Raw genomic sequence first — 115343 nt, 5'->3', positions numbered from 1 at the left:
CGAAGGTGATCCGTCCGAATGGCCGTCTGACGACGGCAGCTCTACAGACGGCGAGTGCAAACGGTCTCGCGGATACGCTGGGTATTCAGCAGGTTCTGGCTGGTGTTGCGACGCTTCGCCGTAACAACGTTCCTATGATCAATGGGGCATATCATTGTTATCTGGATGATATTCAGCTTCTATCGCTGTTCCGTGACGATGACTTCAAGCATCTTTATCGGGGAGCATATGGTTCGGAAGAGTATCGTTCCGGGCAGGTGATTGAACTTCTGGGTGTTCGATTTATTCCGACAACAGAGGCCCCTCAGCAGCTTTCTCTTGGTGCCGGTCCTATTCATCGTGCTCTGCTGTTGGGTCAGGGGGCTCTGATCGAGGGTGACTGTGCGCTGACCGGCCATTCGGACATCCCAGACGCTGATCGCGCACTGATTGAGATGGTGGATGGGGTTGCAATGGTGACGCGTGAGCCACTGGATCGACTGCGCCAGATTATCGCTCAGTCCTGGTACTGGATTGGGGGTTTCGCGCTACCGACGGATGTGACGGCAGATACAAACGTTATTCCCACGGCGACGAACAGCTATCTCAAGCGTGGCGTTATCATTGAGAGCCTGGGCACGGATGCACTTGGCATGACCTTCTAAGCTGACTTCGAACCCCCATGATTCCATGGGGGTTCTTCTGGTGGAGGAGGATTATATGTCTGGGACTGCAAGCCTGTCCTCGGGTCCATTGACGGACGGCGAAAAGGTCGATGTTCGGCGATTTTGCGGGTATCCGGCAATTGGATCGCGGGAGACAGGGCAGGAATCCTGGCGCTTCTTTCAGGTTGAGGGAGCGTTGGAATGGCGGATTAACAGCTTATCTGGCGCAGAACTGCAGCAGGTGCGTTTGTACCTTTCACAGCTTTACCCGTTGGAAACGGCTCTTTTGGGGGCATCTGAAAATCTGGATACGGCACAGGCTGCGAGTTGGTATCACAACGGTCATGAAGTGCGTGATCGCGTGATGCTTCTGACGTTATGGCGTCGGCGTTTATGCGCGTTTCTCGGGGTGACAGGCGGTTTGGAATTGCAGGATGGCCGATTGGTCATCATCTGAAGGGGGCATGATGCGGGCGGAACAGATCGCGTCCAGACTTTGTCGAGGGTATGCAAAAGCGGCAGGGATTTTAGGTCACTCCGGAGAGCAATACCGGCCGGATAATCCCTTGTCTCCCATGCAAAATATTTATGCACACCCGATGCTCGCTTTTGATTCGAGTGCTGACTTTACATTCTCCCGATCCCCCAATTGGGGTGGGGTTATGGAATATGTGCTTACGGATTGCCGTGAAGATACTGTGGTCGGAGATATTCTGACTTGCGGGGGAAATACGTTTTTTGTTGCGGCAGTGGATGACCTTCGACCTCCGCTGTGTGTGGCATGTAATCGGACTGTGGAGATCAGTGGCGTTTCTGGGACGCAAGGGAACATCGTTGAGGAATGTCCTGCTGCGATTGTTTTGCGGTCTAAAGGAGAGGGGTCTGGGAGTGGCATTCCGGGCTCAGCCAAGCCTGGGCAGTTTGTCATGTATTTACCGCGGCTGCCGGGCATCGTGTTGCAACCCTATATGACGGTCACGACGGACCTGGATACGACGTACACGATTAATGCTGCCGAGATGTCGGACTGGGGTTTGCGTTGCACCATGTCTCTGCAACAGGTCTGAGGAGAGAAAAATGGCGGATGCTTCTCAGGTCGGATTGGCTCTGGCTTATGTGTGTGCGGGAATTTTATATCCAGAAGGCCTCGAAAAGCCGTCTGTAACGGGACGGCAGACGATCGTTCGTCGCGGGTGGCTTTTACCGAGTGATATATTTGCAGCTCAAAATATTCGGAACAATACGGATTTCCTGACGGTCACACTGGCACCTCAGAAAGGTGTTGTTGTGCCAGAGCCTTTGGGGCGCCCCTGGCAGGTTCAGGCGCGTGTTCTGCCCACGGTGTCAGTGAAGCAGAGTGCGCAAGCTGTTTGCATTGCTTTTCCTTCTGATGGGGTGCCTTCAGGTGTTGTCGGTGTTTGGTACGAGGCTGGGAAAACTCAGATTTCTGCCGCCTATGCCGTGACTGAGCAGGACACTCCTGAAACTGTAGCTTTGGCTTTGGCCGGGCAACTCCCAAAAGGTCTTGCAGACGAAAATTCTGTGCAGGTTCCGGGGTATAACTTAGCCGGAAACGTTGTTGGCTATGGCCAGTCCGTAAGGGTGAACCGCCGACAGAATCAGCGGTATAGGGTTTCGCTCTGGACGGCTGATTCTGGTGTTCGGGATACGCTTGGACAGTTTCTGGATACTGAGCTGGCTGAGAAGAGCTGGATTTCTACGTTGGATGGCCGGCAGGCACAGCTTAGGTTCGTGAGTGTTGAGGACATCGATACGATGCAAAATCAAGCATTGTATCGACGGGATTATTTGTACGAGCTGGTTTTTGACACCCTGCAGGTTCAGTGGTCGTCTGACATGATGTTTGGGGCCGGGACTGTTTCTGCTGGTGATCAGGTTAGCAGTTTCGGCGCAATCGAGCCTGCTTTTGATAATAGTGTGGTTCTGCATGCTCTTGAGGCAATGCAGGCTGCACAAACTTCTCAGGCAGCTCAGAATTCATATCCGGGAATGATGGTCAATCAGTTTGGGACTGTCGTCTGTCAAAGCCATTAAAAAATAGAATCAATATAATAAAGAAGAATTAATTGTTCAATTATCGGAACAATATATTGTATTTCTTGGAGGAAATATCGGCGGATGTCTCTGGTTTATCAGGCGGGTACGCTGAATACGACTGCGCTTACGGTTCCTAACCTTTATGTACAGATTGCGCAGCCACAACCGCTGGGACTGACGGGTGCCTCTTCATCGAAGCTGGGTATCGTTGGAACGGCAGGCTGGGGCCCGGTAGGGCTTCCAGTGCCTGTGGGTGGCATGAGTGATTATCTCTCTGCTTTTGGGAGTAAGCAGAACAAAACGACGGATGCAGGGCTGGCTGTAAATATTGCGGCTCTGCAAGGGGCGTCATCGTTCGTTGTCGTGCGTGTAACAGATGGAACGGATGCAAACGCAACGGCCTCTTTGGGAGGCGTTACACTTAGTGCTGTTCATACCGGCGCTGCTGGTAATTCTATCGTTGTGACCCTGACCGCAACGGGGGCGGGTTATGGGCTGGCAGTTTCGCATCCGGTTCTTGGAGCAGCATCTTATTCAGGTGCGACATGGAACATCCTGGAAGCCGCTGTCGCGCAGGATCTGTCAGCTCTGGTGACGATCCATTTGCCGGATGCAGTTCCTGATCCTGTTCCCGGAAGCGTGACGCTGTCTGGAGGACTAGATGGTGGGACGCCTGATACGTCGGCTTTTCTAGGAAAAGACGATATCATTCGGACGGGTATGTATGCTCTGAGGGGGCAGGGATGTGCCGTTGCCACCCTTCATGGCGTGACAGATAGCGCGTGCTATTCGTCGCAGGCGGCATTTGGCCTCGGTGAAGGGGTCTATATGGTGACGGCAAGCCCTGCATATGACAGTGTAAGCAATGCAGTGTCCGTCAAAGCCGCCAGCGGTCTGGATTCTTCAGCCGTAAAGTTGATGTTCGGTGACTGGATCTGGTGGAACGATGACGTTAATGGCATGATGCTTGTCAGCCCTCAGGCATTTGCTGCAGGCATTCTTTCTGCACTTTCACCTGAACAGTCGAGCCTGAATAAAGCACTTTCGGGTATTGTTGGAAGCCAAAAGGCAGGCTTAGGGGGCAGCAGCGCAACCTATTCCACGGCCGAGCTATCTACACTGTTTACGGCTGGGATCGATGTTATCTGCAATCCTGCGCCGGGCGGGACTTACTGGGCAGTACGGTGTGGGCACAATACGTCAAGTAAAGCGACGGTAAATGGAGATAATTATACCCGTCTGACCAATTATATTGCGTCATCCCTTGCTGGTGGCATGGGAGCGTATGTCGGACAGGTCGTGAATGACACGCTCTTTTCCGACATTCGATCGACCCTGCTGGGTTTCCTGTCGTCCTTGTTGTCTCAAGGTATTTTGGGTGTTCAGAATTCTGAACTGCCTTACCGTGTTGTTTGCGATAGTTCGAATAATCCCCAGTCGCGGACTGCGTTGGGATATGTGCAGGCTGACGTGGCTGTGCGGTACCAAGGCATCAATGAAAAATTTGTGGTGAATTTGCAGGGCGGCACCTCCGTGACGGTGACGACTGCGGGCGGGAGCGTCTGAGCATGGCAAATCCTTATAGTATTGGTCGCGACTGCCGGATTACAGTTCTCTGGAACGGCCAGCGGGTTGATTTGCGTGATGTCACGTCTTTCGGGGCATCACAGGAGACGCATGCTCTGCGAGCAAGTCCGCTTAATGGCATGCCAGTCGAGTTCAATGTCCCGAATGGCTGGCGTGGTTCGTTTCAGATCGCACGTGCTAGTGCGGCGCTGGACAATCTGGTTGCTGCTATTGAAGCTGCTTACTGGAATGCTGGAACGGTTGGGAGCGGTACAATTTACCAGTATGTGACAGAGCCTGATGGCACGACAAGTACGTGGGAGTACACGAACGTGTCTATCAAGTTGAAAAATGATGCCTGGCAGTCGGATCAGATGGTTCATCAAACGGTGCAGTTCTTTGCATCAACGAGGGCAAAGATTTCATGAGTATGCTTCCGAAAGAAGTTCGTCTTGCTGATGGACGATGTCTTTCTCTGAAAGAGATCGATCCTGCGGATATGCTGGATCTGATTGAGGCGGCAGGCTCTGCTGTGACTGGTGCTTCGGCTGCTGCATGGTTGGGCTATGCGGAAATGATCTGTTCAGTTACGGCTATCGACGGTGTTCCAGTGCAGATGCCGGGTACGAAAGAAGAAATTCGTGATCTGGCGCGCCGTATCGGCAAAGGTGGAATTGCAGTGCTTTATCCATGTTTTCATCAGGATACTGATGAAGAGATGGTGGTCGCTACAGCAAAAAACTGAGTAGGCACTCTGCGTTTCAGGAGATGCTTTACCTTCTGGATCATGGGGTGCCATGGAATTTGTTGAAGTCGTGGTCTCGCGCAAGGCGGATGGCTGCGTGTGTTGTGACGGCAGAGCGTGCAGGTCATGTCTTTGACTGGGACCAAAGACAGTACCGAGAATAGGCATGCATACGGATAAATTGTGGAAAGGCGTTCTTTCGTCAGGAATGTTGTTTTCCCTGAACGTGTTGCGACGATCTTTGCTAGAGGGAAGGACGGCTGTCATTCCCACAGTGAGTTTTGTTAAGAGCCGCGAAAAAGGAAATTTGGATTTCCCGAAATTATCGATGGCTTCTTTAATGTCTCGCGCGACGTCAGTTGGGCGCTTTTACTTCTCGGAAGGTGTGCCTGAGACACATGTCGAAGGCATATTAGAAAACGCTCCAGAGCTTGTAAGAAATAAAAGCAGCATTTTTAAAATCGGGCCTAAGCAAGAAAGTATCGTGCATATTTTGCAAACTAAATTGGAGAAATCTGGCCAAGCTGTATCGCAAAAAATTCGCGATGATATGCAGTTGGGCGGCACGGAAAATTTTTTTATCAAGCCGGGAAGATTAAGCGCGGCCTCACCGGCGAAGAATTTTTTTTCTGCAAGAAGCCCGGGGCAGCACTGCCGCGTGGCACCTCATGTTTTTTCCCGTAATACGCCAGATTTAGCGGGTTCTCGCCCTGATATTTGGAAGTCAGCAATCAATACCCGGTCTGTCCCTGTTCTAAAATCTGGTGTGCGAGACCCGGAAGGTTGTTCAGAAATTTCATCACAGTTCCTTCCAATATCGTTGGGAAAATTGGGGCGGATACGGCAGCTTGAATTTGAAGAAAATACCTTACCCCACACATTTCACTCCTCCCGATCAGGAATGCCCCCTTTGGGTGAAGAGCAGCGCAAAGACATAAGCGGTTTTGGAAAAATGAGCCGTCTTTCTGCGCGACGTGCAACGGGAGGCGTCGATGAAATTCAATTTCCCCAATATCCAGGTTGTAGCATTGGAATTGGATGAGGTTAGAGGAGAGCTGCAATGAGTGTAACGCTCTCTGCCATTGAAAACGTTATCGGTTCCATCGGCCGTTTAGGGACGTCTGCACCGGTTACCCTTGGCTCACTTGTACTGAGCGGTATTGAAGTTCCTGACCGACTTGAGGTTGGTGGCCATCAAATGATGGTCGTGCATAGGCTTCCCGGAGGCGAGCGTGTTGTTGATACGCTTGGAAACGATCCTGGCCGACTGGAATTGCGAGGACGTTTTTTAGGGCCGAACGCACAGGTCCGAGCGCAAGCCGTGGAGCGGATGCGGATTTCGGGCCAGCCTGTCGCTTTTTCTGCGGCAGGTATGGCAAGTGATGTTTGGATTGCTCGCTTTGTTTATTCATATGAAGCGAAGGGGGCTGTCTGCTCCTATGAACTGACGTTGGAACGGCCAGCGGAAGCCACTGATTTTGGGACAGACCAAAGTTCACTCACAGGCATTCTAGGAAATGATACTGAGAGTGGGCTCAAGACTGTTTCAGATATGGTAGCGCGTATTTCGGAAGGCGTTTTTACAGGCACTGGGCAAGTTAATTCCATCGTAGGCCAGCTTATGCCATTGGCCACTTTAGTAGGGGCGGGGGGAGCTGCGGCCAAGGTTGTTGATGCTCTGGGTATGGCAAATACCTTGAGTCAGAGTGGTTCTAATCTTGCGGCTACTCCGTCCGGTATGGCAGCGATATCCCATCAGCTTACGACCGCGGGGAGTGGGTTGATGTCCATCATGGAGAGCACAGGAAGCAATCTGGAAAGTGTCGCGATTGCGGATACATCGTCTCTGGGTGCAGTTGCCGGGAGTGCCGGTTTGCTTAGTGCAGCATCAGATACTGGCGGTCTGGTTAATCATTCTCTGGCGTATGTCCGTGGTTCTCAAGGTGCTTCCGGGCAATTGCCGATAGTGCACGCGTGAGGAATTATGAAAAGTATTGTTGTAACGGCAGCTGATATTTCGCTGTTTCATGTTGCCGCGCGTGAACTGGGAGATGCTTGCCAGTGGTGGAGAATTGCTCAGACCAATGGGCTATCAGATCCAGATTTAAGCAAAGTTGAAACAGTCCAACCCCTGAAAATTCCGATGAAAGGCCTTACGTTCTCATCAGGGCTTCCCAATGAGGAGGGAGGATGACCACACGCCAGATCGAAGTTCGAATTTTATGGGATGGAATAGAAAATCCGGATCTTGCGCTTAAAAGTTTCGAACTGGATTCTAATAGATATGAGTCTTGCGATACGGCAGTTTTGACGTTCGCAATAAAGAGGCAGAGGGTCAGAGAGGCACCGTTCTGGTTTGAACAAGATACAGCTTCAAGCCCGTGGATTTCTGTTGAAATCAAGGACACTAAAATTTCTTCAGGATGGACTATTCTATTTCAAGGGCGTGCAGATCACGTCCGGAATGTGGACGAGCATTCTCTTGTCGAAATGGAGTGTCGGGATGCTCTTGCGGCACTTATAGACCTTCGCGTGCAGAATTCCTGGCTTAACCATACGGGATCTGATCTGCTGCAGGATATTGCCAGAAGCGCAGCACTTGCGGCCCGGATTTCGCTTCCTGACGATGGCTCTGACCATATGATGGGTCAGTTTTGGCAAGTAGAGCATAAGAGGGGGGCCCTTCTGTCACAGCATCGCTTTCAGACGGCGGCAGATCTGGCCTTTGCCGTTGCGAGGGATGCGTTGTGTGATCTTTATGCGGATGGGAAAACGCTTGTCTGTCAGCCGTCTTACGTAAATGACGACACCGCTGAAATTATTGATGTTCGAAATGCCGTATTCGAGACAGATGTTTCTCGAGATCTTCAATTGCTTACGGGTATTGTGGTGCATATGGCATCTTGGGATTCTCGACAGAGAAGCAGTACGCATATTTATTATGATGGCAAAACATTTTCCCAGGATGCACCATCAGGTGTGACTGTACTCCACAGCTTTCGTGTGCCGGGCCGTCGTTTGGAAGATCTGCGTCGGCTGGCTCGTGGTAAGTATGAGCGTATTTCTGCACATGCAATGTCAGTCCGTATTTCAATGCCTGGTATTATAAGGCTGCGCCCGCGGCAATTTATAAAGATTTCACTGGGGACAACGGAGCAGACGCTGGGTGTGGATCAGGTTGTTTCCCGATTTTCTGTGAATGATGGATTTATTCAGCATGTGGTTTTGCGTAGCCGGAGAAGTGGGGCATGAGTGATACGCGAATGCTAGCTGCCGCCCTTGCGAACCGAAGCGCACACGCTGTCCTTGGAATTGTGTCCGCAGTTGATCCTTCGAACCATGCCATCAAGGTTCGTATCCAGCCTGACAATGTGGAAACTGGTTGGATACCTGATGTGGGGGGCGTACAGGCCGGAAATCTGCGTGTTTCTTGTCCATCTGAACCAGGGACCCACGTTGCCTTGTTACCCCTTGAAGGGGATGGTGAGCATCTGATTGCTATTGGGGCTGTTTTTGACACGGTTGTGACTGCGCCCGTCTCTCCCTCTGATGGGCAGGCTATTCAGCCAGGGACCATGCTGATCAGGGCAGGGTGCGGTGCACCTCCAACAGATACAAACGGCAAGGTTGGTGATGTAAATCCTCAGGCTGGTTGGTGTCAGATTGGCTCTGACGGGGTTATCCTAGGGGCAGGCAATGCGCGCTTACATATTGCAGAGAGTGGTATTTCACTGACGATAGGCGACGTAACGGCTGCGTTTTCTGCAAATGGTCTGAAGGTTTCTGGTGGCGATATTCAAACAGATCAGCACTCGTTGACGCAGCACGTACATCTGATGGGTAGCCAGACGACAGGGGGACCTGTTGGATGAGTGCCATCAGTCATTTGTGTGGCGGTGATCTGCTGCTGGAGAACGGTGGCTTACAGGTTATTTCCGGGGCTGACGAAACACGCCAGAGGCTTTTAAGGCGCTTGTTAACCAATCCTGGTGATTACATCTGGCAGCCGGAATACGGGGTGGGTCTGCAAAGCATGGTTGGGGAAGTCGTTGTTCCGGCCGTCATGCAAGCTGCTATTCGGGTGCAGGTTATCAAGGACCCTGGAGTTGATTCCGGTCATTCTGTTGATGTGACTGTGAGTGCTGCCGATAACGGGCTTTGCCTTTGCCATATCTCCTATGTCGATGCTGACACGGGGCAGCAGCAAACAGTGGATTTTTCCGCCTAAACAAGAAGCGCAGAGCTATGTTCTGCGCTTCCGGAGGACGTAATGTCTCTTTCTCTTCGCTCGTTTGCTACGACGGTTTCCACCGCCGTGGCGACGGCGCAGTCTTCCTGTGCGCAGCTTTTGGATGGCTCTGTTGGATCGCCCGTGCGGGCACTGATGGAAGGTGTCGGTGGCATAGGATTATGGCTGCAATATCTTATTTTACAAACCTTGCTCCGCACACGTCTGGCAACATCCTCTGCTGAGGATTGCGACAGTTTTGTAGAAGATTTCGGGATGATGCGTTTACCTGGAACGGCATCGACCGGGATGGTGACGATGATGTCATTTTCGCCATCCCAGCAATCGGCAGTGATTGTGCCAGGAGCCATTGTCCGCACTGTTTCCGGCCTGTCATTCGCAGTGATCAAAGATAGCAATCTGCCTGTCTGGTCCGACGTTGCAGGCGGGTATGTTCGGCAGACGGACATGCAGAGCATATCGGTTCCAGTTCAATGTCAGGTTGCAGGATCAAATGGTAACGTGTCTGTCGGTGCGCTCTGTCTGATGGGCACAGCTATCTCAGGCATTGATACTGTTACAAATCCAGCGGCTTTTCTTAACGGTGCAGATCAGGAAACGGATGCACAGCTCCGTGCGCGTTTTCCTCTGTGGCTTGCTGCAAAAGCATCTGGGTGCAGAGCAGCCGTCGGGAATGCTGTTGCGGGTGTTCAGACAGGATTATCGAGTTCGCTTCGAGATGGCGTTGCGGCTGATGGAACTGTGCAGACCGGGTATTTTACGGTCGTCGTGAATGATGGAAGTGGCTCGCCATCGGACGCGCTCCTGACACAGGTTTATGAGGCTGTTGACGTTGTTCGGGCCTTGGGAGTCGGCTTTGCCGTCAGACCTCCCCAGACGCTCGCGGTTAATGTGTCCATGACAGTCGTCGTGCCAATGTCGGTTGTGGTTCAGCAGGCTGCAACAGCGATTGAGAATGCCCTTAGCTTGGACATTGCAGGCGCAGTAGTTGGTGCAGGTTATGCCTATAGCCGTCTGTCATATCTAGCGTATGTCGGGGCCGGTGTGACGGTTACCTCCGTTCTGGATGTCCGCCTGAATGGCGGGCAAGCCGATATTGCTGCGAATGGCGAGCAGGCACTGACAGTCGGCACAATTCAGATCAACGTTCTTCAGAACTGACCAAACAGGCCCCCTGCTAACTGTATCGGGGCAGAAGGAAGGCTATGCCTGTTTTCAATACATACCCGCGGCTTGATACGTTGACGGGCGATGAAGTTCTGGTGCTGGCAGATTCCAGCGGTCATCAAACCGTTACTGCAACGGCTTCCCAGATTGCAGGTGCTCCAGCAGTTTCCCAGCCGAGTGGGGCATTCTATCAGGATAAAGGAGCAAAAATCAGCCGTTTTGCTGATCGTGTTCTGATCGGGGATGCTGCCGCTAATCCGGGACTGAGCGATCGGGATGCAGCATCTAAAAACGATTGGCTGTCCCAGACAATGGGAGCCACCTCGATTGGGCCCTGGGCCTTGCAGGACGCGCAATGTGCCTCGGTAGCCCAGTTTGGTAATAGTGCTTTTGTAGCAGCGTCCCGGACATCTGATGCAAAAACGGCACCAGATACTTTGGGGTTTCAACCAAGTACGATCGGCATTGCGTCATGGGGTGTCGCTGATGACATTTCTGCACCTACGACCACGACAGCCTACGCTTATTATGGAGAAGCGTGGCGCCTGGCTGGTGTGAATTATCAACCGACTTTCGTCATGGAACTTGAAGCGGTCAATTTTGGTGGCTTGGCGATTGGTCAGTCTACGCCTTATGCCCCCAATGTCGGCGGTGGTGTTTATGGCATTCAGCTCGGTGCGGGTGGTGGTCAGACTTCGGGTACTTCCGATGCTGCTGCGGGGGTCGTTTTTGTTTCAAACCCTGACGCCTGGCAGGTCGGTATTGTTTTCGGCGCGACGGCTTTAAGCGGCACAAACGGGACAGATAATGGATATGCCTCTGCCCTGTCTCTTGCGCGTAATCATGCTCTGGAGTGGCATACGCCGGAAGTTGTTAGTGGGGTCTCTGGTGGTAATGTTGGAGCATTTGTCCGTTCTACCGTGACAGAGCGCTCCAAGGGCGTACGACAGGATTTTGTCGATAATGGAATTCTGTTCAGCAATATCGAAGGACAGACACTGTTTTCAGTCGCAAGTGCTGTGGCACCCAACAACACGTTGCAGGTCCAACCTGGGGCAGGCACTCAGGCGGCTGGTCTGTATGTGCAAAGTGGCGAAAACGGATCGTCAAACCTTGGTTTGTTTCCGGAAGAGGGAGGGCAGTTGCAAATCTCTTCCCCGGTAACGAATGCGGCAGGCACACTTCCCGCCACAGTGGGGGGAGGCTTTTTGCATATCAGCGTCAATGGAACGGATTATCGTATCCCGCTGATGACTCCAGAGCAGGCTGGAGGTTGAAGCATGGCCAGATTGTACGACCGTCAGAAATTGGTCTTTCAGGCGACTGATGGGAAAATTCTTTTGGATACGGGGGTGGTTCCTGGATCAGTCGATGATTTTGCGTCGAGGTTGAGAAGCCTTCTGCCTGTCGGCTGGTTCCCAGCAGCGCCTCAAGATCTGGAAGAGGAAACTGCACCAGTTCTTGTCGCTGTTCTGAGGGGATTTTCAGCCGTTCTGGCTGGAATATGGACATTACTTGATGAATGTCAGAAGCAGACACGCCTCATAACGATGAGTGGCCCATTTCTGGATATGTTGGCGGCTGATTATTTTGGACCGGCTGGTTTAACGCGTCGCACTTCGGAGCTGGACAGGGACTATCGCACCCGTATCGTGTCCTCTCTGGTGGCGCAAAAGAATACGCGTGAGTCTGTTTTCAACGCGCTGCTGTCAGTCACGGGTGTCGCGCCCACTATTCTCGAACCTCTGAATGCAGCGGATTGCCATGCATTGGCATCACTTGCCGCTCCTGCCGGTGGTGGAGGTTATGGATATGGTAGCGCAGGGTTGCGATACGGCAGCCGGCACGGTGGACAGTTCTTCGTGGAGACAGCGCTGGGGCACGCCGCTGATGCCCACGTAATTTACCAAACAATTGAAAAAACGGCAGCCAGCGGCATAACCGGCTGGGCCAAGGTGAGCAAATAATGGATCGGGCAATTGTATACGCAGGATCAATTCCAATGGATACGGATCTGCTGCGAATAGGGCGATATGGCAAGGCGGCGCTCGGTCATCTGTCTGATATGCTTTATGGCCGGGATGTGACAGCTGCTTCGGGTCTGATTTGTATGCCTTCTACCTCCGGTCTGTCTGTTACAATCGGGGCAGGGTCCATTACGGCACCAGGGACTATGGATGCCGCATTTCTCGGGGGCGCCGGTGGGGGATATGGCGCGGACGCAACCCCTACAACTTGCCAGTATTCAAGTGATCAGGATGTAACGGTTTCTGTTCCAGGAACTGGCGCGACATATACGGTTTTCGCTCTTTGTACCGAACAGGATGTCGATCAGACTGTCCTCCCGTTTTTCAATGCCTCAAACCCCTCCCAGACGCAGGCGGGCATGAATAACGACGGAAATGCCTTGCCAACGCGGAGACAGGCAGGTCTTTCTTTTGTTGTTTCGACAGATACACCAGCTGTGCCGCCCGGCAGCGCAATTGTTGGGCTATATACTCTGAATGTGCCTCAGGGAGCCACGTCTCTTTCTGGCGTACAGCCGCAGGCAGGGAAGGTTTTTTGGCCAACAATTCCTGAATTGGCGACGCAGACTTTGCTGCGTGCCGCTATGCAGCCTCTACAGCTTGTCACAGCCAATGCATCAGTTTCCATTCCAGTTTGGGCGTCCCGTGTGGAGTTGCGTGTTGTGGGCGGCGGCGGCGGGGGCGCATCGTCTAATTCCATGACACTGAATGGATCATTTTCAGGTGGCGGCGGTGGCAGTGGGGGAGATGCCTCAGGGATTTATGACGTCAGCCTCGCGACTGGTAGCGCACTGAATGTGACAGTTGGCGCAGGTGGCGGATCGGAGCAGACGGGCGGCACCTCCCTTGTCAGTTACAATGGGCAAACATTGCTACAGGCTGGTGGAGGGCAGGGTGGCTATTTTTATAGCGCCATGGGCTCTGCAGGTGGTGAAGGTGGCGTAGCGTCAGGCGGCACTGTCTGGAATCAGACTGGGACTTCGGGAGGAGATGGCCAAACGAATTCCAGTACCTTTGCAGGTTACGGCGGTAGCGGCCCATGGGGCGGCGGCGGCCGGTGCGGAAACGAAGGAGGGCGCAATGGCACCCATTTTGGTGCCGGCGGCGGGGGCTCTTATTCTACACCTGCAGATGGAACGCATTCGCCGGGCGGCGCTGGTTATTCCGGGTGTGTTATGTATCGTTTTCTGCCGTAAGGCAGGCGAGGGGACCTCAAATGGGTGTTCCCCTCGTTACGTAGAATCAGTTCAATGAAATTTCGCCGTCCACCATATTGCGCGGCGGCATGTCTTTTTTCAGATTTACAACGTCCTCTCGGCTGACAGCAGGTGCGTTGTTTCCCCATGCATGACGGATAAACGTTGTGACATCTGCGATCTGCTGATCGCTGAGGCGATGCATGAAATCCGGCATCGTAAAGGCAGAAGGGGCTGTCTTGGTCTTCGGTAATGTTGCTCCACTCTGAATGATGTGAACGAGCGATGCCGGATTTTCTCCCATGACAACAGGGTTACCCGCAAGCGGCGGAAAGACGGCAGGATATCCCTTGCCGTCTGTTCTGTGGCAGGCTGCACAATTATCGATATAGACTTTTGCCCCTCGCGCGGAAACGTCTGCTCTACGCAGAGTATTGGTGGACGCCGGGTCATAGACCCAGTTTTTCTGCGTTTTGTCGTAAGGCTGGAGAGTGCGCAGATATTTGGCCATCGCAAGAAGATCTGCGGCAGAAAGATGCTGCGTGCCATGAACAATGGCAGACGTCATGGCACCAAAACTCTCTCCCTGCATATTTCGTCCGGTTTTAAGAAACGCGACGATGTCCTCTTCGCTCCATCGACCTAAGCCAGTTCGGTTTTCCTGACGAAGCGAGGTTGGGACCCATCCATCGACAGCTACTCCACCTGACAGAAAGGCCTCGCTATCGGCTGCTGTAAGAGCTTTTTCCTGCATTGCAAGGCCACGTGGCGAGTGACAGGCTCCACAATGTGCTGGACCTTCCACCAGATAAGCTCCGCGGGCTATCTGTGGATCTCTAAATGTCTGAAGCGTCTTGGCTTGAGCCTTGACTGGGGCAGGAGAGAACATCCAGCGCCAGAATGTCAGCGGCCAACGCATGGAAAGCGGCCAGCGAATACCATTGTCCGGTGTTGCGACGGATGATGCCTCAACACCGTCGTGGAAATAAGCGTAGAGCGCGTGGACGTCATGATCTGTCAGGCGGGCATAGGATGGATAGGGCATTGCGGGATAAAGTGTTGCACCATCTCGGCGGATGCCTTCTCGCAAGGCTTTTCCAAACTCGGCCTCTGAATATTTTCCGATCCCATGCTCCATATCGGGGGTAATGTTCGTGGAATGAACTGTACCGATCGGAAGAGAAAACGATACTCCTCCAGAATATTCCGGTTTCCCATGAATTGAATGGCAGGCTGCGCAATCAGAAGCGGCGGCAAGATAGCGGCCCTCTTCGATCAGGGCAGATTTCTCATCATTGGCTGAGGCATCGTAACTGAAGAACAGGACGCTGCTGGTGAAGGCCAGAAAAGGAAAAAATTTCATGCCTTCACCAATGGACCAGGAGATTTCAGATAGGTTGTACGGATGTGGTAGGCCGCCCAATAGGCCAGGGCCGCGACTGTGCCTGTGGGGTTATATCCCATCCCTTGCGGAAAAGCATTGGAGCCGATGACAAACACGTTCGAAACATCCCAGCTTTGAAGGTAACGGTTGAGCGCGCTTGTCTTGGGATCTGTGCCCATAACTGCGCCGCCGCCGAGATGAGTGGTTTGATAGTGACGCGTGTCAAAAGGTTGGCCAGCATTGAGATGAACGAGATTGGTCTTCGTGGCGCCCATGGCTTTTGCCAGTGGTTCGATCTTGCTGACAACGTACTGGTTCATGCGGATATCGTTATCTTTCCACGTGAAAGTCATGCGAAGCAAGGGCAGGCCGTAGGCGTCTTTCCATGTCGGGTCCAAGTCTAGATAAACATCTCGATAGGCCATGTTGCTGCCATGGGCATCCACCCCGATAGAGTGCTTATAACTGTCGATGAGAGCGCCTTTATACGCTGAGCCCCATCGTGGGGTGCCCCCGCCGCCCGTCCCGATGGCTGCGGCAATCGGCTTCGTTCCGGCCTGATTGACCCACACCGGAGACCCTCCGATGAAGCCAAGCGGGCCATGATCAAAATTCATGCTGTTGAAGTCATCAAATGCGACACCAACGCCACCTGCACCAATGAACTGGTTGGTATATTTGGACGGTGGAAGCCAGATGCGCGACGACGTAATGGTTTGGTAAACGAAGTTCCGCCCAACTGTGCCTGTGTTCTGAACAGGATCATACGGCTTTCCGATGCCCGAGAGGAGCATCAGATGGACGTTATGAAACTGAAACGCACTCAGAATGACGAGATCAGCGGAGAGGGAAACTTCTTTCTGCGTTTTGGTCTCCAGATACGTGACACCGGTTGCCTTGCTCTTGGTGCTGTCCAAGTCGACACGAAGAACGTGCGCATCGGAAATAAGAGTGAACCGAGGATCCTGCCGGAGAGCAGGCAGAACATTCACGTTCGGAGACGCTTTTGAGTAGAGGTAGCAGTCATATCCGCTGCAATACCCGCAAAAATTGCAGGGCCCCATCTGGCAGCCATACGGGTTCGTATACTGGCGGGATGCATTGGCTGCGGGCAGAGAATAGGGATGATAGCCTACCTGGGAAGCCGCGTCCCGAAAGGTAGAGGCTGTGAAGGTGTCTTTCATGGCCGGGAGCGGGAAATTATCCGACCGGTCTCCATCAAAGATATTACCGTTTCCGACAATTTTGCCGTTGACCCGATAGGCTTCGCCAGATGTCCCGAAAACCTTTTCGGCCTTGTCGAAAAAAGGTTCCAGCTCTGCGTAGGTCACGCCGTAATCTTGAAGGTTCATGTCCTCAGGAATGAACTTCTCGCCGTAACGCTCCACTACTGAACTACGAAGCCTGAGATCTTCTGGCGAAGCGCGAAAATGGACGCCTGACCAGTGTAGCCCTGCCCCCCCAACGCCTTCGCCTGGTAGGAATGCTGCTAACTGACGATAGGGCAGTGCAGTTTGGTCAATGGTATTGCGGACTGTGACTGTCGTCTGGGAAAGATTCTGGAAGAGGCGTTTGCGAATTGCCCCCCGCAGTTCATCGATGGATTCCGGGTAAGCGCCTTCTACCGGCGTCGTACGCTCGGAGCCGCGTTCCAGCATGATGACCGACAGTCCGGCTTCGGTCAGTTCTTTCGCCATGATCGCACCAGCCCATCCAGCTCCGACCACGATGGCATCTACGTGTTTTTTTGTCATGATTTAAGCCCCTCAGGCCGTTTCACCTGAGATCGAAACCGGACCAAATGGATAGGCTGCGCCGTCCTGATTGAACCAGTCCATGAAATCGGCCCGAGCACCCGGGAAGCCCAGCATCAGCCACCCGCCCAATCCTCTGTTGCCCCCATAAAGAGGATCAGAAAATACACCCTCAAGGGTGTTGGTTCGGAGTTGCTCGAAGAAAACGCGGCCAGGAATATCTCCCAACGAGACAGAGCCGCCTTCCAGTGCCGTCAGAATAGCGTCCTGCTCCGCCACAGGAAGATCCGGAAAGGATTTTCCATGTTGCTGGCGGGTATAGGCGTCCAGTCCCTGAAGGCCTTTACGATACAAATCGCGCGGCACAAACGGCAGCTGATAACCGAGATTAGCCGGGCCCTGTACGAAAGGGGCTGACATGTACCAGTTGTCTCCCTGTGCGTAGGGCGTCTCCATCTGACGATCTATGAATTCTGCAACACCCAAGGCACGCGCACCTGGTCCATGCTGATCCTGTGGAAAAAGCCGTTCCGTAGCGGATTCCAGAAGGCGGTACTCGTCAGGTGTGAAGAAGGAAGGGTGGTATGGCTGTTGGGATTCTTCAGCCAGGGCTTCAGCCCAGTGGGCATGGCCCCCAACCATCCAGAAGGATGTGGACCCAAGCAGGCCTTTGACAAAACTGCGGCGAAGAGGGCGGGTCACGGTCGGTTCCGTCGAAGGCACACTGTTCTCCAGCATAAGGGTAGGGTCATATTCGGAAAACAAACATATCCGGAATAAAAGATATCAGACCCCCATAGGACGGGTAGAGGTCGCAATGCCAGAGAACTTTCGATCATCATTTAGCGATGAGCGCTATTTACCCTGCTGAATCGCTGGCTTTCCCATTAGATGGAAGTTGCAGAACACCTGCAGGAGGAGATTTCTGCTTCGGTGCTGCTGTTACAGGGGCTGTGCTGTCATCCCCTGCGCCCGTCGGGAAAATTGCATCTGGAATGCTGGACTGAACGGGGGCAGCAACGCTTGGCGTATTTGTGACTGCGGCTGGAACATCCTGTGTGACAGGCTTGGCGGGAGCAGCTGATGCGGTACTGCCTGGTCCATCAAGAGCCTGTTGCTTCACGCCGCCATCAACCAGAGGGTTTCCTACCGCATCTGTCATCCAGCTCATGAGTTTTTTACGGACCTGAAACTCAAGCTCAACATTCATGTCCTGCATCATCTGATTGGTCAGGGCATACAGAGAGGCGCGGGATGTAGCGCTTTTGGTGCCGGTGTCGAGCTTTCGGCTGATCCGTGCATGGATATATCCCGTATGCAGATTTCCCGCATCGGCAATATTCAGCTGCACATCCAGGGCGCCTGAGATCGCATTCTCGCCCTCTGAAGAAATGTAAGCCTGTTTAATGATGAATGTTGCCTGACCCTGCTGTCCACTGGCAACCAGTCGTTGGTTAGCCATTTGTTTTAGGGCCTGATCGGGGGGCGTAGGGGCTTTCGAACTCAGGGAACCTGGGGATGGAACAGCTTCATCCTGAATGTTGATTGTCGCCACATTCAGGTGCAATTGCGACAAATAGCTGTAGTCTGCGGGAGGGAATGTCTGCGCTGGCTCATCATCTGCACAACCCGCAAGACCGAGTGATAATCCCAGAGCGACTGCTCCGAACCAGTACCGTACACCCATCACGCTATTCCCCATGATCTTATTGGTCGTCGCGGCCCAATAGGCTCTTGAAACGCCCGAACAGCCCCTTCTTGTGCGGTGACTGTAATACCGGAGGCGGCTCTAACGGAAGCTCCGGCAAAAAAGACCGACGTTGAACAGGCTCTGCTTCTCGAATTTCCGTCACTTCCGGACTGTTATCAGAAGGCTTTTCTGGCTCAGGATCAGTCGGTTTCACAACCGACGCAGCCGGAGCCGCCTGAGGAACGCGGGGCGTCCGTAGCGAAGACGCCTGACCGACACCAAAATCTTCCGGAAGGAAAGGACGTGCAGCTCTGATGACATCGGCATGTCCGGAATGTCGTGCAAACCATTCTAAAATCCAGCCAGGAATCAACGGTCCTGACGGGTCGTCACTAATCAGGAGTGGGCCTCCTGGATAGTAAAATGATGGACGGTTTCCCGGTGTTGCTTCGTTCCACACAAGGTAGAAAACTGAATTTTCCAGTGCATCGTGGAAGCGATAAGCAGTTGCTGTGCCCAGCTTCATTTCAATCTGCGCCCGTACAGGCATTGCAGAAAAAGGAGAGGACACGACCAGAACGTCCGTTCCTCTGCGAGCTGAAAGAAGTGCTTTCATCCGCCCTTCAGCCACGGGCTTCCCATCAGGGCAGGTCAGGGCTTCGCCGCTGTCCGCATGTCCGGCAGCAATGAAAATTGCATGGGGCGCATGTCGTCCCAACCAGAGGCCCGACAGCTCCCGAAAAGCTGTTGAAGGCAGGTCAGTTCTGAAAGAGGTGGCATCGTCCCGGATGTCACCACCGAGAACACCTTCTGCCAATGGCCAGAATACCGGGTCCATGCCCGTCAGAAGGCGATTTTGCACATCCGGGCGAAGCGCCATGACATGGCTGCCCTTGTAGGCTCCCTCCTCAATCCACCAGCAGGCTTGTCGCCCGCTGTCCTCATCCTGGAAGAGAATAACTTCGAACTGGCCAACAACCGGGTGGCGCTCCAAAGCTATCCAACCTGGATAAAGCTGTTCGACGGGAAGGCCGTCGATCCTGATTCCGTCGAGCAGTGGAAGCGTCATGCAGGTTTTTCTCCAAGCTCATCACGGGTGAAACGGAAGCCGACGTTGCAGAACTCACAGTTCATCGTGATGGCGCCGTTTTCCACCATGTGATCCAGATCGTCTTCGCCAAAGCGCTCCAGAACTGAGGCAAGTCGTGCCCGGGAGCAACGGCAGCCGTAAGCCAGAGCGCGTGGTGTAGCAATCTGAACGTCTAACGTCCCGAACAGACGATAGATCAGATCACCACTTTCGAGCGTTTCGTCAAAAATTTCCTGGTCCCGCAATGTTTCGGCAAACGTGCAGGCCGTTTCCCAGGCATCCTCAGCCTGAGCAGCATTCTCGATGCCGCCTTCATCTGCGATCCGTTCCAGCACCAGAGCACTGGCACTCCAGCCGTCAACCGTCTTGAGGCAGAACAGCCGGATCCAGCAGTCATGCTGCTCGCTGGTCTGAAAATAGTGGACGGCCATCTCAGAAAGGGTTTCACCCGTCAGCTCCACGATACCCTGATGGCGGTCCATATCCGCCCCCTGGTCGATCGTGAAGGCGAGGTAGCCGTTACCAAGCAACTCTTTGGGGGATGTCGGTAGCGCTGCAGGGTCAGCATCTTCCGCAAGTCGGGCCGTAAAACGCAGATCGCCTGTGTCTGTGGCATCAGCTAGCAGCATGGAGACTGGGCCGTCTCCCTTGATCTGAAGGGAGAAAGATCCCTTGAATTTCAAGGCAGACGCCATGCCCGCAACCAATGCAAGAGCCTGCCCACCCATGGTCAAAACAGCATCCGGGAGATCATGCCGTGACAGGATGGCGTCTGCCAGTGCTCCCAGTCGAATCAGGCGTCCGCGGACGGGAGACTGTGCCAGATGAAATGGCACAATCCCCCCTGAAACGACCATGTTCGGGACGTTGGGGCGTCCCCTGTCAAGGAATGGCGGTGTATCGATCACCCGTTCTCTCTTCCAAGAGCCCAGAGAAGCAGGCCCTTTTGCGTATGAAGGCGGTTTTCCGCCTCGTCAAAAACAACAGACGCCGGGCTTTCGAACACCTCGGCAGTCACTTCTTCCCCGATATGGGCAGGCAGGCAGTGAAGGAACAGGGCATCGGGTGCAGCTTTTGCCATAAGGGCTGCATCCACCTGGTAAGGACGGAAAGCAGAAAGACGCTGATCGCGATCCTTGTCCCCCATGCTGACCCAAGTGTCTGTCAGCACAGCATCTGCGCCTACGACAGCCTCGGCAGGGTTCTGGAAGACCTCGATGGAGGCACCGTTCTGGCGTGCCCAGGCAACAGCACGCTCACTGGGCGCGAAACCCTCTGGCGTTGCCAGACGAACATTGAATTTGAGCAGAGCTGCCGCTTCCATCAGGGAAGTGGCTACGTTGTTGCCGTCCCCAATCCACGCAAGCGTCTTTCCCGCAATCGGGCCACGATGCTCTTCAAATGTCAGTACGTCTGCCAGGATCTGGATAGGATGCGAGACCGGCGTCAGACCGTTAATGACCGGAACCGTGCTCCACTTTGCCAACTCGCGCAGGTTCTCGTCCGTGCCCGTTCGCAGAACAATTACGTCCAGAAAGCGCGACAGAACGCGCGCCGTGTCTGCAATGGTTTCCCCGCGGCCAAGCTGCATATCGCCCGGCGACAGGACAGACACCTGGCCACCCAACTGCCCCATACCCACTTCGAATGAAACACGTGTACGGGTGGAAGGCTGTGCCAGCATCAGTCCGAGCGTACGCCCTTCAAGAGGACGGTCCGGATGTAGCGGATTTTTACGATTATTCTGGAGTGCCTTGATGCGGGCCGACAGATCAATGATCTGTCGGATTACGTCGCCGCTGAAATCACGAATATCAAGAAAATGCCGTGGCATCTGCTGGTCCGTTCCTGCTGTCCGGGGGGCAATTGCCAGACTCACGACACGTTCTCCTGTTCTTTCTTATGGGCTGCTACATATGCTTCGGCAGCTTCGATCAATTTCTTGCAGGCTTCCTGGCAGTCTTCTTCCGTCACGATCAACGGAGGCACCAGACGCAGCACATTATCGCCCGCACCGACGGTCAGAAGCCCGGCGGCTGTTACGAGCGGCATCACCTCTCCAACAGGCGGAACGCAGTGCAGACCACGCATCAGACCCATGCCGCGGACATCGTCAAAAACGCCCGGTGAACGCTTCACGACATCCCGCAGCATGCCGTCGAAGGCCTCTCCAACCGCGCAGACATGCTCCAGAAAGCCGGGTCTGAGAACTTCTTCCAGAACTGTCGTTCCTGCCGCACAAGCCAAGGGATTGCCGCCAAACGTCGTTCCGTGAGAACCGGGTGTCAGATGTTTGGCCAGCTCTTCCGTTGCGAGAACAGCCCCGAGCGGGAAGCCGCCACCAATGCCTTTGGCAATGGAAATGACGTCCGGCTTGATGCCATACCATTCATGCGCAAACAGCTTTCCTGTCCGACCAACACCGGTCTGGACTTCGTCGAAGCCAAGATAGATGCCGTGCTCGTCACAGACTGCGCGCAAGGCCTTCATGAAGACTTCAGACGCGGGCTTGATGCCGCTTTCACCCTGGATGGGCTCCACGATAATGCCGGCAGTTTCCGGCGTAATAGCTGCGCGCAGCGTGTTGGTATTGTTGAACGGCGCATGGTCGAACCCTTCAACAACAGGCCCAAACCCCTTTTGGTAGGCAGGATTTCCGGTCGCAGAAATCATGGCCAGTGTCCGACCGTGAAACGCGCCGTCAAAGCAAAGAATGCGCGTGCGCTCGGGATGGCCGTTCTCGAACTGCGCCCGACGGATCATCTTCACCATGCCCTCGTTCGCTTCAGCGCCCGAGTTGCAGAACAGCACAGAGTCCGCGAATGAGTTCTTCACCAGAAGATCCGCCAGCTTTTCAGCCTGCGGAATACGGTAGAGGTTCGAGACGTGCATGACCTTCGCGGCCTGATCCGCAATGGTCTTCACCAGCTTCGGGTGGCCGTGGCCCAGCGAAGAGACGGCAATACCAGCCCCGAAATCCAGATATCGTCGCCCGTCCGATGCCGTCAGCCAGACGCCTTCGCCCTGCTCGAAAGCAAGGTCGGCACGTTTGTAATTGGGCATGAGGGAGGAGATCATGATGATCGTCGATCCTGGATCAGGGTGAATGAAAGCTGCAGAATCGGAAAACCCTGCCCCGGTCGCCCGGGGCAGGGCCAAAGATTCCGCAGACACATACTGTGCGGCAGAAATACGATCCGTCAAACCCCTTGCGGGGAAAGAACGGTTGTCAGGCGCGCCTGTAAATCAGATCCCGCGCTAGCCAGCACCCGACCTTCACCGTGTTGACGCCTGAAGAATCCCGCTCGAACAGCAGCGTCCAGTCGCCCGGTGCCGTATGATCGAGCGCCCGAGGGCACGGCAAAACCCAGACGTCCCGTGCCAGCCTTTGGAGCGGTTCCATCCGGCCATTGCCCAGAAAGCCTGAGAAACCGCCATAGACCACGCCACCTGCCAGTTCGATGGTGACTTCCGCTTCATCCAGCTCCTCACAGCGATAAACGCCTTCAAGTGCTTCGATGTCTTCACCGGCAGTTTCGTCACAGGCGGTGAGAATGCCTACGCGGTTTTCACCCGGCCGCTCCATCCGGATTTCGTCTCCCTGACGAACAATCTGGACGCCCGGTGTTTCAGCCCGCGAGGCGGAAACACCTTCCAGCATTTCCGGTACCATCAGATATCGAAGCTTGGCTCCGCCGGGAGCGGGATCGATTCGCGCGGATAGCCCGGTCTCTCGCTCAATGAACGTGCCGTACAATTCATGAGGCGGCTGTGTTGTCCGATCCGGCTCATAGGGAACACCCAGTGCTGCTGCCAGGATCTGTCCCGCTGCAACCTGTGCAGGCGACATATGATTGAACATCACAACAACAGACAGACGCTCAGACGCGACGTGCAGTCTGTGGGACCGCCAGCCCCTAAGCGCGCCACCATGCATCGTCACATCACGTCCGAAAAGTGATGTCCGTTGCAGCCCAAATCCGTAAGGTGCTGCTTCACCATCACGGAAGGTCACCGGCGTTGTCAGACGGTTGTAAAGCCCGTCAGGATCATCGCGCGTCGCATCAATGAAACGCTCCCAGGCAATCATGTCATCCAGCGATGCGCCCAGACCTGCATCCCCGGTCCACCAGATGTTATTGACAGCCGGGCGGAAGCCGCTCTCCACGGTTCCTTCATATCCAACAGTCCCGTCCGGCATGGCGCGTGTTTCGGCAGCCAGAATAGCCCGTTCCATGCCCACGGGATTAAAAATGGACGTCTGAAGCAGTTCAGCGAAATTCCGCCCTGTTCTGTCTTCCAGAATGTCAGACAGCAGGCGGAAGTTCTGGTTCACATAGGAGTAAGACGTACCGGGCTGGAACTGGAGCGTACGCGTGCCATCAATAACGCGACGTCCTTCCCGATCCCCGAAAAATCCTTCGACTGGTGCGCCATGCAACATCGCCACAGCCCAGTAGTCACGCAGGCCTGACTGGTTGTGTGCAAGATGAAGCGCGCCTGGCGCGGGCTCATCCAGTTGCGGCAACCGGTCGTCCACATCTCCATCCAGTTCCGCCGGGTCCTGGAAAAGATCCAGCAATACGCCGCAGGTGAACTGCTTCGTGATGGAGCACATGCGGAATAGGGAAGACGGGGTGAACGGCAGGCGCCGCTCTGCATTGGCGTAGCCCCATGTGTGACGGACAAGAACCTCGCCATCTTTCACGACAGCCACAGCCCCACCGGGGCCAGGAAAACGGACAGGAAGGGCGGAGACAGCCGCCTCGAGGCGGGCTGAAAGAGAGTCGCTCATGGCTCGAATGATGACCCTATCCGATCTTGCCGTAAATGCCCTCTTCGCAGCATACTCCTCCACTATGGAGGACATACCAACAGCACCTGATTTCAAGGCACTGCGCGAAATGGCCCTGGCCCACGTGGCTCGCTTTGCCACAACCGAGCATAGTCTGCGCCAGACGCTGGAACGTCGTCTTCGGCGCTGGGGCACGCGAGCCGTGCATGCCGGGCTGCCTGAAGAAGATGCCGAAGCCACAATCAGAACTCTTCGGCCAGCCGTGGAAGACGTCATTGTCGCCATGACAGAACTCGGAGCCGTCAATGATGCCGGATTCGCCCGTTCCCGCGCTCTGAACCTGACCCGGACCGGACGATCTCGCCGAGCTGTCGCCGCACATCTGGCCACGAAGGGCGTTGATCAGACAACCACACAGGAAGCGCTCAACGAATCGCTGGGTGAAAGATCAGACGAAACGGCGCGGGAGGCGGAACTGGCGGCGGCGCTCGTCCTGGCGCGCAAACGTCGCGTCGGTCCTTTCTGCCGCCCGGACCGTCCGCAAGAGGATCCGGTTCGCGTTATGGGAATCTTTGCGCGCAATGGTTTTTCCAGGGATGTCGTGCAGACAGCTTTGGAAATGGACACTGAAGAAGCAGAAGACCGCATCATTGCCTTCCGGAGCCGCCCATGAAAAAACTGGCACTCTGCCTGCTGCTGTCACTCACAGCCTGTGGTGGTAGCCGCGAATACAGTCGTGCCAGTTTCAATGGGCCACTCCAGTGCGCGCCTTATGCCCGCTCCCGAACAGGTCTTCAGTTGCGGGGAGATGCTGCCTCATGGTGGCGCCAGTCCGCGGGTCATTATGCCAGAAGCCATGCCCCCATTGCGGGCTCTGTTCTGGTCTTCCGGGCGACGTCACGCGTACCGAGCGGACACGTTTCCATCGTGCGCAGACAGATTTCTTCAAACACGATCCTCGTAGATCATGCTAACTGGGAACCGGGACGCATTGATCGCAATGTTCCCATCACGGATGTTTCACCCCGTCATGACTGGACACTCGTCCGGGTCTGGTGGGCACCCATTCACGGCCTGGGGCGCCGAGCCTATCCAACCTATGGCTTCGTTTCGGCCTCCGGTCCGGATGATGCGTCCTGAGCGAACGCTTGCACAAACGCCCAAGCCTTGCCACATGAAGGTGTAGCCTTGGCTTTTCGGAGTAATACATTATGGGCAGCATGAGCCCCGTTCACTGGCTGATCCTGGCGGTCGTCCTGCTCGTCGTGTTTGGCGGCGGTGGAAAGATCAGCGGCCTGATGGGAGACTTCGCGAAGGGCATCAAGTCCTTCAAGAAGAACATGGGCGAAGACGAGAACATGACGCCGCCTGAAGCCAATCAGGCGCCGGGTCATATCTCGGCCCCCAATCAGTCGCCCGGCTACAGCCAGACGACCACCAACAGCGACACGCACCGCACGCAGGTCTGATGTTGAATACGACGTCTGATACGGCATGGACCGAGGCCGCCGGGCAAATCGTCCGGGCAGGCCAGCGGATGGATCAGCGCGGCTGGGTTCCAGCGACAGCTGGCAACCTGTCCGTACGTCTGGCAGATGGCCGCATCGCCATCACGCGCTCTGGAGGCCACAAAGGCTTCCTGACAGAGCAGGACGTGATCCAGATCACCCCTGAAGGCGTACCGCTGGACCCGACGAAGCGTGCCAGTGCAGAAACCCTGTTGCATACCCAGCTCTATGCGCATGATCCGTCGATCGGTGCTGTACTGCACGGTCACTCTGTTGCGGCCACCATCCTGTCCATGGATGAACCAACAGACGCGATCACGCTCGCAGGCTATGAAGTGCTGAAGGTTTTCGAAGGCCAGCCAACGCACGACACCAGTCTGGACTTGCCACTGTTTCACAACGATCAGGATATCGCCCGTCTCTCGACAGTTGTCGCTCCGAAACTGTCGGACATGCGTCTGGGTTACCTGATCCGCGGTCATGGCGTTTATGTCTGGGGTAAAGACATGTTCACAGCATTGGCGCGGCTTGAAGGGCTTGAATTTCTGCTCGCCTGCCATCTCGCCCGTCTCCAGAAGGCACGCTGAACCATGAGCAGACTGACTGTTTATCGGGACGATAGCCCCGAAACGATCCTTCTCGACGTCACCACCCCCGGGGAAATCGCCGAGACCCTGCGCCCGCACAACATCCGTTTTGAACGCTGGACGCCGCCTGTCACGCCTGCAAAAGACGCGACGACGGACGAAATTCTGGACGCGTATCGCCCCTATCTCGACACCCTTATGGGTGAAACGGGCGCGGGAAGTGCAGACGTGGTGCGCATCAATGCGTCCACGCCCAATCTGCCGGAGTTGCGCAAAAAGTTCCTCTCGGAGCACACGCACAGCGAAGATGAAGTCCGGTTCTTCGTGCATGGTCAGGGCGCTTTCGTCCTGCACATTCACGGCCGGATCTATTCGGTTCTTTGCACGGCCGGAGACTTGATTTCTGTGCCAGAAGGCATTCCGCACTGGTTTGATGCGGGCCCATCCCCGGATGTGGTCGCTCTGCGCGTCTTTACCGACACAACCGGGTGGATCGCGCAATATACAGGCGATGACATCGCCGAGCGTTTCCCTGCAGACGTCTCCATTTCCTCCTGAAAGTCCGACATGATCCGTCTCGTCCTGCTTGATATCGAAGGCACGACCCTGCCGATCTCTTTCGTTCGGGACGTCATGTTCCCTTATGCGGCCAAGGCCCTTCCGGCTTTGATCGAAGACCACACAAATCCGCAGGTTGTGGCCGCACGAGCAGATATTGCCATCTCCCATCCTGGAGAAGATCCGTTGAAGGTCTGTCAGGACTGGATGGCCAAGGACGAGAAAGCGGCTCCCCTCAAAACACTTCAGGGCATCACCTGGCGGCAGGGTTTTGAAGATGGCACGCTCCGGGCAGATCTTTACAAGGATGTTCCACCAGCCCTGAAGGCTTGGTCTGAGGGCGGCTTGCGTCTCGCGGTGTACTCCTCCGGCTCCATTCCATCCCAGAAGCTTCTGTATGGCTACACGGAGCAGGGTGACCTGACGTCCCTGTTCGACGGCTTTTTCGACCTTTCCACAGGTGGGAAGAAAGACGCAGCGTCATACACAAAAATTGCGGCAGCCTGCGGCCTGAAGCCGGAAGATATTCTCTTCCTTTCTGATATCGGAGCAGAACTGGATGCTGCGTTGGAAGCTGGCCTTAAGGTCTGTCAGCTCGTGCGGCCACAGGATCAGACAGTGCCGCATGAAGGCGTACCACACGCGACAGATCTGAATGAAGTTACTCAGAAGTTCAGTCTCCCCGCATGACCCTGCACACTGATTGGCGGGATATCCCGAAGGACGCCCTTGGTACAGTTGCCGCTCTAGGGAATTTTGACGGCGTTCATCGCGGGCATGTGCACCTTCTGAATAGCCTCCGTGCCGCACGTCCAGACCATCCCCTGTCCGTCGTGACGTTCGATCCGCATCCCAGAGAGCTGTTTCGCCCTCAGGACCCGCCGTGTCGGCTCATGCTCCCGGACGTTCGCGCCAAAGCTCTGGAAGAGCAGGGGGTGTCGCACGTTTTCCAGATTCCGTTTGACGAAGAGTTTTCACGGTTAAGCGCTGAATCCTTCGTTCAGGATGTTCTTCTGCAGTCTCTGGGTGTTCGTCACGTCGCCTGTGGTGCAGATTTTGCCTTCGGTCACCGCAGAACCGGCAATACTGACGATCTGGAAGCGCTTCTGGCGCCAAAGGGTATCGGGCTGACGATCGTGCCGCAGTTAGTGGATGAGGGCGGCCCTATCTCATCCAGCCGCATTCGCCGTCTCCTTCAGGAAGGATATCCTGAACGGGCAGCCCTGGAACTGGGCCGACCATGGTCGATCGTCGGGCCGGTTATCCACGGAGATCAGCGGGGGCGGCTTCTGGGCTTTCCCACAGCGAACATTCCCCTCCGTCAGCATCTCGAACCCGCACGCGGAGTTTATGCCGTTCAGGTGACGCTACCAGATGGGCGTGTCATCCCCGGAGTGGCAAATATTGGCCGACGCCCGACGATCAACGACGGGCAGGAAAGCCGTCTTGAGGTCCATCTCTTTGATTTTTCGGAAGACCTTTACGGCAAGACCCTGAGTGTCGCTCTGATTGCTCTGCTGCGAGATGAAAAGCGCTTCTCGGGGCTCGAGGAGCTCAAGGCCCAGATTGCTCAGGATGCCGAACAGGCGCGCGGTCTTCTAGAGATTTAAAACCCGCATCATTTTTGATGAGCCTTCCAGCAGGCTGTTCCGTGAGGAACAGCCTGTTTTTTTATGCCCACATCCGCAGAGCGGTCTCTGTGTTAATTATATCACTGAATGTCTAATTTATGACGAAAGATGTAAAATTCGCACTTTCCTATATTGAGAATCATTCTCATTGTCGCTTTAAGGGCAATCGCTTTTATCCTTTTGCAGGATCGTGATGCGATGCACCCGAAACATTCCATCCGGCCCCTTGGGCCACTTTCTCTTGCCGCTGGTCTGACATTGGTGGGCACGGCCGCCCATGCTCAGTCCACCTCGCACCATCACAAAACGCGCCATTCACAAGGGCGGCGCAATGCAGCAGCTCTTCCCAAGGAAACACCGAAAACTACGGCTCCAACGCCTCATTCTGATGTTCAGCAGGCCAGTAGTGTGGAGGCCAGCGCCGCAGAGGCCGAGCATCTGCATGTCGTCGGTTCGCCGATGAACATTCTGCAGACGCCTATGGGAATCAGCCGCCTCCCGGATGATGTTCTGCACACGCCGCAGACCATCAACGTTGTGCCGAAAGTCCTGATGGAGCAGCAGAACGTCAAATCCCTTGATGAGGCTTTGCGCAATGTTCCGGGTGTCACCGCGTCTGTCGGAGAGGGCGAGGGGGGAATGGCGGGAGATCAGTTTCTGATCCGCGGCTTCTCGGCCAGTAACGACATTTACGAGAATGGCCTGCGTGACTTCGGCGTCTATACCCGAGACAGCTTTGATTACGACCATATCACGGTCATCAAAGGACCCTCGTCGGAAGTCTTCGGGAACGGGACGACGGGCGGAGCGATCAACATTACCACGAAGGTTGCCCACCTCGGGGACAGCTATAGCGGCAGTTTCTCAGGCGGCTCTGCTGACTACTATCGCGGTACTCTCGATTTCAACAAGCAGATCGGTGAATCAACGGCCATCCGCATCACGGGTATGGGGAACGAGAACAACACGGTTGGCCGGAATGACGTCTATTCGCACCGCTGGGGTATCGCGCCATCCATCGCCTTTGGCCTGGGCAAGCGTACAACGCTCACCCTCGAATACCTGCATCAGACCAGCAACAACGTTCCGGATTATGGTGTGCCTGTCATTACCAAGCCGGGAACAAAGGTTGCTGTCCCCATCACGGAATACGGGCTCAACCGCAACAACTGGTATGGCACGACCTATGACCAGGACGCCTCCAGTGTGGATATGCTGACGGCCCGACTGAAGTTCGACCTGAACAAGAACATCACGTTCTATAACGACCTTCGCGGCGGCAAATACAGCCGTTATTTCTCAGCCTCCCAGCCCGGCTGTGACACAACCTGCGCGACGGATTTCTTCACCAATCCGTCTGCCGCGGTTGTTGACAGACGTGGCCATCTTGGCGGTCCAGAGCCCTACCAGCAGAATGACTGGTCGGTGCAGGACGTGTTCTCCGGCGTTGCGAAATTTTCGACCGGCAGCATCCGTCACCAGATTATTGCAGGTGTGGATATCGAACACGTTTATGACCGCCGCACAAACTACGCGTACAACTTCAACGGCCAGAATGGCACAAAGGCCGATACCACAAGCCTTCTCAACCCTTCTGCCACGCAGCCGGGCCTATTGTTGGGGTCTGCCAGTCAGTACAGCTACGATCTGGTCAATGTGTCCGGGGTCGGCCAGCCGCGTTACAAGACAGGCGATGCGACTGATGTTGGCGCGTTCTTCTCCGAACAGTTCTGGCTGACGTCATGGTTCTCGGTCCGCGGTGGCTTTCGCTGGGATCACTGGGACAGTCACTACGCAGCGAACGGTGGGGAGGCCGGGGCAGGCGTCTCTTATGGACAGACACAGGATACGTTCAATCCCAGTGTCAGCCTCATGTACACGCCAAACAGCAATCTGATGGTCTATTTCAACTGGGCCCAGTCCACGACACCACTTGGCCTGTATGTGACCAGTGGAACCGAGCCTCTGAAATCCTCAACGGAAGGATTCAGCCCGGAACGCAGCAGCCTGTACGAGCTCGGCGCCAAATATAACGCCTTCCACGGTCGTATGGGCTTCACGGCGTCTGTTTTCAGACTGGAGAAGGGCAACGCCATGCAGACCGATGCGTCTACCGGTGATGTCACGTCATCCAGCGACAGGCAGCGCAATCAGGGCGTCGAACTCAGTGTGTCCGGTGAGATCCTGAAGAACTGGACCATGATCGGCACCTACGCGTACTACGACGCGACCACAGTTAGCTCCCTCACGGCGGCGGATGTTGGCAAGCGTATTCAGTATGCGCCGAAAAATTCGGCAACCATCTGGTCCACCTACACCATCGCTCCCAATCGTCCCTGGAACCTGACGTTTGGTGGCGGACTGACATGGCGCGACGGGGTTTGGCTCAATGCCGCCAATACGGCGCGTGTTCCTGCCACCATGGAGTGGGATGCCGTGATTTCCCATAATTTCGGCAAGCACTGGCGGATCGCCATGAATGGCTACAACCTCGATAACCGCCTGAACTACAGCAATCTGTTCTCTGACCGCGCAACACCTGCGGTTGGTCGCTCGTTCCTGGCCAACATTTCGGCCAATTATTGAGCCTTATCTTATGTCAGGCCGGATTATTCCGGCCTGACTTTTGCGTCCTCGGTGGAGGGCGGTACGCCCATTTCTTTCAGACGGTCCTGAACCCGTGTTTCCAGAGCTGGGTCTCTTTTGTTTCCCAGAAGAGCCAGCTTCTTGTTCATCGCCAGAAGAATGTCAGACGTGGCATCCACAACAGCCTTGCGCCACCAGCCCAGCGCTTCGTCAACCTGGCCAGCATCCACCAGCGCCGTCGCATAGTTGTGCTGCCCCCGGTAATCTCCACCTTCTGCTGACTTCCGATACCAGTCCAAGGCTGCCGCGCGGTCTTGGGGCACAACCCAGCCTTCCTCCAGAAAGCGCGCATACAGGTTCATGGATTTGGCATGGCCGTTGTGTGCCGCTGTTCGAAACAGATTGAGCGCCTTTGGCAGATCCTGGGGGTGCCCGATGCCCCGCATGGTCAGAATGCCCAGATTATAGCGGCCCCATTCGTCTCCTGCGTCAGCTGCTGCTGCATAACACCGGGCGGCTTCCTGAAGGTCTTGTTCGCATCCCCAGCCGAATTGAAAGCACCGGCCCCGCATATTGTGCCCCGGCCCGAACCCAGCCTTTGCTGCAATGGTAAACCATTCCAATGCCCCGACAGGGTCTTTGGGAACATAAATGCTCTCCAGCAAGATCTGCCCCCACTGGACGATTTCCAGATGGTGCCCTTTCAGGGCTTTCTCACGGATGATCTCGATATGAGACGGCAGCGGGGGGGCTGCCTCACGTTCGGGTGGGCGGGAAAAGATTTTCCTGAAAACGCGCTTCATGCCGGGGTCACCATCCGCCCTGTCCGAATGCAGAAAATACTGCTGCCAGACTGTACCGCCCCAGGTCGTTCAGGCAAAGCGCCGGCTGTTTATAGCGACGTTTTTGCCGAAGGCGCAGGTACGATCTGCTGAACGTCGAAACCGTCCTTTTTCAGGAGCGCAGGAAGTCCTTCTGGGCCCGCCATGTGTAAAGACCCAACCGCCACGAACAGGGACTTTCCAGAATCATGGAGGGTCAGAATTTTCTGGGCCATCGCTGCATTTCGCTCATCAACCATGCGGAGCGTCTGGCGTTTCTCCTCTGGTGTCCGCTCGCATTTGCACCACTGTTTGTACTGGTTCAGTCGCGTCAGATCGCTGCGCCCCCACATCGCAATCAACTGATCTTCATCCTTCCGCGCTTCCCCCGAGGAAATCTGCTTGATGGTTTCATCAATGAAGGCGTTTTCTTCGGACAGTCTCGGGGAGATCAGGAGGTTACGCTGTGTCTGAACATCTTCGAGAGCGATAACTTCTTTTTTCAGGCTGCCAGCCATTCCTTGAAGGACAAAGTCGACGGCATAATCGGGATAATATCCATCTGCACGCGCAGCTGACGCGCTAAGCCCGGCCGCTTCAAGGCCGATTGCCGTAGTGGCAAAGCCTGCCGTGGGAATACAGAGTTCATCTGCCAGGGCATCGAGTTTTTTCTTCCGCCCTGAAGCAATCAGCTTTTCACGGTTAGCTGGTTCTTCGGGTTTGCGAAGGGCTGCCAGTGTCTGGGGATCCTGCAGATTCAGTTCAAGCGCAACAGCCTGGCTTTGCAGGATGGCGGACCGTATGAGCGGCCCAGGCATCAACCATTCTTCGCGAGAGGCATGAACAGTGCCGTACAGCCAAGACGTATGACCATCTTTCGTGGCTTTCCACAGAAAACCGCGGTCCTGGGATGTCATCAGAAGATGAGGCAGATCAGATTTGGACGGAACAGTTGCCGACGCCGGACAACGAGGGGCCTGTGCTACCGCGAGAGAAGGAGCAATCGCCAGGATCGCAGCCAGCCAGAATGTCTTCATGAAAATGCCCCCGTACAGATCTTCTGCCAAAACAGATCATGCTTCTGCCCCTGAAACAATCCATGACCAGACCTGTCATTCAATTGTCTTGAAGGCCTGAATAACAGCGTTTTTGGCAGAACATGACGCGGTTTACCCTCAGAAGACTTGACCACATCCCCGCCCAATCTCCATATGGTCCCCCTTATTTTGTGTGAATGACCAAAGTTGGCCCGTCCCATGTCCGACAAGTCCGATACGACCTTCAAAGAACAGCAGGACCGCTACCGCGATACTGTGTTCCTGCCGCGCACCGGCTTCCCCATGCGGGGTGGCCTGCCGAAGCGTGAGCCCGAGACGCTTGCCCGCTGGGCGGCCATGGATCTGGATGGGAAAATTCGTGAGGAAGGGAAGGGACGCCCGGTCTTCACGCTGCACGACGGCCCTCCGTATGCCAACGGGCACATTCACATTGGTCATGCGCTAAACAAGGTGATGAAAGACGTCATCAACCGTGCGCATCGCATGTCCGGTTTCGAAGTCCGCTATCAGCCGGGCTGGGACTGTCATGGTCTGCCGATCGAATGGCGGATCGAGGAACAGTATCGCAAGGCTGGCAAGGACAAGGATCAGGTTCCCCTGCTCCAGTTCCGTGCAGAGTGTCGCCAGTATGCCGCCGAGTGGGTGAGCAAGCAGGCAGAAGACTTCAAACGCATTGGTGTTCAGGCCGAGTGGGCCAATCGTTACGTCACGATGGACTACAGCTCTGAAGCCAAAATCGTTGGAGAAATCGGCAAGTTCCTGCTGAATGGCGGTCTGTATCGGGGCCTCCGCCCTGTTATGTGGAGCCCCGTCGAGAAGACCGCGCTGGCCGAAGCCGAGATCGAATACCACGACGTTGATTCCACCACGATCTTTGTCGCCTTCCCGATCATCAAGGACCCGACGCCGGGAGACGCCCTCGATGGCGTCTCAGCCGTTATCTGGACCACCACGCCCTGGACCATTCCAGCCAACCGCGCGCTCGCTTATGGTCCGGACATCACCTACGTGGTTCTGCGTGCTGATGAGATCACGGAAGCCAGCGTTGTCCCGCAGGGCGCGCGCCTGCTGATCGCGGAAGACCGTGTTGAGGCCTTCTGCGCTGAAACCGGTATCAGTGCGCATCACATTCTTTACACGCTGCCCGGCAGCGCGCTGGACGGTGCTATTGCCGCTCATCCGCTACGTGGTCGTGGTTACGAATATGACGTGCCGATGCTTCCGGGCGATTTCGTCACGACAGATGCTGGTACGGGCCTTGTTCACATGGCGCCGTCTCATGGTCAGGATGACTTTATCGTCTGCCGCCAGTTCGGCATTGAAGTGCCGGAACTGGTGCAGGATGACGGTCGCTACGCGTCATGGGTTCCGCATCTTGAAGGCATCCATGTTTTCAAAGCGGCTGACCCGGTCTGCGATCTGCTGACGGAAGCCCGCCAGGCTGGTGAACATGATGACGCACCTGCGACCGGCCTTATGGCCCGCAGCAAGATCCGTCATTCGTATCCGCATTCCTGGCGTTCCAAAGCCCCGATCATCTTCCGCGCCACACCTCAATGGTTCATCGCGATGGATGGGGAAACGAAGCTGCGTGAGAAGGCTCTCAAGGCGCTTGATCCTGTCACCTTCGTGCCTGAGGCTGCCCGTCGCCGCCTGACATCCATGGTCGAGCAGCGTCCGGACTGGTGCATCTCCCGTCAGCGCGCCTGGGGCGTGCCGATTGCCGTCTTCGTTGAGAAGCGGAGCGGTGAAGTTCTGCGTGATGCAGACGTCATGGACCGGATCGTCAAGGCTTTCCACGAAAAGGGTGCGGACGTCTGGTACGACACAGACCCGGCTGTTTTCCTTGGTCCAAACCGTGACCCGGCAGACTACGAACAGGTCTTCGATATTGTGGACGTGTGGTTTGAATCCGGCTCCACGCATCAGTTCGTTCTGGGGCAGGAAGGCCTGAATTTCCCGGCAGACGTTTATCTGGAAGGCTCTGATCAGCATCGCGGGTGGTTCCAGTCGTCCCTGCTGGAAAGCGTCGGCACACGTGGCGTTGCCCCCTACAAAGCCCTTGTGACGAACGGCTTCGTGCTGGACGAGCAGGGCCGCAAGATGTCCAAGTCGCTCGGCAACGTCATTGCCCCGGCAGACGTCACGGACTCACTGGGTGCCGATATTCTGCGTCTGTGGGTGCTGAACTCCGACACGAATGAAGATCTGCGCATCGGCAACGAGATCCTGAAGCAGCAGGGCGAACTCTACCGTCGCCTGCGCAACACTCTGCGCTGGCTGCTGGGAGCGCTGGATGGCTTCACGGAAGAAGAGGCTGTCCCCTACGCTGAAATGCCTCCGCTGGAGCAGTATATCCTGCACCGCCTCTCGGAACTGCGCGGCCTGATCAGCACGGCCGTCGAGACGCACCAGTGGGTGGGTGTCTATCCGGCCCTGCATGGTTTCTGCACGACGGATCTGTCCGCCTTCTATTTCGATATCCGTAAGGACGCTATCTACTGCGACGCTCCTTCTGATCTGACGCGCCGCGCCTCCCGCACGGTTCTGGATGCACTGCACCGTGCGCTCTGCACCTGGCTGGCACCCGTTCTGGTCTTCACCGCAGAAGAAGCCTGGAGCGCCCGTTTCGGTGAAGAGAGCAGCATCCATCTGGAGCAGTTCTTTGAGCCTGAGGCCGAGTGGAACAACCCGGAACTGGGCGCCAACTGGGACGAGATCCGCGCTTACCGCCGCCTTGTCACGACCGAGCTGGAAACAGCCCGCCGTGATGGCGTCATCGGCGCTTCTCTGGAAGCCAGTGTGACGCTTCCGATCTCACAGGAAGAGGCAGCGTCTCTTACCGGAATTGACTGGGCAGAGCTGCTCATCACGTCCCACGCGGAGATCGAGCTTCTTCCGGGCGAAACAGTTCACGGTGGCCCAGAAGTCGAGCGTGCGCCGGGTCATAAATGTGCCCGTTGCTGGAAGGTGCTTCCGGATGTGGGTGAAAATGCCGAGCATCCGGCTCTGTGCCGTCGCTGCGTCAGTGTGGTGAGTGCCTGATGTCCCTCTGGCAGGAAGGTATGAGCCGTATGGGGCGGCTGGTTCTCGGGCTCGCCCTGCTGGTTCTGGTCCTCGTTCTGGATCAGGCCAGCAAGGACTGGATTCTCTACGGTTATAATCTGCCGGAGAAAGGGTCCGTCCAGATCCTCCCATTCCTGAACTTCACCATGGTCTGGAACCATGCCGTGACGTTTGGAATGTTTGGTGGCCTAGGCAGCAAAGGGCCTCTGGTCTTCTGCACGGTCTCGCTGCTGGCTGTCTGCCTGCTGGTCTGGACCATGACAAAGACGCGCCGAACCCTGGTTGCCGGCGCCTGCGGGGCCATCGCAGGCGGAGCCATCGGTAACGTCATTGACCGCCTGCGGTACGGCGCTGTTGTAGATTTTCTTCATGCTCATGCCTTCGGCTGGTCATGGTATGTCTTCAACATTGCCGATGCCGGTATTGTGTGCGGAGTGGCCGTCTGGCTGATCGACTCTCTTCTTGCTGAACGTAACAGCCAGCCGCAGTGAACAAGGGGAGCTTGCCCCCACGCTGCGTGGACTGTAGGACTATCCCATCATGATCGCGTCCCAGGGTCCCTCAATGCGCCGTAACCGTCTTCCAGTTGCCCGTCTCAGCGTACAGATGGGTGCAATTGCTTCATTCGGCCTGATGCTGTCTGGTTGCTCAGGCAGCGATCTGGAGCGGGCCTTCGGCATGGAACGCTACATGCCAGACGAATACACCGTCACGACGCGTGCTCCGCTGTCCATGCCGCCTACAGAGAAGATGCAGCTTCCTGGTGCTGCCGATGCGCACCGTCCGGACGAGAGCCCGCGGATGCAGGCTCTTGAAACGCTGTCTCCGGATGCAGCCCTTCACCCGTTCAACGGTGAAAACAGCAGCGGCCAGTCCGCGCTGGTTGGTCAGGTGGACAAGGCTTCGGGTGCTCCCAACAATGCCGAACTCGGTGCTGCCGATGCTGGCTTCGTTGATAACTTAATGTTCTGGAAGGGCGGCCAGGCTGGCTCCGTAGTCGACGGGGACGCTGAAAACCGCCGTATTCGTGAGAACTCGGCTCTGGGGCGTAACCCTGCAACAGGCGCGACCCCGACCGTCAAGAAAAAGAGCGGTCACTTTCTGGGCGTGCTGTAAACAGCACTCTCCCTGCCTTCAGGATTGTGAGCCACCATCCTGTCTGAGAAAACTTCCCTTGTACGCCCGGTCATCCGTCGGCTTTCAGGTCATGTTGTTGATCTGATTGCGGCGGGTGAAGTGATTGAACGCCCGGCTGCGGCTCTGAAAGAGCTTGTCGAGAACGCGATTGATGCTGGCGCCACACGTCTTGTGGTCGCCCTTCGCGCTGGCGGCACAGATCGTATTGATGTCACGGACAATGGTTGCGGCATGACGCCGGAAGAGCTGGACATGGCTGTCCAGCGCCATTGCACATCCAAATTGCAGGACGAACGTCTCGTTCAGATCCGCACGCTTGGTTTCCGTGGGGAAGCCTTGCCATCCATTGGGGCAAGCGCACGCCTTTCCATTACATCCCGAACAGCCGAATCTGACACGGCCTGGTGCATTCGTGTCGACGGAGGCGTCATCACGCCGCCACACCCATCGTCCGGTCCGGTGGGCACGCGGATTGTGGTTACGGATCTCTTCTTCGCTACCCCTGCGCGACGCAAGTTTCTTAAAAGCCCGCGTGTTGAAAACAGTCATGCCGAATCGGTCATGCGGCGGCTGGCTCTGAGCGCGCCGCATTGCGCCATGCGCGTCACACTGGACGACAAGGTCCTGTTTGACCTGCCCGAACAGAGCCCCATCGCCCGGACGGCAACGGTTCTGGAGACAACACCCGACACGCTGATCCCGCTTGATGAACAGCGCGGCCATATACGCCTGTCCGGCTTTGCATGTGGCCCTGCCAAAACAAAGGCTACCGGTTCTGGCCAGTTCATCATGGTCAATCACCGCCCGGTTACAGATCCCATGCTGCGGACAGCCATTCGTGTGGCGTATCGTCCCGTCATTGAACGTGGACGTTTTCCGGTGATGGCTCTTCATCTCAAGGTGCCTCTGGAGCGACTGGATGTGAACGTACATCCTGCCAAGACGGAACTGCGCTTTGCCGATGAAGCTGAAGTCCGGGCACTCGTCATTGGCGGTTTGGGTCGGGCCCTCGGTCATGGGTCCAGTGGCGGAGGCGGAATCCACGCCAGCTTTGGGTCACGTCCATCGCGTCCCTCAATTTCCTATCCGTCGCGGCCAGACGTTCCTGTTGAACTGCCCTCTTTCAATGAGTTCCGGGCAGAGCCAGCAGCATCGTTGCCCTTAAGTGTGCCAAAGGCAGCGCCATTCGCTCCCGATCGATCGGGCTTTGCTGAGCAGGAGGCCGGTTTTGCGCCGGCTGCGCGTGCGCCCCAACCTGTCCCAGAGCATCTTGACGCCTCTTTTCCGCTCGGCGCTTCGGTGGCTCAGGTCTTTGACACATACATTATTGCCGTTGCCCCTGATGGGGATCTGGTTCTCGTGGATCAGCATGCGGCTCATGAGCGTCTGACCCATGAGCGCTTGCGAGAGCAATATGCCAGCGGGACTCTACGGTCTCAGGCGCTCCTACTGCCTGAAGTCGTTGATCTTTCCCGGCGGGATGCTGAGGCTCTCCTGGCACGGTCTGAAGATCTGTCCAGATTGGGGATAGACCTCGAATCCTTTGGTGCAGGGAGCGTGCTGCTCCGATCAGTCCCCGCCCTTCTCGGCACAAAGGACGTTCAGGGCCTTCTGCGGGATGTGGCGGATGAACTCGCCAATGATCCGGATCTTGATGCTGGCAATACGGATAGTTTTTCCAATCGTCTGGATGCCATTCTGGCCCGGATGGCCTGTCATGGAAGCATTCGCGCGGGCCGACGCCTGAAACCGGAAGAAATGGATGCTCTTTTGCGGGAAATGGAGCGTACTCCGCGCGCCAATACCTGTTCGCACGGCCGTCCAACCTGGTTAAAACTGACGCGTAGCGAGATCGAGCGTCTTTTCGGGCGTATTAAATAGTCGCCCGATTGTGATCCCATTGCTTGATCTGAGGCATGGACGGCGCGCTCTTGCGGGTGTGTCTGTAAGCCTGTCGCTGAACAGGCGTAAATTTTGGAACCATGGAGTCCGCTGGCTGCGCTTTGACGGTAGCAACGCCAGAAACGTTGAAGGAAGAATACAGACATGCCGGCCAGCTCCAGCGGGAACACGGTTTTCCTTGATGCCCTTCGTTCGGTCGTTGGCCGTCGTCATGTTCTGACCAAGCCCAACGCGACTTATCGCTTCCGTAAAGGATACCGGTTTGGGCTCGGCGATGTGCTGGCCGTTCTACAGCCAGGAAACCTTGTTGAACTGTGGAAAGCTGCCAAGCTCTGTGCTGAAAGCGGCAAGATCATCATCATGCAGGCCGCCAATACCGGCCTGACCGGTGGCTCTACACCAGACGGCAATGACTACGACCGCGAGATCGTCATCATCAGCACGAACCGGTTGGATGGCATCCACCTGATCGGTGAGGGGCGGCAGGTTGTTTGTCTTCCTGGCTCGACCCTGCATGATCTGGAAGAAAAGCTCGCCAAGATTGGCCGCGAGCCCCACTCGGTTATTGGCTCATCCTGTATCGGTGCCTCTGTTCTCGGGGGTGTGAGTAACAATTCCGGCGGCGCTCTGGTCCAGCGCGGGCCTGCTTTCACGGAAATGGCCCTGTTCGGTCAGATGGGGGCAGATGGGAAACTGCATCTCGTCAATCATCTCGGAATCCGCCTCGCGGGTGATCCGGAGCAGATTCTTTCTGCCGTCCAGGCTGGGCAACTTCCGGATAGCGCTATCGACTGGAACGCAGGCCGCGGCCATGACGCTGGTTACGCCCAGCATGTGCGGGACGTGGATGCTGAAACGCCTGCACGCTTTAATGCGGACCCCAACCGCTGGCACGAAGCCGCGGGATGCGCGGGAAAGCTGGTTGTGTTTGCCGTTCGCCTCGACACCTTCAAGGCCAATAAAAATCCAGCGGTGTTCTACATCGGGACCAACAGCACGCAGGATCTGGAAGATCTGCGTCGTCATATCCTGACAAGCTTCGATGAGTTGCCAATCGCCGGAGAATATATCCACCGCGACGCGTTCAATATTGCCGAGGTGTATGGCAAGGACACGACAGCCATCATTCGCTACATGGGCACACGGTTCCTGCCCACGTTCTTCGGTCTGAAATCCCGGTTCGATATTGCCGTACAGCGCATCCCCGGCATTTCAGGCCACCTGAGTGACCTGTTGCTTCAGGCGTTCAGCAAGATTATTCCCAAGCAGCTCCCGGCACGCATGTGTGATTTCCGGGATCGTTTCGAGCATCATCTCATGCTCAAGGTATCGGCGGAGCTTGCAGCGCCCGTCAAAGCGTATCTTGAAGACTGGCACTCAAAAACGTCTGGCGATTTCTTTGCCTGCACCCCGGAAGAAGGCAAGCTGGCGTTCCTTCATCGCTTTGCAGCAGCCGGAGCAGCCATCCGTTATCGTGCCGTTCATTCAAAGACGGCAGAAGACATTGTTGCTCTCGATGTGGCGCTGCGCCGCAATGACCGGGAATGGTTTGAAACCCTGCCGAAAGAGATTGAAGACAAGCTTATCGTCAAACTCTACTACGGCCACTTCTTCTGCCACGTGATGCATCAGGATTACGTGGTGAAAAAGGGCTACAACGCTATGGCCGTGGAGCACTCCATGCTGCCAGGTTTGGAAGCCCGGGGCGCCCGTTATCCTGCCGAGCATAACGTCGGTCATCTTTATGATGCGCCGGAAGAGATGATCGAACACTATCGCAGTCTGGACCCATGCAACTGCTTTAACCCGGGTATTGGCAAAGCCACCAAACGCCGGAACTGGGTTGCTGAAAGCGTCTGATTATCCTTTGCCCGGATGGTTAGTGCAGAGTGGCTTTCCGGGCTGTGAGAACGTTGCCGAGAGACGCAACAACGATGCACAGAACGCCTGCCCATCGCGTGATCGACAGCGCTTCGCCCAGAAAGATCCATCCTGAAACGGCGCCGAGCATGGGCTCCATGCTCAGCAGAATTCCAAGGTCTTTCGGCCGAAGTCGACGCATGGCCATCATGTCGAGGATATAAGGCACGGCCGAGGAAAGAACGGCCACGCTGAGGGCCGCTCCTCCCTGCCACGGATGTGTGATGACGGTGGGAATTGTGGGGATCAGGCAGGGGAGAAGAAAAATCCCCGCCGTCGCCATACCCAGTGTCGTTGCTTGCCCCGCATCCAGTATCTTCCCCATGCGGGTGCCTGTGAGAATGTACACGATCCACCCGCAGCCACTCAGGAGTGCTGCACAGACTCCGAATATATCCAGAGCATGGGCAGATCCGGCCACAGCTGCTGTCTCGGGACGCAGCAGCAGATACAGCCCGGAAATCACAAAGAGGACCCAGCACAGGTCTAGCCAGCGACGTGATCCAGCAAGTGCAAGCGTCAGCGGGCCCGTGAATTCAAGTGCAACCACGATTCCCAGTGGCAGGCGAACCAGCGCCACATAAAAGCAGAAGTTCATGACCGCGACAGACGCGCCATAAGGCAGCAGCAGCTTCAGGGCTGCTGGTGTCAGGGTCATGCGAGTCGGGCGCCAGATGGCCAGCAGAATGAGTGCGGCCATGCAGACACGCAGGCCCACCATTCCGGTTGGACCAAAGAGCGGGAAAAGCCCCTTCGCCAGCGTGGCGCCGATCTGGAAGGAGGATATCCCCCCGATCAGTAGCCCTACCGCCTTAAGTTGTCCGTATTTTTCAACAGGCTGCACACCAGTGGTCACGTTCAGACGTCAAGATCTTCGACGGAACGAGCATGCTCCTGGATGAAGCGGAATCGGAGTTCCGGCTTGCGCCCCATGAGGCTTTCCACGCGCTCGCTTGTCAGCGCGCGATCTTCAGGAAGAGCGACCACTCGCAGAAGCGTCCGGCGTGCAGGGTCCATCGTCGTCTGCTTGAGGTCCTTCACAGGCATCTCGCCCAGACCCTTGAATCGGGACACCTCGACCTTCGCATTGGACTTGAAGTCCGCCTTGATGCGCTTGTCACGATCCTGATCGTTCATCGCATAGACCGTCTTTGCCCCATGCGTCAGGCGATACAGCGGCGGCTGAGCCAGATGCAGATGACCATGACGGATCAGTTCCGGCATTTCGCGATAGAAAAACGTCATCAGAAGGGAGGCGATATGCGCACCGTCGACGTCAGCGTCTGTCATGATGATGACGCGGCCGTAGCGAAGTCGGCTGATGTCGAAAGACGACCCCAGACCGCAGCCAAGAGCTTCCGTCAGGTCACGGAGTTCCTGATTTCCGCGGAGCTTGTCGGCGGTGGCGGAGGCGACGTTCAGAATCTTGCCACGCAGTGGCAGAACCGCCTGCGTTTCCCGGTCACGTGCCTGGCGCGCAGAGCCACCGGCCGATTCGCCCTCGACCAGAAACAGTTCGGTCTCGGAGGCGTTCTCGCGGGTGCAGTCTGTCAGCTTGCCGGGAAGGCGCAGTTTGCGGGTCGCGCTTTTTCGCGCCGTTTCCTTGACTTCACGACGGCGCAAACGTTCTTCAGCGCGCTCCACCATGAACGCCAGAAGATTATCGGCCTGCTGCGGGTTCCCGCCGAGCCAATGATCGATTCGGTCACGCAGGGCGCCTTCTACAAGACGCGAGGCTTCCTGATTGGTCAGCTTGTCCTTGGTCTGGCCCTGAAACTGCGGGTCACGAATAAAAACAGAAAGCTTGGCGGCAACGGCGCCAAGAACATCTTCAGCCGTGATCGCCGCTGCTCGTTTGACCTTGCGCTGGTCCCCCCAGGAACGGAAACCCTTAACCAGAGCAGCTCGAAAGCCCGCTTCATGCGTGCCGCCCTGCGGCGTGGGAATCGTGTTGCAGTAGGAGGTGAGTGTGGATGTGCCAGCTTCCAGAAACGCGACAGCCCACTCTACCTTGCCACCTGTTCGGCCGTCGGCTGCCAGAGGAAGCTCAGCTTCTCCGGCCCAAAGTGGCGTCAACAGATCAGGGTTGGCACCGAGTTCTGCCGTCAGGGCATCTTCCAGACCGTTTGGAAACTGGATCGTGGCTTCGACTGGTGTTTCGTCGCCAGCCTTGATCAGCTCCGGATCACATTTCCACTGAATGATGACGCCACGGAACAGAGCGGCCTTGGAGCAGCAGAGCCGGTACAAGCGGGATGCGGAGAAATGAAGATTCCCGAAGATTTCCGGATCAGGCGAAAATCGAACCGTGGTGCCTCGACGATTGGGAGCCTTGCCGACTTCTGCTAACGGGCCAAGCGGCACACCACGGGAGAAATCCTGCCGATAAAGTACCCGGTCCCGGGCGACCTCCACTTCAAGCTTGTCAGAAAGCGCGTTGACAACCGAACTGCCGACGCCATGCAGGCCGCCAGACGTATCATACGCCTTTCCAGAGAATTTTCCGCCCGCATGAAGCGTCGTAAAGATCACTTCCAGCGCGGATTTATCCGGGAATTTGGGATGAGGGTCCGTTGGGATGCCACGGCCGTTATCGCGCACCATGAGTGTCCGCGGGCCTTCCAGTCGCATTTCGATGCTACTGGCATGGCCGGCTACGGCTTCATCCATGGCATTATCGAGAATTTCGGAGGCAAGGTGATGATAGGCGTTATCATCCGTGCCACCGATATACATTCCAGGGCGACGACGAACAGGCTCCAGTCCTTCAAGGACCTCGATATCCTGTGCGCCATAATCCGTGTTGACGGCGCCTTTGCGGCCGCCAGTCGCCTTGGTATTTCCTGCTTTGCCTGACTCGAACAGATCGCTCATGTCTGCGTTGTCGCCGTCCCAGTCCGGAACGTCAAGAGAACGCTTCCGGATGGAACAGAACGACTGACTTTTGGCAGCAGATCAGGCGCGGTGCGTGCGACGCGTCGTGGTGCTTTTGGTTGTGCCATGGCGCGGACGACGGTCAACCGTGGCAGGTGCTGCACAGCTCTCATAGGACGCAGGCTGGGCGACATCTTTGGCTTCGGCGTAGTGAGCCAGGTCGGAACCTGTTTCGAGTGCATCAATCTCATCGAACATGGCTGTGCGCTGTTCACAGAAGACCGTGCCGGACTTCAGGCCGCCAAGAGACTGCACATCAGCCAGCTGCGTGATGTAATCATCGTGAGCCGCCTGAGCGCGGCGGCCGTATGTGGTGCGGAAATAGCCATCAAGGCGCTTTTCCGCGTCCAGAAGGGACGGGCGGAACTTGGCAACGAACGCGTTGTAGCGATCCTGCGACTTGCAGGAGAGAGCGGTTACCATCAGTTCGGACTTCAGGCCGGCGACGTCAAAAGCTTCATGAGCCGGGGAGTTGCCGCACTCAGCTGCGAAAGCTGGCGTGGCATGAGCGGCGAACAGTGTTGTGCACGCCAGGCCAGCACCAGCCAGACGGACGAAGGAACGACGGAAAAACGAAGGCATCGACAAACTCCACAAGGCCGGGACTGATGGCCGGAAACAGACAGACAGCATAATCCGGGCTTGCGGCCCGCGGAAAGATGAATCCGCATGTGAGAAACGTGCGGCAAGCTCTTTACCTGCAACATAATTTCGTGGCGGAAAATGGGCGTTCGCGTTCTCAATTGTAATTTATCGCGCCGACCGCAGAAAAAGCCCTGAAAGTACGCATAAGGGAGACGGACAGGCTTTCACCCCGCCTCGTCCTGTTCTACATGCGAACGTCTATCTTGTCGCGGGAAGCGCGGCATTAAGTCTGTCACGAGCGTTGGAGTTGACCGTGCGCCTGCGAGGTTCCGTCATTACCCTGGGATCGGCCTTTGCCTTTTCCCTGCTTCTTTCCGGCTGCGCACAGCAGGCGATCGTTCAACGCTCTGTGACGCCGAACCCCTTCGGCTACCAGAAGGTTTCTGCAGTCTGCCACGTCTCGCCGGTCACAACCGCCGCTGATGGCACGATGAACGTGGACATGACCGTTCGCAGTGACGATGGCCTCTGCGCGATCTCCGTGCAGAAGTCCTTCGGCAGCAGCTATTCCTCCTTCGGTGTGAATCCTGCGCCGTCACACGGCAAGGCTTTCCTCTACAACTACGATGGCCACACCTACGTGAACTATACCCCTGCAACGGCCTATGCTGGCGCAGACACGTTCACGGCGGAGCTGATCCCAGGTGGTGGCAAGAAGCGCGAACACCTCGTTGTACACATCACTGTGGATGCGACCGGCGTTGTTGTTGCCAAGCCTGCTGTTACGGCACCGACGCCGAAGGCTGCTACAACCACCACGAAAAAGAAGACAGCTACGCGTCAGACGACACGTCGCAAGCACTGAAGCTCTTCAGCTTCGTGACGAAAAAGGCGGGGTTTATCCCCGCTTTTTTTGTATCGTTTTTACCGGATCAGACATGAAAAAAGCCGGCACCCAGTCAAGGGCGCCGACTTTCAAGGCCGTTTAAACAGTAAGGCTAAACCTTACTTGAAATCGATTTCAACGCGGCGGTTCTGAGGCTCACGAGCATTCGGGCCTGTCGGGACGAGGGGGTGAGCCTCGCCAAAGCCCTGTGTTGAAATGAGGCCAGCTGCCACACCGTCACGGATCAGCTCAGCCTTCACACTTTCGGCGCGACGGTTGGAGAGGCCGAGATTGTAGGCCTGACCGCGTGCACCTGGCTGGGCAGCGGACGTGTCCGTATATCCGCTGACTTCAATATGCGTGACCTGGGTCGAAGTGGAATTCTTGGCAGCTTCAGCAACCACAGACTTCGCACGTTCGCTCAGAGCAGCCGAATCCCAGTCAAAGAAGACCAGATACGTGCGTGTCGGGGCTGGCGCGGGCGCAGCAATCACTGCTGGAGCTGGTGGCGCAGGCGGCGGAGCCGGGTTGAACTCGTAACGCAGGCCTAGGAGCAGCGAGTGATTGAAGTTCGTGCGGGTATCGCGGTTGCCCGTGGAAGAGCCATAAGCCTGCTTCTGATCCCAGCCGCCGTAAACGCCTGTCGCCGTAGCGTGATGACCGTTAGGCCCAAGCAGGGAGTAGAAACGGTATTCTGTCGTGGCAGAGAGACCAACCACCCAGGGAACAGGGAAGGACAGACCGAAGATGCCCTGATAGGCGAAGTTTCCTGCCGTACCCGTGACGTGCTGGTCGAATGCACCGCTAGGCGCATGAACATAGGTGTTCATGGACTGCCAGCCGTAGCCTACGCCTGCGCCGAAATACGGATAAACCCAGGACTGCCCGATATCCATGTCAAACAGGGCATTTGCCATCACGCCGTAGCTCTGCTGGCGACCACCAACAGAAGACGGGAACAGGCTGCTCTTGAACTGCTGGAGACGATTGTTGCGGTAATTTCCCTCAACCTCGACCCGGAACCCGTTTCCGAGGCCCCAGCCAACGCTGCCGAGTCCCGTGACGCCTGCCTGATAATGGTCACGGCCGCTCGGGAAGACAGGAGAAAGACGGACTGTCTGATCCTGGTTGAAGCTCGCGCCGCCAGACCCGGAAACGTACAGTCCCCTGACCGGCTGCGCCTCTGCGGCCCCCATGACCAGCATCGAAACGCCTGCAGTGAGCCCGGCCCGGGCAAGCCAGGTCCTGAAAACGGATCGCTGCATCATGTCATTTCTCTCCAACCAACCCAATTTGAAAGTCTTCTTGCCGAAACTACAGGCGATGGCAACGCGCCGAACCCTTTAATGGGTGATGCGAAAGTTTCACAATGGGCATGTTCGTCGCCCAGTGTGTCCTCCCTCCCACAGTTCAGTGCATCACGTCCAGATCTGCGCGACGCGAACCGAGTGTTCGTTCCAGCGGCGTGGCCACATTCCGAACTTCCAGTTCAATGACCCAGAGGTCCGGATCATAGCGACGCTGGCGTTCCAGATACTCTTCCAGTCCGGCAGCACCTTCAACGTCGGCCCGAATCCAGTCAGAACCATTTTCACGGAGGAGGGCAACATTGTCGTCGCGGTCCCTGAGAACGATCAGGACGGCTCCGGCATCCTCATCACCCTTTTTCAGGACCATGGCGGACGTGCCGTCGGAAGAAATCCGTCGCATCACGGCGCGCACCCAGAGACCTGTTTTTAAACGTGCACCCATGAAAGTTCCGTCCATATCCTGAAAAGTTAGTGCAGAGGTGCGGTATTTTCGTCTGGGACAGCTTCAAGTGCTGCCTTGTAGGCCGAAGCAGAAGACAGCATGAATCTTGCCGTGTCCATGTCTGCGTCTGTCCCGATCGCTGCCGGGCAATGACGTCGAATGTCCAGAATTCGGGCAACAGGAACGGGATAGCGCGCTGCCCGAGCCATTTGAACAGCGCCTGCCTGCGGGGCATTCCCGTTTTTCAGGGCGTCAAGCTGGGCATGCAGGTCATCGCTCCCCCGGGAGGTGCAAACCTGTGGCATGACGCCCAGACCTTGAATGGGCCAGCCCAGCGGGGCCTGATTTCGGCTCCATGTCACGAACAGTTCGCCGCCATTGGGCATCTGGCCAATCACCTGAACCAGACCCTTGCCCAAGGTCTCGCTGCCAATGACGACGGCGCGGCGATGATCGGCCAAGGCTGCGGCAAGAATTTCCGCTGCACTTGCTGTGCGGCCATCCACGAGAATGACAATTGGCGCTCCACTTGTCATGTCGCCGCCTTGAACGGCCCAGATGTGATTGGCCTGAGGATCGCGGCCATGCGTTGTGACTGCTACGCCATGATCGAGGAACAGGGCGGCAGCCGTAACAGCCTGTTGAAGAACGCCGCCACGATCCCCGCGCAGATCAATGATGATCCCCGCAGGGCGCTTTGCTTTGCCTGCCGCCTGCGTGGCACCAGGGCCATCGGGTGTGTCATCTTCCACCACCTGATCGAGATACTGGCTGATTTCCTCAGCCGTCTGGGTAGAAAAGGAAGAGATCCTCAGAAGCGTGTAGGCATCCATCGTAGATGCAAAAACAGTCTCGGGCGGGACCTGCGCTCTCATCAGCTTCAAGGTCGCCGGACGTTTTCCCTTGGAGGCGAGGGCCAGAGATACGGCTGTGCGCTCATCTCCGTTCAGCCAGCTCTGGACGGTATCAGGAGACTGTCCGTGCGTAGATTTTCCATTCACCGAGACCAAACGCTGTCCCATGTCCACCCCAGCCTCCCAAGCCGGTCCATTGGCATTGACAGCCGTCACAACGATCGAATGACCTTTTTGTCCCAGCGTCAGGCCTACAGTGCCGCTTTGGCCGGTACGGCGTGTTCGGTCCGCAACCGCAGGGGTCGGTCCCAGATACCGTGAATACGGGTCCATGTGGTTGAACAGTTCATCAAAGAACCCTTGAAGCAGGGCATCATCACCCGCCTCCCGGATCGTGGATGAGTGGGACCAGGCAGCGTCCATGGCGGCAGTTACAAGATCGGCCCATCCGGTTCGGCTGGTATCAGCGGGGAGGGGATGCTTGAAGAAAGCCTTCTGCCCACGCGTGATTGTCACTGTTTCAGGAATATGCTGACTGTCACGATCCTCAGCAGGGTTCGTTGTCACGATAATTGTGGGATCAATCGCTGTTAGCCCATCCAGTCCCCAGATACAGAATTCCCTTGCGGAATGGGCATCAAGGGTGCGCGGCGCCAGAAACCCGAGGGCGGCGACAAGAACGTCTCTGGTCATGCCACCAGCAAAGGCCGGAGCGGCTTCAGGTGATGTAGGTGTGCTGCTTGATGGCGTGGCCTGCGTCTGGGCAAGAGCAGGCTGGACACTTCCTCCCAGCGCCAGTGTGAGAAGGCTGAGGATAAGAACCGGGCGGCACGCCGTCTCGCGAATATGCGACAGAAACAGGATCATGGGACGTGCGGCATGGCGCAAAGAGGGGTCCTTGAGGAGAGGCGGAAAGAAGGAAGTGGTTACCCCATCCATCTTTTGACCACGCCACAAACTTCGGCCCCGGTAAAGACACACCAATGACATTGTTGGAAGGAGTGCAACCAGGTCACACCCCTTCCAGAGTAACGCTTCAGGCTTCCGAGGAAGAGTCTGCTGCCGTTTTCCGCTTTTTCGTTGCGGATCCGGCTGTTTTCCGCGCCGTCGAAGTTTTTGTTGTGGCGCGGGTCGTCTTTTTCTTTGGAGCTTCTTCGCCAGAAGTTGCATCCACATCCGAAGTTTTTTTGCTTTTTGCCGTTTTGGCTGGAGCCTTCTTCGCAGTGGTCTTCTTGGCGCCCCCCTTCAGAGGTTTGCCCTTCTCAGCCAGGAGTGCCACCGCAGCGTCGAGCGTGATGTCATTCATGTCCTGATCTTTGGGCAGATTGGCAATCAACTGGCCATGCTGCGCATACGGACCAAAACGCCCCTTGCGGATCATGACCGGCTCACCGTCCTTGGGATGCGCTCCCAGGTTACGGATGGAGGCGAGCTTCTTCGCCAGGCTGTCGACTGCCCGGTTCAGCCCAACCGTCAGGACGTCATCGTCCTTGTCCAGCGTGCCGTAGATCGCACCCATCTTCACATACGGCCCAAACCGTCCAAGGCCGGCTTCGATCTTTTCCCCGGTTTCCGGATGCATCCCAACCAGGCGGGGTAGGGACAGAAGTCCCAGAGCCTGCTCCATGGTCATGGTGTTGCCGTCCAGCCCTTTGGGGATTGTTGTACGCTTGGGCTTGGCCTTCTTGTCTTCCGGGTTGGGTTCCCCCTGCTGGACATACAGTCCATAGGGCCCACGACGAATGGTGATGTCCTCACTGGTGTCCGGATGCTGGCCCAGAACCTTGATACCGTCCTTGAGCCCCTCATCCGCACCGTCATCAGCGACCAGACGTCGCGTGAATTGGCAGGTCGGATAGTTGGAGCAACCGATGAAGGCGCCAAACTTGCCAAGACGCAGACCCAGACGGCCTGTGCCGCAAGATGTGCAGACCCGTGGATCAGTACCGTCGTCCTTGGGCGGGAAGAAGTGATCGCCCAGATCTTCATCTAGAGCGTCAATGACGTCCGAGATTTTCAGATCTTTTGTCTGATCTACGGCTGCCGAGAAGTCATGCCAGAAGGCTGCCATGACATCGTGCCAGTCAGCCCGCCCACCGGAAATGTCATCCAACTGTTCTTCAAGAGACGCTGTGAAGCCGGTATCGACATAACGCTCGAAAAAGGACGTCAAGAACGCTGTGACCAGTCGTCCGCGGTCCTCCGGCAGGAAGCGCTTGGCTTCCAGTCGAACGTAGTTACGGTCCCGCAGAACGCCCAGAACAGAGGCATAGGTGGAAGGACGACCGATGCCGATCTCTTCCATTTTCTTGACCAGAGACGCTTCGGAATAGCGCGGCGGCGGCTGGGTGAAGTGCTGCTCAGCGTCAACAGCCGTCGTCGCGACGCGGTCCCCTTCCTTCATGGCAGGAAGCAGCTTGCCGTCGTCGTCTTCCGCCTTCGAATCGTCCTTGCCTTCGATGTAAAGCTTCAGGAAGCCGTCGAAGGCAATCGTCGAACCCGTTGCCCGAAGCAGTGTTTGTCCGCTGGCATCCGCCAGAGTGACTGCAACCTGATCAAGCTCGGCAGACTGCATCTGTGACGCAACCGCGCGCTTCCAGACCAGTTCATACAGCCGCCGCTGTTCAGGAGACAGCGCATGAGCGACCTGTTGAGGTGTGCGGAACACATCCGTAGGGCGCACGGCTTCATGCGCTTCCTGCGCATTCTTGGCTTTGGTCGAATAGGCGCGCGGATAATCCGGCACGTACTCGTCCCCAAATGCCTTGCCGATATGCCCGCGAATCGCACCGATTGCTTCCTTGGCCATCGTGACGCCATCGGTTCGCATGTAGGTGATCAGACCGATCGTCTCACCACCAAGATCCACGCCCTCATAAAGCTGCTGGGCCGTGCGCATCGTTGTCTGCGCGCTCATGCCAAGCTTGCGGGAGGCTTCCTGCTGAAGCGTAGAGGTCGTGAATGGCGGTGGTGGGTTGCGCTTCGTCCGTTTGCGCTCGACAGAGCGAACGGTGAACTGACCGGCCTGTACGATGTCACGAGCCTCAAAGGCCAGCTGTTCGTTATTGAGATCGAACTGGTCGAGTTTGTCACCACGCAGATGGGTGAGGCGCGCCTGAAAAGCTGCTTTCGCCGGAGTATTGAACCCGCCAGTAACGGTCCAGTATTCCTTCGGCTTGAAAACCTCGATCTCGGCTTCACGCTCACAAATGAGGCGGAGCGCTACGGACTGCACGCGACCGGCACTCTTGCTGCCCGGTAGCTTACGCCAAAGCACTGGCGACAGCGTAAAGCCCACCAGATAGTCCAGCGCACGACGGGCCAGATAAGCGTCAATCAGGGGCTGATCCAGCTCACGTGGGCCAGCCATCGCGGCAGTGACAGCAGATTTCGTAATTTCGTTGAAGGTGACGCGATGAACGTCGATTCCCTTCAGGAGCTTCTTTTCTTCAAGGACACTGCGCACATGCCACGAGATTGCTTCACCTTCGCGATCCGGGTCAGTGGCCAGATAGAGGTTCTTTGCTCCCTTGAGAGCCTTGGCAATGGCCGCAATCTGTTTGGCGCCCCGGTCGTCCGTCTGCCAGCTCATGGCAAAGTTCTCGTCCGGGCGTACGCTCCCGTCCTTGGGCGGCAGATCCCGCACATGGCCGAAGGAAGCAAGAACGGTAAACCCGCTTCCCAGATACTTGTTGATCGTCTTGGCCTTTGATGGGCTCTCGACTACCACAACGTCTGTCATTGCCACTCCGGTCTTCCGCGTCACTTCCTGTTCGGCTGTAACGCCACGCGCCCGCCGGGCACGAACTCCACGACACCCCCAAGCTCAAGCTCGGTCAGTGTCGACAGTACTGCCGAAACGGAGAACTGGCAGCGGCGCATCACCTCGTCAACTGTTACCGGTGTCATGGAGAGAAGCGGAAGCACCTCAGACAGTACAAGATCGGGGTCTTCCCAGTGATCCTCCGTACTCACATTCCATGCTGTGTAAGGTTCTGAAAAGCCTTGCAAAATACCAGGTTGGTGCGACTGCTTTACCCATGGAGGTGAAAGGGGAGCCGGGAGCTCGGAAGGGAGGCAAGAAAGAATATCCTGCACATTTTCCGTGAGCGTCGCTCCGCGCCTTAAAAGCTCATTGCCGCCGCGAGACCGGGGATCGAGTGGCGAGCCGGGAACGGCATAGACTTCTCTGTCGTATGAGATCGCCAGACTGGCCGTAATCAGCGTTCCGGAATGCAGTGCGGCTTCCACAACAACGCATCCGAGAGAGATCCCGGCAATCAGCCGATTGCGGCGAGGAAAGTGCCGCGCTTGGGGAACGGTACCCAATGGCGCCTCTGTCACCAGGCACCCGCGTTCGGCAATATTGGCCTGTAACTTCGCATTTTCTGGCGGGTACACGTGATCCAGCCCTCCAGCGACAGCCGCCGCCGTCAGGCCGGGATAAAGGGCTGCCTCATGAGCAGCCGAATCGATCCCACGGGCCAGACCTGAAACAACACAGATTTTCGAGTCTGCCAGCTCGGCAGAGAGGCTTTCGGCCATGCGAATGCCCGCGGCTGAAGCGTTGCGTGCCCCAACAATGCCGACAGAGCGCAGAGAGAGTTTAGCTGGATCTCCCTGAACAAAAAGCACAGGGGGAGCGTCTTTGATGAAGGACAGCATCAGGGGATAATTGGCGTCCCCCCGGATCAAAACGTTTCCACCCATTTTCCGGAGGGTTTCAACTTCATCGGCCATCTGGTTAGCCGATGGAATAACCGGAAGATCCAGACGACCAGCCTGACGCATCCGTTCAGGAAGTGCGGAAAGAGCAGCAGTCGGGCTGCCATATTGGCAAAGCAGCCTGGAAAAATTGATCGGACCCACGCCCGGCGTGCGAGCAAGACGCATCGCGTCGAGTCGCTCTTGATCAGACAACCGGAACGGTGGAGCAGAAAACGTCGTCATGTTTTCGCTCCTATCCGAATTTCATTAACGGTTGCTTAAAATCAGGATGATTTTGTCTTGGCGTTCACCCGAGGTTCGTTGCCCGTCAGTAGACGGACTATATTGCTATAGTGTCGCACCCAAATCAGGAGGGCGATGAGAAAAGTTGCGACAGGAATGGGAGAACTGGCACCCCGGCCCAGCACGACAACCATCAAAATCGGCGCAACAAGAAACGCTGAAAGCGCTCCAGCTGACGAAATCCGGCTTATCCGCGCTACGGCGAGCCAGACCACGCAGCACGCCACACCAACAGGCCAACACAAAACCCAGATTGTCCCGAGTCCCGTGGCAACGCCCTTTCCGCCCCTGAATCCAAGCCAGACAGGGAAACAGTGTCCGACCACCACCGAGACTGCCGCTACGGCCATGGCGAGTGACGGCGGGCCACCACCGAACCGAAGCGCCAGAAAGACTGCCAGCGCTCCTTTGAGAGCATCCAGAAGAAGGGTGGCCGCAGCCAAGCCCTTGCGACCAGTCCGCAGGACATTGGTGGCGCCAATATTACCGGAACCAATCTGGCGAATGTCTCCGCCGCCGCCGAGAGCCGTTAAAATCAGCCCGAACGGGATGCTCCCGATAACATACGCGATTGTGGCGACAAGCAGCAGGTTGGGATGAGACAGCGTCATACCAAGCCCTCAGCCGTGAAGACCTCACGACCTCGTCGGAAGGTCCGCAGGACCCGTCCTGTCAGCTTCTGACCATCAAATGGCGTATTTTGGGCCCGGCCCGGCAGTTCGCCAGCCGTCACTTCCCAAACAGCATCAGGGTCGAATAGGCAGAGATCGGCATCCTGACCAATTGCCAGTGTTCCCGCCGAAATGCCCAGAAGAGCGGCAGGAGCACAGGTGACAAGACGCAGGGCATCCATCAGAGGCAGCCCTGCGCCCAGTGTCACACCCAGAAGCGTGACAAGACCTGTCCCACCTGCACGCGCCTGCGCGAATGGAAGACGTTTGTCGTCCGCATCTGCCGGGGCGTGATCAGATGCCACGGCATCAATCGTACCATCAGCAAGGGCCGCACAAACCGCTGCTCTGTCTGATTCCGCACGGAGCGGTGGGGAGAACTTCGCGTAGGTACGAAAGTCCCCAATGTCTTCTTCCGTCATGGCGAAATAAGGGGGCGCTGTGTCACATGTTACTTTGATACCATGTGTTTTGGCTGTCCGGATCAGATCTAGCCCTTCGGCGGTAGAGACGTGCGCGAAATGCAGTCTCGCCCCAGTCATCTCGGCCAAACGAAGATCGCGGGCAATCATGATCGCCTCAGCCGCGGCCGGAACCTGCGGTAGACCCAAACGGACCGCCAGCGCACTTGCCGTCGCGCAGGCGCCCTTGGCGAGCGAAGGCTCTTCCGGGTGCTGCACAACCAGCGCGTCAAGGAAGCGGGAATAGGACAGCAGATTTCGCATCTGCTTGGCGTCTGTGATGGCACGCGTGCCATCGGTAAAGGCAACAGCTCCTGCATCCTGCAACAGGCCCAGCTCCGCCATGTCTCCGCCCTCGCAACCACGCGTCAGCGCGCCATAAGGGTGAATAGAGACCATACCCGTCTCTTCGCCGCGCACCTTCAGAAGATGCACCAGCGCCGGATTGTCGATTGCCGGAGACGTGTTGGGCAGAACGGCCATGGTGGTAATCCCACCCGCCACGGCAGCCCGCGCACCTGACTTGACGCTTTCACGATACTCAAAGCCCGGTTCACCCAAGGCAACACGCATATCCACAAGCCCTGGGCACAGAACTGCGCCCTGACCATCAATCACGCGCGCGCCTTCTGGCGTCTCGGGGCTGTCGATAGCGGCGATGCAGCCGTCTTCAACCGTCAGGCGTCCGATGCCATCTCGGCCAGATGCTGGATCGACCAGACGGACATTTTCAAAAACAGTAATCGTCATGAGGGCATCCGTGCGCGTGACAGGCGATCAAGAACGGCCATACGCACCGCCACACCCATTTCCACTTGTTCAGCAATCACGCTCTGGTCTGAATCCGCAACATCGGACGCAATCTCGACGCCACGGTTCATGGGGCCGGGATGCATGACCAGCGCACCGGGATTTGCCAGTGCCAGACGGCGTCTGTCCAAGCCGAAGAACCGGAAATACTCGCGGGAACTCGGAACGAGGCCTGCTCCCATGCGCTCTTTCTGGAGGCGTAGGGACATAACGACATCCGCGCCTTTTAAGGCCTCATCCATGTCTGAATACAGCGTGACATTGCCAAGTTCTGCCATTGCAGATGGCAACAGTGTCGGCGGGCCAACCAGACGCACCGAGTTTCCCAATGCAGTCAGAAGGTGGATGTTAGAACGTGCCACGCGGCTGTGGCCAACGTCGCCGCAGATTGCGATTGTCAGACCTTCCAGACGTCCAAAATGACGGCGAATGGTCAGAGCATCCAATAAAGCCTGAGTTGGATGTTCATGCGTGCCATCGCCAGCATTCACCACGCTGGCTTCGACCTTCTGCGACAGCAGGGCCGGTGCACCGGACTGGCCATGACGCACGACAAGCAGATCGCAGCGCATGGCATTCAGCGTGGATGCCGTATCCAGCAGCGTCTCGCCCTTATTCACCGAGCTGGTCGCGACCGTCATGTTTATGACGTCTGCGCCAAGGCGTTTGCCTGCCAGTTCGAAACTGGTGCGGGTACGGGTGCTGTCCTCGAAGAACAGATTGATGACTGTCCGGCCCCGCAACGCATCCCGTGGTGCGGAACGAGAACGGCTCAGGAGTGCATAGCTCTCCGCCAGATCGAGGAACGGAGCAATTTGCCCCGCTGTTAGCCCCTCGATTCCCAGCAGATGCCGGGGGACGGATGGCCGCTCAGGCACTGAGCACACTCGCAATGCGGGCCAGAACCTCGTCACGGCCAAGAGCCGCCAGCGTCAGGTCAATGCCCGGAGATGTCGTGGACCCTGTCATTGCTGCCCGGAGCGGCTGAGCTACGGAGCCAAGCTTCAGCTCGTTCTTCTCGGCATAGGCGCGGAGGGCACCGTCGATGGCTTCCGCTGTGAAATCCGGCAGAGCTGCCAGATCATGCCCGACGCCTTCAAGAACCTTGCGACCGTTCTCGTCCAGCAGCTTCTCAGCCTTGGGCGTAAAGGTCAGCGGAAGTGTGAAGCCTGCGAAGGCTGCGTTATCCGTCAGTTCGACCAGCGTCTTGGCGCGTTCCTTCAGGCCGGACATCATGGCCAGAACACGGGCACGCGTGCGGTCATCCGCAACAACGCCTTCACGGCCTTGCAGACGCTCCAGAACATCGTTTGTGAGACGCTCATCGTCAGCCTGACGCATCCAGACACCATTGAGGTGTGCCAGCTTCACATAATCCATACGGGACGGGGAACGACCGACGCCATCCAGATCGAACAGCTTGATCTGCTCTTCACGGGACAGAACCTCAGCATCACCATGGCCCCAGCCCAGGCGGAGCAGGTAGTTGCACAGGGCTTCCGGCAGGTAGCCTTCCTCGCGGAAGTCCACGACGGACTGCGCGCCGTGACGCTTGGACAGCTTGGCGCCATCCGGGCCATGAATCAGCGGCAGATGAGCGAAGTGCGGCAGATCCCAGCCCATCGCGCGGTAGATCATGGCCTGACGGAAGGTGTTCGTCAGATGGTCATCACCGCGCATGACATGGGTGATCTCCATGTCATGGTCATCACAGACCACGGCGTGCAGGTAGGTCGGCGTGCCGTCGGAACGCAGGATGATCAGGTCATCCATTTCCACGTTCGCAACGCGGACTTCGCCCTGCACCAGATCCTTGATGACGGTCTCGCCCTCACGTGGTGCCTTCAGGCGGATCACATAAGGCGCACCTTCCGGCGCTTCGGACGGATCACGGTCACGCCAGGTGCCGTCGTAACGGGGCGGACGCTTCTCGGCCATGGCCTTCTCGCGCATGGCCGTCAGTTCTTCTGGCGTGCAATAGCACTTGTAGGCTTCGCCTTTGGCCAGAAGCTCAAGAGCGACTTCCGTATGGCGGTCCTGACGGGCTGACTGGAAAACGGGTTCGGCATCGGCCGTAATTCCCATCCAGGCAAGGCCGTCAAAGATGACGTCCACGGCACGTTGTGTGGAACGTTCCTTGTCAGTGTCCTCAATCCGCAACAGGAATTCGCCACCGTGATGGCGTGCGAAGAGGAAATTGAACAGAGCAGCCCTGGCATTACCAACATGCAGCAGGCCCGTAGGGGAGGGTGCAAAGCGCGTACGGATGGTCATGCGGCTCTCATATCATGGTCATGCGGCACGGGCCATCCGCATCGTTCGACCATAAATTGTGTCACTCTTTTGCAATGTGTTGCCTTTAAGTGTCACAAGGCCGTTACATGAAGAAAAACCCGGTTTTTCAAGCGTGTGTGATTTCCTGCACCAACGATGCGTTCCCTATCCTGTCTCCAGTATTTCCACTGGGGGTGATCATGGACAGGCGAGATTTCAACGCCATGCTGACGGGGGTCGGGCTGACTCTGGGGAGTGGCCGCATCCGGAAGGCCGCTGCGTCTTCCGCACGGGTTGAGACCTTCATGCTCCGCTCCAATGGATGGGTGCCCAACAACCAGCATCTACCCGTCATTCTTTATCGGAATGTGCTCGAGAGCGGCGTGGGCCGTGAAGATGTTTATGAACACCTGTTCGGTCAGAACGGTTGGCCTGCGCGGTGGCGGAACGGGGTTTATTCCTTCCATCACTATCATAGTCTGGGCCATGAGGTTCTGGGGTTCTCTAACGGTTCTGCCAGATTGATTCTTGGTGGCCCTGAAGGGCGGGAAGTCGAAGTTCGCGGTGGCGATGTTGCATTGCTCCCGGCAGGAACCGGTCACTGTAACGTCGGTTCCACAGACGATTTCACAGTCATCGGGGCTTATCCGCCGAGCCAGTCTTTCGACATTCTGCGGAGCGCGCCATCTGCGGAGCAACTGGCTCGGATCAACGCGCTGACTTTCCCTTCGATCGACCCCGTCCAGGGTAAGGGCGGTTCTCTGTCCCGAGAATGGCACCCTTCATGAAGAATTTTCCTCTCCGCAGACGCCCTTTCCTTGCCGCTGTTGCCGGACTGGCTGCCGTTGGCAGCGCAGCAATGGCCGACTCGAAGCGTGAACTCCCAAGAATCGGTATTATTGGTTCCGGACAGGTTGGCAGAACGCTGGCAGCCCTGTGGGTACAGGCAGGCTATTGTGTCATGCTTTCCGCCCGTAATATAGCGGACGCCCAAGCTCTGGCGCAGACGCTCGGGCCTTTGGCGTCTGCTGGCACGCCCCTTCAGGCTGCTGCTTTCGGCAAAGTCGTGGTGCTTGCCGTACCGTATGGCGCGATACCTGCTCTTGGGCGCGATCTGAACCGGACATTGACCGACAAGGTCATAATTGACCCTGCCAATCCTTATGTGGGTCGCGACGGATGGATTGCTGATGTTGCTCTCAGGGATGGCGCAGGCATTACCACTCAGCGATATTTTCCCTCTGCGCATGTCGTACGGGTTTTCAATTCCATCGACATGACCAGCCTGCGTGCCGAAGCACACCGGCCAGACCCACGTCTCGCCGTACCGATCGCAGGTGATGACACGGCGGCGGTGCTCAAGGTCAAGGATCTGGTTGAGGCCGCCGGTTTCGACCCTGTTGTGACGGGAGGGCTCGCCAGCGCTCGGCTCTTCCAGCCAGCTAGCGCGGGTTTTGAGCTGGAACGGGACGCTGCGGGTCTCAGAAGCGCGCTGCACCTTCATAACTGACGGGCACCGGAATTACGGCAGAGCGTGATGGACTAAAATCCGTTACGCTCTGCCCGTGAACCGTCCGATATCTCCTGCCGATACTCTGTTGCTTGATGAGTTTGACACCTCTCCTGACGCGCCAGCCAGTGGTGGCCTCCGCCCGTCGCTGATTGAGAGGATCTTGGCAGAGCAGGGGCGGCGGCTGTTCTGCTGGCTCCCTGTCGCGGTTGCATTGGGGGCCCTCACGTATCTGACACTCCGCTCCGAACCCCCTCTTTGGCCTACTTTGGGTATTTCGGGCTGCGTAGCGGTGGCCGTCTGGTTCTGGCGGAAGCGTCCGACCTTACTGTTTCTATTCCTGGTAATTTCAGGACTTCTGATCGGCTTTCTGGACGCCTCATGGCAGACACGCCGACAACCGCCCATGCCATCTCTGCCAACGCGAGCCTCTGTCATCACAGGGCAGGTTATCGCGCTAGAGACACTGCCTCCCAGGCCAGGTAGCGATGAAGGCGGGAGACGGATTGTTCTGGCGCACGCAACGTTCGATACGCCAGTCGACGCAGGAATGGCGCCTCTCAAACGTACGTTGCGTTTGAAACTCCGTGATGATGATTCCGCATCCCCATTACCGGGCAGTACCGTCCAGATCAGGGCAATGTTGCGGTCTCCTTCGGCTCCGTCATGGCCGGGCGGCCGCGATCTGCAACGGGAAGCCTGGTTCTCTGGCTCAGCAGGGAGTGGGTATGCTTTGGGCACACTCCACGTGGACAGTGCAGACGCGACGGCAGGCCTGGAGGGGCTGAGAGAAGCCGTAGAAGCGCGCATCGAAAGCGTGCTCCCCGGCCAGACCGGCGCCATTGCCGCGACGCTGCTCGCAGGAGAGGCGGGCGGGATTGATGCCTCCACCCGTCAGGAATTCGCTGCCTCAGGGCTGGCGCATCTTCTGGCTGTCGCCGGGCTGCATCTTGGGTTGGTCATGGCTGTCGTCACGGTTTCTGTTCGCGCGTTTCTGACTTCCTTTGAGCGCCTGGCTCTGTATTGGCCCTGTCGAGAAATCGCAGCAGTTTCAGGATTTTTTGCCGGTATCGGATATGTCCTGTTGACCGGTGCTCATCTGCCCAGCGTCCGCGCGCTCGGCATGGCGGCACTGGTCACGCTGGCTCTTGTTACAGGGCGGCGCGCACTGTCCATACGCTCACTTGCCCTGATTGCGCTCGTTATCCTGCTTGTTTCTCCGGTTTCCGTTCTGGACGTTTCTTTTCAGATGTCTTTTGCCGCCGTGATGGGGCTGATCGCCGGGTATGAAGTTCTGCGTGAACCGCTTGCACGACTTCGAGGCGAAGGGGGGTCAGGGCGCGTCGTCCTGTCCCATCTGGCTGCCTTGTCCCTCACCAGTCTTCTTGCGGGGCTAGCGACCCTGCCGGTCAGCATGGCGCATTTTGGTGTCTTCCAGCCGTGGTTCGTGCTCGCCAACATGCTGGCCGTTCCTTTGGCCGCCGTCTGGATCATGCCCGCAGGTCTCCTGTCCCTGCTCCTGATGCCACTGCATGCCGCGGGTCTTCCGCTCATCGTCATGGGGTGGGGCATCCGGATTATTCAGATCATCGCGCACACAGTTGCGATGTTCCCGTTTGCTTACGAACCTGTTCCAGCCACGCCAGGCTGGGGACTTGCTGCCTTGCTTCTTGGGCTGTGCTGGTTGTGCCTCTGGAAGGGCTGGCCTCGTCTCGTTGGATTAGGGCCTATGGGTGTGGGAATTCTCTCCATCTGGATGGCGCCTCATCCGGACGTTCTGGTTTCCGCTGATGCAGGGGGGCTTGCCTTGAGGGGCGACGGCGTTCTGATGGTTGGTCCTCATGGCAGTCTCGAAAATCTGGCGCTTCAGGACTGGGAACGGGCGCTGGCTCTGCCAACAGGCTCCCTGCCACCTGACTGCATGACGGGTCTCTGCCGTGTCTCACTCAAAGGCCAGACGGTGTTGCTGCGGGCCAAAGATAGTCTGGATGGTGTTCGTTTGCCGTCTGAGCAGAACTGTCAAAGAATTAGCCTGTTTGTGAGTGCATCTCCGGCCCGTAATGCCTGCCCCGGAGTTCCGTTTATTGATCGCTTTTCGGTCTGGAGAAATGGCGCCTATGCGGTCTTTCTCCATCGAGGCGGTCCAGAGCTTGTCTCGGATCGGAGCTGGCGTGGGAGCCGTCCCTGGGTTCCTGCCATAGGCTCACACGGAATGCCCAATCTGCCCTTGGCTGAGGCAGAGTAGCTTCAATCAGGCAGCTTCTTTTGTGCGGGGTGGCGTGAGACGCTTGTCCGGATACAGACACCATTGTGTCGCCGGGCAGCGCCAGCATTCAGGCGCACGGGCCTTACAAACATAACGCCCATGCAGGATCAGCCAGTGATGCGCTGGCCGCAGCATATCCTTGGGAATGCGCGCTACCAGACCATCCTCAACCTGCCGGGTTGTTTTCCCCGGAGCCAGCCCGGTCCGGTTCCCGATGCGAAAAATATGCGTATCAACCGCCATGGTATCGGCCCCAAACGCAACATTCATCACTACGTTGGCGGTCTTTCGCCCGACGCCAGCCAATGCCTCAAGAGACTTGCGGTCAGCGGGGACGTCCCCACCATGTCGCTCCAGAAGCTGCTCGCACAGCAGGGCCACGTTATGCGCCTTGGCGCGCCATAAGCCGATTGTTTTGATGTATTGTGCGATCCCGGCTTCTCCGAGTTCCGCCATGCTTTTCGGATCGGGCGCGTGTTCAAACAGCCCCTTGGTCGCCTTGTTGACGGACTTGTCCGTGGCCTGAGCCGACAGAACCACGCTCACCAGAAGCTCAAACGTATTGCGGAAGATCAGCTCGCTTTCCGCATCCGGGTTGGCTTCGGCCAGAGCAGTAATGAAAGCCTTGGCCGCGGCCTTGCTCATGGGTCTGGTGGCGTCTGTCATGGCTGAAACTCCGCGCGGGCTGTTGCGTCTGATCCGGACTGTCCGGCAAGATACGCGAAACATCTGAAAATTTCATGCCATCAGGCCGTTGTCCTTGAGGGACAAGACGGCGGAGCTCTTCGTGTCCGATACTTCTACGCAACTCACCGGCCAGAAACAGGAAGGCCGGAAAATCGACGTTTCCTTTACAGAAGTCCTGTCCTTTGTCTGCCGCCGCTGGCTGGCACATCCAGCGCTGCTGGCCTGGACACTCTCTGGTGTGGCGCTCGCCACACTGGCAGACGTCGTCACACCGATTCTGGCTGGTCGCCTTGTCTCGGATATTTCCAAACACGCCGCCGGGCCAACCATCCCGAAAACCGATGAGCTTCTGAGCCTGCGTAATGATGCGTTCCTTATGGTGGGAGGATTAATTGCGCTTGGCTTGATTGGGCTGTTTGGTCGTCGGTCGTCTTTTGTCGGGATTTCACATCTGACGCTGGCAATCATGCACAAGGTCCTCAATCAGGCCTTTGCCCGCGTGCAGCGATTCTCAACGGACTGGCACGCCAATACCTTTGCCGGATCGACGGTTCGCCGCCTGACCCGAGGCATGTGGGCTATCGACACACTGGACGACACCCTGCTGCTAATGATCGGGCCAGAGGTTCTGGTGCTCGGTGGCACTACGGCCGTCCTCATGTTCCGTTCTCCCCTTATGGGATCGGTCCTTGCGGTTTCGGTCGTGCTGTTTGCCTGGCTCTCAATTATCCTGACGCTCCGCTATGTTGCGCCCAGCGCCCGTGCATCCAATGAATGGGACACGAAAATGGGTGCAGCCATCGCGGATTCCGTCACCTGCAATCCGGTTGTCAAAGCGTTCGGCTCTGAAAAGCGGGAAGAGCAGCGGCTGGACACCATCGTCGAAGGCTGGCGCGGACGTACCCTGAGGACATGGCTCCGCGGCACCAATAGCGCCAATATTCAGGCGCTGGCCTCTCTTGTGATGCGGATGCTCATGATCGGGCTTGCCGTCATGCTGTGGTGGCAGGGCAAGGCCGGGCCGGGTGACGTCGCATACGTTCTGACAATGATGTTTCTTGTGCAGGGATATCTTCGAGACCTGGGCCAGCAGGTCAGTCAGGTGCAGCGTTCCGTCAATGAGATGGAAGAGCTGATCGCCATCTTCCGCCGGGATTCGGCTATTCAGGATGCACCAGATGCCCAGCCTGCACGCTTTACGAAGGGCGAAGTCCACTTCGAGCACGTGACATTCCAGTATCCGGGGCAGGACAAACCTCTTTATCAGGACCTCACAATCGATATCGCGCCGGGATCACGTGTGGCCCTCGTGGGGCCGAGTGGATCTGGAAAGACGACCCTCACGAAACTTCTGCAACGCCTGTATGATGTGAACAGTGGGCGCATCACGGTTGATGGTCAGGACATCGCGCATGTCACGCAGGACTCCCTGCGGTCGCACATTGCCATTGTTCCACAGGAACCCGTGCTGTTTCACCGCACACTGGCTGAGAATATCGCCTATGCCCGGCCTTCGGCATCCATTGAAGACATCAAGGAAGCAGCGCGTCAGGCCAACGCAGCAGCCTTTATTGAGCGTCTGCCGGAAGGCTACAACACGATGGTCGGTGAACGCGGGGTCAAGCTCTCGGGCGGTGAGCGTCAGCGTGTCGCGATTGCCCGGGCGTTCCTTGCAGATGCGCCCATTCTTATTTTCGATGAAGCAACATCCAGTCTGGATTCAGAATCTGAATCCCTGGTGCAGGAGGCAATGCGCCGCCTGATGCAGAACCGCACCGTCATCGTGGTGGCCCATCGCCTTTCCACGGTGATGGAGCTGGATCGGATTCTTGTCTTCAGTCGGGGGGAGTTGAAGGAAGATGGCACTCATGCCGAGCTGGTGGCTCAGGAGGGCGGTATTTACCGCCGCCTGTTCGAGCTTCAGTCTCTCGAAGGCTAAAAGTTCCAAGGGTCTTTTCACAATCGCGAGACTGTATTGGTCTTTTCTGCATGACAGAACGTTTCCCCTCAGCCTGAATGCTGCTGAGGGGAAATTCCATCATGACACTTCGTTTTGCTTTCGCGGGGTTTTTGCTGGCCGCTCCGGCGACGTTGATGGCCTGCACCGCGCAGGCAGAACCTGTAGCATTCGATCATGCCCGCCTGATCGATGGAACAGGAGACCCTGTCCGTGAAAACGTTACAGTCGTCATCAACGATGGGCGAATTGTCTCTATCGGTGATCCGGCCCCATCTGGCGCCGAACATGTCGATCTCAGTGGCAAAACTCTGTTGCCCGCTCTGATCAGCGACCACAGCCATGTCGGTATCATCAAGGGAACGTCTGGCAGCAACGAGAACTACACCCGAGCCAATATTCTGGCGGCTCTGAAACAGTACAGTGATTACGGCGTCCTTACCGTGACTGCGCTGGGTCTGAACCGATCGCCGCTCTTTGATGATCTGCGGCGGGAGCAGCACGCGGGTAAAAATCCAGGCGCGGATCTGTTTGGCGTCGATCAGGGTATTGGTGCTCCCAATGGTGCACCGCCATCGGCCATGGTCAAAGGGCTAGGTCCAGATCAGGTTTATCGTCCGACCACGCCGCAGGAGGCGCGTCAGGACGTAGACCGTATGGTCGCGGAACACACGGATCTCGTGAAACTCTGGGTGGATGATTTCCGGAACGGTGTGCCGAATGGCAAGACGCTTCCGAAGATGTCTCCAGATATTTACCGGGCGGTCATAGACGAAGCCCATCAGCACAATACGCGCGTGGCGGTCCATATTCATGATCTGGATATTGCCAAAGCTGTCGTGGATGCTGGGGCCAATATCCTCGCGCATGGTGTGCGGGATCAGCCGGTTGATCAGGCTTTGATCGACGCCGTAAAGGCCCATGGTGTTTGGTATATCGCTACTCTGGGCTTAGACGAGGCGAATTACCTTTTTGCAGAGCATCCGGAGCTTCTGAATGTTCCTTTCGTTGCGGCCGCCATCGATCCTGCTCTGATGGCTCAGCTCTCAGATGCAGACTGGCGTAAACAGACACTTTCCAAGCCGCTTGTCGCGGCTTCGCACACCGCGCTTGCGATTAATCAGAAGAACCTTCTGACGCTTTATCGGGCAGGTGTGAAAGTGGGTTTTGGAACAGACTCAGGGGCTGCTCCAACGCGTTTGCCGGGGTTTGCGGAACATCGCGAACTTGCCTTGACCGTGGAAGCTGGCCTGACACCGCTTGAAGCCATTCATTTGGCGACTGGAAATGCCGCTGAACTGCTTGAGCTTGAAGATCGTGGCGTTCTGAAAACAGGGAAGCGGGCAGATCTTCTGATCGTTCGTGGCGCCCCAGACCAAAGCATCGCGGATATCGATCAGGTAGATCAGGTGTGGCAGCGGGGTATTCTCGTCAGTCACGGGCCTGTTGTTAGGCACCAGGGGCTCTGACGGGAGTGCATCCTGACATTTATCATTTCGACAAAGTATCTATCGAACCGTTTTTCTCTGCAGAAGCCTGATTTTATACTGTTACCAGATCCGTTTATGACATAATATTTCTATGAAGCGGGCGAGAATGTAGTGTGGATGAGAGACTGCAGTCTGCTTCATGGAGCTGTCCATGGTCGGGAAAGTGCGTGCTCGATGATGGACAATAAAATCACTGCATACGGCAGGAAAACGCATGTCCTCTTTTGACTACCTTACAAACGATCCCGGCCTCCACCTTGCTTGTGATGATGGATATCTCATCCATCCAGCCCGCTGGCAGGGAAGCCATGCCCTTTTTATTCTTTCCACCCCTATAAAATCACTCTGGCTTCTCTCTCGCAGGCACAGCCAGTCTTGCCCCAGCGAAGAGCGCGGGGTCCTGATCCGGGACATCACTCTTTACGCCGTCAGAGGGGCTCACCGCCTCACATCACATCTTACATTTCCTGAAAGTATGGGATGGGCGTCGAGCGAAGGCGATGATGCCCGCTGGACAGAGGGGCGTGCTCACTTGGAACTCGAAAATGTTCTGGGCAAGGAGACGGGCATGCTGTCTGTGGAGGTCTGTTCAAAAGGGCCCTATCACCTGGAACAGGAGAGTCCGCAGCTCTCCTGTTCGCCGAACCTAGAGTTCAGCCTTCCACACATTCAGTAAGGAAAAGGGTGAGCGCGCGGCCACGGTGACTGATCGCGTTTTTCTCGTGCTCGCCCATTTCTGCGAAGGTCCGGCTTTCGCCTTCTGGTGCAAACATCGGGTCATAGCCGTGACCATGATCCCCACGCGGAGGCCAGACTGTCTGGCCATGGCATTCCCCAACCACGCAATGTGTTTCGCCGTCTGGCCATGCCAGGCAGAGCGCCGCCACAAACGATGCTGCGTGGTCTGACGTTTCACCCATTTCGCGATGCACACGCTCCATGGCAACGGTCATGTCTTTTGCAGGGCCGCCCCATCGTGCCGAGTAAACGCCGGGCTGGCCGCCGAGTGCCGAGACGCAAAAGCCGGAATCATCCGCCAATGCTGGCAAACCAGATGCACGGGCCGCCGCCAGAGCCTTGATTTCAGCATTGCCCGTAAATGTGTCTGCCGTTTCATCCGGCTCTGGCAGATTTAGCTCTCCTGCAGACACAACAGTGATGCCGCTTTCTGCAAGCAGGCTGGAGAATTCACGCAGTTTCCCGGCATTGTGGCTTGCCAGAACAATTTTTGACCCACGGGACAGGCGGCGCATTACAAAGTCTCCAGTGCGGAAGTCTGAGCTTTAAAGAGGGGGGCTGTGCCCAGCTTGGCCAGACGCAGCAGTTCAAAAAACTCAGTTTCCTGAAAAGGGGACGTTTCCGCCGTCCCCTGAATTTCGACGATGCCACCCTCTGCGGTAAGAACAAAGTTCGTGTCAGCCTGAGCGGCACTGTCCTCAACGTAATCCAGGTCCAGCACGGCGCCAGCAGAGGTCAGGCCGCAGGAGACTGCCGCAATTTGTGCTGTCATGACTGAGGACAGACTGGCTTTTTTCAGAGCCATGGAGAGAGCAACCCAAGCGCCGGTAATGGAAGCGCAGCGGGTCCCGCCATCAGCGTTCAGGACATCACAGTCCAGCGTGATGGTCCGTTCTCCCAGCTTCTTCAGATTCACACAGGCTCGCAGGGATCTTGCAATCAGGCGCTGGATTTCCTGCGTCCGACCAGACTGCTTGCCCTTGGATGCTTCACGGTTGCCACGCTGATGGGTTGCGCGCGGAAGCATGCCATACTCGGCCGTAATCCAGCCTTGACCCTTGTTGCGCAGAAAGGGCGGGACACGATTTTCGAGAGACGCCGTGCACAGAACTTCCGTTCCACCCACCCGGATAAGTGCTGAACCTTCCGCATGTCGGGCAAAGCCTGTTTCAATGGAAATGGCGCGACCTTCGTCACAGGCGCGTCCGGATGGGCGCTTTGTCATGCGAAAAAATCCTCTCTCAGAACCGAGCCCTGCCTCTACCGCGTTTGACGAGAAGCCTTCCAGCCCCGACATACAGTTTTACCATGATCAGACCTGACCCTTCCTTCTTCCGTATGCCGAACTCCTTTGCTTCCGGATTGGGAGAGCGGGAAGCTGCGATCCTGCGGGAAATCGTTGAAGAATACGTTGAAACAGGGGAGCCAATCGGCAGTCGCACTCTGGCGCAGCGCTTGAATCTGTCTCTGTCTCCCGCGACCATCCGCAACGTCATGGCAGATCTTGGCCGGGCCGGGCTGTTGTTCAGCCCTCATGTGTCCGCAGGGCGGCTGCCGACCGAGAAGGGTGTTAAACTCTTCGTGGAAGGTCTTCTTCAATTTGGTGCCCTGACTGACGAAGATCGAGCCAGTATCGACAGTAGGCTGGAAATTCATGGCCGGTCCTATCAGGAGACCCTGGCGGAAGCATCGTCCATGCTGTCGGGTCTGTCATCCGCAGCAGGTCTGGTGTTGGCCCCTAAATCTGACGCGACGCTCAAACATATTGAGTTCGTTGCGCTCGGTCCGGGACGTGTTCTCGTGGTGCTGGTCAGTTCAGACGGCCAGGTGGAAAATCGCATCATCGAAACCCCGGCAGGACTGCCGCATTCTGCCCTTGTCGAGGCTGGGAACTATCTTAACGCCCACCTGGGGGATCTGACGCTTGGCACTCTGAAAGAGCGTGTCAGCAAGGAAATGGACGTCAACCGCCACGAACTTGATGCTTTGACCGCCAGCGTCATCGAAAGTGGTCTGGCCACATGGGACGCTGATGGCGGAACGCTGTTCGTTCGGGGGCAGGGCAAGCTGCTGGCGGATATCACCGAGATCGAACGACTGACCACGATCCGTATGCTGTTCGATCACCTCGAAACGCAGGAGACCATGCTTCAGCTCCTGCAACTGGCAGACGCTTCGGAAGGTGTGCGAATCTATATCGGCAGTGAGAGCGGAATGTTTGGAATGTCGGGCGTGTCCATGATCGTCGCGCCAGCCCGCAATGAGGCCCAGAAAATCGTGGGCGCCATTGGTGTCATCGGGCCAACGCGCCTGAATTACGGGCGAATTGTACCCGTCGTGGATTACACGGCCCGGATGGTCGGGCGCCTGCTGGGATAGTGACTGCAACCCTTCCGCCTTTGCGCTGTTGAATCCTGCGTCCATCGGAAAGGAAAGAGTCCATGGCTACGATTGACGCAAAGAAATCCGGTACGTTCCTCATTGGTGGTGATCTCAAGGTCCACCGCCTCGGGTTTGGCGCGATGCGCATTACCGGCAAGGGCATCTGGGATGAACCTCCAGACCACGAAGAAGTGGTCCAGACCCTTGAAAGCCTCCCGAAGTTCGGGGTGGATTTTATTGATACAGCGGATTCCTACGGTCCGTTCGTCTCGGAAAACCTGATCCGTGAAGTGCTTTATCCTTACAAGAAGATGGTCATTGCGACGAAGGGCGGCCTGACACGGCATGGTCCAGATATCTGGAAGCCAGTCGGAAATCCTGACTATCTGAGGCAGTGCGTGTTGATGTCCATGCGACGGCTGGGCGTGGAGCACATTGATCTCTGGCAGTTGCATTGGATTGGACCAGATTGCCCGGCAGAAAAGCAGTTCGAGGCAATTGCCAAATTCCGCGAAGAAGGCCTGATCCGGCACGTGGGTCTGTCGGAAGTGAGCGTGAAGGACATCAAGCTCGCGCAGAAATACTTCCCGGTCTCGACGGTTCAGAACCGCTTCAATCTTGTGGACCGCAAGTCCGAAGATGTTCTGGATTTCTGTACCAAGGAAAACATCGGCTTCATTCCCTGGGCGCCTCTGGCTGCCGGAGAACTGGCCAAGCCCGGTACGGACATGGACAAGATCGCGCATCGGCATCATGCAGATGCAGGGCAGATTGCTCTGGCGTGGCTTCTGAAAAGGTCACCGGTCATGTTGCCCATTCCGGGGACCGGAAGCAGAGCCCATCTGGCCTCTAATGTTCGGGCAGCATCCTTGAATCTCAACGATGAAGAGTTTGCTACTCTGAATCGGCAGGGTGAAGAGGTGTGGAAGAAATCCGCCGCCGGATCATAACGATCACGAGCCGCCGTAAACTGTCACAAAATGACCCTTTTCAGTGGGGGCGACGAACGGCTCGTTTCAGTGCTATGCAGTTTGTATGACGCGCCGTTCCATTCGCTCCCGTAATCCGCAGGACCCCAGGGCCAGTGTGCCCCGCGGGCCCCGTTTCCGCCGTTTCCGTCAGTCTCTTGCCATCGTCGCCGGTGTCGGGCTTGTCGGTGTTGCGGGTGCAGGTATCTTGGGTTGGACCACCTACGCCAAACTCGTGGCTGATCTGCCAAGTGTGGACAGCCTGAGGGCCTATCAGCCCCCGACCGTCAGTCGCATCTATGCGTCTGATGATCGCCTGATGGCTCAGCTTGCCAATGAGCGGCGCATTTTCGTTCCGCTGGAAGCGATTCCGGATCGAGTAAAGCGCGCCTTCCTCGCAACGGAAGATCACAATTTCTACACCCATGGTGGTGTGGATGTGATGGCCATCGCCCGTGCAGGCGTAACGGACGTTTTTGCCCGCCATGGGCGCCGTGCTGTTGGTGCGTCCACCATTACGCAGCAGGTTGCGCGTGGGATGCTGCTTAACAGCAATGCCCGCACACTTGATCGTAAAATCAAGGAAGCCCTGCTTGCCGTCAAAATGGAGCAGGTGCTGTCCAAGGACAAGATTCTTGAGATCTATCTGAACTGGGCGGATCTGGGGAACGGCTCTTTTGGTGTCGCCGCCGCGGCCCAGACCTATTTCAACAAGCCTCTCGACCAGCTGAATGATGCAGAAGCCGCGTCACTGGCGGCCCTTCCGAAGTCACCGACACACTACAATCCGTTCCTTCATCCTGACGCAGCCTTGATGCGCCGGAATCTTGTTCTGGATCTGATGGCCGATAACGGCGTCATTTCCCGCGAGCAGGCTCAGGAAGACAAGAAGGAGCCACTGGTCCCGCAGAAGAAACAGCGGTTTGGACCTTTGCCGGACTCAGAGTGGTTCGGGGCCGAGGTCCGGCGTCAGCTCATCAGCTTGTATGGTCAGGATCGCGCTCTTCAAGGCGGCCTTGAAGTTCATACCAGTCTGGATCAGCCCCTTCAGGTGTCAGCGACGAAGCTGCTGCATGAAGGTCTGATGGATTACGATCGGAGCCGCGGAGGTTGGCGTGGCCCGGTCATCCATCTTGATGGCATTGACGCAGAAGGCTGGGAAGAAAGTCTCGATAAGGTCTCAGGTCCAGCCGGAATGCTAAGGGAGTGGCGTCTGGGCGTCATTCTTCCTGGCGGAACTCACGTGGGCTGGAATGAGGAAGGCCAAGCGAAGACTGGTCCTCTTCTGGCAACAGACATCGCATGGGCACGTCGGATGCACCCGCTTCGTGCTGGGGATGTCATCATGATTGAGCCGCAGGAAAGTGGCTCCGTTGCCCTGCGTCAAATTCCGCAGGTTGAAGGCGCTGTCGTGACGATGGACGTCCATACAGGCCGTGTTCTGGCGATGGTTGGTGGATGGTCGTTCCACGAAAGTCAGTTCAACCGCGCAACGCAGGCGCTGCGTCAGCCAGGCTCTTCCTTCAAGCCGTTTGTGTATCTGGCGGCTATGGAACAGGGTATTTCTCCGTCCGAGAAGTTTGATGACTCCCCTGTGTCTTACGGCGACTGGCACCCCAAGAACTACGAGCACGACAACTGGGGCCCGACCACTCTGCACGATGCTCTGCGTGAAAGCCGGAACCTCGTGACGATCCGGGTGGCCGCTCATCTGGGCATGAAGGCTGTTGCAGATACTGCCATCAAGGCGGGGCTTGTGGATGAAATGCCGCATGTGTTGCCTGCTGCTCTTGGTGCCGTCGAGACAACGGTCCTCAAGGAAACAGCAGCCTACGCAACCATTGCAAACGGCGGTCATGTAGTGTCGCCGACACTGGTGGATGACGTTCAGGATCGTCTGGGCAATATCATCTGGCGTGCGCCAGGTCTGGCGTTAGGAACAACGTTGCAGGCTCCCCCAGCTCCACCGGCCGCTGATCCTTCATCCCCCACGATTGCTCCAGTCACGCCCGAAGTTGGAGCAACAACTGCGCCGCCAGCAGCTCCCGTTGCCGGGAGCATTTCGGTTCCCTCCATTACAGACAGCCGTCCCGTGCTCGCCAGTGAAGCCAGCTCCTATCAGATCGTAGCCATGCTGAAAGACGTCATTGCGAACGGCACAGGTCGCATGGCGGGGGCTGGGATCGACCGTCCCATCGCGGGCAAGACCGGCACCAGTCAGGATTTCCATGATGCCTGGTTTGCTGGCTTTTCGCCGGATATCGTCACGATCGTCTGGGTCGGTTTCGATACGCCACAAACGCTCGGGCGGAACGCTGATGGTGCCCGCATTGCCGGCCCGATATGGAACAAGATCATGAAGGTGGCCCTCGCCAACCGGCCGAAGCTGGATTTCCGTGTTCCGGCCGATATCACGCTGGCGTCCTACAACACCGGCCGTATCACTGCGACTGACGGCTTCAAGGCTGATCAGGTTCCGGGTGCGTCGGTGGCTCTGCATGGCTTCGGTGCTGGTACGGAAGCCCTGACAGCGGCAGATACCGGGGCGGATGCCGTTATTTCGGATTCCGAGAGCGATATGACAGACACCAGCGCGCCGAGTGTTGGGTCTTCCCCGAATACCAAGCCTCAGGCCCAGAAACCTGCGGCATCGGATGGTGACATTGGTGTAGGCGGCCTGTACTGAGGGCAGCCAAACCACCTTATATATAAGTGGAGTATTTATAATGTCGGCTGAGACCGAAGCCCTCTCCGAACAGATCAAGCAGTCGGTGGCACTGCTGAGGAGGCATCTTTAACTGGGATGTCGCCACAACACGCCTCGCGGAACTGAACCACCGCGCGGAAGACCCAGACCTTTGGAATGATTCTGACGCTGCCCAGAAGCTGATGCGCGAGCGAACCATGCTCGCCAATCAGATCGAGGGCGTTGAACAGATCGAGCAGGACGTTGAAGGCACACTGGAACTTGTCGAGCTCGCAGAAATGGAGAACGACACGGATCTGGTGCAGGAGGCCATCGCGACGCTGCGTGGGTTGGCTGCCGACGTGCACAAGCGGGAAATCGAAAGCCTGTTGTCCGGCGAAGCAGACAGCAATGACTGCTACGTCGAAGTGAATGCCGGTGCAGGTGGAACGGAAGCCCAGGATTGGGCCGAGATGATCCTGCGCATGTACACCCGTTGGGCAGAGCAGCACGGCTACAAGGTGACCTTCATTGAAAGCAGTGAAGGTGAGCAGGCGGGCATCAAGTCTGCCACCATTCAGATCAGTGGCCTCAACGCTTATGGCTGGATGAAAACGGAAGCTGGCGTGCATCGTCTCGTCCGCATCTCGCCCTTCGATGCCGCTGCCCGTCGTCAAACGTCCTTCGCGTCTGTCTGGGTGTATCCAGTGGTCGATGATTCCATTGAAGTGGAGATCAACGATTCGGATCTGCGTGTGGATACCTTCCGTGCTTCAGGCGCAGGCGGTCAGCACGTTAACAAGACCGATTCGGCCATTCGTATTACCCATATCCCGACAGGCATCGTTGTCGCCTGTCAGACGGACCGCTCACAGCACCGGAACCGCGCCAAGGCGATGGAAATGCTGAAGGCCCGGATGTACGAAGCGGAACTGCAGAAGCGTGAAGCTGCTGCTGCCCAGACGGAAGCTGCAAAGACGGATATCGGATGGGGTCATCAGATCCGCTCTTACGTCCTGGCACCCTATCAGTTGGTCAAGGATCTGCGGACAGGCGTGGAAAAGGGAAATCCGGACGCTGTTCTGGACGGCGCTCTGGACGACTTCATGTCGGCTTCTCTGGCGCAGCGCGTTGGGGCAACACGATCTGAAGCCAGCGCTTCTGCTCAGTAAGAGTACTCTGGCGCATTAAAACGAAACCGGAAGGCCGGGGCGGCGTAATTAATACGCTGTCCCGGCCTTCTTGTTATAATTCTGTTACAGTTTTTGGAAATTTGATTTTCTGAAGGCAGAAAAAAAGCGGAAAAGTGTACTTTTTCGCCCGCTCTCCTGCGAATATTGGCGCCAGACGATCGAAAGATGAGAATTTTTCGTTTCGGGACAGGCAATAATCAGCTTGACACCATGGCCCGAAGGCTGCCCAATCAGCATATCGGGTATGTTCTCACGACATGAGACGAATCACACGTCCGTGAGGTGAGGGAACTCGATGCAAACACAAGGTCGAGATCTCGCACCGTACAGGTGTGGATCCATTGTCGGTGTCAGTGAGGGGTAAGAAGGTTTCGACATGAAGAGCTACGCCGCACAGCAGCGCAAGCCGACGGACTATATTGTCGCGATCGTCGTGGCCGTGCTGGCTATGGGCGCGGTAATCTATGCGCTCATGAGCGGTGCTGTGGGCAAACTCGTCCACGAAAAGCCGCCCATCAAGACGGAAGTGATCAAGGAGCAGCCTAAGCCGCCTCCGCCACCACCACCTCCGCCGCCGCCGCAGATGGAACAGCCGCCGCCGCCGTATATTCCGCCGCCGAAGATCAGTGTTCCGCCGCCACCCAAGGCGATCCAGCGGGTCACACACGCCAAGCCACCGCATCCGGTTCCGCCGAGCCCGACGCCTGCACCTGAGCCTGTTCCGGCTCCTCCGCAGGGTCCGCCAGCTCCGGCAGTGCCTGATCACACGGCTGGCGCGTCTCCGATCAACGGCGCCAAGCCGGAGTATCCGGAGGAAGCCCAGGAAGAGAACCGTGAAGGTAAAGTTACGGCTTCCTGCGACATTCTTCCGAACGGTCACACGGCAAACTGCGCGATTGTCAGCTCCACCGGTGGTCACGAGTTTGTGGAAAGTGCGCTCGACTTCCTTCGTCGAGCCCGGTACCAGCCCGCCGTCGTTAACGGCGCTCCGGTTACCGAGCATCACCACATTCTGCACGTTGACTTCACGATGGGCGACTAAGTGTCCGTCAGCCAGTAGTCCAATAAGATTGCCTCTTCGGATCAGGTGGTTCGGAGGGGTTCAGGAAAAGGGCCGGTCCCCATATGGCCGGCACCCCAGACAGCTCCTAAAACGGGCATCTCTAACGAGGATATGGAGTTCATGACCAGACTGTTCCGCCTTCCTGCTCTTGACGTTCCGACGAAGGCGCGCGCCGTCCGGGCCAGCGCCATGGCTCTGACGCTGGCCCTGGCTTCGGGTGCAATCGCACCGGCCGTCGCTTTCGCTCAGCCTGCACCGGCTGATCAGAGTGCTCCGGCTGCCGCTCCGGCCGACCCGTCGGCAGTGCCGCCGGCTCCGTCCTCGGACCCGTCTGCTGCACCTGCTGCTTCTGCACCGAATGATGCTGGCGCTCCGGCACCTGCCGCCGGTGATGCAGCTGCTCCTGCTGACCAGACGCCTGCTGCTGCTGCCACCCCGGGTGAAAGCGCAACGGCCGCTCCTGAAGCTCCGGCTCCGCAGGGCAACCCGTACGGTCTTGGCGCTCTGTGGGCCAATGGTGATGTGATCGCTCGTGGCGTTCTGATCATCATGGTTATCATGTCCGCTGGTACCTGGATCATCATGGTCATGAAGTTCCTGGAGCAGGGCCGTGTGTTCGCTGCCTCCAAGGAAGCTTCCCGTGAATTCTGGACGAAGCCGTCCGTTCAGGCTGGCGCTGCGTCCCTGAAGGCTTCTTCTCCGTTCCGTTACATCGCTGAAACCGGTATTGTTGCTGCAGAGCACCACGAAGGTTCCATGCGTGATGCGATCGACCTGCACTCCTGGACGGAAATGTCCATCGGGCGCTCCGTCGACACCATCAACACGCGTCTTCAGGGCGGCCTCGCGTTCCTCGGTACGGTGGGTTCCACCTCTCCGTTCGTCGGTCTGTTCGGCACGGTTTGGGGTATTTACCACGCTCTGACCGCCATCGGCATTGCAGGCCAGGCATCCATCGACAAGGTTGCTGGTCCGGTGGGTGAATCCCTCATCATGACGGCAATTGGTCTTGCAACCGCTGTTCCGGCTGTTCTGGGTTACAACCTGCTCGTTCGCCGTAACAAGGGCGCTATGGATCGCGTTCGCAACTTCGCTGCAGACGTCCAGTCTGTCCTGATCGGTGGCTTCCGTCACGGCGTGTCCCCGGAAGACGGCGGCATGTCAGCTCCGACCACCATCACCACCAGCCAGCGGGTCTGATACTATGGGAATGAACGTCGGAGGAGGCGGCGGTGACGACGAGGTGGTGTCGGCAATCAACACCACCCCCCTCGTCGACGTCATGCTGGTGCTGCTGATCATCTTTTTGATCACCATCCCAGTCGCCACGCATACTGTGAAGCTGAAGCTGCCGGTTGATGCAAATCAGCCGACCCAGACGAAGCCAAACAATGTTGTTCTGGCAGTGACTGCGAATGGCCAGGTTTTCTGGAACACCACCCTGGTCCCTACGCATCAGGATCTGCTGAACCGCCTCGTAGAGGTGGCCAAGCAGAAGCCTCAGCCACAGGTCCAGATCCGTGGTGACGGTGCTGCCAAGTATCTGGCAGTTGGCCAGGTGGTCGCTACAGCTCAGGAAGCTGGTATCGCTCACGTGGACTTCATCACCGAGCAGCCCCACACGAACTGAAGGTCTGCCGGGCCGTTATAGAAAAACGGTCCGGCAACCTCTTTCAAGTCACCCTTTTGGAGAACCGCCGTCATGGGCATGAGCGTCGGATCGGACAGCACGCACGAAGACGAAGGTATCGTCGATATCAACACCACGCCGTTGATCGACGTGATGCTGGTGCTGCTGATCATGCTGATCATCACCATCCCGCTGCAGACACATTCGGTGGCGATCGATCTGCCTCAGGGCAATCCTCCGCCGTCTACCGAACAGCCCAAGCTGGTGACTGTTAGCATCAACTACGACAACAGCATTTCGTGGAACAGCGAGCCGGTCAACTCGGAAGCAGCACTCCAGGCCCATTTTCAGGCCGCTGCTGCTGAAGGTGATCAGCCTGAAGTCCACATTCATCCTGACCGTCTTGCCGATTATAAAACGGTTGCCCACGTCATGGCTGACGCTCAGCGTCTCGGCGTGACCAAGCTGGGTATCGTCGGTCTGGATCAGTTCATGGAAGGACAGTAATTCGTGTCTTTGTCCCTTAACCGCCGTCTGAGCGCCCGCTCCCTTCTGCTGGCTGGCGCTATTGGTGCAGCTCTTGTTGCTGGGCCTGCTGCCCATGCTGATGATGTGCTGGGCCAAGCTGTCGGCAAGGATCTTCAGCAGGCGCAGAGTGCTCTTGCCGCGAAGAGCTATGAAAAAGCCATGGCTGCGGTTGATGCCGCAGATGCGGTCAAGGGCAAGACGGATTACGAATCCTATACCATTGCCCAGATGCGTGCAGCGGTTGCCGCTCAGTCCGGTAACGTGGCTGCGGCAACGAAGGCGTATGATGTGCTCATCAATAGCTCTCGCACGCCGAAGGCTGCCAAGGGTCAAATGTTGATGGCTCAGGCAACCATGGCTTATGGCGCCAAAAACTATGCGGCTGCCATTCCGCCGACAGAGCGCTATCTGCATGAGCACGGGCCCGATCCGCGCATGCAGACCATGCTGATCCAGTGCTACTATCTTCAGGGTGACTGGAAGGGAACGGCCAAGGCTGCTCAGGAGCAGGTGGACGAGACGATCAAGGCAGGTAAGATTCCTGCCGAAAACCAGCTTCAGATGCTTGCCACGGCTTATACGAACCTGAAGGATGCGGACGCCAAGACGCACGCTTACGTCCTGCTGGCCAAGTATTATTCCAAGCCTGATTATTGGGCGATGCTGATCCATGATCTGGTCGCAAATCCTAATCTGGCACCGCCGCTGGTTTTCTATGTTGAGCGTCTGCGTCTGGCGACGGGTGTCTTGAAGGATCCGTCTGATTACCAAGATATGGGCGAGCGCGCTGTGCAGTTGGGTCTTCCCCAGCTTGCGCTGAACCTGCTCAATCAGGGCTACGCCAACAAGTCTCTGGGTAACGGTCCGACAGCTGCTGGCGATGCAAAGTTCCATGCTTTTGTTGCACAGCGTGCTGCTGCCGATCGTGCACAGCTTGCACAGGCTACTGCTTCTGCTGCCACAGACCCTTCTGCCGGTCCTGCTCTGACAACGGGTTATAATCTCGTTCTGAACGGTCAGGCTGATCAGGGTCTTGCCCTGATGAAAACGGGCCTGGGCAAAAATCCGCACTATCCGGATCTGGCTCAGGTCGAATTTGGCATGGCTCAGATGGATGCAGGCCATAAGGCTGATGCCATCAAAACCTTTGAATCCATTGCCGGTAATGGTCCTGCAAAGGATGTTGCTGAACTCTGGGCTCTCTTGTTGTCTCGTCCTGCCGCTCACTGAGCTGCATAAGAGCTAAGAGTTCAAGGAAAACGCCGGAGTCATTCCCGGCGTTTTTTTGTTTAAAAAGGCAGGACCGAGTCCATGACCTGCTGCCCGTAGCGCGGCGTCTGGATCTGGGTAATGGTCCCTCTGCCACCGTACGAAATGCGGGCTTCTGCCATTCTATCGTGAGTAACAGTATTGTCGGCCGTAATGTCCTGTGGTCTGACAATGCCACTGACCCCGAGTTCGCGTAGCTCGCTGTTAACCCGAACTTCCTGTTTCCCCATCACGACAAAATTTCCGTTTGGAAGAACCTGAGTGATGGTGCCTGCCAGACGAAGGGTCACGGTTTCATTCCGGATGATCTTTCCTGTCGCGCTGCTATCGCTACTGCTGGCTGTGTTCAGACTGTCAGCGCCTGTGACCGCGCTGATCACCCGTCCTTTGATGCCAAACAGATTTGGGATTCCGAATTTTTCGTCTGCTGCCCGATTGGCCGTCGTGCCGTTATTGAAAGCAGCGTTATCGGTGATGTCCACAATGATCGTGACCAGATCTCCGACCTGAGAGGCGCGCTGGTCCTTGAAGAAAGCACGGCTGCCACTTCGCCACAGGCTGGAAGCTTCTTGCGGCGGGGGACGCAGGGGCGGCATTGGCATTGTGACCGGACGATAGCTGGCTGCCAATGTGGGGTCGGTGATTGACGTCATGCGGGGTGGGCGACCTACCTCGGAGAGTTGGGCCAGCGAGTTACAGGCGGAGAGGGCGGGAATCAGCCCCAATAGCCCCAGGCAACGCACAGCATGACGAGATGGAAGCAGCATGTGTGGGGCAATTCCGTTTGTTAAGAACAAAACGACCCAAACATATATTTCGTAAAAAATGGGTTAACTCTGCCCCCGGACGGCCCCTTTAGCGCACTTTTCTCCGGTTTATGAAAGTTACAATATCCATATTATCCCACGTCTAGGGTTCATGCCGTGCAAGGGGCAGCATTTGCAGGATGGAAGCTGATGTCGTCGTGTGCATAAAACAGGGTGGGTTGAAGCGACATCAAGGAAAATTCATTTTTGAGCGGTGATAGTTCGATAAGCGATCACGTAAAAAGCGATACGGAAGAAAGCTGCATGGCCGTTGTGCGGCGTATGATGCGTGTTGCTGTTTCCGTATGTGTGCTGTCCTCGGCCGGTGGCGCCATGGCCGCCGAACCGGCGTCTGAAACGTCTTCGCCCGAAGGACGTACTGCGTCAGATCAGGCCAGTGGGGAAACAGAGGCTGCACCGTTGTCAGCAGGGGCTGCGGAGCTTTTGCCCAAAGCGTCGGCCTATGAAGACCTTGCCGGAAACCTGTCTGCTCCGCCTTCGCTTTTTCCTTTTGTGAATGATGCTCATGGTTGGTTGAGGCGCCATGGAACGATTGCCCAGTTCGACAATATGAACGAGATGATGGGCGCCGTGACGGCTCCGACCAAAGGGTATGGTTACAAGCAGGGCGCGTCTAATGCCGGACAGTATGCTCTGAATATTGTGACGGATTGGAACCGTCTGGCGAAGCTTCAGGGCTTTGCGACTCATGTGATTTTCATAGGGCGCTACGGCACAACGGCTAACCGCATGTTTGGAGACTGGCTGGCTCACAGTCAGGAAACCTACGGTGGCGGCGGAAACGTCGTGGTGCATCTTGTGATGGCATATGGGGAGCAGCACCTGTTCCAGAACCGACTGGCAATCGCAGCGGGACGTATGTCCCAGCTTTCGGATTTTGCCGCCGGTACTGTGTTTTGCTCCTTCGTGAACAATAGTTTCTGTGGTCGGCCCAAAGGTGCTTCTGACAGCGCCTATTACAGCTCTTATCCGGCGTCTGTCTGGGCGTTGCGGGTGAGGGGGCGGCCTTGGCGGCGGGATGTTTATGTTGAAACGGGCGTCTATTTTGCGGAAGAGGGCATTTATTCGGTCGCGCAGCACAGAACAGGGTTCAAGCTGAATGGCTCGAATATTGTTGGTGAAATCTTTCCCGTAGAAATCGGATGGCAGCCCATCTTCCGTCGCCCTTCCGGAGAGCTGGCGTATCCGGGCCATTACAAACTTGGCATAGCCGTGGAGACGATGGGGCGGTCTGAGAACTTTCTGGATACGTTGGGAAACCCGTATGCGGATAGCGGATACTCTGCTGCCCGACATAGCGGTTCATGGTCCACCTGGCTGATGGTGGACCAGCGGATCAAAGGCTCCAGAATTAACCCACAGGGCGGCGTCACGCTTATGGGGGGCGTTGTACTGAACGAGCCTCGAACGGCACTCAGGGATCGGCAGATCTATCTGGGAGCAACCTGGAAAGGCTTCTGGGCTGCCCGACCGTCAGACTCGATCGGACTGGCGGTCTCGTATGTTCATATCGCGTCAGGTGTGCAGAGAACTGAACGGATTCTTCTGGCTGCCGGCAAGTCTCTGCCTTATCGGGCGACGGGCTTGCAGACGCATCAGGAAGTTGCAGAGCTGAACTACACGTTCGCAATCGGCCGTGCGATGACGTTTGAGCCTGATCTCCAATATTACCATAACCCGAACGGGCAGGTGAACTTACGGGATGCCGTTATGATGGGCTTCAAGAGTCATATCGAAATCTTCTGAATTCGTTACGTGCAGGGAACCGGAAACGGCGCTGATCGTTTCTGATGGCTTCACCGTCTTTTCGGAGGATTACTCCACGTGCGTAAATCGATACTGCTTCTTCTGGCCCTTTCCGTGTCCTGCGTGACGTTGACGGCCTGCGAACACCACCGGACGTTCGGTGAAAAGGTGCGTGACACCGTTGATCCGCCGAAGGGCCCGATCGAACGCGCTGGCCGCTCTGTTGATCGTTCTCTCGGGAACTGATCTGGTACCCCTGCACAAGAGTTGCTCTCTTGCCCCGTGACTGAATGTGGTCGAGAACGAAGGGATGGCGGAACGGCCGTACCTTTGTTCGGTCCTCAGATCCGTCAGCATGGGAGAATGATCAATGCCGCCCGTTTCGGAAAATTCGCTTCTGACGTTGTCTAATTCCCGTGGTCCCTCAGGGCGGCCAGTGTGAGTGCAGGCGATGCGAATTCTTCTGACGGGTGGTCTTGGGTTTGTCGGTACCCATCTCAAAACACGCCTTAAAGACCGGATGCCCGATCATGTTCTGATTGAAGGGCAACTGGATCTTCTGGATCGTGAGGCCGTAGAGCGTGTTGTGCAGGATACACGCCCTGACGCCTGCATTCATCTTGCGGCTGTGTCATCGGTTCTGGAAGCCAGTCAGGACACGCGGCGCGCTTGGCAGGTCAATCTTGATGGCACGATGAATCTGGCGGAGACGTTTCAACAACACGCCCGTCACATCAGATTTGTGCATGTCTCCTCAGCTGAAATTTACGGCGCTTCTTTCGCAGAGGGCGTTCCTTTGACCGAAGCGGCGACCGTGGCGCCGTTGAATTCTTATGCTGCCAGCAAGGCGGCCGCGGACATGGCTGTAGGAATGATGGCGAAAGAAGGCCTGCATGCTGTAAGGATGCGGCCCTTTACACAGGCTGGAAGCGGCCAGGATGTGAATGCCATTCTACCCTTTCTGGCCTCTCAGGTCGCTCGGATTGAGGCGCATCGGCAGACTAGCATTACGATCAACCACCCGGATGTCGGATACGACATTACAAACGTCCGGGATGCGTGTGACGCCTATATCGATGCCCTGACGTTAGAGGATGCTCCTGCGGATGGTACGATTTTGAACATCTGTAGTGGTGAGACCCGAACCGTACAGTCCATGCTGAATGATCTGCTAGAATTGTCGGGGGTGCACGCTGAAGTCCGTTTGGATTCTACTCATCCGACGCCGTCAGGATTGCAGAACATGGTGGGGGACCCTTCTGAAGCTCAACGCATTTTGGGATGGACAGCTCAGATTTCCTGGAAAAACACTCTTGAGGAAGTTCTGAACGATTGGCGTTGGCGTGTACGGTCCTGACCGTTCAAAATTTTGAGCCAGCAGACAGAGACTGAAATATGCCTGCTGGCTTGTGCTCAGTGCTGTTCCTGATCGGCGGACTGTGGGCACAGTGCCCGTTCAACCAAGGCGCAAACAATATGTGCGGCGGTGATATGCATCTGCTGGATCAGGGGCGTCCATGCGGAAGGCACGCGGAGCACGAAGTCAGCTTCGGGAATGTCCACGGATGTATGGCCAGTAAAGACGACGGTTATAACACCCTGCGCGCGCGCAGCCTTGAGTGCCTCTATGATATTCGGCGAACGTCCGGACGTTGTGATTCCGAGGAAAACATCCCCCTTGCGCCCCAGAGCCAGAACCTGCCGGGAAAAGACGTGATCGAAACCATAGTCGTTGCCAATAGCCGTTAAGCTGGATGTATCCGTTGTCAGCGCAATAGCGGCTAGTGGTCGGCGATCATACATCAGGCGTGACGTGAATTCACCGGCAATGTGCTGGGCATCGGCGGCGCTTCCACCATTGCCTGCAACCAGAAGTTTTCGATTATCCTGCAGAGCTGACATGATGGTCAGAGCAATTCCTGCCATCATCTCGGAGCAGGCGTCGTCCTTTGAGAACGCCACCATCGTTTCTGCCGACTGGTTAAGATAGTCCCGCATATAATTCCGCTCGGAAGCAGGAAGGTCATTCAGCAGGGTGGATGTCTGGATCGATGACATCAGGGTCAACAGCTCCTGGAATACGATATAAAAAGCGGCGGTAATGCTTCTTGAGGCTCACCGGCATGACACAGAGACAGACTGGCTCAGGGCGCATCTGTCAAGCCGCTGACCAATAAAGCAGTCTCGCTAACTTGTGCGCTAAAGATTGAAACGCTTTTTGTGTGTGGCTCGTTGCAGGCCTGTATCCGTGAGGAGATAGACCCGATGTCACAGCCATCCTCCAGCAATTCTAGTGCACCCTTCCTCACTACCCTTCGCGCCAGTGAAGCCAATACGCCTGACAGGAGGCGCTGGTGGAAGGAAGCCGTGGTCTATCAGGTTTACACACGTTCATTCTGTGACAGCGATGGAGACGGCATTGGTGATCTTCCGGGCCTCATCAGCAGGTTGGATTACCTGCAATCTCTGGGTGTACAGGTGATCTGGCTGGCCCCGCATTATGACAGCCCGAATGTTGATAACGGGTATGACATCCGGGATTACCGCAAAGTCGATCCCCTTCAGGGAACCATGAAAGACTTTGACCGGCTGGTGGAAGGCTTGAATGCCCGTGGGATGAAACTCATTGTGGATATCGTGGCTAACCACACAAGTGATCAACATGCCTGGTTTCGCCAAAGCCGTGCCAGCCGGGAAAACCCCTATCGCGATTTCTATATCTGGAGGGATGGCCGGGATGGCGGACCGCCCAATAATTATCTGTCCATCTTTGGTGGAAGCGCATGGCAAAAAGATGAAACAACAGGGCAGTATTATCTGCACTATTTTGCTCGCGAACAGCCTGATCTGAACTGGGAAAATCCGGCAGTCCGGAAAGAAATGTACGAGATGATGCGTTTCTGGATGGACCGGGGCGTCGCAGGCTTCCGGCTGGACGCGATCTGCTTTCTGTCCAAGCTACCTGATCTCAGAGACCTGACGCTGGCTGAGATGGAGAGCCTTGAGCATGTCTATGTCACCGGCCCCAAAGTGCATGATTATCTACAGGACATGCATCGGGAGGTTTTTGCAGGCCGGGACCTTCTGACAGTTGGGGAAGCTTTTGGTGTGCCCTTCGATGAGACCCCGGCTTTTGTAGAGGAAAGCCGAGGGGAAATGACGATGGTTTTCCACTTCGAAATTGTTCGCCTTGGTCGCCATGACTGGCAGGTTCAGGATTGGACGATCAAGGATCTCAAAGCGGTTTTAAGAGGGGAAGATACATCTTCTGGCCCAGAGGGCTGGCTGACATCTTTTCTGGAAAACCATGATAACCCACGATCTGTCTCATGGTTTGGGGATCCGTCGCCCAAAGGGCACGGCCCATCAGCCAAGGCTCTGGCAACAATGCTCCTGATGCGACGTGGGACGCCCTATATCTATCAGGGGCAGGAAATTGGCATGACGAATATCCGGTTCGATGGGATCGAGGATTTCGAGGACATCAATGCCAGGGGCATTTGGGACAATACTGTCGGTATTGGAAAAATGTCCGCAAAGGAGGTGTTGTCCAGTCTGTCAAAGATCAGTCGGGATAATGCACGAACACCTATGCAATGGGATGGAACGTCGCGTGCCGGGTTTACGACTGGTGTGCCGTGGTTTCGGATCAATCCAAATCATACGGACATCAATGTGGCCCAGCAGGAAGCTGACCCCGGGTCCATTCTGAACTACTACCGCCGCTTGATTGAGCTGCGCGCTACGCATCAGGCGTTGATTTACGGCACATTTGAAGATGTTGATCCAGATCATCCTTCGGTCATTGCGTTTACGCGTACGCTAGAGGACGAGCAGTTTCTTGTTCTGATCAATATGTGTGGGGAAAAGGAACACTATATTCTGCCGCATGGTCTGAAAATAGCTGAGGTTCTGATCGACAGCACATCAGCTCAGGCAGCGGACGTGCTGCCTGAGCTGATGCCCTGGCAGGCAGGCGTTTATCGACTTGCACCACCAGCAGACATCTGAAGAAACGTCTGCTCAGTTAGGCAGCCTCAAAAAGTTCGTTGCCCACCAACCCAGACTTCTGCGATTTGCAGCGTGTCATCCAGAACGGTGAAATCGGCCAGGAGGTCGGGAGTAATTGTGCCCCGATCATGAAGGCCAAGATAAGTCGCTGCATTGGTGCTAACGAGCCGTGCAGCCTCCGGAAGTGACTTCCCGGCCTGCACGGCGTTGCGCACAGCCTGATCAAGGGTCAGGACACTTCCTGCCAGAGAGCCGCCGGGAAGGCGGACAACGCCGTCCTGGATCAGGACGTCCTGGCCGCCCAGACTGCTGGGGCCTTCCGGTTCACCTGTTCCCCGCATGGCATCTGTCACGAACAGGAGGCGGTCCCCCATAACGCGTGAGGCGAGACGAAAGCTGGCGGGGTGCACGTGGTAGGTATCGAAGATCATCTCAGCATACGCGGTGTCGCTGCACATGAGTGCCGTTACAGGGCCGGGCTTGCGCCCCTCAATCGCAGACATGGCGTTGAAAAGATGGGTCGCACCAACGGTGCCGCCGGCTCCACAGACGAGGCAGATGGCGCGTTCTGCGCCTTCATGATCTGTGGTGGTATGGCCGAGACTGACCCTTACGCCAGCCGCTGCAAAACTGCGCATGGCACTTTCTGCATGGTCCAGTTCGGGAGCAAGCGTGACCACGCGGACACACCCGGTTTCGACAGCCTCCTGAACCCGATCAGGGGAGGGCGGAATGGCAAAGGGAGGTTGCGCACCCAGCTTGTGGGGACTCACAAACGGCCCTTCCAAATGGGCTCCATGAATGCGCGGACCGTTTTTCACCCCGCGTTCACAGACTTCCGTGACAGCTCTCAGGGCATTCATTACGTCATTCCAGGGTGCCGTAATGGTTGTCGGGAGAATGGTCGTAGTGCCGTGAGACATGTGGAACCGGGACAGTGTTTCAATGGCTTCCACACCGTCCATGGTGTCGGCCCCACCGCCACCGTGAACATGTCCATCAATGAAGCCCGGAAGAATGTAGCGGTTGCCAGCGTTTTTCAGCGGCTCAAGATCGTGGATATGGGTGCCGAAGGTCACGCGACCGGGGACGATCCGGTCCCGGAGTACGAGATTTCCATCGAGATGAGACGTCATTGTTTCTGGTCCAGTGGGAGAAGGCCCGTCTGTCCGTAGCGGCGAGCGTAGAAAAGAACTGCGAGATAGGATGGCAGGACGAGGAGGGCGAACATGGCCTGAAACCCGACATAAGGCTTTAGCAGGACATAGATCTGCGGAATGATCGCACCGCCGCTATACGCCATAACAATTAGGGCCGAAGCCAGTGGGGTCCAAGGGCCAGCGCCTCGAATGGCAATCGGGAAGATCGTCGGCATGATCATGGCGTTTGTGGCGCCCAGCAAAGCGACGCAAAGTACGGAGGCGTAGCCATGCGTCAGGAAGGCCGCAATGGTCAGGATGCAGCCGCCAATGCAGGAGAACTCAAGAAAGCGCTCCTGCGTGATGATGCGTGGAACAACGACGAACCCGGCAACATAACCCGCCAGCATTCCGGCTAGGGTCAGGGAGGTGAAGAACTTGGTCTCGCTTAGCGGAAGGCCAAAGCCCTGCCCATACGTGCCGATGGCATCGCCTGCCATGACTTCGATGCCGACATAGATGAACATGGCCGCAATGCCGAAGACGAGATGCGGCCGGAAAATCTTCTCGCTGCTTCCGCTCATGCTAGGAAGTGGTGGGGCCTGAAGTTCTGGTAGGGGGAAGAAAACGACACCTATGGCAGCGACTACAAGAACAACAGCCATGCTCATATAGGGCGTATAAATGGCATAGACGAAGCTGTTTAGAATGGCGTCCCGTGCTTCTAGTGTTGCAGCAAGCTGCGCTTTCTCAGCGACATTCCCGATATCGCCCATGACGACTGTGGCCAGGACGATAGGCGCCAGAATGCCGGCAAATTTATTGCAGACACCCATGATGGCAATACGCTGGGCGGCGCGCTCCGAAGGACCAAGCAGGCTGACCAATGGGTTGATAACGACCTGCATCAGTGCAAGCCCTGAACCCAGCACCAGAAGCCCAGCCAGTGCGCCGCCATAAATGCGCATGGAGACGAATTGCCCGAAGAGGGCTACGCCTGCCGCACATAAAACCAGTGCTCCGGACAGACCGCGACGCAGACCCAGTGAACGGGCGACAAACGATGCGGGAATGGAGAACAAAAAATACGACAGGTAGAAGACCAGAGGCACCAGAAAAGCGCTGACGTCTCCTAGTGAGAACGCAACCCGGACAAACGAGATCAGCGGCCCGTTCAGCCAGGTCACAAAACCCATCATGAAGAAGATGGCGGCGGCAACACCAAGTGGACCAAGGCCGTATGAGCCAGTCAGGCTGTCCGGGGAACGGTTCATGTCACTTCTGCTCCACAGGCCTGATCGTACAGGCCAAGAACTGTGTCGATTGCGGAAAGAATTATGGCGCGCGGTTGCCGTGGAAGCAGCCCGTCGCGGATTTTTTCGTACTGCACCGGCAGGAACTGGCTCAGAAGCGGGTCTGGCAGCCCTGTTTCCTCAAGCTGGCGCAGAAGCGTTTCAACGGCGGCTTCCGCATCAGGTTGAGGCCAGTAATAGCGGATACGGTCGCTGTAAGCATAGTGACGGAGAATGGCGAGCTTGCTCTCTGTGCCTTCGTAATGGCCACGCCACTGCGCGGGCTGCTGCGTCATGATCCGTTCCATAACCGCCCGCAGGCTTTCCTGCTGCGGCAGAAGGACGGAGCGGATGCTGTCCAGCCCATACAGGGCTTCACGCAGGGCAAAAGTGAGGCCCGGTCCGACTTTTAGAAGCAGAAAGCCGTCTTCCACAAGTGCGCGCAGGGCGGGGAGGGGCTGATAATCGGTCGAATGGGCCTCGAAGATCTGGCCCGGCATCTGGTTTAGCGTGGCCGAGAGGGACTGCGCGCGCGGCCGGTCGTAAATCACGACATCTTCCACACCGAATTCCACGCCCGGCTGAACGACAAGCCCGATCACACGGCCCCAGACGTCATCGCCCAGAACCCGACGGAACAGCGTTTCGTGAACCTGAAGTGTTGCGGTGGCAGCGTCCGGAGAGGTTGGCTCCAGATGATCCAGAGCCTCAGCTGCCCCACCCGGAACGGGGACTTCCGTTCCAATGATATAGACGGCCTGACCGGGAGCCGCGCTTTCGGCGCGCTGTGCAAGGGCGCAGGCGCGTTCGGCAACGGTTTCATCGGAAAGCGCAACCGGTTCGCCCGCGCAGCCCATGCTGGCATCGAGATGCAGTTTGACGAAGCCCGCTTTCGCAAAGGCTTCGATCATGGTCAGGGCCTTGTCCATGGCCTCCTGTGGAGGCAGGGCTTTCCATGGATTGGGGCCAAGATGGTCGCCACCCAGCAGAACAAGATGCGCCGGGCAGCCGACCTTAGCGGCAATTCCAAGCACAAGATCCCGGAAATCTGCCGGGGTCATGCCAGTATAACCCCCTTCCTGATTGACCTGATTGCAGGTCGCCTCGATCAGAACATGCCTCTTGGTCCGGGCAGCGCGTTGAAGCGCTGCCTCCAGCACCAATGGGTGTGCGGAACAGACAGAGGTCAGTCCTTGACGTTGGGCTTTCGGAACGTCTGGATCGTGCGTCTGGCGAACGAGGTTCAGGAACGGAGAAAGGCTCATGAATCAGGCGATCGTCACAACTTTGGTCAGATGACGAGGGGCCAGAGTATCCAATCCCTTCGAGCGCGCGACATATTCCCCGAAAAGCTGAAGCACTGGCAGAACGACCAACGGGCGTACATCTCCGCCTTCCTTAACGGAAAGAGAGACGGTGCCGGGGCCACCAATGCCTAGAACGCGTGCGCCCTTGCCCATCAGATCCTTGGCAAGAATGCTCTCTTCTTCCAGCGTGTCCGGGTGGTACAGGAAGACGACAAGCGAACTTTCATCAATCAGGCTGATCGGACCGTGACGGTATTCCAGCGGATGATGCGCTTCCGTCTGGCTCAGGCTCATTTCCTGAAGCTTCAGGGAGCCTTCGCGGGCAACACCATAAAGCGCACCAGCGCCCAGGAACACGAAATGGGAACGGCCTTCGATCAGACCCTTGAGCTGCGGATCCGCGGCGTCAAGGAGTTCCTCGGCAGCCTTTGTTGTTTCCGGCGTGACAGAAATACCTGCATAACGCAGGCCCATCAGCAGCATCAGACTGGCCGACGCTGTCATGACGATGCCTTCTTCTGCATGGGTTTCGGCCAAGACGGTTTCGTCTGCGTTCTTCTCGAGACTGGTCTCTTCCGCGCAGGTGAAAGCCGTAACGTGCAGACCGTTCTTTCGGCTTTCGATGGCAGCGGCGACCGTCTCAGTCGACTCTCCGCTGCGTGAAAGAGCTAGAATGTTTGGGCGGATTGAGGACGGCACATAATCCTGCGGGCGGCGTGTCCACTCATTGCCTGCAACAGCACGCGAAAACACACCGTTGGCATTCAGGCTTGCCGCGATTGAATCCGCAATATGAACAGATGTTCCACATCCCACGACGACTGTGAAAGTCTCCGGGTCCGGATGGACATCCTGCATGTCTACCTGGTTCCAGAGGGGAAACTGTTCGCGAATACCGCGTTCAGTAGCGTTCATAAGAAAACCTTTCAGGCCCCTGAGCCTACGGTGTCGAGGGTACGGGAGAGGGATTGAATCCAATGTGTATCTGCGGCCCATCCAGCCTGGCGGGCAGCAGAAATGAGGCCTCCGCCAATGGGAGGGAGAAGAGGCGGGCGAGGTGCTCCGCATTGTTTTGCGATGGCATTTCGCAGGTATGCGCTTTGCAGCGTACCGCCGGCATAGCTCCAGGGAAGGTCTAATCCCGGCATTTTACGCGCCGCAAGGATATGCGTGGCCAGATCGGATGCGGCCTGATCCAGAAGAGCCATGGCCGGGACACAACCGTCTTCAGCAAGGGCAGACACATGGCGGGCGAGAGCTGCAACGGCAGAGCGAGGATGCTCAAGGGTGCCATACCACTCCAGAAGAGCCGGCGTGCAGAGTTCCGGTCTGGATGGCAGGCCCATGGCCGCAGTGAAGGGCGCCAGGAAGCTGGCATCCTGCGTGTTTCGACCATCGAGAATGTGCGTCAGAAGTGCCAGAGCGTTTCGGCCGATCTGGTAGGCGCTGCCTTCATCGCCAAACAGGCTGCCCCATCCGCCGACCCGGCAATGCTTGCCCGCAGCATCGGACGCCCATGCCATGGAGCCTGTGCCAGACAGAAGAAGAATGCCGGGCTGCCCCCCAAATGCGGCTGAACAAGCCATGTCCACATCATTTGTGAGGGAATATGGAATGTCTCTGAGATTTTCGGAGACAGCGTTTTTTTGCCGGGCGCAAAGCGTTTCACTTTCGCCGTATCCGGCCAGTCCAAGTCCGACAGACTGGGTCTCGACAGGGAGCGCCTGCAAAAGGCCTGTCAGCCTCTCGCGCCAGAGGGGTTGGTCAAAGGGGTTTGTTCCGCCTGTCTGCCGGCTGGCGGCGACTGTTCCATCCTGACGAAGGACAACAAGGAGAGTCTTGCTGCCCCCGCCATCAATCGCTGCGATACAGGGTTCAGTCACGGCCAGGCTTTCTTGCGGGTAGTAGGATCCTGTCTCGATCTGACTAGCCAGAGGCCAGTCATGTCAAGTCATCTTTCTGAGCGAAACGTTCCGATTTCGATCATTTTATGCGTGCTTTTTGAAAAATATGGGTATGCTTCGGCGCACCGTGTCATGGCTCAGTGGGGAGAGCGTCTTTTGGCTTCTGACCGGCTGGCTCAGATCCGGCATTATCTTTACCTGAACGGAATGAGTGGTGTCCACGAGCTGGCCAGACAGGTGGATGCCTCTCTTGCGACGATCCGGCGGGATCTTCAGTTGCTTGAAGAGCAGGGCATTGTCATCCGGACACGCGGCTGTGCGTCCCTGACTGCTTCAATCGATCGAGAGGTTGCGTTTGAGGCGCGGGAAAATCACGCACTCGAACACAAGCGCGCCATTGCGGATCTGGCTTTTCGTCGTATCGAGCGAGGATCAAAGGTTTTCTTTGATGCCGGGACAACCGTTCTGCAGCTCGCGCGGCGTCTGCGCATTTCGCCCATGCCACTGACGGTCTTTTCCAACAACATTATGGTCTCGGAAATGCTGAGCGGCGTTGAAGGTGTCGAGACGATTCTTCTTGGTGGCAGAGTGAGGCATACCAATCGCAGTCTGGTCGGACTTTTGGCAGAGCAGGCACTCGAGAAACTCTGGTTCGATCAGGTATTTCTCGGCGCCAGTGCTGTGCAACCAGATGCGACGATTTCGACGCCTGATGAGGAAGAAGCCAGGCTCAACGCGCTTATGATGAAGCGGACGGAGACGTGCTTTCTTCTTGTGGATAGTACAAAATTTGCGCGCCACTCCACTTACAGTGTCGGGCTCCTGGATCAGGTTTCCTGTATTTTTACAGACACCGATCTTGATGCCCGACAGGTTCAGTCTCTGCGAGACGAGGGGCATGACGTCGTGCTCGCAGGGCATGCAGAAGGAAAGATATAGGATGCTGAACGAGCCCACAATTCTGGCTGAGGTTTCAGGCCTGGCTGATCTTTATGAAAAAGCCTTGGGTGAGAATGATCTTCAGACCCTGGATGACCTCTTTTATGCGGGGCCGGAGACAGTCCGATACGGGGTTGGTGAAAATCTCTATGGCATCGAAGAAATCAGGGAATTCCGGAAGCAGCGTCCAGGAGGCTCTCCGCCACGGGATGTGCTGAAACGCGTCATCACGGTGATTGGTCAGGATGCTGCCGTGGTTGATCTGGAGTTTCAACGCCGGGGTGGTTCCAAAATCGGCCGTCAGAGTCAGACATGGTTTCGTACACAGAATGGCTGGAAGATTCTGGCTGCGCATGTTTCCCTGATGGCCGACATATCCTGAAGACTGACTCTGAAGAGGCGACGGCAGCAGCATGAATCTTTCGGAAGATAAAGAAATCGAGGTTCTCGCAACGGCGAATGGCCTTGTGATACCCGCTGAATTTCATAAGGGCGTTCGGATGAACCTCGACCTTCTGCGTTCCTATGCAACCCTGATCGAGGGAATGGAACTGTCAGACAGGCTTGAACCTGCGTTCGAGTACGAACCATGAGCGGGCTTGAATTTCGCACGCTGGACATTGCTGCGCGTGTTCGAAGCGGCGAGTTATCTGCAACAGACGTAACCAAAGCTGTTTTTGCAGACATCGCCGAGCGGGATGGAGCATTGAATTGCGTCACGCGTCCCCTCACGGATCGGGCATTTGCCGCTGCCGCTGCAGTTGATTCTGCTGTTGCGGAAGGCCGTGATCCTGGCGCGTTGGCGGGTGTTCCATTCGGGATCAAGGATCTGTTTGATGTGGCCAGTCAGGTTACGACAGCGGGTTCGAAGGTGCTGGCAAATGATCCGCCTGCGACGCGGGATGCTGCACTCGTGGCACGTCTGATCGACGCTGGAGCCATCCCTGTAGCACTGACAAACATGGACGAGTTCGCTTACGGCTTTGCGACGGACAATGCCCACCATGGCGTCACACGCAACCCTCATGCGCCGGATCATCTGGCGGGTGGTTCGTCTGGTGGATCGGCGGCTGGGGTGGCGGCGCGCCTCTTTTCGCTTGGTCTGGGGTCCGATACCAACGGGTCCATCCGTGTTCCAGCCTCTTTGTGTGGCGTTTGGGGGCTTCGGGGAACGCAGGGGCGTTTTCCAATTGAGGGTAGCTACCCGTTTGTTGCCAGCCTCGACACAGTTGGGCCTTTTGCGGACAGTGCGGGCGGCCTGAGAGCGTGTTTTGAGGCATTGGTACGGACGGAAAACGCACCTGTTGATGTTGGTGGCTTGAAAGTGGCGCGCCTGGGTGGATGGTTTGCGGAGAACATGTCCGCTTCCATGCAGGAAGCAGTAAACGCACTGGCGACCCGGCTTGGTGCCAAAAATACGGCGGAACTGCCTGAAGTTGCGCGGGCGAGAGCGTCTGCTTTCGTGATCAGTGCCTCGGAAGGAGCAGCACTTCATCTGCATCGTCTGCGCACACAGGCGAAAGATTACGATCCGTCAGTGCGTGACCGTCTGCTTGCTGGCGCCCTTTTGCCGGCTTCCCTGATTTTCCAGGCGCATCGTCTGAGGAACTGGTTCCGCGCACGGATGCACGAGGCTTTTGCTGATGCAGATATCCTGCTGGCGCCTGCTGTGGTGGGTGAGGCACCGCGCTTTGATCAGCCGTTGATCGAAGTAGGGGGTAAAATGGTCTCGGCGCGTGCCAATCTGGGGCTTTATACGCAACCGCTGACGTTGGCAGGCTTCCCGGTTTTGACGGTCCCGATGAAAACGGCCGGACTGCCGTTGGGAGCCCAGCTTATTGCGCGCCCGGGCAGGGAAGATCTGCTGCTGGCTCTGGGGGAATCCCTTGAGCGGGATGGAACTGCCGAAGCTCGATTGGTCTGAACATGAGAAGGAGGCGCTTTTACAGGAGCGCCTCCTTCTCTTGAAGTTACCAGGCCGCCACGGACCCATCGCTGCGTGGGTCGGTAGCTCCTTCGAGGCGACCATTCGTGTGCCTTACGATGGCTCCGGCATGTCCCATGATGGATGACATGCCAGGAAGCTGCTCAATCACATGTCCTGCATCCTGAAGGGCCTGAACTACGGTCGGATCAAATCCAGGCTCCAGTTTTAGCGACGTACTTTCCTGCCCCCATGTGCGACCCAGGAGCCAGCGGGGACGACAAATTGCCTCCTGTAGTGGGACGCCATGTCGGGCATAGCGGCTGAAAACGGCGGCCTGTGTCTGGGGTTGGCCTTCACCCCCCATGGTTCCGTAAACCATGACGCGTCCATCATTGAGGCGCGCAGCGGCGGGGTTCAGGGTGTGGAAAGGCTTTGAGCCGGGAAGCAGGCAGTTCCAGCCAGAGGGTTTCAGGCGGAATGAAGATCCACGGTTCTGCCAGAACAGACCGCTTTGCGGCAGCATTACACCGGAGCCAAACTCGAAATAGAGGCTCTGGATCATGCTGACGGCTACACCATTGCTATCAATGGCGCCCATCCATGTCGTGTCGCCCCACTGGGTTTCTTCCGTCCAGGGGAATGCTTGTGTCATGGAAATGCGGGCAGCCATTTCGTCCAGCGCTGACGGGTCTTGCAGAAGGGCGCGAATATCCTCTTCCGCAGTTGAGCGGCCATCAATTTCGCGATTTCGGTAACGAAAAGCCTGCTTCGTGGCCTCAATCAGTCCGTGAAGGTGTTCATAACTTTCTGGCGCGTCGCATTGTGGAAGACGATCCTCCAGCGCGAGGATCAACAGAGAGGCTGCCCCCTGTGTTGGGGGTGCCATATTATAGAGCGTCCCCATTGAGGTCTGAACATCCAGCGGCGTTTTGACTTCAGCGCGATGCGACAGGAAGTCGTCCAGACGCAGGGGGCTGCCAGCGGCCTCAAGATCGGCCGCCATGCCTTTTGCCAGATCGCCCTCATAAAAACTTCGCAGACCATGGTGAGCGAGGCTTCGCAGTGTAGCCGCCAAAATAGGCGAGGTCTGAATTTCTCCTTCCTGCCAGGGAATATCGTCAGGGATGCAGAAAGACCGAAAAGCCTCGTTTCCACAAAGTTCTGCCTGCTTTTCCTTCAGAAGTGCGGCTTCGCTCTCCGAAACGACGCGTCCTGTGCTGGCATAGTGGATGGCATCGCGCAGGAGGCGATCTAGCGGGAGGGAGGGCTGTTGCTTGGCGCTTTCTTTCAGGGCTGCTTCCCATCCAGAGACCGTTCCGGCGACGGTATTGGCCGCCAGACCGCCGCGCCAAGGGATGACGCTGTGGCCAGCCTGAGCATACAGATCCAGCGTGGCATTTCTGGCCAACCGTCCGCAGGCATCAATCGCAATGGTCTGCCCGTTGGGGTAGGAAATCAGCCAGAACGAATCCCCTCCGAGGCCTGTCATGTGGGGGTAGACCGCGGCCAGTGCAGCGGCTGTTGCTACAATGGCTTCAATAGCTGTCCCGCCATCTTTCAGGACGTCCAGTCCAGCCTGACTTGCGAGATGATGAGGGGATGTCACCATCCCGCGGAGAGAATTGGGCGTCTGCATGGAAAATACCCGTCAGGCAGGAGGGGAAGATTGGAGGCGGGAGATATGGTCACACAAAGTCTGGATCAGCAGCTCTTCTGGCCCCTGAGCCGTCTGGTGACGTGTGGCCGCAATAAAATCGACATTCGGGATGCGCGGCAGGGAGGGTATTTCGCAAAGGGAAAGCCCATCAGACTCTCGCAGAAACCCTGGCTGCGCCGTAATGCCGTATCCTGCACGGACGGCGGCCAGAATTGCGCTCAGATTGCCGCTGGTGAAGGCGATGTGCCACGGGAGTTCGGCACGGTTCAGAGCTTCGATTGCAAGGCGCCGGGTGACGCTACCTTCCGGGAACGTCACCAGTGGAATGGACTGACCGTCTGAGAAAGGTATTTGCGCCGGGCCGAACCACCGCAGCTCTTCGGTCCAGAGCTTCTGGCCGTGCGTCTCGGAAGAGCGACGCATTCCGCAAAGCAGATCAATTTCATCATTGTCCAGAAGGCGCGTCAGGGATGCACTGAGCCCGATGGTCATTGTGATTTGAAGAGAGGGATGTGCCGCGCGGAAAACGCCCAGAATTTCGGGGAAACGCGTTAACAGGAGGTCTTCCGTCACACCCAGCCGGATGGTTCCACGTGGTGTACCGTCCCGGAAGTAGGCAAACAGACTATCTTCAACCTGCAGAAGACGCTGGCCTAATGAGACGAGGGCCGTGCCATTTTCTGTCAGGCGTACAGCTTTTGTGCTGCGTGCCAGCAGCCGGGTGCTCAATTGCTCTTCCAGCCGGCTGACATGCTGACTGATCGTGGACTGACTGACACCCAGCATCTGCGCTGCAGACGTGAAATGCAGAGTTTCCGCAACCGCCAGAAACGACTGCAGATGCATGGGATCAAGATGGGTTTGATCTTTCATGCGAATATGTGAGGTGAGTTTTATCACGAGGTCAACTTGATCTGGTCCCGTTATGAGCGCAAACTTTATTCAAGATTGTACGTCCTTCTGGCGGAGACAAAATGACAGCCCACGGAGCCCGTGCCGTTCAACGGTGCCGCATTCTCGTTGAACCTCCATTCAGCGAGACGGCTGGTAGCCTTTTCCGTTTCTGGCTCGGAACATCCTATCGACATACCCTCGCTCAGGTCCAGATCTGGATGGAAGAAGCAGGCATGGATGTGCGGACCGATGCCGTGGGTAATCTGGTTGGTCGCTATGAAGGGACAGATCCAAAGGCACCGGTTCTCATGATTGGCTCGCATCTTGATACGGTGCGGAATGGGGGGGCTTTTGACGGCAACCTCGGGGTGATGCTGGGAATCGAGCTGGTTGCAGCCTTGAAGGATCAGGGCACGCGCCTTCCATTTCCAATTGAGGTTATTGGGTTTGGTGACGAGGAAGGATCCCGGTTTCCTGTTCCCATGATCTGCTCCCGAACAATGACGGGGGAGATCAGTGCCGTTCCTCAGGGCGTAACGGATTCTCAAGGCATGACGGTTGCCGACGCGATGCTGGCATATGGCCTTGACCCGTCGCAGCTAAAGAATGCAACGCGCCGACCAGAGGATATTCTGGCCTTTATCGAACCGCATATCGAACAGGGGCCTTGTCTGGAAGCTGCGGATGAGCCCTTGGGCGTCGTGACCGCGATCGCTGCCCAAACCCGCCAGCGCGTTATGGTCAAGGGGCAGGCCGATCATGCTGGTACTACGCCGATGACTCTGCGCCGCGATGCGCTAGCCGGGGCTGCGGAGATGATGCTGGCAGTAGAAAAGCGTGGGTTGAACGGGGCCGGAAATCTCGTGGCAACGGTTGGGCAAATAGAAGTGACGCCTAATACTTCAAACGTCATTCCCGGCGATGTCTGGTTTTCACTGGATATGCGCGCAGGCTCCAATGAGGTGCGCGACGCACTGGCTGAAGGCATCCGGTCTGATATTCGCGACATTGCGAACCGGCGCGGACTGGATGTCTCCTTTACGGCTCCACAGCAACTGGAAGCGGCAGAGTGCTCTCCGGGGATCATTGAACGATTTGCTTCGGCTGTTGAAACGGTAACAGGGCGCTCTGCCCCTCGGCTTCTCAGCGGTGCCGGGCACGACAGCATGGCTATGGCGGGCTTCTGCCCGATGGGTATGCTGTTTATTCGCAGCCCGGGTGGTCTGAGCCATCATCCAGATGAAACAGTGCTTGTGGAAGACGTTGAACTCGCCCATCGCACCCTGCTTGCTTGCGTCAAGGAATTTCAGTCATGACTTCATCTTTTGCTCAAATTGATCCGCCGTCGCGCCTGCTGATGGGCGCAGGGCCTGCCAATGTGCACCCACGCATTCTACGGGCCATGGCAACGGACGTCATTGGCCAGATGGACCCCGAGATGACGGCTTACATGGATGAAACCATGGCGCTGTATCGGGAAGTTTTTCAGACAAAAAATCACTGGACGCTGCTGATCAACGGTTCTGCCCGTTCGGCCATTGAGGCTGCTCTGGTTTCGCTGGTTTCTCCGGGCATGAAGGTGCTTATTCCGCGGATCGGGCGCTTTGGCCTTCTGCTGACGGAAATTGTCCATCGGTGCGGCGGTATTCCCTGCACTGTGGATGTGGAGTGGGGGCAGGTTGTTGATCCGGCTGCCATTGAAGCTGCCATCATCGAACACAAGCCTGGCCTTGTGGCGACCGTGCATGGCGATACGTCCACCACAACTGCCCAGCCACTCGCAGAAATCGGTGCTATTTGCCGCCGTCATAACGTCCTTCTCTACGTCGATGCGACTGCTACGCTGGGCGGAATGGAGTTCAAGACGGACGCCTGGAACATCGATGTAGCAACTGCCGGGCTTCAGAAATGCCTTGGTGGACCGCCGGGATCTGCACCGATCACGCTGTCGGATCGTGCTGTAGAAGCCATCCTGCGTCGGCGCCATGACGAAGCCGGTATTGCGACAGGCCAGCCGCAGGGTGAGGGGCCTGTGATTCAGTCGAATTACTTCGATCTGGCGATGCTCATGAATTACTGGTCTCCGGCACGGATGAACCATCACACTGAAGCGACGTCGATGCTTTATGCGTCTCGCGAGGCTGCTCGGATTGTGGTTGAGGAAGGTGTGGATGCTCGGGTCGCACGTCACACGCGCGCCGGACGGGCCATGGTGGCGGGTCTGCGGGCGATGGGGCTGCGCGTCTATGGCGACGACGCTACGCGGATGACCAATGTGACTGGCGTATGGGTTCCTGAAGGGGTTGATAACGCCCGGGTTCGCGAGCTGATGCGCAAGGACTTTGAAATCGAGATCGTCTCGTCTTTTGGTCCACTGACAGGCAAGATCTGGCGTATTGGCGCGATGGGTGTGAACGCGCAGAAGCACAAGGTTCTACTGACCCTTGCGGCCTTTGAAACCGTTCTCGCAGGTGAGGGCGTCAAGCTACCCCGTGGGGCCGGAGTAGATGCGGCGCGTGCTGCCTGGGATGCTGCCTGAAGTCTTTCGCAGTCAGATTAGGCCGGATTTAACTTTTCGAATGATTTTTCCGGCCTGATCCACTTTTCCTGCCACCGCCACTTTCCTTGTTGACGGTTGCCCAGGCACGGCTCTCAGCTTCTTTCTTAGGGACGCCGTGCTTTTCATAGTTTTCTTCGATGTGCTCAGCCTGGCGTTTCTGCTTGTCTGTGTAGGCTGATTTGTCTCCACGTGGCATGGTCTGTCCTCCTGAAAACAAGGTCTGAAGCGGCATTACGCTTTAAGAACCGTCAGGTTTTGCCAGTAAGATGGCCGGATTGGTATTTTCATAGAATGTAAGACAGTTTTCTTTCATTAAGGGCTTGCCAAGCTCAAAGCCGTTAGTTAGAAAGCGCCCACCTCGATGGATGCGCCGGTGTAGCTCAGCTGGTAGAGCACGTCATTCGTAATGATGGGGTCGGGAGTTCGAATCTCTTCTCCGGCACCATCGAGGTATTTTCCTCAAAATAGATCAAGATACCAGACATACAGTTCAGTATGCACATGGATTTTGATGTCTGGTTTTTGTCAGATTATTGCCGGAAAATTTTCTGGCTCTGGGCAAATGCTGTAAAATGGGTCTACCATTCGGCATCAGATCCTGATGCGTGGGCCGCATTGTGCTGGCTGCACTGTCTTATGGCGGCTCCATGCGTTAGGTTAGGAGCGTCATGACTGACCGTTTTCACAAACGCCTCTGGCAAAATGCCGTCAACCTGTCCTGGACCCCGCAGCGCCCACGTGCGTCGTTGCATGTTGTGGAAGGTTTGCACGAATGCTCCGTCTGTGGGCTGTTCCAGAGGGTTCCCGAACTCAAGCCTGGCTTTTTGGCAGAGTGCGAACGCTGTGGCGCGCAAATTGCACGCCGTCGAAAGACCTCCGTCATTGGTGCGCCTGCTGCTTTCTGTGTGGCCTCCGCTGCGCTCTACATTGCTCTCCTGATCAGTCCACTCATGACGCTGAACGTCTATGGACGTGAGAACACTGTCGCTTTGATGTCTGGCCCTATTGAGCTATCGCATCAGGGCTACAACACCATGTCTTTCCTGGTCGGACTGACAACTCTGGTCATGCCAGGCATTGTCATCGCCTTGATGGGGGCTGTGCTGTATGGCGCGTCCCGCCCCCACATGCCTGACTGGACCCCAAGACTTCTGACCTGGTACGATCGCCTTCGCGGCTGGTCCATGGTGGAAGTCTATGTTCTGGGCGTGCTGGTTGCCTATACCAAGCTCGTGGATCTTGCCCTCGTCGATCTGCAACCCGGGGTGTACCTGCTGGGTGGCCTGATGCTGACGATGGCCGCCATGGATTCCACGTTTGATGACGATCTGATCTGGAACAATCGCGACTTGCGAAAAAGGGTGGACGGCCATCGGGGGCGTATTCTGGATGTTGCTCATCTGGATGCTCACGAAGACGCTCTTCCTCCTGTTGAGCACATGCTGTCCTGTCACGCCTGCGGACTGGTGGTCGCTTTTGATCATCCTGTTTTGCAGGAGGCAGATATGGGCGATTGTCCGCGGTGCGATCAGATTTTGCGCCGACGTAAAAGGCAAAGCCTGGCATCGGCCAGCTGTCTTCTGATCGCAGGCGTTATTTTCTACATTCCGGCCAATATGCTGCCTGTCATGACCTACACCAAGGTGGGATCAGGCGCGCCAAGTACCATTATCAGCGGCGTGATTGAGTTGTGGCAGGCTGGTATGGTGCCTTTGGCCCTGCTGGTTCTTTTTGCCAGCATTACCGTTCCGGTTCTGAAAATTTTGGCCTTGAGTTTCATGATCATCAGCACGAAGCTGAGGTCCCGGTGGCAGTTGCCGCTGCTTGGGAAACTCTACCGCATGGTGGACATTATCGGGCGTTGGTCGATGATCGACGTTTTCATGATCTCTATTCTCTGTGCGGTGGTCCATTTTGCGTTTCTGGCCAATGTGACTGCCGATCCCGGCATGATCTGTTTTGCTTTGGTCGTGATCCTGACCATTTTTGCCGTGGAGCTGTTTGATCCTCGGGCAATGTGGGATGCGGCAGGCCTGAACAGTTCTGTGGCCAGCGACGCATCAAGGCATACCTTTTCTGATGGCAGGCCAACCGATGGCCCGACCCCTTCTTCTGATACCTCTATGGAGCCTGAAAGCGCGTGAGCGATTCCCGAAATAATCGCGGGCAGCAGCCGGCCTTTCCGGAGGAAGCTCCGGTACGCCGGACCCGCTTCTCCCTGATTCTGCTGATTCCAGTTCTGGCTATTCTGATTTCTGGTTGGCTGGCCTGGAAGCATTTTGCCACGCGTGGGCCCGAGATCACGATTACCTTTGATACTGCAGATGGCCTCACTCCTGGCCAGACGCAGGTCAAGAACAAGGCCGTGACGCTAGGTACAGTGCAGGACATCACTCTGAGCCGTGACATGCGTCATGTGAGCGTCAAGGTTCAGATGAATGCGAATAGCGCCCATATTCTGACAGACAGCACGCGCTTCTGGGTTGTGCGGCCACGTATTAATGGCGCCAGTATCACCGGACTCGATACGTTGATTTCCGGGGCTTATATCGCGATTGATCCCGGAACTTCTGGGGAGCATTACCAGACTGAATTCCGCGGTCTTGAAGCAGCTCCGGGCGTCCGCTCTGACCAGCCTGGAACAACATTCTGGCTCGTGTCACCGGCTCTCGGTTCATTGGGTGAGGGCGCTCCCGTTTTCTTCCGGGATGTCCCTGTTGGTGATGTGCTGGGCTATACGATGCCGCCGGGGGGTGAAGGCCCGATTGTTGTGCAGGTCTTCATCAAGGCGCCATATGATCATTACCTGCGTACGGACAGTCGCTTCTGGAATGTCTCGGGAATTCAGGTTGGTCTGGGTGCCGGTGGTCTGAAGGTTCAGATGCAGTCGCTGCAAGCGCTGTTCTCTGGTGGTGTGGCGTTTGGGCTACCGGATAATCGGAACGCCGTGAATGCGCCTGTTGCCCCTGCAAACTCGGTTTTCAAGCTCTACACAAGCCAGGCCGATGCAGAAAGTGCCCGCTACCATCAGCGTCTCCGTGTCGTGACCTATATCGATACATCCGTGAAGGGGCTTGCGGCTGGAAGTCAGGTCAGTCTGTTCGGCCTGCAGGTTGGAACAGTGACATCTGTAAAGTTGCAGATGCCTTCTCCGCAGGCGCACCCGAAGGTCCGGGTGGAAATGCAGATCGAGCCCGAGCGCATGATGCCGGAATGGAGCGAAAGCCAGCTTGCGCGTGCCAAGGAGTATCTTGCGGCTTTCGTAGCTAATGGCCTGCGTGCTTCCGTCCAAAGCGCCAGCTTCCTGACGGGTGAATCGCTGATCGGGCTACAGTTCGTGAAGAATGCACCACCTGTGACCATGACGTATGAGGGTGACGTCGCTGTGCTCCCCAGTCAGCCAGGTGGCATGGACGGGATTATGGAGTCTGTTTCCACCATCACGGACAAGATTGCAGCGATGCCGCTCACGCAGATTGGTGAGCACGTCAATGACCTGATCGCACATGCGGATGGCCGTTTGAACAGCCGCGAAGTGACGCAGTCTCTGGTTGCGTTGCGTAATTCGCTCCAAAATCTGGATGCGTTGAGCAAGAATGCAAATCAGCATCTTCCGGAGCTTATGACGGCCCTGCAGGGAACCTTGACCAACGCTCAGACTCTTCTTGGGTCCTACGGCGGAGATACGGATTTTCAGCGTAGCCTTCAGGGCATGATTACACAGATGACCCAGATGGCGCGTTCGCTCCGCTTCCTGACGGACTATCTGGGACATCACCCATCAGCACTTATTACCGGTCGTAGGAACTGATCCCATGGCAAAATATTCGCCTCTTCGTATGCGCCTGTTGTCCATGGGACGCCTGTTTGGTCTGGCAGTCTCACTGACGGCCTGTAGCAGCGATCCCAAACTGTATACGCTGGCACCTGTATCCGGGATGGTTCAATCGGGCGGTCCTGTTGTCGTGGAAGTCCGGACGCCTGTTGTTCCTTCTCGCCTCGATAGGGATACTATTGTCCGCCAAAATCGCGATTACCAGACGACATTGGCGACTGGCGATAGCTGGAGCGAAGCGCTTCCTGATATGATAGCCCAGACATTGACGACTGATCTGTCGCAGCGTCTTCCGGGGACAACTGTCGTGTCGCAGGGAGATGCGGTAACTACGACACCCTCTGCTTATGTAGAGGTGACAATCCGGAATTTCGAAGCCGATGCGGCTGGCCATGCGCTTATCACTGGTGCTGTATCCGTTCATCCTGCCCAGAAGATGATTGGCCCGGTTCTGACTGAAGCGTTTGCCTGGCAATCTCCTGAGAGTGCGCAGCTTAATACCGGTAAGCTGGTGGCGTCTCTCAGTCAGGGGCTGTCCGTTCTCGCTGATCATGCGGCTTCCCGGCTGCGATCACTTCCCTCTACAAGCCGGTAAGAGGGACTACCCGAGGCAATAAAAAAGGCTCCCATTTGGGAGCCTTTTTTATTCATATCGTCTCAGCAGAAGAGATCAGAGCTTCTCAACCTGCGTGAAGTCCAGGTCCACCGGGGTCGAACGACCGAAGATGGAAACGCTGACCTTGAGGCGCTGACGTTCTTCGTCGACTTCCTCGATCATGCCCGTAAAGGACGTGAACGGGCCGTCTGCAACGCGGATCTGCTCGCCGATCTCGAAGGTGAGGGCAGAACGTGGACGTTCCACACCTTCCTGAGCCTGCTTCATGATCCGGTCTGCTTCTGCAGCCGTAATCGGGGTTGGGCGATTGCGCGTTCCCAGAAAGCCGGTGACCTTGGGGGTGTCTTTGACGAGATGCCATGCATCATCCGTCAGTTCCATCTTCACAAGAACGTAGCCGGGGAAGAACTTGCGCTCTGAATTGACCTTACGGCCCCGGCGCATTTCCGTCACGTCTTCGGATGGGACAAGGATCTGCTCGAAATGGTCAGATAAGCCCTTCTGTGCAGCCTGCTCCTGAATGTGGCTCGCGATCTTTTTCTCGAACCCGGAATAGACATGCACAACATACCAACGTTTTGCCATGCTGCGGACCTAGCCTCCAACGCCAAACAGCTCGCGGACGCCCAGGCCAATGACCTGATCCACGATGAAGAAGAAGATGCAGGTCACGGTAACCATGGCAAGCACCGCACCCGTCGTAATGAGGGTGTTACGACGTGTAGGCCACGTAACCCGCTTGGCTTCGTTGCGCACGTCTTTGATGTACGTGCCCAGATTGAAGCCGGATCCGTTTTTATGAGGCGCCGTCTTACGCGACTCGTCTTTCGGGGTAGTGACCGACACCATCGTCCTCGAATCAAATGAAAATCCGCGTCCCGGTGCCGGAAAAGCTATCCGGTAAAGCGGGGTGGCAGGGGCGGAGGGTCTCGAACCCACAACCTTCGGTTTTGGAGACCGACGCTCTAGCCAATTGAGCTACGCCCCTATCATCGGGGGTACCACAAAGACTGTGATACACCAACGACAGTGGGGCAGAAAAGATAATGTTCAGGGATGAAAGTCAAGTACCCATAAGCATCTAGGTTCATATTTTTCATTTCTGGCATTCCCCCTCTTGCGAGGATGCTGAGGAATGGAGTATGACACCGGCAACCTAAGGGCGGGCGTAGCATAGTGGTAATGCAGTAGCCTTCCAAGCTTCTGAGGAGGGTTCGATTCCCTTCGCCCGCTCCAGCAGGTTCCCCAAAAAATCTGATCCAGGCGACTAATCAGAGCTGGGTACTTCTATGTGCCTTTTCTGCTCTGCCAAGCGTCTGGCCGCAGTTCCTGTGAGCTGACTGCATACTCCGCAACTCTCTTGCTCGATGCGGGCATTTTATCTCTGCCTGAACACAGTCCCCAATGATTGTAAGGCAATTCCGCAAAATGGTAGAAATTCTGAGTTCTCCCTGACAGCAGCAGGCTGGCATGCGCGCTACTGTTTTTTGGGAATGAAGAATTTGCCTGCAAAGAGCAGTGTTACGCTGAAAAATTTAGTTGTGCGGTAAGGTTGTAGCTCTGCCTCGGTTGCACTGGATCATGGGGACGTGCTAGAGGCGGCGCCAAGTGGAGGACCGGGTTCAGACGAATCCTGCGTAGGGTCGTGTGTGCCTGAATCCCAACGGATTTGGAAGCAAGGGACCGGATAAGCCGGTTCCGGCCGCATCCTGCGGCGGAAAAGTGAGACGGAACACGCGTGTGACGGTGACACAGGTGCCGCAGATGGGACCCACAGGTGGCTTGGCTCAACGCTATGCCCGAGCGCTTTACGACTATGCCTCAGAGCAGGGAGCGCTCTCTGATGTGCTGGCTCAGGTTCGGGGACTTCGCGATGCGATTTCCCAGAGTGCTGACCTGCGGACGTTCCTTGCGGACTCCCGCCTTGATGCACATCGCTCAAGCAAGGTTGCTGGTGCCCTGACCGAGAAACTCGGTTTCGGAGATGCCGTCCGTCGCTTCGTCGGCGTGATTGCTGCTAACCACCGTCTTGCTGATCTCGCTTCTATTCTGGACGGCGTGCTGGCCCTTGATGCGAGCCTCCGCGGCGAAACCGTTGCAGAAATCCGCTCCGCTCAGCCTCTTACTGACATGCAGCGCAGCCAGCTTCAGGGCCGTCTGGCCGAAGCGGGTTACAGCCGCGTGTCCATGATCGAACGTACAGATGCCTCCCTGATTGGCGGCATGACTGTACGTGTCGGTTCTATATTGTTTGATACTTCGATCGCCGGGCGCCTGACTCGCCTGCAGAACGCCATGAAGGGAGCCGCGTGATGGATATCCGTCCCGCTGAGATTTCGGACATCCTCAAGCAGCAGATCGCGTCTTTCGACAAGGTCGAGACCGTTTCCGAGACGGGCACGGTCCTGTCGATTGGTGACGGCATTGCTCGTGTTTACGGCCTGACGAATGTCATGGCTGGCGAAATGGTCGAGTTTGAAGGCTCTGGCCTTAAGGGCATGGCGCTGAACCTCGAAGCCGACAACGTCGGTATCGTGATTTTCGGTGATGGCGACGAAATCCGTGAAGGTGACACGGTTCTTCGCACGAAGTCCGTTGTTGAAGTTCCGGTTGGCAAGGGGCTCCTTGGTCGCGTTGTTGACGGCCTTGGTAACCCGATCGACGGTCGTGGCCCGCTGACGGACGTGGAATATCGCCGCGCCGAAGTGAAGGCTCCGGGCATCATGCCACGTCAGTCGGTTAGCGAACCGATGCAGACGGGTATCAAGGCCATTGACGCTCTGGTGCCGATTGGACGTGGCCAGCGTGAGCTGATCATTGGTGACCGCCAGACCGGTAAGACGGCGATCCTGGTTGACACTATTGTGGCCCAGAAGCCAGTCAATGCTGAAGGCGACCCGAAGAAGTCTCTTTACTGCATTTACGTTGCTGTTGGTCAGAAGCGCTCCACGGTTGCAAACCTGGTTCGTACGCTGACGGAGCAGGGCGCGATGGAATATTCCATCGTTGTTGCTGCCACGGCTTCTGATGCTGCACCAATGCAGTATCTGGCTCCCTACACGGCTTGCGCCATGGGTGAGTACTTCCGTGACAACGGCATGCATGCTCTGGCTTGCTACGATGACCTGTCGAAGCAGGCTGTTGCATACCGTCAGATGTCACTGCTGCTGCGCCGTCCGCCGGCACGTGAAGCTTTCCCAGGTGACGTGTTCTATCTGCACTCCCGTCTTCTCGAGCGTGCAGCCAAGATGTCTGATGCCAACGGCGGCGGTTCTCTGACGGCTCTGCCGGTCATTGAGACGCAGGCTGGTGACACGGCTGCGTACATCCCGACCAACGTGATTTCCATCACCGACGGTCAGATCTTCCTTGAGACGGACCTGTTCTACAAGGGTATCCGTCCGGCTGTGAACGTCGGTGGTTCTGTGTCCCGTGTGGGCTCAGCCGCTCAGATCAAGGCGATGAAGCAGGTTGCTGGCAAGATCAAGCTTGAGCTGGCTCAGTATCGTGAAATGGCTGCGTTCTCGCAGTTCGCTTCCGATCTGGATGCTGCAACGCGCAAGCAGCTTGATCGTGGTGCACGTCTGGTCGAGCTGCTGAAGCAGCCTGAGACGTCCCCGCTTCCGGTTGAAGAGCAGGTTGTTGTTCTTTTCGCTGGTACCCGTGGATATGTTGATCCGATCGCCGTGGATAAGGTTGTGGCCTACGAGGCTGCACTGCTGACGGAAATGCGTGGCGCTGGCGCTGGCATTCTGACGGCCATCCGCAACGATCGCCAGATCAAGCCGGAGACGGAAGGCAAGCTCAAGGAGCTGCTCGAAGCTTTCGGTAAGCGCTTTGCAGCCTGAGGATAGTCCATGGCTTCGCTGAAGGAACTGCGCGGTCGGATCACGGGCGTCAAATCGACGCGCAAGATCACGAACGCCATGAAAATGGTCGCAGCATCCAAGCTGCGACGCGCCCAGTCCCAGGCTGAGGCGGCTCGTCCCTACGCCGAGGCCATGGGCCGCATGATGGCGGAACTGGCAGCGGCAAGCCGCGGCGCTGATGCGTCCAGCCTGCCGACACTGCTGGGCGGTACGGGTAAGGATCAGGTCCATCTTGTGGTGGTCCTGACTTCGGATCGTGGTCTGGCGGGTGGCTTTAATGCCAACATTGTTCGGAGTGCGCGTCAGTTGATCCGCACGCTGCGGGATGAGGGTCGGACAGTGCGTCTTCTGCCAGTTGGCCGTAAGGGTGCTGATATTCTTGCAAAGGAATATCCGGATCTGGTGGTTGAGCGCGTGGCAGGGACGGAAGGCCGTGACGTCGGTTTCGACAAGGCTGAGTATGTGGGCAAGAAAATTGTCGCCATGCTTGAAGCCGGCGAGATTGATCGCTGCACGCTGATCTACAACCGCTTCGTCAACGCGATGACGCAGATTGCCATCCAGCTCCCGCTGGTGCCTCTGTCCGTCGCGGAAAATGACAATGCGGCGCCTGCCGAGGCTGCCCAATACGAATTCGAGCCCGATGAGGCTACGCTCCTGGCCAATCTTCTGCCACGCAATCTTCAGGTGCAGATTTTCTCTGCCCTGCTGGAGAGTGCAGCAGGTGAGCAAGGTGCACGGATGACGGCTATGGACAACGCGAGCCGGAATGCCAGCAAGGCAATCGACCGTCTGTCCCAGAAGTACAACCGTACGCGCCAGGCCAACATTACCAATGAACTGATCGAGATCATCTCCGGCGCAGAAGCCGTTTGAGATCACGCAGGAGACGAACCGATGTCTGAGACTCTTAACCCTTCTGCCCCGGCTGCAAATAACGTCGTCGGCCGTGTCACGCAGGTGCGTGGCCCGGTTGTTGACGTGCAGTTCGAAGGCGATCTTCCGTTTATCCTGAACGCCCTTCATGTTCAGAACGGCGATCACACGCTTGTTCTGGAAGTTGCACAGGAAATTGGTGAGCGTCAGGTCCGCTGCATTGCCATGGACACGACGGACGGCCTGAGCCGTGGCGCGGAAGTCCGTGACACTGGCAAGCAGATCATGGTTCCGGTTGGCCCGGCTACACTTGGTCGTATCCTGAACGTCATTGGCGAAGCCATTGACGAACGTGGTCCGATCGTTAGCGACAAGTATTTCCCGATCCATCGTAAGGCTCCGTCCTTCGAGGAGCAGGCTGCTGCGTCCGAAATCCTCGTAACAGGCATCAAGGTCGTTGACCTTCTTTGCCCGTACCTGAAGGGCGGCAAGATCGGCCTGTTCGGTGGCGCAGGCGTTGGCAAGACCGTTATTATTCAGGAACTCATCAATAACATCGCGAAGGCACACGGTGGCGTGTCCGTGTTCGCAGGTGTGGGTGAGCGTACCCGTGAAGGTAACGACCTGTATTTCGAAATGCAGGACGCTGGCGTTATCAAGATCGCTGAAGACGGTTCCACGGAAGGCTCCAAGGTTGCTCTGGTCTATGGCCAGATGAACGAGCCGCCGGGAGCACGTGCCCGTGTTGCTCTGACGGGTCTGTCACTCGCAGAATACTTCCGTGACGAAGAAGGTCAGGACGTTCTGTTCTTTGTGGACAACATCTTCCGCTTCACGCAGGCTGGTTCGGAAGTGTCTGCTCTGCTGGGCCGTATTCCTTCCGCCGTGGGCTATCAGCCGACGCTGGCAACGGAAATGGGTGCCCTTCAGGAGCGCATCACGTCCACCAAGAAGGGCTCCATCACGTCCGTTCAGGCCGTGTATGTTCCTGCTGACGATCTGACCGATCCGGCACCTGCTGCGACCTTTGCTCACCTTGATGCCACGACGGTTCTAAACCGTTCGATCGCAGAAATGGGCATCTACCCGGCTGTTGACCCGCTGGACTCCACGTCCCGCTCCCTTGACCCGAAGATCGTCGGTCAGGAACATTACGACATTGCTCGTAAGGTTCAGCAGACGCTTCAGACCTACAAGGGTCTGCAGGACATCATCGCGATCCTGGGCATGGATGAGCTGTCTGAAGAAGACAAGAAGATCGTTGGCCGCGCACGTCGCATTCAGCGCTTCCTGTCCCAGCCGTTCCATGTGGCTGAAGTGTTCACAGGCGCACCTGGCAAGCTGGTTGCTCTGGAAGACACGATCCGTTCCTTCAAGGCTGTTGTAAACGGTGAATACGATCACCTGCCAGAAGGCGCGTTCTACATGGTTGGCGACATTGACGAGGCCATCGCCAAGGCCGAGAAGATGAAGCAGGAGGCCTGATCCTGATGCCCCTACGCATCGAGATCGTCAGCCCGGAAAAGCGCCTTGTTGACCGTCAGGTCGACATGGCGGTGGTCCCGGGCATGGAGGGCGATATTGCAGCCATGCCGGACCGTGCACCGCTGATGCTTCAGCTGCGTGGTGGCGTTGTGGCCCTGTATGAAGGCGACAAGATCGTCGACCGTTATTTCGTGGGCGGTGGTTTCGCAGATATGGGCGCAGAACACTGCACCATTCTGGCAGATTCTGCTCAGCTCATGAGCGAGCTGTCTGCGGATGATGCCCGTGATCGTTTGCGGGATCTGGAAACCACATGGGCCCAGATCGAGCCGAACGATACTGATGCGCATGATCGTCTCAGCCGTGAAATCCAGAGCGTTCGCGCTGAACTGGAAGCTGTTGAAGGTCCTGCTTCAGTCTGAGGCTGAACGCAGCATCTATGAAAAGAGAAAGAACCCATCCGGTCAGTTGACTGGGTGGGTTTTTCTTTGTCCGCAAGCTTCCTGTATGCTGCCGTCCAGACTTTACCAAGTGATGGTGGCGCGTAATGACGGACTCTTCCCCTGACACTGAAATTATGTCCGAGGGCGTTGATCTCGTCTCTGTAGAGGCAATCGAATGTGCTGGGGATGTAGTAGACGCAGAGCGGGAAGAAGGCGCGACATCTGAACCAATTGCAGAAGATATCGTCGAGCTGACGGTTGTCGTTCGGGAGAGCGTCAGTAGTGCTCTCTGGGAAAACAGCGTCCCAGTTTTGCTGGAGCTTGCGGTTCGTAATCTTGCAAATCGGGATCTCTCAGATGTCGAGATTACGCTGCATTCCAAGCCCGGTGTGCTCCGAACAACCTCCTGGCGGCTTCAGTCTCTCGGAATGGGACAGTTTCGGGCGTTAGAGCGCCTCGATGTGGAACTGGATGGGGCCTACCTTGCCTCCCTGAGCGAAGCAACACGCGCTGAAGCTCATTTTACAGTCTCGGAGGTACAGCCCGATGGTGCGCGGGCAACGCTTCTCGAACGCGTTCTTCCTCTGACTGTCCGCTGCCGGAGCGAATGGGGCGGATTACAGGGGCTGCCCGATCTGCTTGCTGCTTTTGTTCTACCGAATGATCCTGCTGTCGCAAAAATTCTTCGTTCAGCTTCTCTTCTTCTACAGGAGACCGGCCACAGTGGCTCTTTGGAGGGATACCAAGGTGGTCGAAAGCGGGCGTGGGAACAGGCACAGGCGATCTGGTGCGCAATCGCTGGCTTGAACATTACGTATGTCAGTCCACCTGCCTCTTTTGTGGAGGCTGGCCAGAGGGTGCGTCTTCCCACTCAGATTGTGGAAGACCGACTGGCGACTTGCCTGGATACAGCCTTACTGTTTGCGTCCTGCCTAGAAGCTGTTGGCTTGCGGCCATTACTGATCATGCTCAAAGGTCATGCGTTTGCTGGTCTATGGCTATCTCGGGAGCAGTCTGGAACCTCAGTCATTCAGGATCTGCCGGGATTGCGGAACAGGGTAGCCCTTGATGATGTCTGTGTGTTCGAGACAACGCTTGTAACTGCAGCGTCTTGCCCGGATTTCGCAAAGGCCTGTGAGCGTGGGCTTGCCCAGCTTCAGGATGATAGTGAAGACTCGAAATTTGAAGAGGTCATAGACGTCCACCGTGCCCGACTGCGCCGCATTCGGCCGTTGTCATCGCTTGTGCCTAATACTGATCCGGCCGAGAGCGATGATGTGGAGACCTCTGCCACGCCTCAGTTGAAAGCAGCGCCTGATCTTCGGGAAGCACTCGGAGACCATGAAAACGAAGAGACACCGGAATCCCGTTTGGATCGCTGGTGTAAGCGGCTACTGGATATTTCAGGCCGAAGCCGCCTTCTGAACCTGCCACGCTCTGAGAAGCAGATCATCGAGATCTGCTGTGCAGATCCGGGAAGGTTGGAAGACCGTCTGGCAGAAATGCGGGGAGGGGAACGGAAACCAGCGCTCAGGCTTCGAGCTCGTCCCGAACTGATGGATGGGTCTGACCCGAGGAGTGCTGCGCTCCATCAGCAGCGTCATCATGACGATCAGCACAGGGCTATTGCCGCAGAGGCTCTGGAGCACGGTGAACTGCTGGTTGCCCGGGATGAAGCTGGCTTACAGTCCGCTCTTACAGAAATCTATCGCAAGGCGCGTGCGGCTGCGCAGGAGGGTGGGGCAAATACACTTTTCCTGACTCTGGGAGAGCTTGTGTGGGAACCTCGGGGGCGGGATCGCAAGGCGAGAGCCCCCTTGATTTTGGTCCCCGTTATTCTGGAACGTAGCAGCATCAACGCTCCGTTCCGGCTGCGCGCGCATACCGATGAAAGTCGGGTGAATGGCAGTCTGCTGGAAGTTCTTCGACAGGATTTCGCCATGCGGTTTCCTGAACTGGAAGGAGAGCTTCCTCAGGATGAGGCTGGTTTGGACGTTGCGCGCATCTTTCACATTTTCCGCGCAAAAATCCGTCAGCTCCCGCAATGGGAAGTGCAGGAACGTGTCAGCCTGACGACCCTCTCTTTTGCCAAGTTCCTCATGTGGAAGGATTTGCAGGAAAGACGGGACGCGCTGCGTATTAACCCGGTTGCCAGTCGTCTGCTGGATGGGGTTTCAGAATCTGATGACACCGGAAGTGGTTTCCCCACGGCTTTGTTCGAGGGACAGAAATCGCTGGATAACGCTCTGGACGAGGCTTCCCTGCTTTGTCCTATGGAAGCTGACTCGTCCCAATTAACCGCCGTTGCCCGGGCGGCAGCGGGTGAAAATTTTGTCCTGATCGGTCCGCCGGGGACCGGCAAAAGCCAGACGATTGCCAATATCATCGCTGATACGCTGGGACGGGGTAAGACGGTCCTGTTCGTCGCAGAAAAGAGAACTGCGCTGGAAGTCGTGCGGAATCGTCTGCGTTCTGTAGGGCTGAGTGAGTTCTGCCTGGATCTGTTTTCGCCTCAGGCTGGGCGCGGCGCAGTGCTGGAACAGTTTCAGCAGGTTCAACTGGTCAGGGAAGAGTTTTCAACAGCGGAATGGACCTCGGCCCAAAGCCGTCTGATGGCAGTCCGCCAGGATCTGAATGCCTATGTGCAGGATCTGCATAAGCGGTGGAACAACGGATGGACTCCCTATCAGGCCATAGGCGTGGTTCTGGAGGCCGATCGTAACGGCACTTATCCGCTTGCTCTGAAATGGTCAGCTCCAGACGCCCATGCGGAAGCAGACTGGGAGTCGCTCAAGAATGCGGCCAGTCTGTTGGCGGGACTCTATGAGCGCTTCGGGCGGGATGCCCTGTCGCCTCAGTTGTCGGGAATAGAGCAGGAAGAGTGGACGTCTCGCTGGCAAGATCAGATCCTTCAGCAGAGTCAGGCCTTGAGAGGGCAGATCGATGCGTTGTCTCAAGCAACGGATGATCTGTGCCGCGTACTGGGTTTGACTGGCACTGACCGATCGTTGGCTCAACTCCATCGACTCCAGTCGTTCTGTGCTCTGCTGTATCGGCCGGAAGCGGCTTGGGGGGCGTGGGCCCTTTCCGAAGATGCGCACGACAAGGCTCAGGTTGTTCTTGCAGAAAAAGAACGGATTGCACGTCATTGCACTCTGGAGCAGGGGCTGGCTGTGCGTTGGAGTGATGCGAAAACACTCCCGTTGGAAGACTTGCATCGTGAGTGGAAGGAGTCTGAAGACAAATGGCTTCTTTCGCGCAGGAGTGCTCAGAAAGCTGTACGCCGCCGACTTGAAGCGAGTGCGAAAAGCGTCTTACCGGACGACTTGAGTGATGAGCTGTCCCGGCTTCTGGAGCTGTCTGCGCTGGAACGCGACCTGAAGGAAGCCCCTCATAGGGAGGTTGTCGGTTCTCTCTGGAGTGATGTGACGACCGATTTTGAAAAAATCGAAGCCGCTCTGCTCTGGGGAACTGAGATTCGCACGGCATTGGCAAGCTGCGTCCCGGATCTCGCAGGATTGCTCTCTGTGAGACGGCAAATCCGGGAGCTGCTTACAGAAGGGCGTGATCTTCTTGCAGAGAGTGGGCCGGTAGGTCTGAAAATTACGGGGTTCAGGAAGGCACTTTCGGCGGCTGAGGAAAGCCTGAGCCTTTTGGCTGACCTGGCGGAAAGTCCTTGTCTTGCAATCGAGCCAGATGGCGAAGACTGGCTGCTGCGTTTGTCTCAACATCTGACGGGCTGGCTTGAGCAGGGTAAGAATCTGCGGGACTGGTGTGCATGGCGAAAGGCCTGTCACACAGCTGAGCGTCTGGGACTGGGTCCGTTAGTAGAGGCGCTTGTGGCAGAGCGCGTGGCTCCGAAAGAGCTTCAATCCGTTCTTACTGCCGCTTATGCCCGATGGTGGTTGGCAGCAGCCGTTGATGAGCAGCCACGACTGCGCGGTTTCGTTGCCGCAGCACATGAAGAACAGATTGAGCGCTTCAAGACGTGGGACGGTGACGCTGCCAATCTGGCAGGGCGTCTGATCCGGGCAAGGCTCTCAGGTAATATTCCCGCTCAGGACGTTCGGCGGCAGGACTCACAGTATGTGATGATTCATCGTGAAGCGCAGAAGAAAGCCCGGCATATGCCGATTCGTCAGTTGGCTGCTGCTGCACCACGGGCGGTGAGAGCGCTTACGCCCTGCTTCATGATGAGCCCTCTTTCCGTAGCGCAATATCTTCCCCCAGACAGTGAGCCGTTCGATCTGGTCATTTTCGATGAAGCCTCGCAGATCCCCACATGGGATGCCATTGGGGCCATCGGACGTGGCCGACAGGTGATCGTGGTCGGAGACCCCAAGCAGCTACCGCCGACCAGCTTCTTTGCACGAAGTGAGAATGAGGACGAAGACGGTGAACTCTGCGATATGGAGTCCATTCTCGATGAGTGTCGTGCGGCTGGTGTGCCGGAAATCACGCTGAAATGGCACTATCGCAGCAGGCACGAGAGCCTGATCGCGTTTTCCAACAGTCAGTATTATGGCGGCGATCTCATCACGTTCCCCTCGAACGTGACGCAGGATCGAGCTGTTTCTTTCCAGTTTGTGGAGGGTGGCAACTACCAGAGAGGTGGCAGCAGAACCAATCCCGCAGAAGCCAGAGCTGTTGCGGATGCTGTTGTAAGGCATTTGAAGACTGCCAGAGAGAAATCCGTTGGCGTCGTAACGTTCAACGGAGAGCAGCAGACACTGATTACTGATCTGCTGGAAAAGGCCCAGATGGAGGATTCCTCGCTGGTGCCGTTCTTTAGCGAAGAGTGCCCGGAACCTGTCCTGATTCGGAATCTGGAAAATGTGCAGGGCGAAGAGCGGGACGTGATGTTCTTTTCCCTCACCTATGCGCCGGAGCTAAAAGGGGCGCCTTACGTTTCGTTCGGCCCATTGAATCGTGCGGGCGGCGAAAGACGTCTCAACGTCGCTGTGACGCGGGCGCGTGAAAAACTGGTTGTTTTTGGTTCCTTGCGCGCTGAACAGATCGATCCGTCCAGAAGCTCTGCAGAAGGTGTATTGCATCTTCGGAAGTTTCTGACCTTTGCAGAGCACGGTGCAGGTGCACTTGCCGGTTTGCATCAAGGGTCAGTCGGAGAAGAAGAAAGCCGCTTTGAACTCGAAGTCTCGGCGTTATTGCGTCAACGCGGATGGGATGTTCGTCCCCAGATAGGTGTCTCCCGCTTTCGGATTGATCTTGGCGTGGTGGACTCGGACATGCCCGGAAGCTTTCTTGCGGGCGTCGAGTGCGATGGCGCGACTTACCATCGTAGCGCCACCGCGCGTGATCGCGACAGACTGCGTCAGGCCGTTCTAGAAAATCTTGGCTGGGTGATTTTCCGTGTTTGGTCGACTGACTGGTGGCTGAATGCGAACCGCGAGGTGGAACGTCTGGATCAAGCCTTGAAGCTGAGATTGGAAGCCGTAAGAGAAAGTCGACTTAGTCTTCCGGTCGAGGAGCCAGATACTGAGGTCCAGGAAGTGCCGGAGACTGAAAGCGCTTTCGTAGAAGAACCATCTCTCTATGCGGGGTTTGTCCCTCATGACACGAGTGCCATTGTGGCCGCTCCGTATATTCCGGAGGACGATAGTGAAGAGGCATTATCGGCACAGCCAGATGCAGCGCGTTTCGCAGATGATGACTATCTGCCGGTTCTGCAGTCCCTGATTCAGCAGGCTCTTTGTGAGAAGGGGGTTCTGCATGAAACGGCCCTGATCCAGAAAATTGCGAGACAACATGGTTTCGCGCGGGCGGGACGACAGATCCGGGAGCGAGTTCTTACAGCCATCCCTGATGGCGTGGGAAAAACTACCGAAGACGCTGGAACGTTCTTTTGGGAAACAGAAGACGTTGTCTGCAATCCTGAGACCGTCTTGAAGCGAGACTCTGGAGAGAGTGTTGATCCTGCTCAGGTTCCGATGTCGGTTCTAATGGCTTTGGCCAAGGAGCAGCAGGACAAAGGGCTTGGAGAAGAAGAGGGTATCGGAGAGATGCGAAAAGCCTGCGGATTAGGGCGTATCGGGGCGGCGAGCAGGCTGCGTTTCCACGACGCATGGCTTTCTGCGGCTGCAAACATAGAAAACTAAGGAAAAAGGGGCGCCAGATGATTTTTCTGGCGTTTTTTTTGATTTTTTTAGTTTTGTTTTGTGAATGGAAAGTGTGTGTAAGGGGGGAAAGTGTAGGAAATCTGTGGGTTAGTGTTGTGGATAAGTGTCGTATGATGATTGTTTGACAGTGATGGGT

The 115343-nt window shown here is 56.8% G+C and carries 102 protein-coding genes, 3 tRNA genes and 1 pseudogene (1 of these 106 running past the window's edge); 67 read left to right on the top strand and 39 right to left on the bottom strand.

The window, feature by feature from the left end; all coding sequences use genetic code 11:
• The 17 genes from GCE01_RS14030 to GCE01_RS13950 all read left to right on the top strand — a co-directional run.
• On the top strand, positions 1-644 hold the end of the coding sequence (locus GCE01_RS14030; protein ID WP_099213360.1) for a DUF4043 domain-containing protein. 736 nt of this gene lie to the left of the window's left edge; only the last 644 of its 1380 coding nucleotides appear in the window; its start codon lies beyond the left edge, outside the window; the stop codon is at positions 642-644.
• Positions 645-699: 55 nt separating this feature from the next.
• Positions 700-1101, top strand: a complete 402-nt coding sequence (locus tag GCE01_RS14025) for a hypothetical protein (protein WP_064274306.1) — start codon at positions 700-702, stop codon at positions 1099-1101.
• On the top strand, positions 1079-1711 hold the full coding sequence (locus GCE01_RS14020) for a hypothetical protein (protein WP_244591233.1): 633 nt from the start codon (positions 1079-1081) through the stop codon (positions 1709-1711). The genes GCE01_RS14025 and GCE01_RS14020 overlap by 23 nt, the downstream gene beginning before the upstream one ends.
• A 10-nt stretch (positions 1712-1721) precedes the next feature.
• On the top strand, positions 1722-2699 hold the full coding sequence (locus GCE01_RS14015) for a hypothetical protein (RefSeq protein ID WP_099213338.1): 978 nt from the start codon (positions 1722-1724) through the stop codon (positions 2697-2699).
• An 84-nt stretch (positions 2700-2783) separates the two neighbouring features.
• On the top strand, positions 2784-4268 hold the full coding sequence (locus GCE01_RS14010; protein WP_099213337.1) for a phage tail sheath protein: 1485 nt from the start codon (positions 2784-2786) through the stop codon (positions 4266-4268).
• Positions 4269-4270: 2 nt separating this feature from the next.
• Positions 4271-4696, top strand: coding sequence for a hypothetical protein (locus tag GCE01_RS14005; RefSeq protein ID WP_046900291.1), 426 nt, complete (start codon positions 4271-4273; stop codon positions 4694-4696).
• Positions 4693-5013, top strand: coding sequence for a hypothetical protein (locus GCE01_RS14000; protein WP_099213336.1), 321 nt, complete (start codon positions 4693-4695; stop codon positions 5011-5013). Before GCE01_RS14005 ends, GCE01_RS14000 begins: the two co-directional genes overlap by 4 nt.
• A gap of 166 nt (positions 5014-5179) precedes the next feature.
• Positions 5180-6055 carry a hypothetical protein gene (locus GCE01_RS16710; protein WP_145995803.1) on the top strand — a complete coding sequence of 292 codons (876 nt, stop codon included), beginning with the start codon at positions 5180-5182 and terminating at the stop codon, positions 6053-6055.
• Positions 6056-6073: 18 nt separating this feature from the next.
• Positions 6074-6991 (top strand): hypothetical protein, encoded by a 918-nt coding sequence (locus tag GCE01_RS13990; RefSeq protein WP_099213334.1) that lies wholly within the window; start codon positions 6074-6076, stop codon positions 6989-6991.
• Between the two features lie 6 nt (positions 6992-6997).
• Positions 6998-7207: a hypothetical protein gene (locus tag GCE01_RS13985; protein ID WP_099213333.1), complete on the top strand. Its 210-nt coding sequence runs from the start codon at positions 6998-7000 to the stop codon at positions 7205-7207.
• 272 nt (positions 7208-7479) lie between these two features.
• Positions 7480-8265 carry a hypothetical protein gene (locus GCE01_RS13980; protein WP_244591232.1) on the top strand — a complete coding sequence of 262 codons (786 nt, stop codon included), beginning with the start codon at positions 7480-7482 and terminating at the stop codon, positions 8263-8265.
• On the top strand, positions 8262-8885 hold the full coding sequence (locus tag GCE01_RS13975; RefSeq protein ID WP_244591231.1) for a baseplate assembly protein: 624 nt from the start codon (positions 8262-8264) through the stop codon (positions 8883-8885). Before GCE01_RS13980 ends, GCE01_RS13975 begins: the two co-directional genes overlap by 4 nt.
• Positions 8882-9241 (top strand): phage tail protein, encoded by a 360-nt coding sequence (locus GCE01_RS13970; protein ID WP_099213331.1) that lies wholly within the window; start codon positions 8882-8884, stop codon positions 9239-9241. Before GCE01_RS13975 ends, GCE01_RS13970 begins: the two co-directional genes overlap by 4 nt.
• 42 nt (positions 9242-9283) lie before the next feature.
• Positions 9284-10423, top strand: coding sequence for a baseplate J/gp47 family protein (locus GCE01_RS13965; RefSeq protein WP_099213330.1), 1140 nt, complete (start codon positions 9284-9286; stop codon positions 10421-10423).
• Between the two features lie 44 nt (positions 10424-10467).
• Positions 10468-11706, top strand: a complete 1239-nt coding sequence (locus GCE01_RS13960; protein WP_099213329.1) for a hypothetical protein — start codon at positions 10468-10470, stop codon at positions 11704-11706.
• A gap of 3 nt (positions 11707-11709) precedes the next feature.
• Positions 11710-12396 (top strand): hypothetical protein, encoded by a 687-nt coding sequence (locus tag GCE01_RS13955; RefSeq protein WP_099213328.1) that lies wholly within the window; start codon positions 11710-11712, stop codon positions 12394-12396.
• 35 nt (positions 12397-12431) lie between these two features.
• Complete coding sequence (locus tag GCE01_RS13950) at positions 12432-13652, top strand: glycine-rich domain-containing protein (RefSeq protein WP_244591230.1); 1221 nt, start codon at positions 12432-12434, stop codon at positions 13650-13652.
• Between the two features lie 46 nt (positions 13653-13698).
• Here the strand turns inward: GCE01_RS13950 and GCE01_RS13945 are convergent, their stop codons facing one another.
• From GCE01_RS13945 to GCE01_RS13905, 9 genes are all read right to left on the bottom strand, one after another.
• A complete protein-coding gene (locus tag GCE01_RS13945; RefSeq protein WP_099213326.1) occupies positions 13699-15015 on the bottom strand; it encodes a cytochrome c in 1317 nt (438 codons plus the stop codon).
• Positions 15012-16790, bottom strand: coding sequence for a GMC family oxidoreductase (locus GCE01_RS13940; protein ID WP_086633091.1), 1779 nt, complete (start codon positions 16788-16790; stop codon positions 15012-15014). Before GCE01_RS13940 ends, GCE01_RS13945 begins: the two co-directional genes overlap by 4 nt.
• Before the next feature lie 12 nt (positions 16791-16802).
• Positions 16803-17528 (bottom strand): gluconate 2-dehydrogenase subunit 3 family protein, encoded by a 726-nt coding sequence (locus GCE01_RS13935; protein ID WP_099213325.1) that lies wholly within the window; start codon positions 17526-17528, stop codon positions 16803-16805.
• Positions 17529-17649: 121 nt separating this feature from the next.
• Entirely contained in the window at positions 17650-18477 is an 828-nt protein-coding gene (locus GCE01_RS13930; protein ID WP_099213324.1) for a hypothetical protein, read from the bottom strand.
• A gap of 19 nt (positions 18478-18496) precedes the next feature.
• Positions 18497-19549, bottom strand: coding sequence for a hypothetical protein (locus GCE01_RS13925; protein ID WP_099213323.1), 1053 nt, complete (start codon positions 19547-19549; stop codon positions 18497-18499).
• Positions 19546-20427, bottom strand: a complete 882-nt coding sequence (gene hslO / locus GCE01_RS13920; protein ID WP_099213358.1) for an Hsp33 family molecular chaperone HslO — start codon at positions 20425-20427, stop codon at positions 19546-19548. The genes GCE01_RS13925 and hslO overlap by 4 nt, the downstream gene beginning before the upstream one ends.
• A gap of 47 nt (positions 20428-20474) precedes the next feature.
• Entirely contained in the window at positions 20475-21404 is a 930-nt protein-coding gene (argF, locus tag GCE01_RS13915) for an ornithine carbamoyltransferase (protein ID WP_167386171.1), read from the bottom strand.
• Between the two features lie 41 nt (positions 21405-21445).
• On the bottom strand, positions 21446-22648 hold the full coding sequence (locus GCE01_RS13910; protein WP_099213357.1) for an aspartate aminotransferase family protein: 1203 nt from the start codon (positions 22646-22648) through the stop codon (positions 21446-21448).
• A gap of 151 nt (positions 22649-22799) precedes the next feature.
• The gene (locus GCE01_RS13905; RefSeq protein WP_099213321.1) at positions 22800-24365 is read right to left on the bottom strand and encodes a D-aminopeptidase; all 1566 of its coding nucleotides are present in this window, start codon (positions 24363-24365) and stop codon (positions 22800-22802) included.
• 64 nt (positions 24366-24429) lie between these two features.
• On the opposite strand from GCE01_RS13905, the gene GCE01_RS13900 reads away from it, so the two are divergent.
• From GCE01_RS13900 to GCE01_RS13865, 8 genes are all read left to right on the top strand, one after another.
• The gene (locus tag GCE01_RS13900) at positions 24430-25038 is read left to right on the top strand and encodes a regulatory protein RecX (protein ID WP_046900930.1); all 609 of its coding nucleotides are present in this window, start codon (positions 24430-24432) and stop codon (positions 25036-25038) included.
• On the top strand, positions 25035-25505 hold the full coding sequence (locus tag GCE01_RS13895) for a CHAP domain-containing protein (protein ID WP_046900274.1): 471 nt from the start codon (positions 25035-25037) through the stop codon (positions 25503-25505). Before GCE01_RS13900 ends, GCE01_RS13895 begins: the two co-directional genes overlap by 4 nt.
• Positions 25506-25576: 71 nt before the next feature.
• Positions 25577-25834 (top strand): twin-arginine translocase TatA/TatE family subunit, encoded by a 258-nt coding sequence (locus GCE01_RS13890; protein WP_046900273.1) that lies wholly within the window; start codon positions 25577-25579, stop codon positions 25832-25834.
• Positions 25834-26460, top strand: a complete 627-nt coding sequence (locus GCE01_RS13885) for a methylthioribulose 1-phosphate dehydratase (protein ID WP_099213320.1) — start codon at positions 25834-25836, stop codon at positions 26458-26460. Before GCE01_RS13890 ends, GCE01_RS13885 begins: the two co-directional genes overlap by 1 nt.
• 3 nt (positions 26461-26463) lie before the next feature.
• A complete protein-coding gene (locus tag GCE01_RS13880) occupies positions 26464-27018 on the top strand; it encodes a 1,2-dihydroxy-3-keto-5-methylthiopentene dioxygenase (RefSeq protein WP_046900271.1) in 555 nt (184 codons plus the stop codon).
• A gap of 9 nt (positions 27019-27027) precedes the next feature.
• Entirely contained in the window at positions 27028-27708 is a 681-nt protein-coding gene (gene mtnC, locus GCE01_RS13875; RefSeq protein ID WP_099213319.1) for an acireductone synthase, read from the top strand.
• On the top strand, positions 27705-28628 hold the full coding sequence (locus GCE01_RS13870; protein WP_099213318.1) for a bifunctional riboflavin kinase/FAD synthetase: 924 nt from the start codon (positions 27705-27707) through the stop codon (positions 28626-28628). Before mtnC ends, GCE01_RS13870 begins: the two co-directional genes overlap by 4 nt.
• A gap of 219 nt (positions 28629-28847) precedes the next feature.
• A complete protein-coding gene (locus GCE01_RS13865; protein ID WP_099213317.1) occupies positions 28848-31235 on the top strand; it encodes a TonB-dependent receptor in 2388 nt (795 codons plus the stop codon).
• Positions 31236-31258: 23 nt separating this feature from the next.
• Here GCE01_RS13865 and GCE01_RS13860 read toward each other — a convergent pair whose 3' ends face one another.
• Complete coding sequence (locus GCE01_RS13860) at positions 31259-32038, bottom strand: tetratricopeptide repeat protein (protein WP_099213316.1); 780 nt, start codon at positions 32036-32038, stop codon at positions 31259-31261.
• A gap of 89 nt (positions 32039-32127) precedes the next feature.
• Positions 32128-33093, bottom strand: a complete 966-nt coding sequence (locus GCE01_RS13855) for a TraB/GumN family protein (RefSeq protein WP_099213356.1) — start codon at positions 33091-33093, stop codon at positions 32128-32130.
• A gap of 219 nt (positions 33094-33312) precedes the next feature.
• On the opposite strand from GCE01_RS13855, the gene ileS reads away from it, so the two are divergent.
• The 5 genes from ileS (at position 33313) to dld (ending at position 41079) form a co-directional block, all read left to right on the top strand.
• Positions 33313-36159: an isoleucine--tRNA ligase gene (gene ileS, locus GCE01_RS13850; RefSeq protein ID WP_099213315.1), complete on the top strand. Its 2847-nt coding sequence runs from the start codon at positions 33313-33315 to the stop codon at positions 36157-36159.
• Positions 36159-36671 carry a signal peptidase II gene (gene lspA / locus GCE01_RS13845; RefSeq protein ID WP_080951423.1) on the top strand — a complete coding sequence of 171 codons (513 nt, stop codon included), beginning with the start codon at positions 36159-36161 and terminating at the stop codon, positions 36669-36671. The genes ileS and lspA overlap by 1 nt, the downstream gene beginning before the upstream one ends.
• 49 nt (positions 36672-36720) lie before the next feature.
• A complete protein-coding gene (locus GCE01_RS13840; protein ID WP_064274244.1) occupies positions 36721-37296 on the top strand; it encodes a DUF3035 domain-containing protein in 576 nt (191 codons plus the stop codon).
• 39 nt (positions 37297-37335) lie between these two features.
• Positions 37336-39198, top strand: a complete 1863-nt coding sequence (gene mutL / locus GCE01_RS13835; protein WP_099213314.1) for a DNA mismatch repair endonuclease MutL — start codon at positions 37336-37338, stop codon at positions 39196-39198.
• A gap of 165 nt (positions 39199-39363) precedes the next feature.
• The gene (gene dld, locus GCE01_RS13830) at positions 39364-41079 is read left to right on the top strand and encodes a D-lactate dehydrogenase (RefSeq protein ID WP_099213313.1); all 1716 of its coding nucleotides are present in this window, start codon (positions 39364-39366) and stop codon (positions 41077-41079) included.
• Between the two features lie 19 nt (positions 41080-41098).
• On the opposite strand, the gene GCE01_RS13825 is transcribed toward dld, so the two are convergent.
• The 3 genes from GCE01_RS13825 to GCE01_RS13815 form a co-directional block, all read right to left on the bottom strand.
• Positions 41099-41995, bottom strand: a complete 897-nt coding sequence (locus tag GCE01_RS13825; RefSeq protein ID WP_046900260.1) for an EamA family transporter — start codon at positions 41993-41995, stop codon at positions 41099-41101.
• A gap of 2 nt (positions 41996-41997) precedes the next feature.
• A complete protein-coding gene (gene parE / locus GCE01_RS13820) occupies positions 41998-44013 on the bottom strand; it encodes a DNA topoisomerase IV subunit B (RefSeq protein WP_046900259.1) in 2016 nt (671 codons plus the stop codon).
• An 81-nt stretch (positions 44014-44094) separates the two neighbouring features.
• Positions 44095-44655: a hypothetical protein gene (locus GCE01_RS13815; protein ID WP_249203008.1), complete on the bottom strand. Its 561-nt coding sequence runs from the start codon at positions 44653-44655 to the stop codon at positions 44095-44097.
• 316 nt (positions 44656-44971) lie between these two features.
• Between GCE01_RS13815 and GCE01_RS13810 the strand changes: the two genes are divergently transcribed.
• Positions 44972-45523, top strand: a complete 552-nt coding sequence (locus GCE01_RS13810; protein WP_046900929.1) for a hypothetical protein — start codon at positions 44972-44974, stop codon at positions 45521-45523.
• Positions 45524-45663: 140 nt separating this feature from the next.
• On the opposite strand, the gene GCE01_RS13805 is transcribed toward GCE01_RS13810, so the two are convergent.
• The 9 genes from GCE01_RS13805 to gltX all read right to left on the bottom strand — a co-directional run bounded on the left by GCE01_RS13805 (position 45664) and on the right by gltX (position 57376).
• Positions 45664-46812, bottom strand: coding sequence for an OmpA family protein (locus tag GCE01_RS13805; RefSeq protein ID WP_099213312.1), 1149 nt, complete (start codon positions 46810-46812; stop codon positions 45664-45666).
• 142 nt (positions 46813-46954) lie between these two features.
• Positions 46955-47296 (bottom strand): DUF1491 family protein, encoded by a 342-nt coding sequence (locus GCE01_RS13800; protein WP_099213355.1) that lies wholly within the window; start codon positions 47294-47296, stop codon positions 46955-46957.
• Between the two features lie 26 nt (positions 47297-47322).
• Positions 47323-49038: a S41 family peptidase gene (locus GCE01_RS13795; protein WP_244591229.1), complete on the bottom strand. Its 1716-nt coding sequence runs from the start codon at positions 49036-49038 to the stop codon at positions 47323-47325.
• Between the two features lie 148 nt (positions 49039-49186).
• On the bottom strand, positions 49187-51892 hold the full coding sequence (gene topA, locus GCE01_RS13790; protein ID WP_099213310.1) for a type I DNA topoisomerase: 2706 nt from the start codon (positions 51890-51892) through the stop codon (positions 49187-49189).
• Between the two features lie 20 nt (positions 51893-51912).
• Complete coding sequence (gene dprA, locus GCE01_RS13785) at positions 51913-53100, bottom strand: DNA-processing protein DprA (RefSeq protein ID WP_099213309.1); 1188 nt, start codon at positions 53098-53100, stop codon at positions 51913-51915.
• A gap of 41 nt (positions 53101-53141) precedes the next feature.
• Positions 53142-53771 carry a glycerol-3-phosphate 1-O-acyltransferase PlsY gene (plsY, locus tag GCE01_RS13780; RefSeq protein ID WP_099213308.1) on the bottom strand — a complete coding sequence of 210 codons (630 nt, stop codon included), beginning with the start codon at positions 53769-53771 and terminating at the stop codon, positions 53142-53144.
• The gene (locus GCE01_RS13775) at positions 53768-55042 is read right to left on the bottom strand and encodes a dihydroorotase (RefSeq protein ID WP_099213307.1); all 1275 of its coding nucleotides are present in this window, start codon (positions 55040-55042) and stop codon (positions 53768-53770) included. The genes plsY and GCE01_RS13775 overlap by 4 nt, the downstream gene beginning before the upstream one ends.
• Positions 55039-55980, bottom strand: a complete 942-nt coding sequence (locus GCE01_RS13770; protein WP_099213306.1) for an aspartate carbamoyltransferase catalytic subunit — start codon at positions 55978-55980, stop codon at positions 55039-55041. The genes GCE01_RS13775 and GCE01_RS13770 overlap by 4 nt, the downstream gene beginning before the upstream one ends.
• Entirely contained in the window at positions 55973-57376 is a 1404-nt protein-coding gene (gene gltX / locus GCE01_RS13765; protein ID WP_064274235.1) for a glutamate--tRNA ligase, read from the bottom strand. The genes GCE01_RS13770 and gltX overlap by 8 nt, the downstream gene beginning before the upstream one ends.
• Before the next feature lie 200 nt (positions 57377-57576).
• Here gltX and GCE01_RS13760 point away from each other — a divergent pair, with 200 nt between their 5' ends.
• The 3 genes from GCE01_RS13760 (at position 57577) to GCE01_RS13750 (ending at position 61131) form a co-directional block, all read left to right on the top strand.
• A complete protein-coding gene (locus tag GCE01_RS13760; RefSeq protein ID WP_064274299.1) occupies positions 57577-58164 on the top strand; it encodes a hypothetical protein in 588 nt (195 codons plus the stop codon).
• Positions 58161-58886: an NADPH-dependent F420 reductase gene (locus GCE01_RS13755; protein WP_099213305.1), complete on the top strand. Its 726-nt coding sequence runs from the start codon at positions 58161-58163 to the stop codon at positions 58884-58886. Before GCE01_RS13760 ends, GCE01_RS13755 begins: the two co-directional genes overlap by 4 nt.
• A 163-nt stretch (positions 58887-59049) precedes the next feature.
• Complete coding sequence (locus GCE01_RS13750; protein WP_099213354.1) at positions 59050-61131, top strand: ComEC/Rec2 family competence protein; 2082 nt, start codon at positions 59050-59052, stop codon at positions 61129-61131.
• Positions 61132-61137: 6 nt separating this feature from the next.
• Here the strand turns inward: GCE01_RS13750 and nth are convergent, their stop codons facing one another.
• A complete protein-coding gene (gene nth / locus GCE01_RS13745; protein ID WP_174694856.1) occupies positions 61138-61818 on the bottom strand; it encodes an endonuclease III in 681 nt (226 codons plus the stop codon).
• 121 nt (positions 61819-61939) lie between these two features.
• On the opposite strand from nth, the gene GCE01_RS13740 reads away from it, so the two are divergent.
• The 3 genes from GCE01_RS13740 to GCE01_RS13730 all read left to right on the top strand — a co-directional run bounded on the left by GCE01_RS13740 (position 61940) and on the right by GCE01_RS13730 (position 65962).
• Entirely contained in the window at positions 61940-63778 is a 1839-nt protein-coding gene (locus GCE01_RS13740; RefSeq protein WP_099213304.1) for an ABC transporter ATP-binding protein, read from the top strand.
• 101 nt (positions 63779-63879) lie between these two features.
• Entirely contained in the window at positions 63880-65265 is a 1386-nt protein-coding gene (locus GCE01_RS13735; protein ID WP_099213352.1) for an amidohydrolase family protein, read from the top strand.
• A 235-nt stretch (positions 65266-65500) separates the two neighbouring features.
• A complete protein-coding gene (locus GCE01_RS13730; RefSeq protein WP_174694855.1) occupies positions 65501-65962 on the top strand; it encodes a hypothetical protein in 462 nt (153 codons plus the stop codon).
• On the opposite strand, the gene rdgB is transcribed toward GCE01_RS13730, so the two are convergent.
• Positions 65940-66539 carry an RdgB/HAM1 family non-canonical purine NTP pyrophosphatase gene (rdgB, locus tag GCE01_RS13725; protein ID WP_099213303.1) on the bottom strand — a complete coding sequence of 200 codons (600 nt, stop codon included), beginning with the start codon at positions 66537-66539 and terminating at the stop codon, positions 65940-65942. The genes GCE01_RS13730 and rdgB overlap by 23 nt on opposite strands.
• On the bottom strand, positions 66539-67249 hold the full coding sequence (gene rph, locus GCE01_RS13720; protein WP_099213351.1) for a ribonuclease PH: 711 nt from the start codon (positions 67247-67249) through the stop codon (positions 66539-66541). Before rph ends, rdgB begins: the two co-directional genes overlap by 1 nt.
• A gap of 83 nt (positions 67250-67332) precedes the next feature.
• Here rph and hrcA point away from each other — a divergent pair, with 83 nt between their 5' ends.
• The 9 genes from hrcA (at position 67333) to GCE01_RS13675 (ending at position 77704) form a co-directional block, all read left to right on the top strand.
• Positions 67333-68403 (top strand): heat-inducible transcriptional repressor HrcA, encoded by a 1071-nt coding sequence (gene hrcA, locus GCE01_RS13715; protein WP_046900246.1) that lies wholly within the window; start codon positions 67333-67335, stop codon positions 68401-68403.
• 62 nt (positions 68404-68465) lie between these two features.
• Positions 68466-69356: an aldo/keto reductase gene (locus GCE01_RS13710; protein ID WP_099213302.1), complete on the top strand. Its 891-nt coding sequence runs from the start codon at positions 68466-68468 to the stop codon at positions 69354-69356.
• An 85-nt stretch (positions 69357-69441) separates the two neighbouring features.
• On the top strand, positions 69442-72060 hold the full coding sequence (locus GCE01_RS13705; RefSeq protein WP_099213301.1) for a penicillin-binding protein 1A: 2619 nt from the start codon (positions 69442-69444) through the stop codon (positions 72058-72060).
• A gap of 40 nt (positions 72061-72100) precedes the next feature.
• A protein-coding gene (gene prfB / locus GCE01_RS13700; RefSeq protein ID WP_099213300.1) for a peptide chain release factor 2 occupies positions 72101-73232 on the top strand; the annotation gives its coding sequence in 2 pieces (ribosomal slippage) (positions 72101-72169 and positions 72171-73232; 1131 coding nt in all).
• Positions 73233-73629: 397 nt separating this feature from the next.
• Complete coding sequence (locus tag GCE01_RS13695; RefSeq protein ID WP_046900242.1) at positions 73630-74295, top strand: energy transducer TonB; 666 nt, start codon at positions 73630-73632, stop codon at positions 74293-74295.
• 141 nt (positions 74296-74436) lie between these two features.
• Positions 74437-75516, top strand: a complete 1080-nt coding sequence (locus tag GCE01_RS13690) for a MotA/TolQ/ExbB proton channel family protein (RefSeq protein ID WP_080951457.1) — start codon at positions 74437-74439, stop codon at positions 75514-75516.
• Positions 75517-75520: 4 nt separating this feature from the next.
• On the top strand, positions 75521-75946 hold the full coding sequence (locus GCE01_RS13685; protein WP_086633118.1) for an ExbD/TolR family protein: 426 nt from the start codon (positions 75521-75523) through the stop codon (positions 75944-75946).
• Between the two features lie 72 nt (positions 75947-76018).
• Positions 76019-76453, top strand: a complete 435-nt coding sequence (locus GCE01_RS13680) for an ExbD/TolR family protein (protein ID WP_086633119.1) — start codon at positions 76019-76021, stop codon at positions 76451-76453.
• 3 nt (positions 76454-76456) lie between these two features.
• Entirely contained in the window at positions 76457-77704 is a 1248-nt protein-coding gene (locus GCE01_RS13675) for a hypothetical protein (RefSeq protein WP_086633120.1), read from the top strand.
• A 59-nt stretch (positions 77705-77763) separates the two neighbouring features.
• On the opposite strand, the gene flgH is transcribed toward GCE01_RS13675, so the two are convergent.
• Positions 77764-78510, bottom strand: a complete 747-nt coding sequence (gene flgH / locus GCE01_RS13670; protein ID WP_046900238.1) for a flagellar basal body L-ring protein FlgH — start codon at positions 78508-78510, stop codon at positions 77764-77766.
• 246 nt (positions 78511-78756) lie between these two features.
• Between flgH and GCE01_RS13665 the strand changes: the two genes are divergently transcribed.
• The 3 genes from GCE01_RS13665 to GCE01_RS13660 all read left to right on the top strand — a co-directional run bounded on the left by GCE01_RS13665 (position 78757) and on the right by GCE01_RS13660 (position 81673).
• Positions 78757-80316 (top strand): carbohydrate porin, encoded by a 1560-nt coding sequence (locus tag GCE01_RS13665; protein WP_244591228.1) that lies wholly within the window; start codon positions 78757-78759, stop codon positions 80314-80316.
• Positions 80317-80394: 78 nt separating this feature from the next.
• Positions 80395-80562 carry a hypothetical protein gene (locus GCE01_RS16890; RefSeq protein ID WP_167386170.1) on the top strand — a complete coding sequence of 56 codons (168 nt, stop codon included), beginning with the start codon at positions 80395-80397 and terminating at the stop codon, positions 80560-80562.
• A gap of 205 nt (positions 80563-80767) precedes the next feature.
• Positions 80768-81673 (top strand): NAD-dependent epimerase/dehydratase family protein, encoded by a 906-nt coding sequence (locus GCE01_RS13660; protein WP_099213299.1) that lies wholly within the window; start codon positions 80768-80770, stop codon positions 81671-81673.
• Between the two features lie 56 nt (positions 81674-81729).
• On the opposite strand, the gene GCE01_RS13655 is transcribed toward GCE01_RS13660, so the two are convergent.
• On the bottom strand, positions 81730-82374 hold the full coding sequence (locus GCE01_RS13655) for a D-sedoheptulose 7-phosphate isomerase (RefSeq protein WP_099213298.1): 645 nt from the start codon (positions 82372-82374) through the stop codon (positions 81730-81732).
• A gap of 207 nt (positions 82375-82581) precedes the next feature.
• Here GCE01_RS13655 and GCE01_RS13650 point away from each other — a divergent pair, with 207 nt between their 5' ends.
• Positions 82582-84327 carry a glycoside hydrolase family 13 protein gene (locus GCE01_RS13650; protein ID WP_099213297.1) on the top strand — a complete coding sequence of 582 codons (1746 nt, stop codon included), beginning with the start codon at positions 82582-82584 and terminating at the stop codon, positions 84325-84327.
• Between the two features lie 26 nt (positions 84328-84353).
• Here GCE01_RS13650 and nagA read toward each other — a convergent pair whose 3' ends face one another.
• Genes nagA through GCE01_RS13625 form a run of 5 tightly spaced genes read right to left on the bottom strand, consistent with a single transcriptional unit; the run spans position 84354 to position 89948 of the window.
• The gene (gene nagA / locus GCE01_RS13645) at positions 84354-85463 is read right to left on the bottom strand and encodes an N-acetylglucosamine-6-phosphate deacetylase (RefSeq protein ID WP_099213296.1); all 1110 of its coding nucleotides are present in this window, start codon (positions 85461-85463) and stop codon (positions 84354-84356) included.
• Complete coding sequence (gene gluP / locus GCE01_RS13640; RefSeq protein ID WP_099213295.1) at positions 85460-86740, bottom strand: glucose/galactose MFS transporter; 1281 nt, start codon at positions 86738-86740, stop codon at positions 85460-85462. The genes nagA and gluP overlap by 4 nt, the downstream gene beginning before the upstream one ends.
• Positions 86737-88023 (bottom strand): D-tagatose-bisphosphate aldolase, class II, non-catalytic subunit, encoded by a 1287-nt coding sequence (locus GCE01_RS13635; RefSeq protein WP_099213294.1) that lies wholly within the window; start codon positions 88021-88023, stop codon positions 86737-86739. Before GCE01_RS13635 ends, gluP begins: the two co-directional genes overlap by 4 nt.
• Positions 88024-88026: 3 nt before the next feature.
• Positions 88027-88980 (bottom strand): SIS domain-containing protein, encoded by a 954-nt coding sequence (locus GCE01_RS13630; RefSeq protein WP_099213293.1) that lies wholly within the window; start codon positions 88978-88980, stop codon positions 88027-88029.
• Positions 88981-88991: 11 nt separating this feature from the next.
• Positions 88992-89948: an N-acetylglucosamine kinase gene (locus GCE01_RS13625; RefSeq protein WP_244591227.1), complete on the bottom strand. Its 957-nt coding sequence runs from the start codon at positions 89946-89948 to the stop codon at positions 88992-88994.
• 60 nt (positions 89949-90008) lie between these two features.
• On the opposite strand from GCE01_RS13625, the gene GCE01_RS13620 reads away from it, so the two are divergent.
• Genes GCE01_RS13620 through GCE01_RS13605 form a run of 4 tightly spaced genes read left to right on the top strand, consistent with a single transcriptional unit; the run spans position 90009 to position 92832 of the window.
• Complete coding sequence (locus GCE01_RS13620; protein ID WP_244591226.1) at positions 90009-90908, top strand: DeoR/GlpR family DNA-binding transcription regulator; 900 nt, start codon at positions 90009-90011, stop codon at positions 90906-90908.
• Between the two features lies 1 nt (position 90909).
• Positions 90910-91290 carry an oxalurate catabolism protein HpxZ gene (gene hpxZ / locus GCE01_RS13615; RefSeq protein ID WP_099213291.1) on the top strand — a complete coding sequence of 127 codons (381 nt, stop codon included), beginning with the start codon at positions 90910-90912 and terminating at the stop codon, positions 91288-91290.
• 31 nt (positions 91291-91321) lie between these two features.
• Complete coding sequence (locus GCE01_RS13610; RefSeq protein ID WP_046900228.1) at positions 91322-91501, top strand: DUF4089 domain-containing protein; 180 nt, start codon at positions 91322-91324, stop codon at positions 91499-91501.
• Entirely contained in the window at positions 91498-92832 is a 1335-nt protein-coding gene (locus GCE01_RS13605; RefSeq protein WP_099213290.1) for an AtzE family amidohydrolase, read from the top strand. The genes GCE01_RS13610 and GCE01_RS13605 overlap by 4 nt, the downstream gene beginning before the upstream one ends.
• Before the next feature lie 46 nt (positions 92833-92878).
• Here GCE01_RS13605 and GCE01_RS13600 read toward each other — a convergent pair whose 3' ends face one another.
• Complete coding sequence (locus tag GCE01_RS13600; protein WP_099213348.1) at positions 92879-94444, bottom strand: gamma-glutamyltransferase family protein; 1566 nt, start codon at positions 94442-94444, stop codon at positions 92879-92881.
• A gap of 39 nt (positions 94445-94483) precedes the next feature.
• Positions 94484-95365, bottom strand: coding sequence for a LysR family transcriptional regulator (locus GCE01_RS13595; RefSeq protein ID WP_099213289.1), 882 nt, complete (start codon positions 95363-95365; stop codon positions 94484-94486).
• 101 nt (positions 95366-95466) lie between these two features.
• On the opposite strand from GCE01_RS13595, the gene GCE01_RS13590 reads away from it, so the two are divergent.
• Positions 95467-96702: an allantoate amidohydrolase gene (locus GCE01_RS13590; RefSeq protein ID WP_099213288.1), complete on the top strand. Its 1236-nt coding sequence runs from the start codon at positions 95467-95469 to the stop codon at positions 96700-96702.
• The gene (locus tag GCE01_RS13585; protein WP_099213287.1) at positions 96699-97925 is read left to right on the top strand and encodes a pyridoxal-phosphate-dependent aminotransferase family protein; all 1227 of its coding nucleotides are present in this window, start codon (positions 96699-96701) and stop codon (positions 97923-97925) included. The genes GCE01_RS13590 and GCE01_RS13585 overlap by 4 nt, the downstream gene beginning before the upstream one ends.
• Before the next feature lie 49 nt (positions 97926-97974).
• On the opposite strand, the pseudogene GCE01_RS13580 reads toward GCE01_RS13585, so the two are convergent.
• Positions 97975-98142: pseudogene (locus GCE01_RS13580) on the bottom strand (plasmid stabilization protein); the annotation flags it as partial.
• Between the two features lie 173 nt (positions 98143-98315).
• On the opposite strand from GCE01_RS13580, the gene GCE01_RS13575 reads away from it, so the two are divergent.
• The 4 genes from GCE01_RS13575 (at position 98316) to GCE01_RS13560 (ending at position 102376) form a co-directional block, all read left to right on the top strand.
• Positions 98316-98391: transfer RNA gene (locus GCE01_RS13575), tRNA-Thr, on the top strand.
• 223 nt (positions 98392-98614) lie between these two features.
• The gene (locus tag GCE01_RS13570) at positions 98615-100090 is read left to right on the top strand and encodes a paraquat-inducible protein A (protein ID WP_099213285.1); all 1476 of its coding nucleotides are present in this window, start codon (positions 98615-98617) and stop codon (positions 100088-100090) included.
• On the top strand, positions 100087-101757 hold the full coding sequence (locus GCE01_RS13565; RefSeq protein ID WP_046900221.1) for a PqiB family protein: 1671 nt from the start codon (positions 100087-100089) through the stop codon (positions 101755-101757). Before GCE01_RS13570 ends, GCE01_RS13565 begins: the two co-directional genes overlap by 4 nt.
• 4 nt (positions 101758-101761) lie before the next feature.
• A complete protein-coding gene (locus tag GCE01_RS13560; protein WP_099213284.1) occupies positions 101762-102376 on the top strand; it encodes a PqiC family protein in 615 nt (204 codons plus the stop codon).
• Positions 102377-102451: 75 nt separating this feature from the next.
• Here GCE01_RS13560 and nusG read toward each other — a convergent pair whose 3' ends face one another.
• From nusG to GCE01_RS13545, 3 genes are all read right to left on the bottom strand, one after another.
• Complete coding sequence (gene nusG / locus GCE01_RS13555; RefSeq protein ID WP_046900219.1) at positions 102452-102982, bottom strand: transcription termination/antitermination protein NusG; 531 nt, start codon at positions 102980-102982, stop codon at positions 102452-102454.
• Positions 102983-102991: 9 nt separating this feature from the next.
• Positions 102992-103246, bottom strand: a complete 255-nt coding sequence (gene secE / locus GCE01_RS13550) for a preprotein translocase subunit SecE (RefSeq protein ID WP_232309136.1) — start codon at positions 103244-103246, stop codon at positions 102992-102994.
• Between the two features lie 62 nt (positions 103247-103308).
• A tRNA-Trp gene (locus GCE01_RS13545) sits at positions 103309-103385 on the bottom strand.
• Positions 103386-103559: 174 nt separating this feature from the next.
• On the opposite strand from GCE01_RS13545, the gene GCE01_RS13540 reads away from it, so the two are divergent.
• The 7 genes from GCE01_RS13540 to GCE01_RS13510 all read left to right on the top strand — a co-directional run bounded on the left by GCE01_RS13540 (position 103560) and on the right by GCE01_RS13510 (position 115186).
• Positions 103560-103633 (top strand) — tRNA-Gly (locus GCE01_RS13540).
• Positions 103634-104137: 504 nt separating this feature from the next.
• Positions 104138-104710, top strand: a complete 573-nt coding sequence (atpH, locus tag GCE01_RS13535; RefSeq protein ID WP_099213347.1) for an ATP synthase F1 subunit delta — start codon at positions 104138-104140, stop codon at positions 104708-104710.
• Positions 104710-106245: a F0F1 ATP synthase subunit alpha gene (gene atpA / locus GCE01_RS13530; RefSeq protein ID WP_046900218.1), complete on the top strand. Its 1536-nt coding sequence runs from the start codon at positions 104710-104712 to the stop codon at positions 106243-106245. The genes atpH and atpA overlap by 1 nt, the downstream gene beginning before the upstream one ends.
• 9 nt (positions 106246-106254) lie before the next feature.
• Entirely contained in the window at positions 106255-107142 is an 888-nt protein-coding gene (locus GCE01_RS13525; protein WP_046900217.1) for a F0F1 ATP synthase subunit gamma, read from the top strand.
• Positions 107143-107163: 21 nt separating this feature from the next.
• A complete protein-coding gene (atpD, locus tag GCE01_RS13520; protein WP_099213283.1) occupies positions 107164-108627 on the top strand; it encodes a F0F1 ATP synthase subunit beta in 1464 nt (487 codons plus the stop codon).
• Between the two features lie 5 nt (positions 108628-108632).
• Positions 108633-109049 (top strand): ATP synthase F1 subunit epsilon, encoded by a 417-nt coding sequence (gene atpC / locus GCE01_RS13515; RefSeq protein WP_046900215.1) that lies wholly within the window; start codon positions 108633-108635, stop codon positions 109047-109049.
• A 125-nt stretch (positions 109050-109174) separates the two neighbouring features.
• Positions 109175-115186: a DUF4011 domain-containing protein gene (locus GCE01_RS13510; protein ID WP_099213282.1), complete on the top strand. Its 6012-nt coding sequence runs from the start codon at positions 109175-109177 to the stop codon at positions 115184-115186.
• The last annotated feature ends 157 nt before the right edge of the window (positions 115187-115343 follow it).

Source organism: Gluconobacter cerinus (genome assembly GCF_002723935.1).
GTDB lineage: Bacteria > Pseudomonadota > Alphaproteobacteria > Acetobacterales > Acetobacteraceae > Gluconobacter > Gluconobacter cerinus.
Note: the sequence above shows the minus strand (reverse complement) of the source record. Positions and strands in the feature narration are given on the sequence as shown.

Coding starts and splice junctions, on each gene's coding strand:
- GCE01_RS14025 (WP_064274306.1), top strand. CDS start 700: ATGTCTGGGACTGCAAGCCTGTCCTCGGGTCCATTGACGGACGGCGAA.
- GCE01_RS14020 (WP_244591233.1), top strand. CDS start 1,079: ATGGCCGATTGGTCATCATCTGAAGGGGGCATGATGCGGGCGGAACAG.
- GCE01_RS14015 (WP_099213338.1), top strand. CDS start 1,722: ATGGCGGATGCTTCTCAGGTCGGATTGGCTCTGGCTTATGTGTGTGCG.
- GCE01_RS14010 (WP_099213337.1), top strand. CDS start 2,784: ATGTCTCTGGTTTATCAGGCGGGTACGCTGAATACGACTGCGCTTACG.
- GCE01_RS14005 (WP_046900291.1), top strand. CDS start 4,271: ATGGCAAATCCTTATAGTATTGGTCGCGACTGCCGGATTACAGTTCTC.
- GCE01_RS14000 (WP_099213336.1), top strand. CDS start 4,693: ATGAGTATGCTTCCGAAAGAAGTTCGTCTTGCTGATGGACGATGTCTT.
- GCE01_RS16710 (WP_145995803.1), top strand. CDS start 5,180: ATGCATACGGATAAATTGTGGAAAGGCGTTCTTTCGTCAGGAATGTTG.
- GCE01_RS13990 (WP_099213334.1), top strand. CDS start 6,074: ATGAGTGTAACGCTCTCTGCCATTGAAAACGTTATCGGTTCCATCGGC.
- GCE01_RS13985 (WP_099213333.1), top strand. CDS start 6,998: ATGAAAAGTATTGTTGTAACGGCAGCTGATATTTCGCTGTTTCATGTT.
- GCE01_RS13975 (WP_244591231.1), top strand. CDS start 8,262: ATGAGTGATACGCGAATGCTAGCTGCCGCCCTTGCGAACCGAAGCGCA.
- GCE01_RS13970 (WP_099213331.1), top strand. CDS start 8,882: ATGAGTGCCATCAGTCATTTGTGTGGCGGTGATCTGCTGCTGGAGAAC.
- GCE01_RS13965 (WP_099213330.1), top strand. CDS start 9,284: ATGTCTCTTTCTCTTCGCTCGTTTGCTACGACGGTTTCCACCGCCGTG.
- GCE01_RS13960 (WP_099213329.1), top strand. CDS start 10,468: ATGCCTGTTTTCAATACATACCCGCGGCTTGATACGTTGACGGGCGAT.
- GCE01_RS13955 (WP_099213328.1), top strand. CDS start 11,710: ATGGCCAGATTGTACGACCGTCAGAAATTGGTCTTTCAGGCGACTGAT.
- GCE01_RS13950 (WP_244591230.1), top strand. CDS start 12,432: ATGGATACGGATCTGCTGCGAATAGGGCGATATGGCAAGGCGGCGCTC.
- GCE01_RS13945 (WP_099213326.1), bottom strand. CDS start 15,015: ATGAAATTTTTTCCTTTTCTGGCCTTCACCAGCAGCGTCCTGTTCTTC.
- GCE01_RS13940 (WP_086633091.1), bottom strand. CDS start 16,790: ATGACAAAAAAACACGTAGATGCCATCGTGGTCGGAGCTGGATGGGCT.
- GCE01_RS13935 (WP_099213325.1), bottom strand. CDS start 17,528: ATGCTGGAGAACAGTGTGCCTTCGACGGAACCGACCGTGACCCGCCCT.
- GCE01_RS13930 (WP_099213324.1), bottom strand. CDS start 18,477: ATGGGTGTACGGTACTGGTTCGGAGCAGTCGCTCTGGGATTATCACTC.
- GCE01_RS13925 (WP_099213323.1), bottom strand. CDS start 19,549: ATGACGCTTCCACTGCTCGACGGAATCAGGATCGACGGCCTTCCCGTC.
- hslO (WP_099213358.1), bottom strand. CDS start 20,427: ATGGTCGTTTCAGGGGGGATTGTGCCATTTCATCTGGCACAGTCTCCC.
- argF (WP_167386171.1), bottom strand. CDS start 21,404: ATGCCACGGCATTTTCTTGATATTCGTGATTTCAGCGGCGACGTAATC.
- GCE01_RS13910 (WP_099213357.1), bottom strand. CDS start 22,648: ATGATCTCCTCCCTCATGCCCAATTACAAACGTGCCGACCTTGCTTTC.
- GCE01_RS13905 (WP_099213321.1), bottom strand. CDS start 24,365: ATGAGCGACTCTCTTTCAGCCCGCCTCGAGGCGGCTGTCTCCGCCCTT.
- GCE01_RS13900 (WP_046900930.1), top strand. CDS start 24,430: ATGGAGGACATACCAACAGCACCTGATTTCAAGGCACTGCGCGAAATG.
- GCE01_RS13895 (WP_046900274.1), top strand. CDS start 25,035: ATGAAAAAACTGGCACTCTGCCTGCTGCTGTCACTCACAGCCTGTGGT.
- GCE01_RS13890 (WP_046900273.1), top strand. CDS start 25,577: ATGGGCAGCATGAGCCCCGTTCACTGGCTGATCCTGGCGGTCGTCCTG.
- GCE01_RS13885 (WP_099213320.1), top strand. CDS start 25,834: ATGTTGAATACGACGTCTGATACGGCATGGACCGAGGCCGCCGGGCAA.
- GCE01_RS13880 (WP_046900271.1), top strand. CDS start 26,464: ATGAGCAGACTGACTGTTTATCGGGACGATAGCCCCGAAACGATCCTT.
- mtnC (WP_099213319.1), top strand. CDS start 27,028: ATGATCCGTCTCGTCCTGCTTGATATCGAAGGCACGACCCTGCCGATC.
- GCE01_RS13870 (WP_099213318.1), top strand. CDS start 27,705: ATGACCCTGCACACTGATTGGCGGGATATCCCGAAGGACGCCCTTGGT.
- GCE01_RS13865 (WP_099213317.1), top strand. CDS start 28,848: ATGCACCCGAAACATTCCATCCGGCCCCTTGGGCCACTTTCTCTTGCC.
- GCE01_RS13860 (WP_099213316.1), bottom strand. CDS start 32,038: ATGAAGCGCGTTTTCAGGAAAATCTTTTCCCGCCCACCCGAACGTGAG.
- GCE01_RS13855 (WP_099213356.1), bottom strand. CDS start 33,093: ATGAAGACATTCTGGCTGGCTGCGATCCTGGCGATTGCTCCTTCTCTC.
- ileS (WP_099213315.1), top strand. CDS start 33,313: ATGTCCGACAAGTCCGATACGACCTTCAAAGAACAGCAGGACCGCTAC.
- lspA (WP_080951423.1), top strand. CDS start 36,159: ATGTCCCTCTGGCAGGAAGGTATGAGCCGTATGGGGCGGCTGGTTCTC.
- GCE01_RS13840 (WP_064274244.1), top strand. CDS start 36,721: ATGATCGCGTCCCAGGGTCCCTCAATGCGCCGTAACCGTCTTCCAGTT.
- dld (WP_099213313.1), top strand. CDS start 39,364: ATGCCGGCCAGCTCCAGCGGGAACACGGTTTTCCTTGATGCCCTTCGT.
- parE (WP_046900259.1), bottom strand. CDS start 44,013: ATGAGCGATCTGTTCGAGTCAGGCAAAGCAGGAAATACCAAGGCGACT.
- GCE01_RS13815 (WP_249203008.1), bottom strand. CDS start 44,655: ATGCCTTCGTTTTTCCGTCGTTCCTTCGTCCGTCTGGCTGGTGCTGGC.
- GCE01_RS13805 (WP_099213312.1), bottom strand. CDS start 46,812: ATGATGCAGCGATCCGTTTTCAGGACCTGGCTTGCCCGGGCCGGGCTC.
- GCE01_RS13800 (WP_099213355.1), bottom strand. CDS start 47,296: ATGGGTGCACGTTTAAAAACAGGTCTCTGGGTGCGCGCCGTGATGCGA.
- topA (WP_099213310.1), bottom strand. CDS start 51,892: ATGACAGACGTTGTGGTAGTCGAGAGCCCATCAAAGGCCAAGACGATC.
- dprA (WP_099213309.1), bottom strand. CDS start 53,100: ATGACGACGTTTTCTGCTCCACCGTTCCGGTTGTCTGATCAAGAGCGA.
- plsY (WP_099213308.1), bottom strand. CDS start 53,771: ATGACGCTGTCTCATCCCAACCTGCTGCTTGTCGCCACAATCGCGTAT.
- GCE01_RS13775 (WP_099213307.1), bottom strand. CDS start 55,042: ATGACGATTACTGTTTTTGAAAATGTCCGTCTGGTCGATCCAGCATCT.
- gltX (WP_064274235.1), bottom strand. CDS start 57,376: ATGACCATCCGTACGCGCTTTGCACCCTCCCCTACGGGCCTGCTGCAT.
- GCE01_RS13760 (WP_064274299.1), top strand. CDS start 57,577: ATGGACAGGCGAGATTTCAACGCCATGCTGACGGGGGTCGGGCTGACT.
- GCE01_RS13755 (WP_099213305.1), top strand. CDS start 58,161: ATGAAGAATTTTCCTCTCCGCAGACGCCCTTTCCTTGCCGCTGTTGCC.
- nth (WP_174694856.1), bottom strand. CDS start 61,818: ATGACAGACGCCACCAGACCCATGAGCAAGGCCGCGGCCAAGGCTTTC.
- GCE01_RS13735 (WP_099213352.1), top strand. CDS start 63,880: ATGACACTTCGTTTTGCTTTCGCGGGGTTTTTGCTGGCCGCTCCGGCG.
- GCE01_RS13730 (WP_174694855.1), top strand. CDS start 65,501: ATGTCCTCTTTTGACTACCTTACAAACGATCCCGGCCTCCACCTTGCT.
- rdgB (WP_099213303.1), bottom strand. CDS start 66,539: ATGCGCCGCCTGTCCCGTGGGTCAAAAATTGTTCTGGCAAGCCACAAT.
- rph (WP_099213351.1), bottom strand. CDS start 67,249: ATGACAAAGCGCCCATCCGGACGCGCCTGTGACGAAGGTCGCGCCATT.
- hrcA (WP_046900246.1), top strand. CDS start 67,333: ATGATCAGACCTGACCCTTCCTTCTTCCGTATGCCGAACTCCTTTGCT.
- GCE01_RS13710 (WP_099213302.1), top strand. CDS start 68,466: ATGGCTACGATTGACGCAAAGAAATCCGGTACGTTCCTCATTGGTGGT.
- GCE01_RS13705 (WP_099213301.1), top strand. CDS start 69,442: ATGACGCGCCGTTCCATTCGCTCCCGTAATCCGCAGGACCCCAGGGCC.
- GCE01_RS13695 (WP_046900242.1), top strand. CDS start 73,630: ATGAAGAGCTACGCCGCACAGCAGCGCAAGCCGACGGACTATATTGTC.
- GCE01_RS13690 (WP_080951457.1), top strand. CDS start 74,437: ATGACCAGACTGTTCCGCCTTCCTGCTCTTGACGTTCCGACGAAGGCG.
- GCE01_RS13685 (WP_086633118.1), top strand. CDS start 75,521: ATGGGAATGAACGTCGGAGGAGGCGGCGGTGACGACGAGGTGGTGTCG.
- GCE01_RS13680 (WP_086633119.1), top strand. CDS start 76,019: ATGGGCATGAGCGTCGGATCGGACAGCACGCACGAAGACGAAGGTATC.
- flgH (WP_046900238.1), bottom strand. CDS start 78,510: ATGCTGCTTCCATCTCGTCATGCTGTGCGTTGCCTGGGGCTATTGGGG.
- GCE01_RS13660 (WP_099213299.1), top strand. CDS start 80,768: ATGCGAATTCTTCTGACGGGTGGTCTTGGGTTTGTCGGTACCCATCTC.
- GCE01_RS13655 (WP_099213298.1), bottom strand. CDS start 82,374: ATGTCATCGATCCAGACATCCACCCTGCTGAATGACCTTCCTGCTTCC.
- GCE01_RS13650 (WP_099213297.1), top strand. CDS start 82,582: ATGTCACAGCCATCCTCCAGCAATTCTAGTGCACCCTTCCTCACTACC.
- nagA (WP_099213296.1), bottom strand. CDS start 85,463: ATGACGTCTCATCTCGATGGAAATCTCGTACTCCGGGACCGGATCGTC.
- gluP (WP_099213295.1), bottom strand. CDS start 86,740: ATGAACCGTTCCCCGGACAGCCTGACTGGCTCATACGGCCTTGGTCCA.
- GCE01_RS13635 (WP_099213294.1), bottom strand. CDS start 88,023: ATGAGCCTTTCTCCGTTCCTGAACCTCGTTCGCCAGACGCACGATCCA.
- GCE01_RS13630 (WP_099213293.1), bottom strand. CDS start 88,980: ATGAACGCTACTGAACGCGGTATTCGCGAACAGTTTCCCCTCTGGAAC.
- GCE01_RS13620 (WP_244591226.1), top strand. CDS start 90,009: ATGTCAAGTCATCTTTCTGAGCGAAACGTTCCGATTTCGATCATTTTA.
- hpxZ (WP_099213291.1), top strand. CDS start 90,910: ATGCTGAACGAGCCCACAATTCTGGCTGAGGTTTCAGGCCTGGCTGAT.
- GCE01_RS13610 (WP_046900228.1), top strand. CDS start 91,322: ATGAATCTTTCGGAAGATAAAGAAATCGAGGTTCTCGCAACGGCGAAT.
- GCE01_RS13605 (WP_099213290.1), top strand. CDS start 91,498: ATGAGCGGGCTTGAATTTCGCACGCTGGACATTGCTGCGCGTGTTCGA.
- GCE01_RS13600 (WP_099213348.1), bottom strand. CDS start 94,444: ATGGTGACATCCCCTCATCATCTCGCAAGTCAGGCTGGACTGGACGTC.
- GCE01_RS13595 (WP_099213289.1), bottom strand. CDS start 95,365: ATGAAAGATCAAACCCATCTTGATCCCATGCATCTGCAGTCGTTTCTG.
- GCE01_RS13590 (WP_099213288.1), top strand. CDS start 95,467: ATGACAGCCCACGGAGCCCGTGCCGTTCAACGGTGCCGCATTCTCGTT.
- GCE01_RS13585 (WP_099213287.1), top strand. CDS start 96,699: ATGACTTCATCTTTTGCTCAAATTGATCCGCCGTCGCGCCTGCTGATG.
- GCE01_RS13570 (WP_099213285.1), top strand. CDS start 98,615: ATGACTGACCGTTTTCACAAACGCCTCTGGCAAAATGCCGTCAACCTG.
- GCE01_RS13560 (WP_099213284.1), top strand. CDS start 101,762: ATGGCAAAATATTCGCCTCTTCGTATGCGCCTGTTGTCCATGGGACGC.
- nusG (WP_046900219.1), bottom strand. CDS start 102,982: ATGGCAAAACGTTGGTATGTTGTGCATGTCTATTCCGGGTTCGAGAAA.
- secE (WP_232309136.1), bottom strand. CDS start 103,246: ATGGTGTCGGTCACTACCCCGAAAGACGAGTCGCGTAAGACGGCGCCT.
- atpA (WP_046900218.1), top strand. CDS start 104,710: ATGGATATCCGTCCCGCTGAGATTTCGGACATCCTCAAGCAGCAGATC.
- GCE01_RS13525 (WP_046900217.1), top strand. CDS start 106,255: ATGGCTTCGCTGAAGGAACTGCGCGGTCGGATCACGGGCGTCAAATCG.
- atpD (WP_099213283.1), top strand. CDS start 107,164: ATGTCTGAGACTCTTAACCCTTCTGCCCCGGCTGCAAATAACGTCGTC.
- atpC (WP_046900215.1), top strand. CDS start 108,633: ATGCCCCTACGCATCGAGATCGTCAGCCCGGAAAAGCGCCTTGTTGAC.
- GCE01_RS13510 (WP_099213282.1), top strand. CDS start 109,175: ATGACGGACTCTTCCCCTGACACTGAAATTATGTCCGAGGGCGTTGAT.